Annotated in this window: 87 protein-coding genes, 1 tRNA gene and 11 pseudogenes (2 of these 99 running past the window's edge); 49 read left to right on the plus strand and 50 right to left on the minus strand. The window is 42.9% G+C overall.

Features of this window, described 5'->3' with window-relative positions:
- Nucleotides 1–145, plus strand: the 3' portion of a protein-coding gene (locus GT348_RS01440; protein ID WP_201740053.1) for a hypothetical protein. Its footprint begins 284 nt before the window's first position; 145 of the gene's 429 nt are visible here — the last part of the coding sequence; the start codon falls outside the window, past its left edge; it ends in the stop codon at nt 143–145.
- Here GT348_RS01440 and GT348_RS01445 read toward each other — a convergent pair.
- On the minus strand, nt 131–442 hold the full coding sequence (locus tag GT348_RS01445) for an ArsR/SmtB family transcription factor (RefSeq protein ID WP_160618208.1): 312 nt from the start codon (nt 440–442) through the stop codon (nt 131–133). The two genes, GT348_RS01440 and GT348_RS01445, sit on opposite strands and share 15 nt — an antisense overlap.
- A 519-nt stretch (nt 443–961) precedes the next feature.
- On the opposite strand from GT348_RS01445, the gene GT348_RS01450 reads away from it, so the two are divergent.
- Entirely contained in the window at nt 962–2050 is a 1089-nt protein-coding gene (locus GT348_RS01450; RefSeq protein WP_160618209.1) for an alkene reductase, read from the plus strand.
- Nucleotides 2051–2144: 94 nt separating this feature from the next.
- On the opposite strand, the gene rlmB is transcribed toward GT348_RS01450, so the two are convergent.
- Nucleotides 2145–2954 (minus strand): 23S rRNA (guanosine(2251)-2'-O)-methyltransferase RlmB, encoded by an 810-nt coding sequence (rlmB, locus tag GT348_RS01455; protein ID WP_160618210.1) that lies wholly within the window; start codon nt 2952–2954, stop codon nt 2145–2147.
- Nucleotides 2955–3025: 71 nt separating this feature from the next.
- On the opposite strand from rlmB, the gene GT348_RS01460 reads away from it, so the two are divergent.
- Nucleotides 3026–3111: transfer RNA gene (locus GT348_RS01460), tRNA-Tyr, on the plus strand.
- A 273-nt stretch (nt 3112–3384) separates the two neighbouring features.
- Nucleotides 3385–3771 (plus strand): outer membrane protein assembly factor BamE, encoded by a 387-nt coding sequence (locus GT348_RS01465; RefSeq protein ID WP_160618211.1) that lies wholly within the window; start codon nt 3385–3387, stop codon nt 3769–3771.
- Between the two features lie 184 nt (nt 3772–3955).
- On the opposite strand, the pseudogene GT348_RS01470 reads toward GT348_RS01465, so the two are convergent.
- A pseudogene (locus GT348_RS01470) lies at nt 3956–5267 on the minus strand (O-acetylhomoserine aminocarboxypropyltransferase/cysteine synthase family protein).
- A gap of 100 nt (nt 5268–5367) precedes the next feature.
- Complete coding sequence (locus GT348_RS01475; RefSeq protein WP_160618212.1) at nt 5368–6036, minus strand: sterol desaturase family protein; 669 nt, start codon at nt 6034–6036, stop codon at nt 5368–5370.
- A 249-nt stretch (nt 6037–6285) separates the two neighbouring features.
- Between GT348_RS01475 and GT348_RS01480 the strand changes: the two genes are divergently transcribed.
- Nucleotides 6286–7761: an LTA synthase family protein gene (locus tag GT348_RS01480; protein WP_160618213.1), complete on the plus strand. Its 1476-nt coding sequence runs from the start codon at nt 6286–6288 to the stop codon at nt 7759–7761.
- 164 nt (nt 7762–7925) lie between these two features.
- Here the strand turns inward: GT348_RS01480 and GT348_RS01485 are convergent, their stop codons facing one another.
- The 4 genes from GT348_RS01485 to GT348_RS01500 all read right to left on the minus strand — a co-directional run bounded on the left by GT348_RS01485 (nt 7926) and on the right by GT348_RS01500 (nt 11984).
- The gene (locus GT348_RS01485; RefSeq protein WP_236646537.1) at nt 7926–9101 is read right to left on the minus strand and encodes a polysaccharide biosynthesis/export family protein; all 1176 of its coding nucleotides are present in this window, start codon (nt 9099–9101) and stop codon (nt 7926–7928) included.
- Between the two features lie 275 nt (nt 9102–9376).
- On the minus strand, nt 9377–10024 hold the full coding sequence (locus tag GT348_RS01490; protein ID WP_160618214.1) for an ABC transporter ATP-binding protein: 648 nt from the start codon (nt 10022–10024) through the stop codon (nt 9377–9379).
- Nucleotides 10025–10036: 12 nt separating this feature from the next.
- On the minus strand, nt 10037–10825 hold the full coding sequence (locus tag GT348_RS01495) for an ABC transporter permease (protein WP_160618215.1): 789 nt from the start codon (nt 10823–10825) through the stop codon (nt 10037–10039).
- 1 nt (nt 10826) lies between these two features.
- Complete coding sequence (locus GT348_RS01500) at nt 10827–11984, minus strand: capsule biosynthesis protein (protein WP_236646538.1); 1158 nt, start codon at nt 11982–11984, stop codon at nt 10827–10829.
- 514 nt (nt 11985–12498) lie between these two features.
- Here GT348_RS01500 and GT348_RS01505 point away from each other — a divergent pair.
- Complete coding sequence (locus tag GT348_RS01505; RefSeq protein WP_160618216.1) at nt 12499–13911, plus strand: mannose-1-phosphate guanylyltransferase/mannose-6-phosphate isomerase; 1413 nt, start codon at nt 12499–12501, stop codon at nt 13909–13911.
- A gap of 6 nt (nt 13912–13917) precedes the next feature.
- On the opposite strand, the gene GT348_RS01510 is transcribed toward GT348_RS01505, so the two are convergent.
- The 4 genes from GT348_RS01510 to GT348_RS01525 all read right to left on the minus strand — a co-directional run bounded on the left by GT348_RS01510 (nt 13918) and on the right by GT348_RS01525 (nt 19553).
- Nucleotides 13918–15096, minus strand: a complete 1179-nt coding sequence (locus GT348_RS01510) for a glycosyltransferase family 4 protein (protein WP_160618217.1) — start codon at nt 15094–15096, stop codon at nt 13918–13920.
- Between the two features lie 10 nt (nt 15097–15106).
- A complete protein-coding gene (locus GT348_RS01515; protein ID WP_160618218.1) occupies nt 15107–16354 on the minus strand; it encodes a glycosyltransferase family 4 protein in 1248 nt (415 codons plus the stop codon).
- 9 nt (nt 16355–16363) lie between these two features.
- Nucleotides 16364–17572, minus strand: coding sequence for a capsule biosynthesis protein (locus GT348_RS01520; RefSeq protein ID WP_236646589.1), 1209 nt, complete (start codon nt 17570–17572; stop codon nt 16364–16366).
- Nucleotides 17573–17747: 175 nt separating this feature from the next.
- Complete coding sequence (locus GT348_RS01525) at nt 17748–19553, minus strand: capsular polysaccharide export protein, LipB/KpsS family (protein WP_160618219.1); 1806 nt, start codon at nt 19551–19553, stop codon at nt 17748–17750.
- 487 nt (nt 19554–20040) lie between these two features.
- On the opposite strand from GT348_RS01525, the gene GT348_RS01530 reads away from it, so the two are divergent.
- Together GT348_RS01530 and GT348_RS01535 are read left to right on the plus strand one after the other, a co-directional pair.
- Entirely contained in the window at nt 20041–20826 is a 786-nt protein-coding gene (locus GT348_RS01530) for a DoxX family protein (RefSeq protein ID WP_160618220.1), read from the plus strand.
- 326 nt (nt 20827–21152) lie between these two features.
- Nucleotides 21153–21377 carry a hypervirulence associated TUDOR domain-containing protein gene (locus GT348_RS01535; protein ID WP_160618221.1) on the plus strand — a complete coding sequence of 75 codons (225 nt, stop codon included), beginning with the start codon at nt 21153–21155 and terminating at the stop codon, nt 21375–21377.
- A gap of 4 nt (nt 21378–21381) precedes the next feature.
- On the opposite strand, the gene GT348_RS01540 is transcribed toward GT348_RS01535, so the two are convergent.
- Together GT348_RS01540 and GT348_RS01545 are read right to left on the minus strand one after the other, a co-directional pair.
- Nucleotides 21382–21699 (minus strand): DMT family transporter, encoded by a 318-nt coding sequence (locus GT348_RS01540; RefSeq protein ID WP_160618222.1) that lies wholly within the window; start codon nt 21697–21699, stop codon nt 21382–21384.
- 16 nt (nt 21700–21715) lie between these two features.
- The gene (locus tag GT348_RS01545) at nt 21716–23680 is read right to left on the minus strand and encodes a glycosyltransferase family 2 protein (RefSeq protein ID WP_160618223.1); all 1965 of its coding nucleotides are present in this window, start codon (nt 23678–23680) and stop codon (nt 21716–21718) included.
- A gap of 226 nt (nt 23681–23906) precedes the next feature.
- Between GT348_RS01545 and GT348_RS01550 the strand changes: the two genes are divergently transcribed.
- Nucleotides 23907–24740 carry an aldo/keto reductase gene (locus tag GT348_RS01550; RefSeq protein WP_160618224.1) on the plus strand — a complete coding sequence of 278 codons (834 nt, stop codon included), beginning with the start codon at nt 23907–23909 and terminating at the stop codon, nt 24738–24740.
- A 50-nt stretch (nt 24741–24790) separates the two neighbouring features.
- Here the strand turns inward: GT348_RS01550 and parE are convergent.
- Both parE and GT348_RS01560 read right to left on the minus strand, forming a co-directional pair.
- Nucleotides 24791–26739, minus strand: a pseudogene (gene parE, locus GT348_RS01555) (DNA topoisomerase IV subunit B).
- Nucleotides 26740–26762: 23 nt separating this feature from the next.
- Complete coding sequence (locus GT348_RS01560) at nt 26763–27305, minus strand: hypothetical protein (protein ID WP_160618225.1); 543 nt, start codon at nt 27303–27305, stop codon at nt 26763–26765.
- 155 nt (nt 27306–27460) lie between these two features.
- On the opposite strand from GT348_RS01560, the gene GT348_RS01565 reads away from it, so the two are divergent.
- Together GT348_RS01565 and GT348_RS01570 are read left to right on the plus strand one after the other, a co-directional pair.
- Nucleotides 27461–27823, plus strand: a complete 363-nt coding sequence (locus tag GT348_RS01565) for a hypothetical protein (RefSeq protein WP_160618226.1) — start codon at nt 27461–27463, stop codon at nt 27821–27823.
- Nucleotides 27824–27906: 83 nt separating this feature from the next.
- Nucleotides 27907–28140, plus strand: a complete 234-nt coding sequence (locus GT348_RS01570; protein ID WP_160618227.1) for a hypothetical protein — start codon at nt 27907–27909, stop codon at nt 28138–28140.
- 104 nt (nt 28141–28244) lie between these two features.
- Here GT348_RS01570 and GT348_RS01575 read toward each other — a convergent pair whose 3' ends face one another.
- The 10 genes from GT348_RS01575 to gltX form a co-directional block, all read right to left on the minus strand.
- A complete protein-coding gene (locus GT348_RS01575) occupies nt 28245–29390 on the minus strand; it encodes an OmpA family protein (RefSeq protein ID WP_160618228.1) in 1146 nt (381 codons plus the stop codon).
- A 127-nt stretch (nt 29391–29517) separates the two neighbouring features.
- Nucleotides 29518–29865 (minus strand): DUF1491 family protein, encoded by a 348-nt coding sequence (locus tag GT348_RS01580; RefSeq protein WP_160618229.1) that lies wholly within the window; start codon nt 29863–29865, stop codon nt 29518–29520.
- A gap of 21 nt (nt 29866–29886) precedes the next feature.
- The gene (locus GT348_RS01585; protein ID WP_160618230.1) at nt 29887–30525 is read right to left on the minus strand and encodes a S41 family peptidase; all 639 of its coding nucleotides are present in this window, start codon (nt 30523–30525) and stop codon (nt 29887–29889) included.
- 40 nt (nt 30526–30565) lie between these two features.
- Nucleotides 30566–31609, minus strand: a complete 1044-nt coding sequence (locus tag GT348_RS01590) for a PDZ domain-containing protein (RefSeq protein ID WP_236646590.1) — start codon at nt 31607–31609, stop codon at nt 30566–30568.
- A 235-nt stretch (nt 31610–31844) separates the two neighbouring features.
- The gene (gene topA, locus GT348_RS01595) at nt 31845–34496 is read right to left on the minus strand and encodes a type I DNA topoisomerase (RefSeq protein ID WP_160618232.1); all 2652 of its coding nucleotides are present in this window, start codon (nt 34494–34496) and stop codon (nt 31845–31847) included.
- 22 nt (nt 34497–34518) lie between these two features.
- Nucleotides 34519–35781: a DNA-processing protein DprA gene (dprA, locus tag GT348_RS01600; protein ID WP_160618233.1), complete on the minus strand. Its 1263-nt coding sequence runs from the start codon at nt 35779–35781 to the stop codon at nt 34519–34521.
- A gap of 27 nt (nt 35782–35808) precedes the next feature.
- Nucleotides 35809–36402, minus strand: coding sequence for a glycerol-3-phosphate 1-O-acyltransferase PlsY (plsY, locus tag GT348_RS01605; RefSeq protein ID WP_160619395.1), 594 nt, complete (start codon nt 36400–36402; stop codon nt 35809–35811).
- A 36-nt stretch (nt 36403–36438) separates the two neighbouring features.
- Complete coding sequence (locus GT348_RS01610; RefSeq protein ID WP_160618234.1) at nt 36439–37725, minus strand: dihydroorotase; 1287 nt, start codon at nt 37723–37725, stop codon at nt 36439–36441.
- Nucleotides 37722–38660: an aspartate carbamoyltransferase catalytic subunit gene (locus GT348_RS01615; RefSeq protein WP_160618235.1), complete on the minus strand. Its 939-nt coding sequence runs from the start codon at nt 38658–38660 to the stop codon at nt 37722–37724. Before GT348_RS01615 ends, GT348_RS01610 begins: the two co-directional genes overlap by 4 nt.
- Complete coding sequence (gltX, locus tag GT348_RS01620) at nt 38657–40060, minus strand: glutamate--tRNA ligase (protein ID WP_160618236.1); 1404 nt, start codon at nt 40058–40060, stop codon at nt 38657–38659. Before gltX ends, GT348_RS01615 begins: the two co-directional genes overlap by 4 nt.
- A 165-nt stretch (nt 40061–40225) precedes the next feature.
- Here gltX and GT348_RS01625 point away from each other — a divergent pair, with 165 nt between their 5' ends.
- Nucleotides 40226–42370 (plus strand): ComEC/Rec2 family competence protein, encoded by a 2145-nt coding sequence (locus GT348_RS01625; RefSeq protein ID WP_160618237.1) that lies wholly within the window; start codon nt 40226–40228, stop codon nt 42368–42370.
- On the opposite strand, the gene nth is transcribed toward GT348_RS01625, so the two are convergent.
- The gene (gene nth, locus GT348_RS01630; RefSeq protein ID WP_236646540.1) at nt 42324–43037 is read right to left on the minus strand and encodes an endonuclease III; all 714 of its coding nucleotides are present in this window, start codon (nt 43035–43037) and stop codon (nt 42324–42326) included. The genes GT348_RS01625 and nth overlap by 47 nt on opposite strands.
- A 127-nt stretch (nt 43038–43164) precedes the next feature.
- On the opposite strand from nth, the gene GT348_RS01635 reads away from it, so the two are divergent.
- Together GT348_RS01635 and GT348_RS01640 are read left to right on the plus strand one after the other, a co-directional pair.
- Nucleotides 43165–44976 carry an ABC transporter ATP-binding protein gene (locus tag GT348_RS01635; RefSeq protein WP_160618238.1) on the plus strand — a complete coding sequence of 604 codons (1812 nt, stop codon included), beginning with the start codon at nt 43165–43167 and terminating at the stop codon, nt 44974–44976.
- A gap of 145 nt (nt 44977–45121) precedes the next feature.
- Nucleotides 45122–45793 carry an aspartyl/asparaginyl beta-hydroxylase domain-containing protein gene (locus GT348_RS01640; protein WP_236646541.1) on the plus strand — a complete coding sequence of 224 codons (672 nt, stop codon included), beginning with the start codon at nt 45122–45124 and terminating at the stop codon, nt 45791–45793.
- 332 nt (nt 45794–46125) lie between these two features.
- On the opposite strand, the gene GT348_RS01645 is transcribed toward GT348_RS01640, so the two are convergent.
- Entirely contained in the window at nt 46126–47265 is a 1140-nt protein-coding gene (locus tag GT348_RS01645) for a type III PLP-dependent enzyme (RefSeq protein ID WP_160618239.1), read from the minus strand.
- 369 nt (nt 47266–47634) lie between these two features.
- Between GT348_RS01645 and GT348_RS01650 the strand changes: the two genes are divergently transcribed.
- Nucleotides 47635–48540 (plus strand): YihY/virulence factor BrkB family protein, encoded by a 906-nt coding sequence (locus GT348_RS01650; RefSeq protein WP_160619397.1) that lies wholly within the window; start codon nt 47635–47637, stop codon nt 48538–48540.
- A gap of 6 nt (nt 48541–48546) precedes the next feature.
- Here the strand turns inward: GT348_RS01650 and GT348_RS01655 are convergent, their stop codons facing one another.
- Nucleotides 48547–48996 carry a septal ring lytic transglycosylase RlpA family protein gene (locus tag GT348_RS01655; protein WP_236646543.1) on the minus strand — a complete coding sequence of 150 codons (450 nt, stop codon included), beginning with the start codon at nt 48994–48996 and terminating at the stop codon, nt 48547–48549.
- Nucleotides 48997–49168: 172 nt separating this feature from the next.
- Between GT348_RS01655 and aroQ the strand changes: the two genes are divergently transcribed.
- From aroQ to accC, 3 genes are read left to right on the plus strand one after another with little or no spacing between them, the layout of a single operon-like run.
- A complete protein-coding gene (aroQ, locus tag GT348_RS01660; protein WP_160619398.1) occupies nt 49169–49618 on the plus strand; it encodes a type II 3-dehydroquinate dehydratase in 450 nt (149 codons plus the stop codon).
- The gene (locus GT348_RS01665; RefSeq protein WP_160618241.1) at nt 49615–50073 is read left to right on the plus strand and encodes an acetyl-CoA carboxylase biotin carboxyl carrier protein; all 459 of its coding nucleotides are present in this window, start codon (nt 49615–49617) and stop codon (nt 50071–50073) included. The genes aroQ and GT348_RS01665 overlap by 4 nt, the downstream gene beginning before the upstream one ends.
- Nucleotides 50074–50077: 4 nt before the next feature.
- The gene (gene accC / locus GT348_RS01670; RefSeq protein ID WP_160618242.1) at nt 50078–51427 is read left to right on the plus strand and encodes an acetyl-CoA carboxylase biotin carboxylase subunit; all 1350 of its coding nucleotides are present in this window, start codon (nt 50078–50080) and stop codon (nt 51425–51427) included.
- Between the two features lie 54 nt (nt 51428–51481).
- Here accC and ccmB read toward each other — a convergent pair whose 3' ends face one another.
- Together ccmB and ccmA are read right to left on the minus strand one after the other, a co-directional pair.
- Entirely contained in the window at nt 51482–52150 is a 669-nt protein-coding gene (ccmB, locus tag GT348_RS01675) for a heme exporter protein CcmB (protein ID WP_160618243.1), read from the minus strand.
- Between the two features lie 109 nt (nt 52151–52259).
- The gene (gene ccmA, locus GT348_RS01680) at nt 52260–52775 is read right to left on the minus strand and encodes a heme ABC exporter ATP-binding protein CcmA (RefSeq protein WP_236646544.1); all 516 of its coding nucleotides are present in this window, start codon (nt 52773–52775) and stop codon (nt 52260–52262) included.
- A 200-nt stretch (nt 52776–52975) separates the two neighbouring features.
- Here ccmA and GT348_RS01685 point away from each other — a divergent pair.
- Both GT348_RS01685 and GT348_RS01690 read left to right on the plus strand, forming a co-directional pair.
- Nucleotides 52976–53721: pseudogene (locus GT348_RS01685) on the plus strand (amino acid ABC transporter ATP-binding protein).
- A complete protein-coding gene (locus tag GT348_RS01690) occupies nt 53718–55283 on the plus strand; it encodes an ABC transporter substrate-binding protein/permease (RefSeq protein ID WP_160618244.1) in 1566 nt (521 codons plus the stop codon). Before GT348_RS01685 ends, GT348_RS01690 begins: the two are co-directional and overlap by 4 nt.
- Before the next feature lie 14 nt (nt 55284–55297).
- Here the strand turns inward: GT348_RS01690 and GT348_RS01695 are convergent, their stop codons facing one another.
- The 5 genes and pseudogenes from GT348_RS01695 to GT348_RS01715 form a co-directional block, all read right to left on the minus strand.
- Nucleotides 55298–56503 carry an FAD/NAD(P)-binding protein gene (locus GT348_RS01695; protein ID WP_160618245.1) on the minus strand — a complete coding sequence of 402 codons (1206 nt, stop codon included), beginning with the start codon at nt 56501–56503 and terminating at the stop codon, nt 55298–55300.
- Nucleotides 56440–56664 carry an FAD/NAD(P)-binding protein gene (locus GT348_RS09645; protein WP_160618246.1) on the minus strand — a complete coding sequence of 75 codons (225 nt, stop codon included), beginning with the start codon at nt 56662–56664 and terminating at the stop codon, nt 56440–56442. The genes GT348_RS01695 and GT348_RS09645 overlap by 64 nt, the downstream gene beginning before the upstream one ends.
- Nucleotides 56665–56736: 72 nt before the next feature.
- Entirely contained in the window at nt 56737–57636 is a 900-nt protein-coding gene (locus GT348_RS01705; RefSeq protein ID WP_160618247.1) for a hypothetical protein, read from the minus strand.
- 487 nt (nt 57637–58123) lie between these two features.
- A pseudogene (locus GT348_RS09760) lies at nt 58124–58864 on the minus strand (AAA family ATPase); the annotation flags it as partial.
- 132 nt (nt 58865–58996) lie between these two features.
- A complete protein-coding gene (locus GT348_RS01715) occupies nt 58997–59152 on the minus strand; it encodes a hypothetical protein (protein WP_160618249.1) in 156 nt (51 codons plus the stop codon).
- 21 nt (nt 59153–59173) lie between these two features.
- Between GT348_RS01715 and rimP the strand changes: the two genes are divergently transcribed.
- The 10 genes and pseudogenes from rimP (at nt 59174) to GT348_RS01760 (ending at nt 70287) form a co-directional block, all read left to right on the plus strand.
- Complete coding sequence (gene rimP, locus GT348_RS01720; RefSeq protein ID WP_160618250.1) at nt 59174–59770, plus strand: ribosome maturation factor RimP; 597 nt, start codon at nt 59174–59176, stop codon at nt 59768–59770.
- A 34-nt stretch (nt 59771–59804) separates the two neighbouring features.
- Nucleotides 59805–61351: pseudogene (nusA, locus tag GT348_RS01725) on the plus strand (transcription termination factor NusA).
- Nucleotides 61332–62003 (plus strand): RNA-binding protein, encoded by a 672-nt coding sequence (locus tag GT348_RS01730; RefSeq protein ID WP_236646545.1) that lies wholly within the window; start codon nt 61332–61334, stop codon nt 62001–62003. Before nusA ends, GT348_RS01730 begins: the two are co-directional and overlap by 20 nt.
- Nucleotides 62000–62471 (plus strand): annotated as a pseudogene (locus tag GT348_RS09765) (translation initiation factor IF-2 associated domain-containing protein); the annotation flags it as partial. The gene GT348_RS01730 and the pseudogene GT348_RS09765, both read left to right, overlap by 4 nt.
- 101 nt (nt 62472–62572) lie before the next feature.
- Nucleotides 62573–64753 (plus strand): annotated as a pseudogene (infB, locus tag GT348_RS01735) (translation initiation factor IF-2); the annotation flags it as partial.
- Nucleotides 64750–65190, plus strand: a complete 441-nt coding sequence (rbfA, locus tag GT348_RS01740; RefSeq protein ID WP_160618253.1) for a 30S ribosome-binding factor RbfA — start codon at nt 64750–64752, stop codon at nt 65188–65190. The pseudogene infB and the gene rbfA, both read left to right, overlap by 4 nt.
- 9 nt (nt 65191–65199) lie before the next feature.
- Nucleotides 65200–66174, plus strand: coding sequence for a tRNA pseudouridine(55) synthase TruB (gene truB / locus GT348_RS01745; protein WP_160618254.1), 975 nt, complete (start codon nt 65200–65202; stop codon nt 66172–66174).
- The gene (gene rpsO, locus GT348_RS01750) at nt 66158–66427 is read left to right on the plus strand and encodes a 30S ribosomal protein S15 (protein WP_160618255.1); all 270 of its coding nucleotides are present in this window, start codon (nt 66158–66160) and stop codon (nt 66425–66427) included. The genes truB and rpsO overlap by 17 nt, the downstream gene beginning before the upstream one ends.
- A 205-nt stretch (nt 66428–66632) precedes the next feature.
- Nucleotides 66633–68780 carry a polyribonucleotide nucleotidyltransferase gene (gene pnp / locus GT348_RS01755; RefSeq protein ID WP_160618256.1) on the plus strand — a complete coding sequence of 716 codons (2148 nt, stop codon included), beginning with the start codon at nt 66633–66635 and terminating at the stop codon, nt 68778–68780.
- 79 nt (nt 68781–68859) lie between these two features.
- On the plus strand, nt 68860–70287 hold the full coding sequence (locus tag GT348_RS01760) for an NAD(P)H-dependent flavin oxidoreductase (protein WP_160618257.1): 1428 nt from the start codon (nt 68860–68862) through the stop codon (nt 70285–70287).
- A gap of 1553 nt (nt 70288–71840) precedes the next feature.
- On the opposite strand, the pseudogene GT348_RS09650 reads toward GT348_RS01760, so the two are convergent.
- The 4 genes and pseudogenes from GT348_RS09650 to GT348_RS01780 all read right to left on the minus strand — a co-directional run bounded on the left by GT348_RS09650 (nt 71841) and on the right by GT348_RS01780 (nt 76288).
- A pseudogene (locus tag GT348_RS09650) lies at nt 71841–72259 on the minus strand (DUF1489 family protein).
- Nucleotides 72260–72312: 53 nt separating this feature from the next.
- Nucleotides 72313–73476, minus strand: a complete 1164-nt coding sequence (gene hemW, locus GT348_RS01770) for a radical SAM family heme chaperone HemW (protein ID WP_160618258.1) — start codon at nt 73474–73476, stop codon at nt 72313–72315.
- Nucleotides 73477–73482: 6 nt separating this feature from the next.
- On the minus strand, nt 73483–75459 hold the full coding sequence (locus tag GT348_RS01775; protein WP_160618259.1) for a potassium transporter Kup: 1977 nt from the start codon (nt 75457–75459) through the stop codon (nt 73483–73485).
- Between the two features lie 142 nt (nt 75460–75601).
- The gene (locus GT348_RS01780; protein ID WP_160618260.1) at nt 75602–76288 is read right to left on the minus strand and encodes a YggS family pyridoxal phosphate-dependent enzyme; all 687 of its coding nucleotides are present in this window, start codon (nt 76286–76288) and stop codon (nt 75602–75604) included.
- 139 nt (nt 76289–76427) lie between these two features.
- On the opposite strand from GT348_RS01780, the gene GT348_RS01785 reads away from it, so the two are divergent.
- On the plus strand, nt 76428–77678 hold the full coding sequence (locus GT348_RS01785; protein WP_236646593.1) for a transcription antitermination factor NusB: 1251 nt from the start codon (nt 76428–76430) through the stop codon (nt 77676–77678).
- Between the two features lie 99 nt (nt 77679–77777).
- On the opposite strand, the gene GT348_RS01790 is transcribed toward GT348_RS01785, so the two are convergent.
- Nucleotides 77778–78827 carry a cysteine synthase A gene (locus GT348_RS01790; RefSeq protein ID WP_408865150.1) on the minus strand — a complete coding sequence of 350 codons (1050 nt, stop codon included), beginning with the start codon at nt 78825–78827 and terminating at the stop codon, nt 77778–77780.
- 67 nt (nt 78828–78894) lie between these two features.
- On the opposite strand from GT348_RS01790, the gene GT348_RS01795 reads away from it, so the two are divergent.
- The gene (locus GT348_RS01795) at nt 78895–79278 is read left to right on the plus strand and encodes a rhodanese-like domain-containing protein (RefSeq protein ID WP_201740054.1); all 384 of its coding nucleotides are present in this window, start codon (nt 78895–78897) and stop codon (nt 79276–79278) included.
- Between the two features lie 27 nt (nt 79279–79305).
- On the opposite strand, the gene GT348_RS01800 is transcribed toward GT348_RS01795, so the two are convergent.
- A complete protein-coding gene (locus GT348_RS01800; RefSeq protein WP_160618263.1) occupies nt 79306–80217 on the minus strand; it encodes a DUF2272 domain-containing protein in 912 nt (303 codons plus the stop codon).
- 303 nt (nt 80218–80520) lie between these two features.
- On the opposite strand from GT348_RS01800, the gene GT348_RS01805 reads away from it, so the two are divergent.
- Nucleotides 80521–81645, plus strand: a complete 1125-nt coding sequence (locus GT348_RS01805; protein WP_160618264.1) for an acyltransferase family protein — start codon at nt 80521–80523, stop codon at nt 81643–81645.
- Nucleotides 81646–81769: 124 nt separating this feature from the next.
- On the opposite strand, the gene GT348_RS01810 is transcribed toward GT348_RS01805, so the two are convergent.
- A complete protein-coding gene (locus GT348_RS01810; protein WP_201740068.1) occupies nt 81770–82762 on the minus strand; it encodes an aldo/keto reductase in 993 nt (330 codons plus the stop codon).
- Nucleotides 82763–88140: 5378 nt separating this feature from the next.
- Here GT348_RS01810 and GT348_RS01820 point away from each other — a divergent pair.
- On the plus strand, nt 88141–89283 hold the full coding sequence (locus GT348_RS01820; RefSeq protein WP_160618267.1) for a hypothetical protein: 1143 nt from the start codon (nt 88141–88143) through the stop codon (nt 89281–89283).
- A 235-nt stretch (nt 89284–89518) separates the two neighbouring features.
- Nucleotides 89519–90265 (plus strand): DNA/RNA non-specific endonuclease, encoded by a 747-nt coding sequence (locus GT348_RS01825; protein WP_160618268.1) that lies wholly within the window; start codon nt 89519–89521, stop codon nt 90263–90265.
- Nucleotides 90266–90319: 54 nt separating this feature from the next.
- Here GT348_RS01825 and GT348_RS01830 read toward each other — a convergent pair whose 3' ends face one another.
- Nucleotides 90320–90505 (minus strand): XRE family transcriptional regulator, encoded by a 186-nt coding sequence (locus GT348_RS01830; RefSeq protein WP_160618269.1) that lies wholly within the window; start codon nt 90503–90505, stop codon nt 90320–90322.
- A gap of 1429 nt (nt 90506–91934) precedes the next feature.
- On the opposite strand from GT348_RS01830, the gene cas3 reads away from it, so the two are divergent.
- From cas3 to mdoH, 12 genes and pseudogenes are all read left to right on the plus strand, one after another.
- Nucleotides 91935–94682 carry a CRISPR-associated helicase Cas3' gene (gene cas3 / locus GT348_RS01835; protein WP_236646547.1) on the plus strand — a complete coding sequence of 916 codons (2748 nt, stop codon included), beginning with the start codon at nt 91935–91937 and terminating at the stop codon, nt 94680–94682.
- A gap of 56 nt (nt 94683–94738) precedes the next feature.
- Complete coding sequence (casA, locus tag GT348_RS01840; protein ID WP_160618270.1) at nt 94739–96412, plus strand: type I-E CRISPR-associated protein Cse1/CasA; 1674 nt, start codon at nt 94739–94741, stop codon at nt 96410–96412.
- Entirely contained in the window at nt 96405–97001 is a 597-nt protein-coding gene (gene casB / locus GT348_RS01845) for a type I-E CRISPR-associated protein Cse2/CasB (RefSeq protein WP_160618271.1), read from the plus strand. The genes casA and casB overlap by 8 nt, the downstream gene beginning before the upstream one ends.
- 82 nt (nt 97002–97083) lie before the next feature.
- Nucleotides 97084–98142, plus strand: coding sequence for a type I-E CRISPR-associated protein Cas7/Cse4/CasC (cas7e, locus tag GT348_RS01850; RefSeq protein WP_160618272.1), 1059 nt, complete (start codon nt 97084–97086; stop codon nt 98140–98142).
- Between the two features lie 8 nt (nt 98143–98150).
- Entirely contained in the window at nt 98151–99053 is a 903-nt protein-coding gene (gene cas5e, locus GT348_RS01855) for a type I-E CRISPR-associated protein Cas5/CasD (protein WP_160618273.1), read from the plus strand.
- On the plus strand, nt 99050–99730 hold the full coding sequence (gene cas6e / locus GT348_RS01860) for a type I-E CRISPR-associated protein Cas6/Cse3/CasE (RefSeq protein WP_160618274.1): 681 nt from the start codon (nt 99050–99052) through the stop codon (nt 99728–99730). Before cas5e ends, cas6e begins: the two co-directional genes overlap by 4 nt.
- A gap of 8 nt (nt 99731–99738) precedes the next feature.
- A pseudogene (gene cas1e, locus GT348_RS01865) lies at nt 99739–100697 on the plus strand (type I-E CRISPR-associated endonuclease Cas1e).
- Nucleotides 100678–101016, plus strand: coding sequence for a type I-E CRISPR-associated endoribonuclease Cas2e (cas2e, locus tag GT348_RS01870; RefSeq protein ID WP_160618275.1), 339 nt, complete (start codon nt 100678–100680; stop codon nt 101014–101016). Before cas1e ends, cas2e begins: the two are co-directional and overlap by 20 nt.
- A 1674-nt stretch (nt 101017–102690) precedes the next feature.
- The gene (locus tag GT348_RS01875) at nt 102691–103560 is read left to right on the plus strand and encodes a UTP--glucose-1-phosphate uridylyltransferase (protein ID WP_160618276.1); all 870 of its coding nucleotides are present in this window, start codon (nt 102691–102693) and stop codon (nt 103558–103560) included.
- A gap of 13 nt (nt 103561–103573) precedes the next feature.
- Nucleotides 103574–104605, plus strand: coding sequence for a hypothetical protein (locus tag GT348_RS01880; protein WP_160618277.1), 1032 nt, complete (start codon nt 103574–103576; stop codon nt 104603–104605).
- A 3-nt stretch (nt 104606–104608) separates the two neighbouring features.
- A complete protein-coding gene (locus GT348_RS01885) occupies nt 104609–105706 on the plus strand; it encodes a polysaccharide biosynthesis/export family protein (RefSeq protein ID WP_160618278.1) in 1098 nt (365 codons plus the stop codon).
- Nucleotides 105706–107910: a glucans biosynthesis glucosyltransferase MdoH gene (mdoH, locus tag GT348_RS01890; protein ID WP_160618279.1), complete on the plus strand. Its 2205-nt coding sequence runs from the start codon at nt 105706–105708 to the stop codon at nt 107908–107910. Before GT348_RS01885 ends, mdoH begins: the two co-directional genes overlap by 1 nt.
- Nucleotides 107911–107985: 75 nt before the next feature.
- Here mdoH and GT348_RS01895 read toward each other — a convergent pair whose 3' ends face one another.
- The 4 genes from GT348_RS01895 to dhaL all read right to left on the minus strand — a co-directional run bounded on the left by GT348_RS01895 (nt 107986) and on the right by dhaL (nt 112038).
- Nucleotides 107986–108741 carry a GolD/DthD family dehydrogenase gene (locus GT348_RS01895; RefSeq protein ID WP_160618280.1) on the minus strand — a complete coding sequence of 252 codons (756 nt, stop codon included), beginning with the start codon at nt 108739–108741 and terminating at the stop codon, nt 107986–107988.
- Between the two features lie 50 nt (nt 108742–108791).
- Nucleotides 108792–109409, minus strand: a complete 618-nt coding sequence (locus GT348_RS09300; protein WP_236646548.1) for an MFS transporter — start codon at nt 109407–109409, stop codon at nt 108792–108794.
- Nucleotides 109370–110173, minus strand: a complete 804-nt coding sequence (locus GT348_RS09305) for an MFS transporter (protein WP_236646549.1) — start codon at nt 110171–110173, stop codon at nt 109370–109372. Before GT348_RS09305 ends, GT348_RS09300 begins: the two co-directional genes overlap by 40 nt.
- A 92-nt stretch (nt 110174–110265) precedes the next feature.
- Complete coding sequence (dhaL, locus tag GT348_RS01905; RefSeq protein ID WP_201740055.1) at nt 110266–112038, minus strand: dihydroxyacetone kinase subunit DhaL; 1773 nt, start codon at nt 112036–112038, stop codon at nt 110266–110268.
- Between the two features lie 371 nt (nt 112039–112409).
- Here dhaL and rpiB point away from each other — a divergent pair, with 371 nt between their 5' ends.
- Both rpiB and GT348_RS01915 read left to right on the plus strand, forming a co-directional pair.
- Nucleotides 112410–112859, plus strand: a complete 450-nt coding sequence (rpiB, locus tag GT348_RS01910) for a ribose 5-phosphate isomerase B (RefSeq protein WP_160618282.1) — start codon at nt 112410–112412, stop codon at nt 112857–112859.
- 97 nt (nt 112860–112956) lie between these two features.
- Nucleotides 112957–113919 (plus strand): sugar-binding transcriptional regulator, encoded by a 963-nt coding sequence (locus GT348_RS01915; protein WP_160618283.1) that lies wholly within the window; start codon nt 112957–112959, stop codon nt 113917–113919.
- 23 nt (nt 113920–113942) lie between these two features.
- On the opposite strand, the pseudogene GT348_RS01920 reads toward GT348_RS01915, so the two are convergent.
- Nucleotides 113943–115153, minus strand: a pseudogene (locus GT348_RS01920) (amino acid permease); the annotation flags it as partial.
- A gap of 143 nt (nt 115154–115296) precedes the next feature.
- A pseudogene (gene tauD / locus GT348_RS01925) lies at nt 115297–115343 on the minus strand (taurine dioxygenase) (it continues 927 nt past the right edge of the window).

The raw sequence follows: 115343 nt of genomic DNA on the forward strand, positions 1-115343 counted from the left end.
AGTGCAGTCTATTACGGCACGTTCTGATGGCAGTCTTGCTTTGGATTTAAGAACAGTAGAGGGAGGAGAGAGAATTCTTATTTGGGCACCAGAAAAAGCTCAGATCATTGCTGAACTTGAATTAAGCAAATCAGTCTCTCAATAAACCTTTAATAACGGCTTCCATAAGGCCAGGAAAATGTTCATCTAATTCCTGGCGCCGAATTGCATTAATATGCTGCACGCCCTTGATCTGCGTGTGAATAATACCGCTGTCACGTAAAACCTGAAAATGGTGCGACATGCTTGATTTGGGACGTTTGCCTAAAAGGGTCGTGCAATTAGCCTTGCCCAATTTATGAAGCTGACGTACCAAGTCCAAACGTATTGGGTCTGCTAAAGCCTTTAAAACAGTGAGAATGGTTATCTCACTAAAATCAGGATGTACGTAATTTGACGACATAACAGTTCTAAGTCTCACCCCTGACGTAAAAAATAGCAGCTTGCATTTGATATATACCGAACCTTTTAATACGGTATAGTATCATTTATTTACATAAATGCCCAAGAACTCCATTCATCAGCATATAAAAACTTAAATGCGGCTGAAGCTGGTCATCATAAAGAGATTGTCTTTGGCTAGATTAATAATGTTATTATTAATCCTGCATGCCATATCAAAAAATATTTTGAGATAAAAAGATGATATGGTCATATGTTATGCGATAAGTTTACTTCCCAAAGAATATAATGAGTATCCTTCTGTTCCGCTCCAAAGCTTGAAACCATAGTCATAGAGCTAAATTTCTCAAAAATTGCGCGATAAAAATATATGAGTCTCTCAAGAGAAGAAATTTTCTTGACAGCTGGATGAAAGTCATTCATCGTTCGAATTGTATCGAACAATGAATGACTCATTTTAGTCCAAATTTTTTCACAGTCCGGACCGAGAGAGAAAGTCATTCAAAAGGGAGCAAAGTCAATGCCTAATTTATTTGATCCTATTCAACTTGGTTCTATTAAAACGTCTAACCGTGTTTTTATGGCTCCATTAACGCGGGGACGTGCCGATAAAAATGCTGTCCCAACAGAATTAATGATTGAGTATTATACACAGCGCGCCACAGCGGGACTTATTATCTCAGAAGCTACGGGTATTTCTCGCCAGGGCTTAGGGTGGATTAATGCCCCTGGTATTTGGAACGATGCTCAAATTGAGGGTTGGAAACCCATCATCAAAGCTGTTCATGATAAAGGGGGCAAAATCGTATGCCAGCTCTGGCATATGGGCCGTCTGGTGCATTCTTCTATTACAGGTGAACAGCCTGTTGCGCCTTCACCTTCTACAGCACCTCGTTACATTCACACTTATGAAGGCAAAAAACCTTATGAAGAAGCCCGCGCTCTAAGAGCCGATGAGCTTCCTGCTATTGTGGCCGATTATGCCAAAGCAGCCCAAAATGCAATAAAAGCCGGGTTTGATGGCGTGCAAATTCATGCTGCCAACGGCTATTTAATCGACGAATTCTTGCGTGACGGCACAAATCATCGCTCTGACCAATATGGTGGTTCTCCAGAAAATCGCATGCGTTTCTTGCGTGAGGTGACGCAGGCAGTGATTAATGCTGTTGGCGCCGAGCGGGTTGGTGTTCGTTTATCACCAAATGGTGAAGTACAAGGCACGGTTGATAGTAACCCCGAAACCGTGTTCGTGCCTGCTGCTAAAATGTTGCAGGATCTTGGTGTCGCGTGGCTCGAATTACGTGAGTGGAAAGAAAATAGCGATTTTGAGTTTGCTGAAGAAACAGACCAGCCAATTCTGTCTCCAAAAATCCGCAAAGTATTCACAAACCCTCTCATACTGAACCAGAATTACACAGCTGAGGAAGCTAAAGAGGCTGTTGCCTCTGGTCATGCTGACGGAATTTCTTTTGGTCGACCTTTTATTGCCAATCCTGACCTGGTTCACCGGATTAAAAACAACATTACCTGGCAAAAAAGCGAGATAAAAACATGGTACGGCATTGAGTATGGCCCCAAAGGCTACACAGATTACCCATTTGCCTCTTAAAATAACTCTTTAGTTTTTGTTCTAAGCTCTAAAGAGATTTAATTATAAAACCTCTCATAAAGAAAACCCTTTATGAGAGGTTTTTTATTAGGCTTTAAAAAGGGCGTGTGAGCTCATAAAGAGCAACAGCCGAAGCATTAGAGACATTTAAGCTCTCCATAGTACCAGGCATGTGAATAGAGGCAATTTCATCACAAGTCTCACGTGTAAGACGGCGCAAACCAGCCCCTTCAGCACCCAGAACAAGAGCAACGCGTCGATCACCTAACCCATCACGGCGCAGCGGTGCTCCACCCGCATCAAGCCCAATAACCCATAAATTTTCATTTTGCAGTTGTGAAAGGGCACGAGAAAGATTTGTCTCTCTCAGTAAAGGCACAATATCAAGCCCACCTGAGGCGGCTTTTGCCATAGTGCCCGTTTCGGGCGGTGTATTGCGATCTTGAACCAAAACCGCAGCAGCGCCAAAGGCAGCAGCAGAGCGCAAAATGGCACCAATATTTCGAGGATCAGTAACCTGGTCCAAAACTAAAACCGGCCCAGGGCGTTCAAGGGCCTCTTCAATAGTGAGGGGGGTGAGGGGAGAAACATGCAGGCATATGCCTTGGTGCACAGCCTCACGTCCGCAAAGAGAATCGAGCTGCTCACGCGTTACAATGCGTGGCTGTATTGCAGATTGCTGCGATATAGATGCAGCAGCTTCACGCGTGGCAAGAAGTTCATGCGCTGTGCGTAGAGGATTTTCTAGCGCAGCCATAACAGCATGAAGCCCATAAATCCAGTAATCTCCTCGTCCGAGAGAACTAGAACGTTGGCGTGTTTGAACCCGTTTATTTCCTTGCCGAGACAGATCAGGCACGGAGTTAGAGGGGCGGCGAGACTGTGAAAACGATTTTTTGACCATAAACTTCTCTATAATCGTCTTATGCTCATTGACATAGCCCGAAATGATACTTATTAAACAGTCAACCTTTTGGAGGGGTGCCCGAGTGGCTAAAGGGGGCGGACTGTAAATCCGCTGGCGTACGCCTACGTTGGTTCGAATCCAACCCCCTCCACCATTATTTTCATCATAAAATAGAAAATAATCTCATAAATGGCCAAAATAGCCAGTTTGTGATGATGGTGCCTTCAATAAAATGTAGCTTGTTAAGTACATTGAAGCCAGCAAAGGCAAATGAAATACTAACAAGAAATGACGGTTTGATGTAGTTCTGCAAGAACGAAACTGTACAATCCTGTTCAAATACCCCGCCAGTCCTATATAAAAAAATATTCTAAAATTAGCGATATTGTAATATTTATGTGTTTTCGACACATTGTGGAATCATTATATGAAAACAATAAAATTGTCCTTTTTTATGACATCATTGCTGTTGTTGGGAGCGTGTAGTTCAAGTGGGAATGTGAGTATTAGGAAAGAAACATCGGCAACGATTGATACTAAAGTGGTTGATGGGACTACAACCAAGGATCAGGTGAGGAAACTGTTTGGTGATCCTAAAGAAACAAGCTTTACCGATAGCGGCCATGAACTCTGGAAGTATACGTTCGAAAGAGAGCAGATTGATGCCACTAACCTCATTCCTTATTATGGAGCTTTTTCCAATGGTACACATGGTAAGAAAAAAACATTAACCATAATTTTTGATGGCGATAAGGTTTGGCATCATGTTTTAAGTGAATCAAAAGTGCAGAAACATAGTGGTATATTTGGGTGAAAATACTCAAAATTATTTCTTTAATAAAGAATAAGCATGTATCTTTACTGATATTATAAATATTTTATGAGTTAAGATTTATGTGAGAGGCAAGAAAAATTTAAGTAGTTAGAATTTTATGTTGCAGGTCCACTCTTAAAATTACTTTTAATGATGGCCTGCACATAATTTCAGAAAACTTAAACTAAGCTTTCTGAGCCTGGGCTAAAGCTTGTTCAAGATCAGCTATAATATCGTCAGGATGTTCTAACCCGACTGAAAGACGCACATAGCCAGGTGATACACCCGCAGCTTTTTGTTCAGTCGGGGTTAATTGGGAGTGAGTGGTTGAAGCAGGGTGAATGGCAAGGCTGCGTGCATCGCCAATATTAGCGACGTGATAAAGAAGCTTTAGTGAATCGATAAAGCGTTTTCCACCTTCCACGCCGTTAGACAGTTCAAACCCAACAAGTCCACCATATCTGCCGTTAAAATAGGTTTGAGCCCGTTTAAAAGTCTCTCCTTTATGTAAGGCAGGATATATTACTTTTGAAACGGCTTTGTGCCTCTTGAGGTAGTGGGCAATTAAAGCAGCATTTTCGCAATGACGTTCCATTCTTAATGGGAGGGTTTCAACGCCTTGAATGAGCTGGAAGGCGTTAAAGGGTGATAAAGCCGCTCCTAAGTCGCGTAGCAACACAGCGCGTAGGCGTAATGCATAGGCAATAGGTCCAAATTTCTTTGCCGCTTCGCTCCAGATTAAGCCGTGATAGCTGGGGTCAGGCGTTGTTAGGAGAGGGTGGCGTTTTGGGGTTTTGTCCCAATCAAAGGTGCCACTATCAATAATAATGCCTCCGATAGATGTGCCGTGCCCCCTATATATTTGGTCGTGGAATAAATAACGATGGCGGCTCCGTGTTCCAATGGTTTGGCAATTAAGGGAGCGGCTGTATTATCGACGATAAGAGGAATATTATGTGTGCGTCCGAGTGAGGCAATTTCTGCCAAAGGAGGTACGACTAATTTAGGGTTTGGTAGCATTTCCAGATACCATCCCCTTGTGCGTTCATCACTTGCTTTTAGAAAGGCTTGAGGGTCGGAAGGATCAACAAAGCGCACATCAATACCCATATTGCGCAGCGTATGGGTAAAGAGATTCCACGTTCCTCCGTAAATATCAGTGCTGCTGACAATATTATCTCCAGCCTGGGCAATTGTTTGAACAGCCATGGCCGAAGCTGCTTGTCCTGATGAAACAGCAACAGCAGCAACACCCCTTCTAAGGCAGCAAGACGTTGTTCAAGCACGTCTATAGTGGGGTTGCCGAGGCGGGTATAAATTGGCCCTGCTTCTTGCAAACTAAAGCGTTTGGCCGCCTGGTCACTATCTGCAAATTGGTAGGAGGTGGTTTGATGAATGGGTGGTACGACAGAGCCTGTGATTAAGTCTGCACGCCAGCCCGCATGTAGGGCTAATGTTTCTGGATGAAGGGTTTTAGGTAAGTCGTTATCATTCATAAAAGGCTCTTAAATAATAAAATTAGAAAGAAGCCTCTACGTTACGAATATTTCGAATGTTTCTTCAATCTTTGTAAGGACGTTTTATCAAAATAGTGCGTTATTTACGGTGTTTTGGATGGTAGAGAGTGCGAAAAATGACATCTAGCCATGGCAGGCTGATGGCATAATTATGCTCTTCGGTCATATAATGATGCAATAAATGGTGCTTTTTGAGCCATGATAGCGGGAAGCTTTTCATGCGAAAATTATGCGTGGCGTAATGAATTGTATCATAGAGTGCATATCCCAGGAAAAACCCTGCAAAAAATGCGCTTCCAAAGCCAGCGCCGCCACACCAGATTGATACTGACCAGATAATTATGCCCACTGGGAGGGTAACGATTAGTGGCATAATCGTGCGAAGAGGGTGGTTGGGTTGGATATGATGGTTACCGTGGAAGATATAGACCATTTTTTGGAGATAGGGATTATTGCTTTTGAAGTGAAAAATATAACGGTGCATTACATATTCAAAAAATTCCCAGACAATAATGCCTACGGCAAAGCGCCAAAGACAGCCGAGCCAGTTATGTGAATATTGGTATGTTACATAGAGAGCCAGACACTCACCTATGATGCAAAATGTTAAAAAAGTTCTAAAAGAAATGAGGGTAAACGCTTCCATCCAATCTCGTTTAAAGATTCGTATGGGAGGGGCTTTGCCTGAGATCTTTTTGTAACGCGAAATCTGTTCGTGTTTAGCTGGCTTTGAAGGAAAATCTGTCATGAACATCCGGCTAAAAGAAATCGTGGATCACAAATGATTTTGAGAATAGCATAATATATCAAATATATTTATGTATAAATTTTATAAAGAAGACTTCTGTCATAAATGTGGTTTTTTTTCGTACAAAAAGATATTTAATCGCCCAAATTTAAGCCCTAATTTATTAAAGTTTCCTTAAATAACTTTCTTATATGACTCAAAAGAAAGTTTACAATATAGAGCTGCAACGTAAAGGAGACCTTGGCGCCAATGTTATTGCAAAGCATCTCTCATGATAAACTGGCCCTTTTAATTTTGGTCATTGGGGCCTTGATTTTGGGAGAAATAATAGATTTCTTTGCAAAACCGCGGCTAGGGTTTCGCTCTATTCGTAAGCTGGCATTGCGCTTCTTACCTCTTTTGTTACTGAGTAGCCTCTTGCTTGTTATGACTGGCTCGGTGAGTGTTGCTCTTTTGCTTACGGGAGCTTTGCTTCTGGTACTAGTGATTGGGTCAAATCTGAAATTAAGATTACTCAATGAGCCACTTGTTTTTACTGATCTCACTTTATTAGCGGCTTTTGTTAAACATCCCCGTTTTTATCTTCAGGCTATTCCTGTTTTTGTGCGCTGGTTGTCTCTCTCAGCCCTTGTGCTTTTAATTTTAATGTTAATTTGGGCGTCAAATGGCCAGATTATTATACGGATAGAAGGTGCGGTTTTAGCTATTCTTTCGGCTGTCAGCCTAAAGTTGATTCTTGAAGCGCAAAGTGATCCTGGCCTATTTCCGCCTGATTTATGGGCGGACATGCAACGTGATGGCCTGTTACCAACTTTATTGCTTTATGTTCGTCGTTGGAAAAATTTGCCGCCTTTATCTGCTCGTCCTTTGCCTCAAATTGGATTAGAGGCGGTTGGTCAAGCTCCAGATATTGTCATAATTGTGCAGTGCGAGTCCTTTGCTGAGCCATCTGTTCTTAATCCCCAGTGGGAAACCTTACCTACTCTGGCTCGTGCCCGCGATGAAGCTATACAGTGGGGGGAGCTTCATCCTAGTGGGTTTGGGGCTTATACAATGCGAAGTGAGTATGGTGTCTTATGTGGTGATGAAAATGAAGCGCTCTCATATCGCTTATTTGATCCCTTTTTGACTGCGGCTCAAACGCCTTCTCATGGTTTGGCAAATCAGCTTAGCTTGTTATATGAAAAAAGACTTTTCCTTCATCCTTATGATCTTAATTTTTACAATCGCCGGGAGCTAATGCCTCAACTTGGTTTTACCTCTCTCATAGGAGGTGAGGCTTTTACTGAACAAGATAAGATTGGCGATTATGTAAGTGATGCGTCTCTTGCTCACTATCTTTTACAAACAGTGCAAAAACATGATCGGTTTTTGGCTTATTGCGTCACGATAGAAAATCATGGTCCCTGGAAAGATGGTCGTTTGGGTCTGGTCAAAGGGTCTGATGCATGGCGTGAGCATGCTCAGCATAGTGATGAAATGCTCTCAAATTTATGTGACGGTCTTAAAGCGAGTGGCAAAGATGCCTTGCTTGTTTTTTTCGGTGATCATCGTCCGGCTTTAGGACCTTTACCGCCTCAGCCCCATGTTTCTCGTACAACCCCCTATGTCATGTTGCGTTTCAATGAAGGTAAGAGTGTAAAATTACCATCATCTCAAGAAAATGTGCCTCTAACCATGGCTGAATTACATCATACTATTATACGTACCATTATGAATAAATGAGGTGACAGGTTGAGTTCAGCCACAGGTAACCGTCTCGATAATAACTATGACCTCATGAGTCATGACGGTTACTTTGTTTAAATTACATAATGTGAATTATATAAAAAAGCGGGGCGAAACATGATGTTTCACCCCGCTTTTTAGGTCTTCTTTAGTCTTGCATTTTACCTGACAGCATAAAGTCCTGCCGTTGTGCCTTCACCCAGTAAGGTTCCAATCAACATATTGATTTTGAAGAAGCGTGTTGATGGTGCATCGGTAATGAGAATGGCATCATGATCCTTAACAGGTATCCTCTGGGCGAGGAAATATTGGGTTGGGTTCATAAGGTCAATTTCATAGGCGACAGGTGCTGAGTGATGTCCAGCCTTAACAGGGATACCTAAACGGTTACAGACTTCTTCATTTTCATAACGAATGAGATAAACACCATTTGGATCGGCCCGACTATCAGCTGGCCCACCGATACGTGCCAGAGCTCCTGCTAAAGTAAGAGTGGCTGTGCCAAACTTAACTTCGTTACGTTCTTGCGTTTGTCCAATAGCACCAAAGGCTGTGAAAGTACGTGGCTGATAAATTACTCGAATACGGTCACCTGGATCAACGCGGATATCTTCCTCAGGGTGGTTCTCCAGAGTTGCAAGATCTGTAGCCCCCAATCGACCACGTCTCACGAGCTCAATTTCGGTGTCCTGAGGCGCATATTTTGCGCCGCCAGCGATAGCAACAACATCAGAGAGATGTTCGTCAGCAAGAGATAAAATAACGCGACCAGGTTTGGAGACTTCACCGGAGACAATGACAGTATTGTTGATGTCTTTCTGAATACGGACCATCACTTGTGGATTTTGTGATTTTCCTTTCAGACTTTTTTGAATCATGGTGGCCACCTGGCTGGGTGTTTTCCCTTTTACCTTTAGATGACCTGCATATGGCACCATAATAGTACCGTCATTTTCGACTTGTGTAGGAGGAAGCTCCTGGCTGGTAATATGTGGCGGAACCATTGTTCCGCTGCCACTGGCGCTGGTGCTGCCAATATTATGATCGGCATTAGAAAACAGGCTGCTACCAAGCTCAAAGATTGTAATACCAAGCATATCTCCCGCACCGATGCGATCATTGCCGGTGGTACGGACATCACCTTTTTGCAAAGTAGAGATAAGCGGTTGAATTTCCGAAGCTAAAATATTGGCAACTTCGGGCGTCATAGAGACTAATTTATAGTCCAGATTTGCCTTATTTGCCTTGGATTTTGTGTAACCGCGCACTTGCCCCTGCGTAGGGCTGGAACGCGGCATCCAGGAACAACCGGTAAGGAGTAACGCTAATATACCCACAGCCCTATAGATAAGGAGAAAGAGTTCTTAGGTTTATGTGAAGCAATTTTCCTGTTTAAAGAGGCTGACATTACGCGTTCTCATAGTTTGTCTAGGGACACGCCGGTGAAAATAATTTCTTGGGCGATAAAAAGCACTAATTTATTTGATTAATGCAAAAGCTCCGGAATTGAAATTCTATGTCATTGCGAAAGACCTTTCGGTTGAGTGAAATATAAAGCCAGGATTTTGGAATAGCTGTTTTGGGCAAAATAGCGCGAAGGAATTATTTTTTTTCATAGTGAGTTATAAACCTCGATACCTTCATCAACGCTGCTAAAATCATGTAACTTTTTGTCATATATCACAGCGCTCCGTGAGCATGTTTCACGGATGAAGCCCATATCATGTGATACGATAATCAGAGCACGATCTGAACGTTTGACAAAAAGTTCATCTTGGCATTTTTTTGCAAATTTTGCGTCACCCACCATAATCACTTCATCGATTAAATAGGCATCAAACTCAATGATAACAGAAAGGGCAAATGCCAGGCGTGCGCGCATGCCAGATGAATAAGTTTTAACAGGGTCTAAAAGCTGTGAGCCAAGCTCGGCAAATTCATCGACATAATCACGGGCACTTTTATAGTCGAGATTATAAATTCGCGATATAAACCGCAAATTATCAAGACCGCTCAAACTTCCTTGGAAGGCTCCACCAAAGGCTAATGGCCAGGATACACTCATATCGCGTTCAATACGGCCTGCTGTTGGTAATTCTACACCACCAATAATCCTAATTAATGTAGATTTTCCAGCTCCATTACGGCCCAGAACCCCTACTTTCTCACCGCGCTCCATCTGAAAATTTATTCCATCAAGAACCCGTTTTTTCCCGCGTTCAACGTGGTAATCCTTGATGATATCGATGCATCTAATCATGGAAGAACGCTCTTAATTGAGGAAGATATAACGGCGCACTCTTAGTGTAAGATATAAGCCGATAATAAGCAAAATGACGTTAATCCAGCATGTATAAAATATATCATAGTGAGCATGACTATTCAGTCCAAATTGCCCAGCACGGATCATTTCAATACTTTCCTGGCTAGGAGACCACATTATGGCCCAACGATATTGCGGCGGAAACCAATCGACCATAATAAAAGCTCCCGTAAAGGGGAGACTTAAATAGCCAAATACACCAAGAAATTTTTCCAAAAGCTCGGACATTTCAGTTAATGCTGCAAAGATCAGCGCAGTGTTAAAACTGAAAAGCATGTGAAAAAGCAGTCCTAACCAGAGAAGAGATGGCTCTTCGGGTAACTCCATATAGCCCGTAGATACGGCTGCGGCAAAAACAAGCACACCTGCCATCATAGTGCCGATAATTTCAAGAAAACTTCGCGCTATGATGATATCAAGCGGAGTTACCTGTCTATGAAAAAGAAGACTCCCATTGGCTTCAAAAGCCTTGACAGAGCGGGCCATGCAGTGGCGCCACATTGTAAGAGGAATGTAACCTGTAACGACCATAGCCGTCATAGGTAAACCATGCTCGTGCGAAGGACGGATTGCCGTCCATAAAATTGTGACACCCGCACAGAAAATTAGCGGTTCTCCTAATACCCATAAAAAACCAAGATCTTCACGTCCATAGCGCGTATGAATCTCACGTATAATGAGAGCGTGTATGACGCGAAATTGGAGCATAAAATCTTGGAGTAAGGTATTCTTTTTCATCTTAGGCTATGCTCCCTGGCCCAAGGATAAGCATGCGCACCATAACATGGATGAATAAGAAGCAAACGAAGACCACAGCTAAGCAGAGCAAGGCATATGGATATTCTGGCCAGTCTGGTAAATTAGGCTGTACAGGCACATCAACAAAGATCATTTGCTTATCAGCTTGTGCCTGAGCTGTCTCTAATGAAGCTGTTGCACTTGCTAGAAGATGTGTAAGCAGCTTGCGTTGCAAGATAAGGTCATCATAGCCTCTGATTTTAGGAACAAGAGATTCGTTTTGCGCTCCTGTTATGTCTAGCTGGGCTTGTTCAATCTCTTTTTTCAGTACCTTAATATGCTGCCGATAAACAGAAATCATCGGGTTATGAGGTGCTGCTTGTTCAAGCTGTGTTAGTTGCATCCTGTATGTCAGCAATAATTGCTGAAGAGACGTGATGGAACCAAGAAGAGGCGTAGATTGCTTATCTGGATCTAGCATAGCCGTTTGAGTACGATATTCGGCTAATTGACTATTAACTTTATAAAGTTCGTTTTGTAATTTTTCGACTTCTTTGCGGGCAGTACGGGTCGTGTTTTCGCGCTGTCTTTTATTAATCTCGTTAACGAGATCCTCACTGATTTTTAAAAGAGCATGAGCAATATTTTGTGAGTCGACTGCATTAAAGCTTCTTACCTTTAGCTTTGAAATGCCTGTCTCGGAGTCCATAACGACTTTTACATGGCGTTTATAATATCTGAAAAAATGTTCTTTATCTTTAAAGTCAAAAAATGCCGGGTAACGTGCCAAAAAATCAGCTTTTTTGGGATTAAAGATCGCGTTGAAATCAAGCTTTTTGCTTAATTTATGCACTGCATCGCGTGACACCATGTAGTCTTGCACAACGTATGTATTTTCTGATGTCGTGCTCCCGCTTTGAACTAAATTGCTCAGAGAAAGAGGGGATGAGGGTTGTGTAGAATGCCCATGAACCACAAAATGAGCTTCTGAAATATATTGCGGTGCTGCAATAACATATAAATAAAAGGCAGTTATTACAGTAGGTAATATTACGGTGATACAAAAAGGCTTATGGTTATGCCAAAAATTTTTAACGCCCTGTACCAGACGTTCCATCAATGAGGGAGGGTGATTGGAGTTTGCGTTGACTATATCCATCGATGACAATCCATTCATTCCTGCCGCGTTTAGCCTTAATTCCACCTTTTGCCCGTATTACATCATAAAAACCTAGAAACCAAGTAGTGTCTTTAAAAAGCTCTATAAAATGTTACTTTGAAGTGGGAATAAAAGCTGCATGAATTTTTATAATAAAGTGCTGTTTTTTTATTTTGAGTTCAAAATGATTATAAAATTTTTTAATATTAAAACATATATAATTGTTAATTAAATGTTACCAAGTCCTAAAAATATTTGTTTATATTTTTGAAAATTAATATAATTTATTAGTTTTTTAAAAATTGATTTTCAGATATTATATTTAAATTATTCTTTTCAAAATAAATAAATTTTTTTCTTGCACCTGCTAATTTTTGTGAAAAGTAAGATGTTATGGCTGCATGCTTGGGGCAGATTAATTTTTTTGACTATGTTTAATGCTCGTAAAACTCTAATATCATGATCTTGGTTATGATATTAACGACATAAGTTCTTTACAGAAAAAAGACTTTATATGATGATTCCTGTTATTCTTTCTGGAGGGTCTGGCACAAGGCTTTGGCCTGTATCTCGCAAGAGCTACCCTAAACAATTTTGTGCACTACTGAGAGAAGAAACGCCTTTTCAAGAAACCTTATTGCGTGCGCGTTCACTTGGGATCAAGGCGTCTCCCATCATTGTGGGGAGTTGGGAACATCGCTTTATCATGGCTGAGCAGCTACGGCAGGTTGATATTGAAGATGCAACTATTCTTCTTGAGCCAGTGGCCCGTAATTCTGCGGCTGCTATGGCAGCGGCTGCCTTTTTGCAGGCTGATCAAGATGACGAAGCTATTTTATGGTTTATGCCTGCTGATGCAGAAATTAGTGATCTTGCCGCTCTAGGTGAGGTATTATCACAGGCACGTCAGGCCGCAGAGAAAGGTTTTATTGCAACATTCGGGATGCAACCAACGCGCCCAGAGACGGGCTATGGTTATATTGAACAAGGTCCCGCTCTCGCCGGAGTGGAAAATAGCTTTCACATTGCCCGCTTTTTAGAAAAACCAGATGAGAGTGAAGCGAAGCGTTTGGTAAATGACGGTCGCTATTTCTGGAATTCGGGGATGTATATTGCGAAAGCGAAGGTTTTTCTAAGCGAGTTAAAGGCTCTGGCCCCTGATATTTATGACAATGTTCAAAAAGCAATTCGTCATAATAGTCGGGATTTAGGTTTTGTTCAGCTTGATAAAGAGGCCTTTAGCCAGTCACCTTCTATTTCAGTTGATTATGCTGTAGCTGAAAAAACGAGGCGGGCGGCTGTTGTGCCGGCGCGTTTTAACTGGATGGATGTTGGAAGCTGGGATGCTGTATGGGAGCTGACCCCCAAAGATGAGGCGGGTAACGCCGTTAGGGGAAATGTATTTTTAGATAATGCTCGTAATTGTTACGTCCATTCTGATGGTGTCGTGGCAACTGTCACAGGTGTGAGCGATCTAATTATCATTGTGACGCAAGATGCCGTGATGGTGTCGCATCGTGACTCGGCCCAGGATGTCAGGCACATGGTGGCACGATTAAAAAAGGAAGGGCATAGCGAAGCTGAGCAGCATGTTCGCGTGTACCGTCCCTGGGGGTTTTATGAAAGCCTCATTAAAAAAGAGCGCTTCCAGGTTAAACGTATTTATGTCAGTCCAGGTGAGCAACTTTCTCTGCAAAAACATTTTCACCGTGCAGAGCATTGGGTTGTTGTTGGAGGTACGGCTGTTGTTACGCGTGATCAAGAACAACTTATCGTGCAAGAAAATGAAAGTGTTTATTTGCCGCTTGGTTGTGTACACCGCTTAGAAAACCCTGGTCGGATTCCTTTAACGCTTATAGAGGTACAGTCAGGTGCCTATCTCGGTGAAGATGATATTATAAGATTAGATGATATCTATCAGCGTTAAAATTTATTATTTTTGCTGAAGCAGTTTTTTGTAAAAAGTTTTGACCCTGTGTGCATATGGTTCAGGATGGAAAAAGGCTGCTCGCTCTTGCCCAGCTTTAACCAGATTGTGCCTTTTTTCAGAGGAAAGCTGGTCTAGCATTTTAATGGACTCAGCCAGAGCATGAACATCGTCAGGATCAGCCAAAATAGCGGCTTTTCCGGCTATCTCTTCAGTGACACCGCCTTTGCTGGTGAGTACTGGTGTATTAAGAGCCATGGCTTCGATAATGGGTAAGCCAAAACCTTCTGCCTTTGTTGGAAATAATAATGCTTTAGCTTCACTTAAGGTGCGTAAAAGTGAGTGTCGGCTACTCCATGGCAGGCGGATGACATTGCTTGTTGAGCTTCGGGAGGTGCAATCGGGGCGGTCATCACCGTCTGGGCCAATAATGACAAGTGGCGTTGATGTGCCGCTTAATGCATGAGCCTCAAGAAGTGTTTCTATATTTTTTCGGTGTTCTACACGGCCATAAATTAAAAATGAGCCAGCGGGGGCAATAGAGGGTGCTTCTTTTATAGCCCTGCGGGTTTTTTCATCAAAGCCGACAGATTGATAAAGTGTTGTAATTCGTTCGGGAGCAAGGGAAAAATGGGTCAGAATTTGCTGACGTACTGTTTCTGATACAGTAACGAAATAAGTGTCTTTGGCCATCAAATCACGCAATAGACGTTCAAAGCGCTGTGGATCAATGCCTGTTAAGTTTGGATGGGTGAGGGGGATAATGTCATGAATTGTCACGACATTACGAGTTCCTTCTAAATAAATAGGAAGTGGTGATGTCCAGTGCATGACAGATGGTGGAGAGAGAGGCGGTGTTACACGCATCGTCAATAAATGCTTGCGATGTCGATAATGAACGTGAGCAATACGATAAAGGTCTCGTGCCAAGTGTGCACTGCCCCATGGCGTCGTAAGGTTAGCGCCAACTTTAGGGGCCTGGCCGAGGAGAGCCTGCATAAGCCGCCAGAAGGGTGGGCGCGGTTTATAATCTTCTGTTTGTTCCAAAAGCCAAGAGGTCGAAATGGCTTTGCTCTCTAAGGCGTGCTGAAGACCCAAAGCATAATAATGGATCCCGGTGCCACCAGTGCGGCCGATATTGCGACCATCCAACCAAACGCGCAGAGCAGGCAATGCAGTTTTCATAAAAGATAGATCAAGCCTCTAACTGATGAGAAACGGCCAAGGCGCGGCATTGATTAAGGGCTTGTTCGACACTTTGAGGCCATGGAAAGGGCTTCCAGCCCTTCAGGCGTTCTTTCTGTGCTTGGTAAAGAGGGCCGAAGCGAGTGAAATCATCAATAGCATTTTGCCATGCAGGGCCATCTAATGGGTCAAGATAAACAGGCATTTCTCCACCTACTTCTCTTAAGACAGCAATATCAGCACAGATGGCCGGCACCCCTAAGGCCATTGCTTCTGCTAGGGGCAAACCGTAACCTTCGCTAAAGCTTGGGAAGAGCAGCCCGCATGATCCTTTAAGGAGAGCAGCGACATCATCATCTGACAGGGAATTTGTTTCTTCGACGACGTCTTTAAGAGCCGGGCTTCTTTCCAGCAGATCGATGATGTTTTCGTTTTCCCAGCCACGCTTGCCTATTAGTACTAGGCTAGGAACATTATCTTTGCCGCGTTTTTCGACCATCTGCCGCCATAGGTGCAGTAATAGTAAATGGTTCTTTCGCGGCTCTATGGTACCTAAGCAGACAAAAAATGGTTTATCTGTTTTATGGTTCGGTAGAATTTCTTCTAAATGATGTAGCACTTGTGTGTGCACACCATGTGGAATGGGCCAGATTGGCGTTTTAGAGCGTTTTTTCTCTTCAAATAAAGGCTTTAAATCGTTCGCTACAGCCATAGTTGGCGTGATAACCCCATGAGATAATTCCGCAACAGTTTTCATTCTTGCGGCATGACGGGCTGGTTCACGGGGACGAGCATATTCAGGATATTGAAGCGGAATAAGATCATGCACCATAGGCACGAATAAAGCTTTGAACCGCTTTAAGGAGCGCGCTATCGTTTTTTGGCGCATAAGATGATGATGCGATATTAAAAGCATAATGCGCTTTCGACCAGCCATATAAGCTGGTTCACGCCCTAAAAGAAGATATCTTTTAAGCTGCTGGCTTATTTTTTTTGAGTGCTGAACAGCGTCACGCTCCCCAAGATTCCAGCCTTTACAGAGGGATTCAATAAAGGCTCGCACCATTTCTGATGGTAAAGCGCTTATTTGGCCTGTCAGACTGAGGGCAACAAAGCGCGCTTGTGGGGCTTCGTGAGCTAGAAGATATTCTGCATAAGCGAGTTCGACGCGGTCAATTCCTGTTGGAACAGTTTGCCCGGCACGTGATATGAGTCGGGAAATATCGAGGATAAAAAAAACAGCTTCGGAAGATAACATAGGGCCAACTTAGTTTTTCTCTAAATATGGTTTAAAGGGCGTTTTTTCGATACGAGCAATGGCGCTTCGTGTGAGTTTTTCGACACCCTCTTCCGAGAAGAATCCGCCAGGGATAAGGCATTGCTCAATGAGCACGCGTCTATAGGCGGCAAATGTCAATTCATCAGGTTTGCCCGGATTTTTCCAAAAATCATTAAGCTTACCCTGATTGGTAATATCAGCTATATCATATACAGCTTGACCTAACGTAATAACAGGCACGCCACACGCCAGGGCAAGCGTACCGGTGGTGCTATTAACTGTAATGACACCCTGGGCGTATTTTACAACCTGGGCAATATCTCCGGCTTCCATATAATCAATTCGGTTAGAAACACCGTGGGCTTTGGCTAAGCGGTCAATGATCTTTTTCCAGTTTTGCACACCATTATCGAGGGGGTGTTCTTTAATCACAAGTCGTTGCTCGAGAGGGGCATGATTTGCAAAAGAGGTAATAACCTTCACAATAACTTCTGCCATGCCTGAAAATGACGAATGAAGGCGCAATTGCGCATCTGCATCTAATTGTAGAGGAAGAAGCATATAAGGCTTAGCGCTTTTTCGTGCCGAAGAGGGAGCCAGCCATCTCATTAAGGCTGCACTGCGACGTTCGGCCTTTTTACGGCGCATTAAACGGCGCAGCCAGCCCACGCCTTCTACCAAAGGAGGCCAGGGACGGTAGTCTGTCCAATGAGGAAAGCGCCATTTGAGTAAAATCGTTGCACTATTATAGGCAATGCCCTCTAAGGCACGGCGTCGAAAAGATGAAGGAACTGGGTTATGTGGTGGTGCCAGGGGAAGGCGGGCGGCTTGATTACGATACCATTCCGGGTCTTTAGGCAAAGTGGAATAACCATTGACACCCCCACGCTCAAGGGTAACCCAGTCAGGGCGGATATAGCCTTCTTCAAAGACATGTACTGTTACGCCCATATCACGGCATATAAGTATGGCCTGGCTGTGTAATTCCCTACAATCACCGAATAATATGACATCGGTAATTTTATGTTTTTGCAGTGTATGGCCCAAAAATCCAGGCCAGGTGCCATATTGTCCACGAAAAGCTATGCCACCTGGCAGGCGCCAAAAAAGCTCATCGCCACCATTAAAGTTAATTTTCCATACTTTGTGCTTGCGTTTTCGTAATGCTTTTCCGAGGCTTTGAAAAAAGGGTCCCATTAATCCTTGCAGCAGCAAAAAACGCCTATGTTCTGCAGGGGGGTCTTCTTTAAAGTCGATGCTATCTGCCTGTAGGCGCGGATCTTCAAATAAAGCTTCGCGGCTAGAGTCAGTAAGGGACTCGTTTTCTGGTTCTGTCATAGAGATTTTATGACCAGTCACGTTCGAAGTCATATTAGTCACGACTATGGTTCTTCCTCTGGAACAGATTTAAAAATGCAGGGATAGCTTGAGACGATATATATTGGGTAATACATCGTCGCAGACGTCCTTGAGCATATCGCAAACGCATAACGAAGCTTGGTCGCCATAATGTAGGATTACCAAGATAGTCAATGAGTTGTTCGGGAGAACAAGGTAGGCCTGATCTAGGCTCGGCATAGAGGGGGTAGAGGATAAGCGTGATGGCCACAAGTTCTGCCAGGCTTAAAGTGCGTCCTCTACGTGGGAGGTCAGGTCCGAAATGCGTAGTCAAGCCCCAGCCAGCATAGAATGGAGCGCCGTATGTCGTCACTTTTCGGCCACGTAACAGAGCTTCAAATCCTGTAAGTGATGTCAGTGTATGCACTTCATCAATATTTTCTAACAGCACACTCATGCTACCTCCACGATGTACGAGGTCGGCATAGTTTAGAACAGATTTGTCGGGGATGGCACCGGGGCGATGTCCTGCTTCTACATCAGGATGTGGTCGATAAATAATATAGGCATTAGGATTATGCTGTCGAACTTCTTTAAGGAGCGCAAAATTATCTGTAATGCGTCCACCTCCCAATTTTACAGAGAGATCACCGGCAACCTGACCTGGTACTAAAATAACCACTTTATTTTCAGGTCGAGTAAAGGAGTTATGCTGCAAATGTCCTGCTGCATATTTTGAAATATGCTTATCAATAAGTTTGCTCATTAAAGTTTGAGCACGTTTATGCAAAGCGGGGCTTACCTGGGTAGTGGCCAAAAGATGCTCAAGGTCGCTCGGACGTGATGGATCAACATATTGTCCGCGACTATCAACAATAATAGAACAAGGTGGTAAAAACCCGCTTCCTAATCCTAGTGAACGAATAAACCCATCTTCAACGCGTAATAATTTTACACCAGCTAAGGAAGCTTCTTTTTCTAAAGTTGCAGTGAGTTTGCTAGCCCAAACAGCTAGTGCTCCTCCCTGATGTTTAGCGTATCGTAAGGCTGTTTTTTTGCGGTTGAAAAAGCGGGGAGGCTTTCCATCTCTATGGCGAAAAAATTCTGCAATACGACGACGTTTCCACCAAGACATGCCCAAACAGCAAGAAATTTGGTCGTTAAAGTTAAGTCTCTCTTTTGCAAGGATAAGGGTTTCTACTGCGTCTAATGCAGAAATGGGTCTGTTTTCATGTGGACGTTGAAAGAGCTTTTCAGCCCCTAAAAGGGCATAAAGCGAAGTGGGTGGAACAATATTAAAATTATTTTTCTTTAAAAGATGAACAGGGCGTTCCCATATATTTGCCAAAATGGCGAGTTCATTAATTTTAGTGCACCATATCTCTTCGCTTGCTTCTAAAAGTGCATGTGGGTTTATGGGGTTTTTAATTACATCTATGTCGGTCTGGCTAAGTTCCTGTGCAAATTCATTCCACTTACGAGGATTTTTTATGTGTTTGCGGGCGGGAAAAAGGACACGCCATTCACAAAGAGGAACGGGGTGAGAATTATGTGTCTTTTCCCAAAATAAGCGTGCTTTTTTTAAGCTAGGTGGAAGAAGTACTAAATGTGCCCGATTATTCAGATTTATGTCGGGAAGCCAGAATTTACCACCGACACGGTGATGTCTTAAATTCTTTGCCAAAGCTTTGGCATAGGCCTCAGCTTCAATATCTGTTGAGTTTCTTGGATATAAAAACTTTATGTAACTAAAAGAATCGGAGATAGGGTGCAGGGCCTTTTGCCAGAAATTTGGCATTTGCAGGCTGGTCGTCTGAGATGTGAAAAGGCGAAAGGACATGCGGTAAACAGCTTCTTTTAAAAGATCACTATAAATGTCGTAGATATATGGAACTCATATATAGCCACCATCTATTTACGGCATGATTATAGTAACAAAGTGCTGTTAATAGTAGGGATAGAAGAAAGAAAATTTTAGTGATTAATTAAACTTACAAGAATCGTTAAATTTATTTAACCAAATTTTATTAATTACATTTTAAGTATAATTAAATTTGTAACTGTATTAACAAATGACCTAAGAATATAGTAAATAATTATTACAGTTTATTTATTTATTTTTATGAATTTTCAACATCAAATCAACAATTTGTTACTTTAACGTATAAAGTTAGATTATTATAATATTTGGTAGAGTAAAATTTCTAACTCAATCCATATCTTTAGGATAAATAAGACATGTCCAACGCTGAAGAGTATGAGCGGCTTAGGTTTGTTAAATCAATATATAGTTCTGCGTTAATCGCCATTTGTTTTTGTGTCACTATATGGAGTGGCGTAGAGGGGCATTGCCGGATTGGTCGAAATGGACAGCCAGTGCTCTCATGTTTGTAGCCCTTTTTTTTAATGGCTTTATCATGTCGCGCGCCCTCCGGCCAGGATATCTTATATCAATGCTATGTTTTGTAACGGCATGGCGTGTGGCCGCAATGAATGATGTGACTCTTTTAGAGCAGGTATGTTTTGTTACATTTTTAGTAATGATCATGCAATTTGTAGAAATTGTTATCTGCCACTGGAAGAAAAACGGCATATTTGGCTTTATAGAAGCTCTTATGTGGCAGCTTGCCGTAACACGTATCTATTTTGGTATGAATGAGATTGGCCACGCCACAGAAAAAGTTTTTGCTGGCCAAGTGTCTTATGAAAATTTAGTACATATTTTCACTGTTTTAGGCACTCCTATGCCAGGAATTGCAGTTATATCAGGGGGAGTTATAGAATTCGCTCTTGCCTTTGGCGTTGGATGCGGCTTTTTGACACGCCTTTCTGCAATGGGCGGGATCATTTATTTCTTGGTTGCCACAGTTGGCTTTGGCGGTGAGTGGATGCACGGTTATAGCTGGGTTGGTGGAGGCTGGGAGTATATAGCACTCCTAATTGTTTTTTATGGGTCACTCTTCTTCACAGGTGCGGGGCAGTTCTCTTTAGATGCCTGGCTCATTGAGAGAGGGTTTATGCCAAAAATGTTGCTGCGATTCTGTTGTCCACAATCCGCAGTTAAACATTTCGTGAGAAAATTACCTAACAATTGTGTTAAAAATATGGAATAGTTTGCCTTATTATGTGCACTTTCTTTTATAATTTATCTTTATATTATAGAAGAAAGCGCACATAATAATTAGTAAAGAATTTTTAAAGATAAGTATTTAAAATTTTAGTCTTTATTTTTCTTTTCTTTACAATATAAAAAATAATTTTTTTTGGTTTTTTTACTAAATTAACGTTTTTTTAACCTAAAATTAATTTTTTTCTTGATAAATTCAAACACTTATTCAAGAATACTTGAAGATGTTTTGCTTAGAGCGCAGCATTTAAGATGGTTTTCTGCGTTGAAGGAGCATCAGTTTTTTAAAGTCACAGATTTAAAGAAATCCTTATGACCTCTTCAAAATTTCAAATTGGCGACATCGTTTCCTGGGTTTCCGAAGCGGGTATCCTTGTTGGTAAAATCGTAGATATTCACGAAATGCCTTTTTGGCTAAACCGCTCTAGGCATAATGCGACACAGGACGACCCTCATTATGAGATAGCCTGTCTCACAACTGGTCGCATGGCGTATCATAAAGCAGGAGCTTTACGTTTAGAACGTTCAGCTGCTTAAAGACCTAACCCCCTGTTACTTTTAAACCTATAACGCAAAAAAGTATGCCGGTAATAAAACCAAAGCGGAGTAAAGAAATAGGTTCTTGAAAAAATAAAACGCCAAACAGAACGGTGCCTACCGTGCCCAGGGCGGTCCAAATCGCGTAACCCGTACCGAGGGGGATGGTACGGGTCGCGAGCTGAAAGCACGCAATACTGGCTGCCAGAAAAAACACAACGCCGATAGCCCAGCCAATATCAAGCCAAGACTTTACAAAGCGCAAACACGTTGTGAAGCCAATTTCTAACAGTCCGCTCATAACTAAATAAAACCAACTCATGATTAGAAAGCCAATCTCATTCTTCTGAATGCTGCGGAATATGGCCTCTGAGCTCAAGTTCCAGGTCCTGTAAAATAAAGTGCCATTGAGGGTCAATTTTATCAACTATGTTTTCTTTTTTGATCTGGGGCCTGAGTTCGTAGAGCAAAGATTCCACAACCTGACGCACTTGATTTTCTGCTTTGCGTAATGAGGGCATTGCTCTTAATGCAGCAAGCTCTTTATGGGTTTGCGTAGCACGATCTAAAACCCATTTATTATGCTCATATTGTGCGTCTCTCATTTGCAAACCGAAGGCATTGGCCCATTGGTTGTTATAGCGGCTTGAATCCATTTTCTTTGTTGGATCGGCACCACTATTACGGGCATGTTTCCAGGTCCATTCAGCCATGGATTTGAAATAAAAGTGCGAAATATAGATTTTATCAAAAAAGCAGTGATCAGCAAAAGCAGGATCTCTTGGAAAGCCTGGAGGAGGTTGCAAAAATTCGTGCTGTTCACCATTACTAAGCCGGAAATTATATGATGCCGATTTATACCAGACAGGATGGTGCGGACGAGAATGAAGTGTCTTATTGGGGCGGCACAGAGACTTAACTAAGCGCCATCCTTCTCCAATTGCACCACTACTGACAATACGTTGATTTCGATCTGTGAGGGGTTGAGCAAGGTCTGATAGACCATCAACGTTAAGAGAAGAAGCAATAAAGCGCCAGTTTATAGCGACAGCGTCTGTCTCTTTTCTTTCTATCAAATTCAAATAATCTGTAATGGTGGGAAATAGTTCTGGATCGAGAGTTACAAATTCATCTCCATCAAGAACAAAACACCACTCGAAATTTAATATATCAGGCAAAGTAGTAAAGGCGTGACCATAGGCTTTAAACTGAGGGCTCGTTTTTTCATCAACCTCATTTTTAATCCAGGTTATAATGCCTTTTTTAGATAGCTCTTCTAAAATCAGATCAGATTTATCTGCATTGTTGTTACTATATATAAAAAAATGCTCTATGCCCAATGCACGATGATAGGCAATCCATTCTAATAGATAAATGCCTTCATTGCGTTGCGTTGTGAGAATACATATTTTTCTACGGGGTTTGATAGCACGGCGGGTAAGATGAGCGATAGCATGAAAAAACCCTGCAAATGCGCCATCACTCCCAGACCACGCGAATTTACATTCTTCGACAGGGCTTAGTATTTTTTTAGGTAAAGCTATAGATTGCATTTTATCATTTTGGCGTTTTGCATGCCATGCAATAATATTTGGTATAGCTTTGTTTAACCAAATGTTGGGGCTGCTAACTTTTTGTAGTTTTTGTAAAAGAGCCTTATCTTTGGAAAAAATTGAACTTAAATTATGTAATTCATCCCAGTGGATGAATGGCAAAAGACTATCTAATACAGGCTGGAGATCAGTCCCTTTATAGTGTTTGATAAAATCAACAATTTTACTTGCTTTGACATTATATGAAAATAAAGCAGCGATGTGACCAGCTTCTTCTAAAAGGCGTGGAGATACATCGACGGCTTCAGGAGAAAATTCTTCCCAGCCTAATATATGGTGGCAGTCACCTACAACGTGATTTGATACTTCATTCTCAGCAAAAGGCCTGGTGGTAAAGTGCTTCCCTAAGGTGAGGGGATCTTCAAACGCAATGTGGGCATTTTCGGGCCCAGAATGTTTCATATTAACAGAGAGAACCGTGCCACGATTGGTATAGTGATGGACCCAGATTTGTGGTTTATCAGGACGATCTGTTGTTAAAAATATCTGATGAGGCAGTTCATTTATATGAATGGCTATAAGAGGAACAAAGTCTTCGTCCTCTTCAGGATTGCGGTGCTGGCTAAGCTGCCCATCCTGTAATCTTACAGCCAAATAAGCATCATGTGCTGTTTTGATACGAAAAAAGGTTATCTGAGATGTTTTTTCTTGATCGTTAGCAGAAAGAGGAGAGTTCAGATCACGTGCCATGCTGTGAATCCCTTTTAGAGTATCAAATCAGTGCGTACTTGCCTGCTTAAGATCCGTATATAAATAAAAGCGGCTCATAGTAAGGCGTCTTAAAATTTTTTTTGCGAAGGTTTGTCAGTAAGTTAAGAATATGGCTTTTTTAGAGGCTGGGTTATTTTAGCATAATTATTATGGCACAGTAGCTGTCAGGCAAATGCCAATCAACTAAATAGAGGAAATGCTCAAGATGATACATAAAGCGACGGAAGCTTCCTCCCGTATAAAGTTGCGCGACGGTCATACAATGCCCTGGATTGGTCTGGGTGTGTGGCAGACACCCGCCGATCAAACGGCTGAGGTTGTTCAGACGGCTATAGAAATTGGTTATAGGGCCGTTGATACGGCACGCCTTTATAAAAATGAAGATGGCGTGGGTGAGGGATTATCAAGTCACCCAGATATTTTCGTAACGACTAAACTTTGGAATGACGAGCAGGGTTACGACTCCACTTTAAGAGCATTTGATGAAAGTGCCCGTCGTTTAAAGCGTGATGTTGTTGATCTCTATCTTATTCACTGGCCCATGGCAGATAAAGGGCTTTACGTAGAGAGCTGGAAAGCCCTTATCAAATTGCGTGAAGAAGGAAGAATAAAGTCGATCGGTGTTTCTAATTTCCAAGAGGAACATTTGGAACGTATTATTGACGAGACAGGTGAAGTTCCAGTCATTAATCAGATTGAGCTACATCCCTTTTTTCAGCAAAGAAAGTTGCGCGAATTTCATAAGCGCCATCAAATTGTTACTGAAGCATGGCGTCCTTTAGGTAAAGGCGCCATTCTAACTGACTCTACAATTGTTAAAATTGCAGAGACATATAATAAAACCCCTGCTCAGGTGATTTTAAGATGGCACCTGCAAAATGATATTGCTGTGATTCCAAAATCAGTCAGGGCTGAGCGTATGAAAGAAAATATTGCTCTTTTTGATTTCGAGCTCAAAGCAGAAGATCTTGCAAAAATTGATGCATTAGATCGTGTCGATGGCCGTATGGGGCCTGATCCTGCTAATCCACAATTCTGAAGAGCATATATTGAAGGCTGGTTTCTTTTAAAGAAACCAGCCTTTGAGTCTTAAATATCCAAAATTTCAACATGTTTTGCATGATCTTGGATAAAGCGGAAACGCAACTCAGGCTTGCGCCCCATAAGGCTTTCAATCCGGTCTTTGGTCAAAAGACGATCTTCAGAAGGAATAGTCACCCGCAACAAAGTGCGGTGCTGCGGAGCCATTGTCGTTTCTTTTAGATCAGAAACGGGCATTTCTCCCAAGCCTTTAAAGCGTGAAATTTCGACTTTGGCTCCTGCCTTAAAGTCTCGTTTCAGGCGTCGGTCTTTGTCTGTATCATCCATGGCATAGACAGTTTTACTGCCATGAGTGAGTCTATATAAAGGTGGCTGGGCTAAATAAAGATGGCCATGTCGAATAAGATCAGGCATTTCGCGGTAGAAAAACGTCATGAGAAGTGAGGCAATATGGGCGCCATCCACATCAGCATCTGTCATGATGATTATGCGGCCATATCGTAAATTTTTGTGGTTGAACTCTTTTCCTGTTCCACAACCAAGGGCCTCGGTGAGATCGCGTAACTCCTGATTTGCCAAAAGCTTATCGCGTGTTGCCGAAGCAACATTAAGGATTTTACCTCTTAAAGGTAAAACAGCCTGTGTTTCTCTGGCGCGTGCCTGCCGGGCGGAGCCTCCTGCTGATTCGCCCTCCACTAAAAAAAGCTCAGTTTCAGCCGCATTTGTGCGACTGCAATCTGTTAATTTTCCAGGAAGACGGAGTCGTCTTGTGGCAGTTTTTCGTGATGTTTCGCGTTTTTCCCGCCGGCGAAGGCGCTCTTCTGCACGTTCAGCAAGAAAGGAGACAAGCGCATCTGCTTGTTGAGGATTGCCACCCAGCCAGTGATCAATTCTATCGCGGAGGGCACCTTCGACTAAACGTGTTGCTTCTTGTGTGGTCAGGCGGTCTTTTGTTTGGCCCTGAAATTGAGGGTCACGAATAAAAACAGATAGCTTGGCGTTGATGCAGCCAAAAACATCTTCTGCCGTAATGGCAGTTGAGCGGCGAATTTTACGATTATCGCCCCATTGACGAAAACCTTTAACAAGGGCTGCTCTCAAGCCCGCCTCATGCGTACCCCCCTGAGGGGTTGGAATCGTATTACAGTACGAAATTAAAGCGCTTTGTCCGTCTTCTAAAAAGGCTATAGCCCACTCAACTTTACCGCCAGATTGCCCATCTGATGCAATTGGGAGTTCAGCCATACCGCACCATAAGGGGGTAAGAAGGAGCGCCTTATCACCAAGCTCTGCCTGAAGGGCATCTTCTAATCCGTTAGGGAAATGTATTGTCGCTTTAGAGGGGGAGCGTTATCACCCTTTAAGAGAGCTTCGTTACAGCGCCAGCGAATGGTTACGCCTCTAAAGAGCGCTGCCTTACTACAGCATAATTGATATAAACGTGACGGGGAAAATTGTTGTTTCCCAAAAATTTCCGGGTCTGGGGTAAACCGAACTAGGGTGCCGCTTTTATTATTAGAAGCTGTTTTTTCTTCCAAGGGTGACTTGACCAGTCCCTGAGCAAAAACCTGCTTATAGAGTCGGCGGTTACGTGTAACCTCAACCTCTAATATCTTCGAAAGGGCATTAACAACCGAGCTACCAACACCATGCAACCCCCCAGAAGTCGCATATGATTTTCCAGAAAATTTTCCGCCTGCATGTAAGGTGGTAAAAATCACCTCTAAGGCTGATTTTTCTGGAAAGCGTGGGTGTGGGTCAGTCGGTATGCCGCGACCATTATCACGCACCATCAGTGTATGAGATTCTTCTAAAAAGACCTCAATCACTGTTGCATGACCTGCCACGGCTTCATCCATGGCATTATCGATAATCTCAGCAGCAAGATGATGATAAGCTACATCATCTGTGCCGCCTATATACATACCCGGACGCCTGCGAACTGGTTCCAGGCCTTCGAGAACTTCGATATCTTGAGCGTTATACGACGTGGTCACATCTTACCTTTAAAGGGACTTAATTATTTATGGCGCCGCCGGCGGACAACATGCCGGCGAGTTTTTTTAGCACGGGGTGCTGTGCAGCTTTCATAAGAGGATGGTTGGACAATATCTTTTGCCTCGGCATAATGTGCAAGATCATCAGCGTTATCTAACGCATTGATTTCATTAAACATAGGAACGCGTTGATCACAAAAAACCGTGCCCGATTTAAGTCCACCCAGGGACTGCACGTCAGCTAGTTGAGTAATGTAAGCATCATGCTGCTGGCGTGCACGGCGCCCATATGTTGCTTTAAAATAGCGTTCAAGACGTTTTTCAGAATTATTAAGATCGGACTTAAAATGTGTCACGAACTCGTTGTAGCGATCCTGAGCTTGGCAGGATAACGCCGTAACCATCAATTCTGATTTTAAACCAACGACATTAAACGCAGCATGAACATCTTTAGGAGGATGACATGCCACAGCAGCCTGTGTCGGCGAGCTCGCTGCGAAAGACCCCACCAAAGTTATTATGGCTGCAAGGCGTGAAAAAGATAGTGCACGGAACATAGAGGACATCTGCAGACTCCCGTTAGCAATTATGCAGCCTATAACATGGGATAGATGGTTAAAACATCGGCAAAGAAAGAAAAAAACATTTTGTGCCTTTCTAAATTTACTTAATACAGCTTATCTTACTACCCTTAATGTTACGTCTCTTGGGGAGCCCTAGAGTGATCCTCCCAATTTTTTTGGAGTTGACCGTGCCCTTGTCAGTTTCCGTTTCACGTTGGGGGGTAGGATTTGCCGCCCTTCTTATGCTCTCTGGTTGTGCGAATCATCCTATTGCTCGGCAGATTGCATCGCCACCCGATCCATTTGGATATGAGAAGGTCTCTTCCCTTTGTAAATTAAGCCCGCTTACCACTGCAAAAGATGGTAAAATGAGCGTTGAAATGACAGTCGGAAGTGACGAAGGGAAATGCGCTCTATCAGTTAGTAAAAGTGGGGGAGGGAGTTATGTCTCCTTTGGGTTGATCCAGCTCCAGAGCATGGAAAAGCTTTTCTCTATAATTATGATGGACGCACTTATATAAATTATCAGCCCATCACAGCTTATAGTGGTGAAGATAGTTTTGGTGTTGAGCTTATTCCTGCTCATGCGCAGCCAAGACGCCATTTGAGCGTTAAGACAAAAATCGAAGTTGTAGGCGTTAAAGATACCGCTGATAAAAAAGAGACTGGTGATAAAGCTGCCCCTGCCCCTGTCAGCAAGGAGACGGTGAGTAAAGCAGGCAAAAGCGGTAAAAAGGCCTCACCAGTGCGTCATAGCCGTAAGGTGACACGCCATAAGGCTGCGGTTCATAAGAAAACAACGACCAAAAAAGCGACTTCTTCAGCAAAGAAGAGCTAGTTTTTTAGCAGAAGATAAAATAGAAAAACCCCGGAAAGATATGCCTTTCCGGGGTTTTTTAATAAGCAATATTCGAAGGCCCAACAGCCTGTATTTTGCTAGCTCTAGTGGAAAATAATTTCAACCCTGCGGTTTTGAGCTTCTTTTGCATTTGGAGCCGTGTGTACTAGCGGCTTGGTAGATCCAAAACCTTGTACAGATATGAGTCCTGCTGCAACGCCGTCGCGAATGAGTTCAGATTTAATTGCATTAGCTCGTCGTAACGAAAGCGCCTGGTTATAAGTTCTTCCTTTTGTAGTTTTTTGGCCCGAATTATCTGTGTGGCCATTTACCTCAATGTGGGTAAGTTGAGCCGATGTTGAGTTGCGCGCTGCAACAGCAACGACTTCACGGGCGCGACTGCTTAACATAGCCGAATCCCAATCGAAGAAGACGAGATAGCTCCGGGCGGGTGAGGGTGCAGGTGCGGCACTTGGTGTTGAAATCGGGGCCGGGGGAGGTGGCGCCGGGTTAAATTCATAACGCAGGCCAAGCATCAGGGAATGGTTAAAATCAGTGCGTGTGTTACGTTTGCCATAATAGCTGCCATCAACACCGGCAGAGGCAAGACTTGCCGTGCCGTAGGCATGGTGCTTATGAGGCGCGAGAATCGTATAAAAACGATATTCCATAGTGGTGGAGAGACCCACGACCCAGGGCACAGGCAAAGATGCTCCTATCATGGCTTGATAGGCAAAATTTCCGGTTGTGCCTGTTACATGTTGGCTATAACTGCCTGCACTCGTTGTTGAGCGTAGTTTGGTATCCATGCTTTGCCAGCCATAACCAATACCAGCACCAAAATAAGGATAAATCCAATTCTGGCCTATATCCATATCAAATAAGGCATTGGCCATAATGCCATATTTTTGCTGATGCCCGCTCGCTTTTGACGAAAGTCCAGGACTGTGAAAGCCTGAGTAACGGTTTTGACGGTAATTGCCTTCTAGCTCAACCCGGAAGCCATTATCTAAACCCCAGCCAACACTACCTAATCCTGTAATGCCGGGATCAAATTCATCCCGCCCTTTAGGAAAAACTCGTGTTTTAGGATTAACTGTTTGAGTCTGGTTAAAGCTAGCGCCGCCAGCTCCCGACACATATAGACCACGAACAGGTTGTGCCTGAGCCACATTAAAGGCCATTACCGACACCCCTGTGGCCAGACAGCTCCGGGCCAACATGGCCATGACAGTGGCGCGCTGTATCATGTGATTTCTCTCCAACCAAAACGACCGTATTCTTTTCGCCGAAAGTGTCAGGAAAGGCAATCTATTTACCTGTTAAGGAGCATTAAACAAAGCATATAAAATGAGTTAATGACTCTTTATTTGCCTTTTATTCAGCAAGTTTCCTTGTATCTAGCAGAGTTTCCAGGGGATGGTCTATATTTTTGACACTTATTTCGATAATCCACAAATCTGGATCAAAGCGTATTTGTTTTTTAAAAAACGAGTCGATTTTTTCAGCATAAGCGTGTGCTGAGTCTGCTTCAAAATTATGTCGGCGCCATACATGACCAGTTTCCTGCAAAATCGCCGACCGTTGCTGTTGGTCTGTCAGGAGAATAAATATTACCCCTGCATTTTCATCACCTTTTTTAACAATTAAGGCTGAATCTCCATTCTGGTTAAAGCGCCGTAAAGTAGCCCTGACCCATAATCCCGCTTTTAATCCATAAGCCATAATTGGTCTTTCGTTATATTATTAGAGTTGATCGCTCTTTTTTTGGGGCGCAGTTACAAAGTTAGGCACGCTTTGTAAGGCAGCTTTATAAGCGCGCGGTGATGCCAAAAGATTAAAGGCAGTGGTAAGACCAATTGTTTCATCAGTAACGGCAGGGCATCTCTGTCTTATTTTCATAATTTTTTGTCTATCTTCTCCCGTGCGGAGAGACCGGGCCTCTTTGATGAGTGAAGATTGCAATGAGTATCCTCGTTTTAAAGCAGCAAGCTGTTCTGAGGGGCTCGGACCATTAGAAGCTGAAAGACATATTTGCGGCATGACTCCCAAATCCTGGATGGGTTCACCCAAAGGTCCAAAGTTGCGGCTCCATGTAATGAAAATTTCGCCTTTATTGGGCAATTGCCCTATGGTCTGAATAAGGCCTTTACCATAGGTCACGCTTCCTATTACAACACCGCGCTGATGATCAGCTAAAGTTGCGGCCAAAATCTCGGCGGCGCTTGCTGTATGGTCATCAACCAAAATCACAAGAGGGCTGTTGTTAGTGATATCACCGCCTTGTACAGCCCAAACATGGTTGGAGGCTGGATAGCGGCCAATATTCGTTGCTGCTACACCATGGTCAAGCAGCAAAGCAGCCGTCATGACTGCCTGTTGCAAAACGCCCCCTTATTACCTCTTAAATCAAGAATAACTCCCTTTAACTGGGGCGGTTTTTTTCTCCTGCTTTTATGGGAGGGGAGGGTTGATAAAGCATCACTAAGATATTGACTAACTTCATCGGCCGTTTGAGTGGAAAATTGTTTGACCCGTAAGACAAGATAGTCACTTGTTTTATGATCAATAAAAACAGTTTCGGGGGAAGAGGTTCGAGTGGCAGTTCCAGTTCTTCGATTTTCCCGGAAGCAAGAGTATGTTTAATCGAAATATTGCTTTCAGATGACGAGGTGAGCCAGCTTTGAATTTCTGATAAAGCTACATTAGCTGTTTTTCGGCCGTTAACCTCAAGCAATTTTTGTCCAATATCAATGCCTTGTTCCCAGGCTGTGCTGTTAGCGTTAACGCTGGCGATAACGGGATAAAGGCCTTTAGTTTTTTCTAGTGTAAAGCCAGCAGAATAATGAATTCCCTCACGATGTATACGTTCTGCTTTTGCCTTGGCTGAGGGGAGATATCGTGAATAAGGGTCAAGATGTTTGAACATTTCAGTAAAAAACATCGGGAGAAAGGCATCTTTACCCAACTTCTGAAATGCCACCCCTTCATTCCAGCTTTTTTGGTATACCAACAAAATAAGATTAACCCAGCCTTCAATATCATTTTCAGAGGGAAAGGCCTGATCTACGAGGAGTTTATTTCCCTTTAAAAAAACAAGATTATGAAGCGTCTTCTCTTCATGAATGGCCGTTGGGGCTGAATCTTCAGATACAGGATCAGATGTTATCTCAACAAATGAGAAATCGGGGTCAGTTTCAATAAGGCTATGAAGGCCCCACAAGCTTAGTTCTTGCACAGAATGAGGTGTCAGTAAGCGCGGCAGCATAAATGTGAAGGCCGAAGAAAGCACGTTGTGCAATAAATTTATTTCATGGCTTGCCAGAGCTTGGGTACCGCTACCGGGCTTTGTAGAGTCGTTTTGTGTAGCGTCACCTTGAACCGAATTTTGAGCAAATACGAACTGATTTGCTTGTGCTTTGGCAGGAAATATAAGGGAAAAATTACCTATTAAAACTATGCTTCCCATCACAGCAGGATGGCGAAGGCGGACAGTAAAAATAATACTAAACGCGGTAGAGACCCTGAAAAAAAGATGAGAGAAAATCACCTTAAAGGAACATGGGTTCCTTAATAAAGAGATTTTCTTTTCATGACTCATCTTTAGTCCACTATTATATCTGGTTACGTTTTCGCATCATAATCTAATCATCATGCCCTATTCAAGAAGTCTCAATTATGGTTTTTTCGTTTTTTACTTTATTTTAACTTTCTTTTGTTTTCTTCTTTGTTGTTTTTGTAGTTGTCTTTTTAGAAGATGTAGCAGTTTTTCGTGGTGTTTTAGGTTTTTCCGCTTTCGTCGTAGCAACTTTGCTTGTCGTTTTTTTCGTGGTGGAAGATGTTTTACGCCCTGACTTTTTCGAGACCTTTCCTTTTTCAGCCAAAAGCAGAATAGCCTCTTCTAATGTCACATCTTCAATCTTCGTGTCTTTAGGAAGGGTGGCCATTATTGCTCCATGTTGGACATAAGGGCCATATCTTCCCTTGCGTACCATAACGGTTTCACCATCTTTAGGGTGCGGGCCAAGTGTGCGCATAGAGGCTAATTTACGGGCAAGAGCATCTACGGCCCTGTTAAGGCCAACGGTAAGAATATCGTCATCTTTATCGAGAGTGCCGTAAATACTTCCCATTTTTACAAAGGGCCCAAATCTGCCTAGACCCGCCTGAATGGTTTCACCCGTTTCTGGATGGGTTCCTAAGGTTCTGGGGAGAGAAAGCAAGCCAATAGCTTGTTCTAATGTAATGCTTTCGCCATCCAAATTCTTAGGAATAGCAGCTCGTTTAGGTTTGTATTTTTTATCATCGGCACGGGCTTCTCCCCTTTGTAGGTAGAGGCCATAAGGTCCGCGTCGGACAGTAATTTCTTCCTCAGTTTCTGGATCTGAGCCGATGACACGAATACCCTCTTTTAGAGTGATCTGACTATCATCTTCCAAAGCTAAGGGTCGCGTAAACTTACATTCTGGGTAGTTTGAGCACCCTAGAAATGCTCCATGACGTCCGAGCTTAAGCCCTATGCGGCCAGTTCCGCAGGCTTTACAGGCACGGGGATCAACGCCATCTTCGTGAGAAGGAAAAAAATGTGGGCCAAGATCTTTGTCCAGAGCATCTATAACATCAGAAATTTTAAGATCTTTTGTTTGAGCAACAGTATCAGAAAAATCACGCCAGAAATTGGCCATGACATCATGCCAGTCAGCGCGCCCGCCTGAAATATCATCAAGCTGTTCTTCTAGCGAGGCTGTAAAGCCCGTATCGACATAACGCTCAAAAAATGAAGTCAGAAAGGCTGTGACAAGTCGGCCTCGGTCTTCTGGCATAAAGCGTTTATTATCGAGCCTGACGTAATTTCTGTCTCTTAAAACACCAAGAATAGAGGCATATGTTGAAGGCCTTCCAATGCCGATATCTTCCATCTTTTTAACAAGAGAGGCTTCAGAGTAGCGTGGAGGTGGCTGCGTAAAATGCTGCTCAGCTTTAACGTCTTTAGTCTGAGTGTCGTCACCTTCGGCCATAGGAGGAAGGAGGCGACTATTATCATCGTCACTTTTAGGATCGTCGTAACTTTCACGATAAAGATGCAAAAATCCGTCAAAAGCAATGACAGAGCCGGTGGCCCGTAGCAGTGTTTTGCCAGTTTTGTCCGAAAGTGTTATGGCCGTTTGGTCTATTTCAGCCGATTGCATTTGTGAGGCAACGGCGCGCTTCCATATCAGTTCATATAAGCGTTTTTGTTCGTTATTTAAAAAATGTGCGACCTGTTCAGGTGATCTTATGACATCTGTTGGTCTTATCGCCTCATGCGCTTCCTGAGCATTTTTTGCTTTTGTGGCATAGGCACGAGGGCGGCTGGGGCAGTAATCTTCACCAAATGCGCTGGTAATATGATTCCTGATAGCGCTAATGGCTTCAGCGGCCATGGTGACGCCGTCGGTTCTCATATAAGTGATCAGACCAACTGTTTCGCCATTAAGCTCAACGCCTTCATAAAGCTGTTGAGCTGTGCGCATTGTTGTCTGTGCACTCATTCCTAATTTGCGCGAGGCTTCTTGCTGTAAAGTAGATGTCGTAAAAGGAGGAGCAGGGTGTCGTTTTGTGCGTTTGCGCTCAATCTTTTGAACTGAGAACGCCTCTTTTTTGACTATGTCACGTGCATGAAAAGCCTGTTCTTGGTTTGCAAGATCAAACTGTTCGAGCTTTTTACCTTCCAGGTGCGTGAGTCTTGCCTCAAAATTTGCATTTTGAGGTGTGATGAAAGTGCCAGTAACGCTCCAATATTCGCGTGGTTTAAAAACCTCAATCTCAGCTTCACGTTCGCAAATAAGACGTAAAGCGACAGATTGCACGCGCCCAGCACTGCGACTACCGGGCAGTTTGTGCCACAAAACAGGTGAGAGTGTGAATCCAACAAGATAATCAAGCGCACGGCGTGCAAGATAGGCATCTATAAGAGGCTGATCTAACGTTCGCGGCGCTGCCATGGCAGCGTTAATGGCTGATTTTGTAATTTCATTGAATGTAACGCGCTGCACTTCAACATTTTTTAAAAGATTTTTTTCTTCTAAAGCAGAGCGCACATGCCATGAAATTGCCTCGCCCTCACGGTCGGGGTCAGTGGCAAGAATAAGCGTTTTTGCGCCTTTAACGGCCTTAGCAATGGTTGCAATTTGTTTAGCCCCGCGCTCATCAGTTTGCCATTTCATAGCAAAATTTTCGTCAGGTAAAACGCTTCCGTCTTTGGGCGGAAGGTCACGTACATGACCAAAAGAGGCGATCACTGTGTATTCGCTACCCAGATATCGATTAATCGTTTTGGCTTTTGCCGGGCTCTCGACCACCACAATGCTCGTCATCGCCACCATCCATTCTTAGAATCTAATTTACCTTATCTGGCAATAGCGCAACCTGCCCACCAGGAAGACACTCAATCACACCTTCTAACTCAAGTTCACTGATAATTGTCATTACCATTGATATCGAGAACTGACAGTGTGCGATAATATCGTCAACCGCTATTGGCGTGAAAGAGAGCAGAGAAAGCATTTTTTTGCGAATATCTTCTTTACTATCTTCAGAAAAATCATCTTTTTCATCCAAAAATGATAAATCAGTGGTTGCTGACTTAGTTTTTGAAGCACCATGTGGGTGATGAACCGCTTTTTTGAGGGTTTGGTCAGGATCGAGTGGACCAGGGGTGCTCAAAAAATTACCATTTCCAATTGTGTCTCGAGTCCAGGGAGCCGGAACCCTTTGAGGCAAAACTTCAGGAAGAGCCAAAAGAATATCCTGCATCGTTTCAGTCAGAATCGCACCCTGACGGATAAGATCATTGCTTCCTCTAGAGCGTGCATCAAGGGGTGATCCCGGTGCTGCCAAAACGGCACGATTATAAGCTACAGCGTTTTTTGCAGTAATCATGGTACCTGAGCCTTGCGCGGCCTCTATAACCAAGCATCCTAGAGACATACCAGCTATAATTCGATTTCGCCGGGCATAATGGTAAGCTTGTGGGGCTATTCCTGGAGGTTGTTCTGTGACAAGACAGCCTCTTTCAGCAATGGCTTCCTGAAGCCTGGCATTTTCAGGGGGATAACAAACATCTAACCCGCCTGCCAGCGCCGCAACGGTTAGCCCGCTATGGAGTGCACCTTTATGAGCAGCAGAATCTATACCTCGTGCCAGGCCTGAAATTATGCAAATTCCAGCATTAGCTGCTTCTGCAGCTAGGCTTTCTGCCAGGCGTATACCTCCAATTGATGCATTACGGGCCCCAACAATGCTAAGGCTTGTAAGTGACGTTTTCTGAATATCTCCCCGCACAAAAAGCAACGTAGGAGCATCAGGAATATGCGTTAGCAAGAGAGGGTAATCTTTATCAGAACGCAAGACATGGCGGCCCTTTAATTTCTCTAAAAAGGCTATTTCGTCTTCAATCTCGGCCTGAGGAGGCACTGCCAGATTGGCAAAAGAGCCATGCCGGTCTCTGATAAGCGCATCTAAAGTGCGTGTTGCAGTGCCATAAACACCCAAAAAGCGACTAAATGTAATAGGACCAATTTTAGGTGTTCTTGCCAAACGGATCATAGAGATACGTTCATGTGACTCCTGAGGAGATAAGGCAGAAAAACCAGCATTCATAATAGGTTGATCCTAATCAGAGCAAATTTAGTTTTTTTGCCCGAAACGGTTTTCTTTGCCCTGCACAAGACGCACTAAATTACCATAATGTCTCAACCAAATTAAAATGGCGATCATATCAGTTGCAACCGGGATGGGCGAAGCAACAGGGTGCGTGGTTAGAGCTGGCATAAGGAAAGGGGCTATAAGAAACGCCAGAAAAGCCCCGGCAGATGAAATTCGACTTAGTTTAACGGTATAGGCCCAGACAAAAGTGCAAATAAGTCCTACAGGCCAGCAAAAAGCCCAGAAGATTCCTATTCCTGTCGCAACACCTTTTCCGCCTCGAAATTTGAGCCAAATGGGAAAGCAATGCCCCATAACAACACCAATAGCAGCTAGGGCCATACTGAGCTCAGTATGTGTAGGGCATAAAACGCGGATAAGAATAACTGCTAAAAACCCCTTAAGGGCATCAAGCAGCATTGTAGCAATGGCCAGTCCTTTTTTCCCCGTTCTCAGTACATTTGTAGCCCCGATATTTCCTGAGCCAATGTGTCTTATATCGCCAAGGCCAGAAAGTCTGGTCAATATAAGACCAAAAGGGATACTGCCAATAAGATAAGCGATTAAAATAATAATCGCCGCTCCGGGGGATAGAGGGAAAAAAAGGGCACGCTAGGAATTACCTTTTTGCAAAGTTCTGTCTGTATAAACCTCTTTTCCAGCACGGAAGGTACGTAGGACTTTTCCTTTTAACGTTAAACCATCAAAAGGTGTGTTTTGCGCGCGTCCTGGCAGCTTGCCTGCTTTTACAGTCCACTCAGCGTCAGGATCGAACATACATAAATCTGCTTCTGCTCCCAGAGACAGAGTTCCTGCGTCCAGACCTAATAAACGTGCAGGTGCACTCGTAAGCAGACGTAAACTATCTATTAATGGAAGACCAGCTTTTAATGTAACACCAAGAAGTGTAACCAGACCTGTGCCACCAGCGCGGGCCTGAGCAAAAGGCAGCCGCTTATCGTCAGCATCAGCGGGGGCATGATCAGAAGCAATAACGTCAATAGTGCCATCAGCCAAGGCGGCTAACACAGCTAGTCGGTCTCTTTCTTGACGGAGTGGCGGCGATAATTTGGCATAAGTACGGAAGTCGCCAATAGCGTCTTCTGTCATTGTAAAATATGGGGGTGCTGTATCACACGTAACGGCCAGACCTTTAGCTTTAGCTCCCCGGATCAGGTCAAGAGCTTCGGCTGTTGATATATGAGCAAAATGCACGCGTGCACCTGTCATTTCTGCCAAGCGGAGGTCACGTGCTACCATCATAGCTTCAGCCTCTGCCGGAATTTGGGGAAGTCCCAGCTGTACGGCCAAAGCCCCCGCAGTGGCACAACCACCTTTTGCTAAAGAAGGCTCTTCAGGGTGGAGGACAATAAGAGCATTTAAAAAACGCGAATAAGCGAGCAGATTACGCATTTGTTTTGCGTCGCTCAAAGTGCGTGCCCCGTCAGTAAAACCTATGGCGCCAGCCTGTTTCAGCAGGCCCATTTCGGTCATGTCTTTTCCGGCACAGTCACGTGTAAGAGCCCCATAAGGATAGAGAGACACCAGCCCTGTTTCTCTTCCACGCTGTTTGATGAGGCTTACTAAAGCGGGTGTGTCAATTGAAGGTTGCGTATCGGGTAAGACAGTAAGGCTTGTAATGCCCCCCGCAACAGCTGCCTGTGCACCGCTATCAATGCTCTCTCTATATTCTGCCCCGGGTTCTCCAAGGCTGACGCGCATATCAACAAGACCGGGGCATAAGACAGCCCCTTTCCCATCAATGATATAAGCATCTTTGGGGGCGTCTTTGGCGCTAAATCCTATAATTTTTCCGTCATGTACAACCAGGTCGCTTTTTTCATCACGTCCATTGGCAGGGTCGATAAGACGAATATTTTTAAAAATCACATTATTCATGAAGGGCTCCTCATCCGTAAGAGGCGATCAAGTACAGCCATACGGACGGCAACGCCCATTTCTACCTGTTCTGAGATAACACTTTGAGGTGAATCCGCTACGTTGGACGCAAGTTCGACCCCACGATTCATAGGGCCAGGGTGCATGACCAGAGCCCCTTCTTTCGCATATGTGAGACGGCGTTGATCTAACCCGAAAAGCGAGAAATATTCCCTTTCACTAGGGATTAGTCCCGCTCCCATACGCTCACGCTGAACGCGCAGTGTCATGATGACATCAGCACCTTTCAGACCTTCATCCATTGAGTGATAAAGACTGACATTTTCCATTGCACCAAAGGCAGAAGGCAATAAGGTAGGAGGGCCAATAAGTCGCACCCGGCTACCCATTGTAAGAAGCAAATGTAGGTTAGATCGTGCGACACGACTGTGAGAAATATCACCGCAAATAGCAATATCGAGATTATCAAGGCGTCCAAAATGCCGCCTGATGGTAAGGGCATCCAACAAGGCTTGTGTGGGGTGTTCATGCATACCGTCGCCCGCATTAACGACACTTGCTTCTACTTTTTGAGAAAGGAGCGCTGGCGCTCCCGACTGGGCATGACGAACAACAAGGAGGTCACAGCGCATAGCGTTGAGAGTGGCTGCCGTATCAAGAAGGGTCTCCCCTTTATTTACGGAGCTTGTAGCGACTGTCATATTGACAACATCTGCTCCCAGGCGCTTCCCGGCTATTTCAAAGCTTGTGCGCGTACGTGTACTATCCTCAAAAAAAAGATTAATAAGCGTGCGACCGCGTAAAACATCACGAGGTGTTTTGCGGGAACGGCTTAAAAGAGCATAGCTTTCTGCAAGGTCAAGAAAGGGAGTGATGGTCTGGCGATCCATTCCCTTAATGCCAAGTAGATGGGCACTGTGACGCTGATTTATCATTTCTCCAAAACACTCCGCAGGCGTGTTAGAACTTCTTCTTTGCCCAAGGCAGAGAGTGTGAGGTCAATACCAGGAGATGTTGTTGTTCCTGTCATGGCAGCACGGAGTGGCTGAGCGATAGCGCCAAGTTTAATCTCTTTTTCCTCGGCAAAAGCGCGCAAGACACGGTCAATATCTTCGGGAGTAAAGCTCGAAAGTTCAGCTAACTTGTCGGCAATGGCTTTTAGAATCTCTTTGCCTTCAGAACTAAGAATTTTTTCAGCTTTAGGAGTGAAGGTCAAAGGCAGCTTATAACCTGCAAAAGCGGCACTATCGGTGAGCTCGACCAGAGTCTTAGCGCGTTCTTTAAGCCCAGCCATAAGAGCCAGGATACGACCACGAACCTCATCGTTAATGATAACGTCATCACGTTTTTTAAGGCGTGTCATAACGTCATTCGTGAGGCGCTCATCATCGGCACGACGCATCCATACGCCATTGATATGGGCTAGTTTCACATAATCCATACGAGAAGGAGATTGCCCCACACCATCTAAATCAAAAAGGGCAATTTGTTCTTCTCTTGAAAGGATTTCTGCATCTCCATGTCCCCATCCGAGACGCAGAAGATAATTACATAATGCTTCGGGTAATATGCCTTCATCACGAAACTCAACCACTGATTGCGCGCCATGACGTTTGGAAAGTTTTGCGCCATCAGGGCCATGAATGAGCGGTAGATGCGCAAATTGAGGGAGGTCCCATCCCATGGCACGGTAAATCATAGCCTGACGGAACGTGTTTGTAAGATGATCATCACCGCGCATGACATGGGTTATGTCCATATCATGGTCATCAACGACTACGGCAAGAAGATAGGTAGGAGTGCCATCGGAGCGCAGTAAAATAAGGTCATCCATCTCTGCATTGGCAACTTTTACATCACCCTGCACGAGATCATGAATAATCGTTTCTCCCGTTTGAGGAGCTTTAAGGCGTATAGCGTAAGGGGCACCTTCGGGAGCTTCGGAAGGGTCACGGTCACGCCATGTCCCGTCATAGCGGGGGGGGCGTTTTTCAGCACGAGCTTTCTCGCGCATTGCGGCAAGTTCTTCTGGGGTAGAATAGCAGCGATAGGCCTGCCCTTTTTCTATAAGCGCCTGAACTACCTCTATATGGCGGTCTTGGCGGGTGGACTGGAATACTGGTTCTTCATCCCAGTCGAGTCCCATCCATTTTAAGCCGTCAAAAATGACATCCACTGCATGTTGGGTGGAGCGCTGGCGGTCAGTATCCTCAATACGCAGGAGGAATTCACCGCCATGATGACGAGCATAAAGATAATTAAACAAGGCTGCTCGGGCATTGCCAATATGAAGCAAACCTGTAGGAGAAGGTGCAAAGCGAGTACGAATTTTCATAAAATAGAGTTATATCATGCTCTTGTTAATGCGGCTATCCAGGGAAAGAAGAACAATCTTATTCCAAGACGAAATACAAAAAACCTCAATAAGCCTATCATATTTATTATTATGATTATAGTATTTAGTAATGTAATTTTGTATTTTAAGTAACGTGAATAATATATGTTTTCTATATTGGAAAATCGTTTTGCACTGCAAGGAAAAAGACTTTTCTGCTGGAGTCCGGTTTTACTGGGAATAGGAATAAGTTTCTATTTTTCGCTCAAAAATGAACCTAGTTTTTATAGTTTATCTACAGCCATATTATGTTGCCTGACAGGTATTTCTTTGCGTTTTATTGCAACAGAGATTCACCCATATGCTCTTACCCTAAGAGTGTTTAGTGCATTTATGACCTTAATTCCTGTTGGGTTTTTGGCAGGTTATGTAGAGTCTCATACAAGATCTCCTATGCCATTATTGCCTTATCAGGCTGTATGGATTGAAGGTGTTGTTAGCCAAATTGAGCATTTGCCACCTTATCCTTTGGCCAAAATTCAAAGAGACCGGCGTCGGGTTATTTTAAAAGAAATGATTATTTTTGATCCGTGGGAAGTGAGGTCAAAGCCATTACGGCGGACTATGCGTGTTACTTTGAAGCCTCATGATACGTCTCAATTAGAAATTGGACAGCGCATAAAATTAAAAGCTCTATTACGGTTACCTTCAAGTCCGGCCTATCTTGGTGCCTTCGACCTCCAGCGAGATGCGTGGTTTGCTAACAAAGCAGGAAGTGCGAGGGCACTTTCAAAAATTGCTATCATTTCCAGCCCATCCACTATGGGGGTAGAATATTATTTAACCAGGCTTAGAGAGCATATTTCTCACCATATCCATAATGTTCTTTCTGGTCAGACAGCGGCCTTTGCAAGCACAATTTTGAGCGGAGAAACTGTTAGTCTTAGCGTGCAAACGCGTCAGGATTTTGCAGCATCTGGTTTAGCGCATTTACTAGCAGTTGCAGGTTTACATTTAGGTCTCGTAATGGGGTTTTGTGTCTTTACATTACGTGCCTCTTTGGCGGCTTTTCCAAAACTGGCTCTTTATTGGCCTTGTCGTGATATTGCTTATTTGGTCGCCCTCATTATTGGAGCTGTTTATGTAGCGTTGACGGGGTTTCACTTGCCCGGGTTGCGTGCACTTGGCATGGCCTGTTTTGTGGTTTTAGCCTTGTTAGTAGGAAGGCAGGCTCTTTCACTGCGGTCCTTAACGTTTGTCGCAATTTTGTTGGAAATGACGCAGCCTTCAAGAGTTCTGGATGTTTCTTTTCAAATGTCTTTTGCTGCCGTAATGGCTTTGATTGTGGGTTATGAAAATTTGAGAGACCCTCTTTCTCGTCTCAAGCAAAAAACGTGGTTATGGAGAAAAGGCGGCGTTCCTCTCATAATGCTGGCTTTAACATCATTACTAGCTGGAGCTGCGACCTTACCAATAAGTATGGCCCACTTTGGGGCGTTTCAGCCCTGGTTTGTTATAGCCAATATGGTTGCCGTGCCCCTTATGGGGGTCTGGATTATGCCGCTTGGTCTTATTGCGTTGGCAGTTATGCCCTTGGGTTTAGAGGTTTTCCCACTTAAAATGATGGGAGTAGGGATAGATATTGTTCGTTCTTTAGCCTCTCTGATGGCTCATGCTCCTTTGGCCAGCTTGGCTGTGCCAGCCATGCCGTCATGGGGATTAATGCTCGTTATGGCAGGTTTGTCATTGCTTTGTTTATGGCGTGGAAAAGAACGTTTTATAGGGCTTTTATGTCTTTTAATTGGGGTAAGTTCACCATGGTTAGAAAGCACGCCGCATTTGTTAATTGCACCAGATGGTAGCTTAGTTTCATTTCGTGCCAATCATCATCTTTATATTGGTCCGAAATCTAAAGGTTATATTCCCGATTCATGGATGAGGGCCTTTGCGCTCCGCTCGAAAGCTCTGCCGTCTGATTGTGCTGGTGGAGTGTGCAAAATAAATTTGTCGGGGAAAACAATTTTACTCGTTCTGCCGCGCAAAATAACTGAGCCAGGTTTCACGAAAGAGGGCCATTTTTGTGATGGCCTGGATTTAGTGGTTAACCTTTCAAGAGGTCGTATTTTTTGTCCCAGGATTCGGTATTTAGGTTCTGCTGATGTAAGGCGTGAGGGGGCTTGGGCGCTTTATCTTTCTGGCAAAAGAGAGGTTTATCTGCTTTCGGACCGGGAATTTCGTGGAAATCGGCCTTGGGTTTTAACGTCTAGTGCACCGAAAGATCCCGGTTTACCTTTGGCAAAGTCGGAATAGGGCCAGGATTTTTATCTTTATAAAGGCACCATTGTGCTACTGAGCAGAGTTGGCACTCTGGCTTGCGTGCTTTGCAAATATAGCGCCCATGAAGAATTAAACGGTTATGGGCAGGGGGAAGTAAGTCAGGGGGAATGCGTTTCACGAGAGATTTTTCAACCTCAAGTACTGTCTTTCCTGGGGCTAATCCGGTGCGATTGCTAATTCTGAAAATATGGGTATCAACAGCCATGGTTGCTTCGCCAAAGGCAACATTTAAAACAACATTGGCCGTTTTGCGTCCTACCCCTGCTAAAGCTTCAAGCTCTTTTCTTGTACGAGGAACTTCGCCATTATGGCGCTCTAAAAGTTGCTGGGATAAAAGGGCAATATTACGTGATTTGGCCCTCCATAATCCTATTGTCCGAATATATTGCGCTATGTTTTCTTCACCCAAAGCGAGCATAGCTTGGGGTGCTGAGGCCACTGCAAAGAGCTTTTTTGTGGCTAAATTAACCGATTTATCGGTGGCTTGGGCTGAAAGAACAACACTGACCAGTAATTCAAAAGGATTTTGATAAACAAGTTCAGTTTTAGCGTCAGGATGTTCTTTTTCTAATGTTTCTATGAAAGAGCGAACGGATTTTAAACTCATTTTAGAGGGTGCTTGTGCGGGCGTTCTAACCATTCTTAACCGTAAGTCTCTATAAAGGGGTTATAATAGATTATATAAAGTAATCGCTTTTTACCGTAGGGTCTTTATATAGCCCATAAAATACCTAATGTGACTAATCTGTCGGAAAATAATTCCTTTTATGTCCTCTATTAAACAAAAAAGTGACGTTGCAGCCGTTTCTTTTGTTGATATTCTCATTTTTGTTATGCGCCAGTGGGTTCAGCACCCATGGTTTTTATCACGCACACTTGGTGGTGTAGCATTAGCGACAATTGCTGATATTTGTACTCCACTTCTGGCCGGTCGGCTTGTTGGGGATATTTCACATCCTGCTCAAGAGGAAGGAGTGCAGCATGTTCATTTGCTGCATGATGCTCTTTGGATGGTTATGGGACTTTTAGCCCTTGGGTTGGTTGGCGTGTTAGGGCGACGCTCTTCTTATATCGGCATTAGCCATATGACACTGGCTATTATGCGTCGTATTTTAAGTACGGCCTTTGCACGAGTGCAGCGTTTTTCGGCAGAATGGCACAGTAATAGTTTTGCTGGTTCTACGGTGCGCAGAATAACACGTGGTATTTGGGCCTTAGATTCTTTAAATGACACTCTTTTATTATTGATTGTGCCAGAAGTGCTCGTGCTTGTGGGCACGACGTCTGTGTTAATTGTTAAATCACCTTTGATGGGGGCTGTTTTGGGCCTTTCTGTTGTGATTTTTGCTTTTTCTTCTATTCGTTTGGCTCTTCATTATGTTGCTCCTTCAGCCAGGCTTTCTAATCAGTGGGATACGCGCTTAGGAGCTAGTCTGGCTGATTCAATAACATGTAATGCTGTTGTAAAAGCTTTTGGTGCAGAAAAACGCGAAGAACGGCACCTTGAAAAGATTTCTTATTTATGGAGCCGGAGAACATTAAGAAGTTGGATTAGGGGCACAAATAGCGCCAATTTCCAGGCATCCTTATCACTTTTGATGCGTATTATTTTAATAGGATTGGTAGTTTTATTTTGGTGGCAGGGTAAAGCGGGGCCTGGTGATGTCGCTTATGTACTAACAATGATGTTTCTCATTCAGGGATATTTGCGTGATTTAGGGCAGCAGGTGAGCCAGGTTCAGCGCTCGGTCAATGAAATGGAAGAGCTTGTTGCACTTTTTAATCGTGAGCCTGATATTCAGGATTTGCCAAATGCGCAAACTTTGCACGTCAGCAAAGGAGAAGTTCGATTCACAAACCTAACTTTCCGTTACCCTTCACAGCAAAGAGCTATTTACGAGAATTTATCTCTGACTGTTGAACCTGGTTCGCATATTGCTTTGGTAGGGCCAAGTGGGTCAGGTAAAACGACCTTAACCCGACTTTTACAAAGGCTCTATGATGTGCAGGAGGGGGCAATATTAATTGATGGGCAAAATATTGCTCATGTAACGCAGGAAAGTTTGCGTCATAATATTGCGCTAGTGCCACAAGAGCCAATTTTGTTTCATCGTTCCTTGGCAGATAATATTTCCTACGCTAAGCCAGGCGCCAAACCGCAAGAAATTATAGAAGCTGCACGTCTTGCCAATGCTCTTTCTTTTATAGAGCATTTACCTAATGGGTTAGAAACTCTCGTTGGAGAGCGTGGCGTAAAACTTTCTGGAGGAGAGCGTCAGCGCGTGGCTATTGCACGTGCCTTTCTTGCTGATGCACCCATTGTTATTTTTGACGAAGCTACAGCAAGCCTTGATTCAGAATCAGAAAAATTAGTGCAGGATGCCATGAAGCGTCTTATGAAAGGGCGCACAGTTTTTGTAGTCGCGCATCGTCTCTCCACGGTGAGGGAGCTTGATCGAATTATCGTGTTCAAAAAGGGGCATATTATTGAAGATGGTACTCATGAGGCGCTGATGCAAAACCCAGAGGGTGCCTATAGAAAGCTTGTAAATTTACAGTCGCTGGGAGCAGAATTTTAAAAATTATACTCTTTTTGAATTGTGGTTTTACGTCATTGAAAACGCTTTCATGTTTAAAATCTACTTTTAAGTCTTTGGAGTCAAAAAAAGAGTATTTTGCAATGATCGCTATTCTCACGAAATTTTGTGCTAAGGAGACCCTCCTATGACAGCAGGTAAGGTAATTCCGCGGCGTCCTTTCTTAGTACGGCTTGGTAAAAAAATGCGCCCTATATTTAATAGAGCGATCGCAAGCGGCTCATTAGTTTCAAATGCGCCCGTGCTTGATACTGCCAATTTTCCGTGGGTGAGGGCTTTGGAGGATAGTTACGATCATATTCTAAGGGAATATAAGCAACTTCTGTCAGGGGAGAAAAATCTTCCTTCTTTAAGAAAGCTCTCTCCTGATCATGCACGCATTGCCCCTGACGAACGATGGAAAGCTTTTTTCTTATATGGCTATGGCACTAGTGTGCCTGAAAATTGCGCCAAGACTCCAGTAACGGCACAGCTTGTGGCTGGTATTCCGGGTCTTTGTAATGCACTTTTTTCAATAATGGAGCCTCATGGTGTGATTCCTCCCCATAATGGGGTGACGAAAGGTATGCTTAATTGCCATTTGGGTATTTCACTACCTAAAGATAATGAAAATTGCTGGATCAAAGTATCTGACCGTAAGTTACACTGGCAGGAGGGAAAGGCTTTTATTTTCGACGACACATATAAACATACAGTTGAAAATAATACTGACGATTTTCGTGCCATCTTATTTCTTCAGTTTGAACGTCCAACCAGAGGATTAGGCCGTTTGGCGCAAAAGATATTTCTGGGGGAGTAAGACGCTCTGCTTTTGTAAAAGATGCAAAGTCTAACATTGACCGTTGGAACCAGATTCAGGCCGAGCTTGAAAAAAACTAGATTATTTAATGACTGATACAGAAGCTAAGCGATACAAGTCCCTATCTGCTGGCAGCCTGATTAAGATCGACGCTACGAGTTCACCTTGATGGCGGGCAAATATTACGCTTTGACACGTGAAAATGCCCTGACATATTGCTCGTAGATTGAGGATGCTTTGGGAGTGATTTTAGGCGTAACGAAGTCCCTTTTCGTTTTTGGGATTAGAGTTAAAGGCTAGATCGCTAATTTGCCTGTGATTTGGTCTCTAATTCAGAGATAATATTCATTTAAAGGAGCAAAGCCGTTAAAGCCGGTTGAGCAATAGCTTGCAACATAAGCGCCGGTAGCAAGGATGATGATCTTGTCTCCGCTCTTTAATTCAGGCGGTAACATTACAGGATTTTTTTCATACATAACATCGGCGCTGTCGCAGGTAGGTCCAGCAAGAACGCATGGTACCAAGCCTGTTGTTAAGTTATCATACGGTGTTTCAAAACGATAGCGGATTGCTTCACCCTCAGTTTCTGCCAACCCGCCAAACCGACCAATATCGAGGTAAACCCAGCGTGGGTTTTTTCCGGTTTCGTCACGTTGGCTCACCAATATAACCTCAGATCGTACAACCCCGGAGTTCCCAACAACTGAACGGCCAGGTTCTATAAATAAATGCGGTGGTTCTTTAGGAAAAAGCTCTTTCATTGTCGTGGAAATTGTTTTGCCAAAATCCTCGGTAGAAGGAACTTCATCGCTATAATTTGCAGGAAAACCGCCTCCCAGATTAAGAAAATCAAGCGTGATATTCCTATTTTGAAGGGTTTTAAAGATATTTGCCGCAAGCGTAATAGCGTGTTGATAGGCTTTGACCGTCTTTTGTTGGCTACCAACATGAAAAGAAATTCCGGCAGGTTTTAAGCCTTTTTCTTGGGCATCTATTAATAAATGGATTGCTTGCTCGGCTGTCGTGCCAAATTTACGTGATAAGGGCCAGTCAGCGCCATCATTAACGACCATTATACGGCAATAGACTTTAGAACCTGGGGCATAAATAGCAATTTTTTCAAGTTCTTCGGCACTATCAAAGGCAAAAAGTCTTATGCCCAGTTTATAAGATTCACGAATGGCATGAATAGGTTTTATCGTATTGCCAAAAGATAAACGATTTGCAGAGATGCCAAGACTTATACAGCTTTTCACTTCTCCCAAAGAGGCGACATCAAAATAGCTACCCAGCTTTTCTAAGGTTGTAATGATTGGAGCTGCAGGGTTAGCTTTTACGGCATAATAAATTTTTGCCTGAGGCAGAGAGGACTTCAAAGTCAGATAATTTTGTTTAACGACGTCCAAATCTACAATCAGGCAAGGTGTTGCAGGATTTTTATCAGCAATAAACTGAGATATTTTGAGAGTCACGAATACTCACTTCCCTAAAATTATCCCCTATAAATTGAGATAGAGGAGTGTTTCGAAACGGTCTAACGGACCGGCGAAGTCCCTCCCTCCTGATTTTTTAATCCAGAATTAGGGGAGCCAGAACGCTTGACGACGTTGCGTAACCTCGAAAAAGGGCCAGTGGCACGTGCGTTGCTGCGTGGGATGGGAAAAGCCTAATTTTAAAATCAATTCAAGTTAATTTATAAAGAATTTGCATTTTTCGTTCAAAAAGGGATTTTACTACATAGCGGTTTAAATCTTTTTTGAAGTTATGAAGGCTTTGAACTGATTGCAAGAGAAGGAAAAAGAGTGGCTGATCCAGATGGTTTACAAGAAGAATCTGCTCAGATGCCCAAAAGCAAACTGGGTATTTTGCGTCAAATCTTAGTGGATAGCGGAGATAGTCAGACATCTCTTTCAGCTGCGGGATGCGCGTTTTTTGCAACGCTGTCTCTTTTTCCAGCTTTAACGGCCTCTATTTCAATATATGGCCTTGTATTTGATATTCAGACAGTTGAACCGCAGCTCGAAGTTTTAAAAAATCTTTTGCCGCCTTCTGCTTATAGTCTGATTTTTGAACGCATACATACATTAGTTATGCAGCCTCATTCATCTCTGACATTAGGGTTGGTTTTTTCATTGCTGATTGCTTTATGGACGGCAACAGCAGGAAGTCGTTCCGTCATTTCAGCTTTGAATATGGCTTATAATACCAAAGAAAGCCGTGGTTTTTTTCAATTTCAGTTCCTGGCCTTTGGCACGACTCTCATGGCTGTTCTGGGTGCCTGTTTAACGTTGGCTCTTATGGTGGCAGCGCCAGCCATAGTTGATTATTTGCCACATTATCTTAGTTATATTGGGCTTGAGACGAGATATTTGCCTTCATGGGCGCATTTCCTCGTCATGAAAAGCACGGCTGGTTTGGTGCATTGGTTAGCACCAAGCATTATGTTGCTATTTGTTTTTGTGGCTGTTTGCTTACTTTACCGCTTTGCCCCTTGCCGTAACTGGACTCGCTGGTGCTGGATTCTTCCAGGGGCGCTAGTTTCAACTTTTATGTGGGTTCTGACATCTCTTGGATTTTCCTGGTATGTCTCACATTTTGCTAGTTATAGCGTGACATACGGCCCCTTAGGAGCGGTAGCAGCGGTTATGATGTGGTTCTTCGTGAGTGCCTATGTCATCATATTCGGTGCAGTGGCGAATGCTGTTATTGAAAAGAATGGTAAAATAAAGGTCCAGGAAGAGGCATAAAAACTTTTATAAATCTGTTTTTCTGTCTTTATAATCTTCCGATTTTTTGACGTATTTTGTAATGACCACAGGTGTCACGCCGCTTTTGATAATCCCTAACTTAGCGGCTGCTGCCCGGGATAAATCAATAACTCTCGAATTTATGAAAGGGCCACGGTCATTGACTTTAACAATGACCGATTTACCTGTTTTTTGTGAGCGGACAAGTAGTTTCGTACCAAAAGGCAAAAAAGGATGGGCCGCTGTAAGGGCAGTGCTGTCAAAAGCTTTGCCCTGCGCTGTAAGGCCTTTTCGGCTATTTTTACCACTATACCAACTGGCTAATCCTTTTTGGTAAAAAGGACGGGCGGTGGGTTTATGGCGTGATATGAGGCGCTGAGATAGTTTCCGGTGTGGTAATAATGTGCCGGCAGACTCGGACAGCGCAGCTGTAGGTGTCGCGATTACAAAAATCATGCCTGCAATATATTTTAGCCAAGGATGAGAGAAACTGTCTCTCTTTATCCATCTCTTTTTGTAAGATAAGCAAACCATAGTTGCATCTATAGCACATAAAAAGTGAATAGGTTATAAGTTGTGGCAACAACCATCTTTCCTGATAGGTAAGAAGATGTTATCTGCCGCCCAGATGAAACGGCCTCTTATTGCAGTCCTTAATGGACCAAATCTAAATATGCTGGGTTTACGCCAGCCTGAGATATATGGTCATGCCACGCTTGATGATGTCGAGCAGGTATGCATTCAGGCAGCTGAAAGATTAGATGTAGCAATCGATTTTCGCCAGACAAATGGTGAGGGAGAGCTTGTCTCTTGGGTTCAGGAATGTCGTGGCCGTGCAAGCGGAATTGTCATTAATCCTGCTGCATATGGCCATACATCAATAGCGCTGTTAGATGCGCTACACGCTGTGGACCTTCCTATAATAGAGGTTCATATTTCAAACATTCATCGCCGTGAACCATTTCGCCACCATACTTATGTGTCTCAGGTGGCAAGCGGAGTGATCTGTGGTTTAGGTATACGCGGTTATGCTCATGCCCTGCAGGCGATGGCAGATATAATAGAGGATGAAGGATGAGCCGTATGCTCGTAGATAAGGAGGCTATTCGGGCACTGGCCGATATCCTTACGGAAACTGGCCTTACCGAAATTGAAGTTGTCGAGGCGGATAATCGTATTCGCGTTGCACGAACCGTCACAGTGCAGGCGGCAGCGCCTGTTGCTCAGGCAGCTCCAGCTCCGCAGGCTGCGGCTCCAGCTGTTGCTGCTCCACAGACGGAAGTGAATCCTGACTCTCACCCCGGTTGTGTGCCAAGCCCTATGGTTGGTGTTGCCTATTTAACGCCTGATCCATCTTCGCCACCATTTGTGCAAGAAGGTTCACATGTTGCTGCCGGGCAAACAATCATGTTGATTGAAGCTATGAAAACCTTCAATCAGATTAAGGCGCCCAAAGCTGGCACGTTAACAAAATACTGCGTAACTTCTGGTGAGCCCGTAGAGTTCGGTGCTCCCCTAGCAATTATTGAGTAATGTGATGTTTTCTAAGATTCTCATAGCGAATCGAGGCGAAATAGCTCTGAGAGTTCTTAGAGCCTGTCGCGAAATGGGTATTCGCACTGTTGCGATACATTCTACAGCCGACACAGATGCCATGCATGTCCGTCTTGCTGATGAGGCGGTTTGCATAGGTCCACCCAGTTCGCGTGATTCTTATTTGAACGTTCCGGCTATTTTATCAGCAGCTTTAATTACTGGAGCAGAAGCCATCCATCCAGGTTATGGCTTTCTCTCTGAAAATGCTGATTTTGCTGAAACGGTCGAGGCTCATGGCTTAGCGTTTATTGGCCCTACAGCGGAGCATATCCGCATGATGGGTGATAAAATAACAGCTAAAACGACGATGGAAGCTCTAGGGGTTCCGCTTGTTCCAGGATCTGATGGTGCGATCGAAGATCTCGATACAGCGCGTGAGGTCGCAGAGACGGTGGGTTATCCTGTGATCATCAAAGCTACGGCTGGTGGTGGCGGTCGTGGTATGAAAGTTGCTCATAATGAGAGCGAACTTGCCGAGGCATGGCGTGTTGCCAGGACTGAGGCACAGGCCGCTTTCGGTAATGGCGACGTGTATATGGAAAAATATCTCGATCGCCCCCGTCATATTGAGCTACAAATTATTGGTGATAATTTTGGCAATGTGATCCATCTCGGTGAGCGCGATTGCTCTTTGCAACGTCGTCATCAAAAACTTCTTGAAGAAGCCGGGTCGCCCGCTGTTACGCCTGAGCAACGCAACCAGATTGGTGAAACAGTTACACGAGCCCTTTCTAAAATGGGTTATCGAAATGCAGGAACCTTGGAGTTCTTGTACCAAGATGGGCATTTTTGCTTCATTGAGATGAATACACGTTTGCAGGTTGAGCATCCTGTTACTGAAATGATCTCGGGGATCGATCTTGTTTGTGAGCAAATCCGTGTTGCTGCAGGCGAGCATCTAGCCTATCGTCAGGAAGATATTCAGCTTAGCGGACATTCAATTGAGTGTCGTATCACGGCAGAAGATCCTAATAACTTCATGCCTAGCCCTGGCACAGTGAGTGTGTTCCATGCTCCAGGTGGCTTAGGGGTGCGCATGGATAGTGCTCTTTATGCTGGCTATAAAATTCCTCCTTATTATGACAGCATGATCGCCAAGCTCATCGTTCATGCCCCAACTCGTGAGGGCGCAATAGCGCGTATGCAGCGTGCTTTAGATGAATGTGTTGTGGATGGTGTAAAAACGGTCATTCCGCTTCATCAAAAAATTCTTGCCGATCCAGAATTTCGGAAAGGGGATTATACAATCCACTGGCTTGAAAATTTTGTTGCTAAACAAAACGCTACTTAAAGCAGTTAAAATGCCCCAATTTAGGGGCATTTTTTTTGAAAAAAACAAAACTAATTAACGACAGGCTTCTTTCAGGCCCATAGAGGCGGCCAAGGGACAAAGAGGCATAGTTACAAAGAAAAATGCCCCTAAAAAATATAAATTAGAGGCAGATGATATATTAAGCTGCGGACCATATGAGGCTCCAGCGCCAAATATGAGAATAGGCACGCTTAGCGGAATGCCCAAAAGGGGTAGTAAAATATTGCCGCGTCGTGCCCCTAAGCTAATGGCAGCAACCATCCCGCCAATGAGAGAAAGCGAAGCACTTCCCAAGGCAAGACTGCCCAAAATTACAGGGAATTCTCTAGCCTCAAGGCCAAACATAAGTCCCAAGATTAAGGCAGCAATCAGAAGAGGGACCGCGGTTGTGAGCCAATGGGCAATCATTTTTGTTAAGGCTATGGCTGCGGGATGAAGCCCGCTAATCATTAATTGATCGAGAGATCCATCCTCAAAATCATTATTAAAAAGACGATCGAGAGGGGGAAAACTGGATAGTAATAAACATACCCACAAAATACCGGGGGCCATTTGGTGGAGCATGGAAGGAGAGGGGCCGAGGGCTAAAGGAAAAAGAGCCGCACATAAAATAAAAAATAGCATGCTTGCAAGTGTGTCGGCCCCGAAGAAAATAGCTAAACGAAGTTCACGCTCTAATAAGGCCGGGAAGATGCCTCTCATATAAAATCTCTTTTATTCTGATTTTTTTTATCGCTGGAGGGTTTTATTGAGGCTGGTTGCAAATGAAGTGTTTTATGGTGTGTCAGGGGTAAAGGCACGTGAGACGTTGCTATGATGCCCCTCCCTGTGCCAAGTGACGCTCCATAATCGTTCCTAATTGCTTCGTGCTGGTTTGATCAAGTCCGACAGAAGGTTCGTCTAATAGCCATAATGGCGCTGTGCTTAAACATATACGCGCGAGAGCAACACGACGTTTTTGCCCGGCAGATAAAAGACGAATGGGTCGATCTATCAAAGAAATAAGGTTAAGGTCTTTTAGGACCTTAAATAAATTACTGCCTCCAGTCTTCTGGTAAAAACGCAGATTTTCGGCCACACTTAAAGCTGGCTTAAGTGCGTCTTGATGACCGAGCCACGCAATGTCGGCAGTGCGGTTCATTTTCCCGGCTGAAAGGGGGCATAATCCAGCTATGACACGCAGAAAGGTTGACTTTCCAGTCCCATTGGGGCCGGTCAGTAAAAGTGCTTCTCCTGAATTGAGAGATGCAGATATGTTTTTAAGGACGAGTCTTTCTCCGCGAATGACCGAAATAGAAAAAAGCTCCAAAAGGGGAGAAGGCGTCATGAAAAAACCATTCTGAAATAAATTTCTTATTATGAAAATAAAGAGATTTCTGCACTATGAGAAGAATCAGCCCGAAAAGAAACTTCAAAATCATTTTTAAAAAGTGAAACTTTTCGTTATGACCATGGGTCTCAAATTGCTGGGCAAAGATTGTAACTCTTATATCTTGAAATAAGGATACACTGAAACTGACAGATCTGGTGTTGCAGGCGAGAAATATCGTCAAATCTTTTGGCGGACAGGATGTTCTTAAAGGAATTTCCCTAGATGTCGAGCGAGGAGAGTTGATTTCTATTATCGGCCCTCAGGCTGCGGAAAATCAACTTTTTTGCGGTGCCTTAATTTTTTGGAACACCCCGATTTAGCCGAAGTGCGTATTGAGGATGTGAGCCTAAGCTGTAATGGTCGATGGACCCGCCAAGATGAGGCACATGCTCATCGTTTGCGCGCTCATGTGGGTATGGTGTTTCAGGCCTTTAATTTGTTTCCGCACCTCACAGTGCTGGAAAATGTGATGTTGGCGCCCATTCACGTTAAGAAAATAGCCGCTAATCAGGCAGAAATCATAGCCACAGAATTGCTTGAAAAAGTCGGGCTAAAAAACGTTAAAGATCGTTATCCAGATCGTCTTTCTGGAGGGCAAAAACAACGCGCTGCCATTGCTCGTGCCCTGGCAATGAAACCTTCAGTTATGCTCTATGATGAGCCAACTTCAGCGCTCGATCCTGAACTTTCTGAAGAAGTTTTATCGGTCATGCGTGCTTTGGATAATGAGGGTATGACGCAGATCGTCGTTACACATGATATGCGTTTTGCGCGCGCTGCCTCAGATAGGGTGCTTTATCTTGAAGAAGGTACCATTGTTGAAAGTGGTGATCCTGACCAGATTTTTGCCCATCCTCAAGAAGCTCGTACACGTCGTTTTCTAAGGACAATCCTGTCATGAAACACTTATGGCGTGTATGTTTGCGCCCCGCTTTTCTGCTGATAGCCCTAACGTTCTCTGCTTCATTTTTGACAAATGCATATGCAGAAAATGGAGGTTATGCTGTTCCCGGTGCACATAGTGAGACAGATCTGCCCTGGGCCTCGGATGGTGAGGCTAATGTGCCTTACGTCTTCCACGACCCGGCTAAAGAGAGTCGTATTGTTGGCTTTGAATATGACCTCATGGAGGCCATAGCCCCTCTTTTGCACCGTAAGTCACGATTTGTACAAAATGGATGGGAAGGACTTATTCCTGGCCTGTCGCGCGGCCTCTATCCCATGGTGATTGATGGCATAGAAATGACACCCGAACATAAGGCAGCTGTCTTATTCAGTCGTCCATATTATGTGACAACTGATCGTATTGTGGTGTTGAAAGAGGGAAAGAAACTCGAAACTTTAGAGTCTCTTAAGGGGCACGTTGTCGGCACAATTAAAAATACCGCTGCCGAACGCATGTTATTACAACAAGATCCGAAAAGTCTGCGTGCTTATGATGAAGAGACAAATCTCTTTTCTGATTTACGGACAGGTCGTTTAGATGCCATTTTGATCGATGAACCTATAGCTCTTTATTATCTGTCAGATGATATGGAAATCTCAGGTGAACCGATAGGACAAGTTTCTTACGGCATTGCTTTTCCTAAAGATAATCCCGCATTACGTGATGCTGTAAATGAGGCTCTTGTCACTCTCATTCACAATGGGACATTGCACAATATTTTGGCCAAGTGGAATCTGTGGACGCCACAAATGGCACATTATACAGGCGATTATTCAAAGTCTGAAGTAGAGCCAACAGCATGGAATGACTATCGAACCATTATGGCCGGTATGTCAGGTAGCGGGATCAAAACATTATTACATCGCTACGTCACCTTCTTGCCCCTGATAGGGCAAGGCATGGTTATGACCCTGGCAGTTTCTGCTTTGGCAATGGTTATTGCCATTGCTTTGGGTCTTATTTTGGCATTAATCCGGCATTATGGTTTTGCGCCCTTGCGGTTCATAGCGGGTATTTATGTTGAAATTGTAAGAGGCACGCCTTTACTAATCCAGGTCCTGTTTATCTTTTATGGTTTACCGGCGATTGGTATACGTCTTTCACCTTTTTTGGCTGGTGTAATCGCTTTAGGGTTAAATTATGCTGCTTATGAGGCAGAGAATTATAGAGCAGGTTTATTGTCTGTGCCCCGAGGTCAGATGGAAGCGGCGGTCGCGTTAAATATGACGCAATTTCAGGCCCTCCGCCTGGTAATTGTCCCACAGGCTTTTCGTACTGTGGTGCCTGTCATGACCAATGATTTTATTTCATTGCTCAAAGATAGTTCTCTTGTTTCTGTCATTACACTTACAGAATTGAGCCAGACTTACATCCGTCTTTCTTCGACCTATTATGATTATATAGGGACGGGCTTGATGGTTGGTGCAGCCTATCTTTTAGTGGGGCTACCCTTTGTTCGCCTAGCGCGTATGGCTGAAAAACGCATGGGTAAGGCAATAAATCAGGGACATCACTAAAACGGCTTATTTCATTAACGGCTCAAAAGGGTTTGAGAAATTTTTTGAGCCGTTAAGGCCGTCCAGTAAATTGAACCAGAAGTATAGCTCTCACCTCTATTAATGGCGCCACAGCTATAAAGGTGAAGAGCTGTTTTTGTCCGTCCTGTTTGGGGGCATGTTTTAACCCCACCTGCATGATTGAAAGAGAGCAGGCCATCTTGAGCAAGTGACTGCAAGAAAATAGAGGTGCTAGGTTTGTCTAAACCTGTTGCGTTAATAATCGCTGAATAGTGAGTCTGAGTAGCTTTTTCATGTGACACAAACTGAATAGGCACATTTTCAGCTAATTTTAAAATAGCGTCAGCAGATTTTAGAGGCATGGCATCCAGTAAGCGGCCTAGCCAAGGCTCAATATCAGTGTGAAAATAATCTTTTTCACGGTTAGTTAAGTCTGGCCATATGTTATTGAGGGCATAAATAATATCGACGATAATATCTTCCCAAATATTATGCGCAGAGCGACATAGGTCATAATCATAATGAAGCTGATCAGTAAGGCTGGGCTTATAATTTTGAAAATAAGAAAGAGAACTTCCTTTCTTCTGACAATAAGAGTCTATGGCTCGGACAAGGCTATTTAGCTTTTCATAACCGCTAGAAGTGCCTTTATTATGGTCTGCTAAAAAAGCCGCAAATTCGGGCACTTGTAATGCCGGATCTCTTTTCTTTACAGAAGGCAATGCAGCTGATCGGGTTAAAAGATCGATCTCACCTCTAAAGTGGTTTTTTGATAAATGCACCAAGACGTCGATGCTTGCCAAACCACTGCCAATAATGAGCAGCTTTTCATCACGAAACTGATTAAGTGCAGAGGCAGGATAGGGACTGATAATGGATGATGAAAATTGATTAGGGGAAATTTTTTTTAAATTCTGGCCACAGCATAAAATGCAGGCATCATATGCCTGCGTCTGAAGTGCCGTTTTAAGAAGAAATCCTTTTTGAGGGTGAGAAGAGATTTTTTTTACAGATAAAACGTCTTCACGAATAAAATGAACATATTGAGAAAATCTAGGCGTACGACTTATTTTAAATTCAAGAAATTGATAAAAATATTCACGTGAGACAAAGTCTTCTCCCTTAACATCACAATTCAAAACATCATTCAGATAATTCAGAAATTCCTGCGGATTATCGGGATCAGTAAAAGTGAATTCAACAGTTGTGTTGAGAAGCATGTAAGGGAGGCAGCCTTTAAAAGGTTACCCCTCATGCTCTGAGATGGCTCATAAATATCTATGACGAAATTCTGAGCCGAATCTTGATGGGATTGTCTTTCACATAAATGGAGAGCGGTGATGATTGCGGCCGGACCTCCCCCAATAAGAGCAATTTTCATAAAAATATTCCTTATCTATATGAGCCTTATCTGGCTGTTGAGCAGGCTTTCAGAAAGGAAAAATGCACGCTCTTAACGTAAAGAGGCTGGGTCAAATTTCCCACCACTGCTAGTACTGGGTAAGAGCACATTATTATAACCCTCAGCTAATAAATTACTCCAAAGTGGGAGCCATTCTTTTGCTTTATTAATAAAATTTAGAGCCGCTGGATCTTTGTTAAGGACTTTTTTATCCCAATGAGAAAGAGGCGCTAAAAGGCGAGGTGTGCCTTGCTCTAAGGGGCTTAATAACACATCCACTATAGCGCCGGTTATTTGCCCAGAGGGCAGAGGGGAGACATGACGCCAGCCCGCAGTGATCATTAAGGGCGGAATAAGGAGGCCAGCATCTCTAATGCGGCTTATAGCAGCATGGACAAAGGGGTTAAGACTTACAACATCTTCTGCCATGACAGCATTAGCCAAAAATGAGCAATTAATTTGGCCTGGCACATTTTTATTGGTTGTAAAATAATTTCTATCATCATGACAGGGCGTCATGATGTCATCTGCTAAAATTGGTGGTAACGCTTTTTGAGAAAGCTGAGCTGTAATGAAACCTGTCACGACACTATGATCTAGGCGTATGAGGGCAATAAAATTAGCGCCGTTTTCTTCCTCACTTTGTGCCATAACCACAGGGTGCCATTCGCCGTGAGGCAGAGGCAGGGTATGGCCTGCTAAAGTGATACTCCCTTTAAAGCTTTTTTGCATATCAGGAAGAGAAAGCTGCTCGCGCGCATCTCCATGTGACTGGTCTTTAGATTGAAAAGAGTGCTGCTGTGTAAAATGTTCCTGGCCAGGAAGCCAGGGAAATGTTTTTTTCAAAGAGTCTGTCGGAAAATATGCCGCCAAAATAAAACATAAAATACTTAAAATCAGAGATAATCGCCATAAAGCAGCCCGTTTCCAAAGAGAAAGACAGTTATGCATGATCTTATCCCTTCGAGCTGTTTGGTGTTAGGCGCTCTTGCTCAGGCGATGTATTTTGCACGTTAATTTGCCCCTCTTGTTCCTGTAGCCGAACAGTCGAAAAACCTTGTTGACGCATAGTGATAAGTGCTTCTCCAATTTTATCTTCTACAAGGCGTACAATATCCTGCGTCGCAATCTCTGCATCTTGCTCTCTTTGTTGTCGGATAAGAGGAAGAATAATATTGGGATCAATCCCTCCAGCCTCTATATGCAGGCCATAACGCTTAATAAGAGCCTCTATTGCGAGTGCTGAAACACGGGCTAAATCATAATCTTTGAGGGGTTGGAATAAAAAGATGCGGTCACAATAAGCCGTCAGTTCAGGTGCAATACCAATCTCACGTGCCTGTTTTATCCCTTCCATCCGTCTTTTTTCTGCTGTTGAAAGGTCGAGATCGTCTAGGGAAAGTGAGTTTGCTATAGTCTGTGTAAAAATAAATAAAGCCTGGTGGGATAATGAGCTAGAAAGCCGTGCTGCACTCAATTCACCACGCCACAAACTTAAAAGCTGGTCTTGTTCCTCAGAAGAGATTTTGAGAGCTTCTTTGATGATAATAACGGCTTCAGCATCGCGTTTAAGGATTGATTCAATTTGGCTAATGAGCCCTGCTTCGGCATTATGATCAATAAAAAAACACGGTCTTTCTATTTGATGTGCAACCTGCTGGGCGAGGAGATTCTTTCCTGTTCCTGTCGGGCCAAGAAAAAGAAATACTCCAATAGGGCCAGTTCGTTTTTTTAAAGCAAGGCGTAATTTTAACTGCTGAGCAATATCCTCGCAGACTTTTTCCTGCCCAATAATGCGTGCTCTCAAGGCAGCAGCCAACTCGCCTGAATCAATTCTGGCATCTTTATGCTGTCGGCTTAGCTTATGATCAATAACCTGTCTCTTTGTAAAAAAATCCAGCAGCCTAATAAGAGGTCCTCTACGCCGCCTAAGACCTAAGCGCGCTAGTCTGTTTGATGATACCTCATAAATATAGCCGATAAAAACTATAGATAATAAGAATAGGGCCAGGGGCAGAAAGAAAAATCGGGCTCGATCAATTGCAAACCTTAAAATATCTCCAAAATGTTTCCATGAAACAGGGAGAAAAATAAAGAGCTGAATAAAAGCAAGAACAACAAATAATAATAAAAGAAGAGGCATCGCTCTATTGAGTAAGAGCATAAAGGATTTCAGCATGATTCTTTTTATCTCATCTCAGTTTCAGTGAGCGACTCTGCTTTAAGATAGTGAGGCATATGATAAGAAGCGAGAGGTCTTTTTATAAGGGAAAAGTTAAAAATACCGGTAAAACCCCTTTTTGTTGGTGCTTCAAACATTGACCTGAATATTAAATAAAGCGTGATCTTGAAATGAGACCTTGCATCCTCCCAAAATGGTGCCTATTTTAGCAAGAAGTTTACTTTCATCTTCCGCTTTTTTGGGGGGTGGCCCATCTGGGCCGCCTTTTTTGTTTTGGATCAACACTCACACACAAGCGAGCCTTCTATGTCTGCACATGGGATTATACGCCTCAGTGGCCTGGAAGCGCAGATTGCTGATCGCATCGCTCCAACCTTGGTTGACCTTGGTTATGAGTTGGTGCGTCTCTCAGTGCTTGGTCATGAAACACCTACGGTGCAGGTCATGGCAGACAAAGCTGATGGCTCTCTGATTTCTGTAGATGACTGTGAGCAGATAAGTCATGCTGTTGGGGCAATTTTAGATGTTGATGATCCCATCCCGGGAGCCTGGACATTAGAAGTTTCGTCTTCAGGTATTGATCGCCCATTAACCCGTCTCAAAGATTGGGAGCGCTTTACTGGCCATTTGGCAAAGGCAGAAATGGATGTCGCACTTAATGGGCGGAAGCGTTTTGCCGGTATTGTCATGGGTGTGAAAGACGACTCGGCTGTTCTGAGGTTAGATAATGGGGAAGAGGCTTTACTGCCATTATCAGAAATGCGTAAAGCCCGCCTTGTTTTGACCGATGAGCTTATTGAAGCATGTGCTACCTTGGCGGGACTGGAACAATCTTCTAAAGAAGGTGATCAGAAACGCCGCGTGCCAAAGCTAAACCCCAAAAAGACGGGAAAGAAAAATTAATGACCCGTCTGATGTTGGTTGGAGGTCCGATTTAATGGACACGTCTGTTACTCGTCCAGAGCTGCTTCTCGTTGCGGATGCTGTCTCTCGGGAAAAGAATATTGATCGTGAACAAGTTCTTGAAGCCATGGAGCAGGCCATACAAAAGGCTGGTCGTGCTAAATATGGTCATGAAAAGGATATTCGCGCTACGATCGACCGCAAATCAGGTGAAGTGCGCTTAAGTCGCTGGACCGAAGTTGTAGAGGCGATTGATAACGAACATACGCAAATTCCGTTGCATATTGCACGTAAATTTCAGCCTGATATCAAGCTGGGTGAGCATCTTATCGATCCGCTTCCTCCGATTGATTTTGGCCGTATCTCAGCGCAAATGGCAAAACAAGTCATTGTTCAACGCGTTAGAGAATATGAGCGTAAGCGGCAATATCAAGAATTTAAAGATCGCGTAGGCGAAGTTATCAACGGAACGGTTAAGCAAACTGAATATGGTAATCTCATGGTTGAGATTGGCAGTACAGAAGCATTATTACGCCGTGATGAACTAATCCCACGTGAGTCCTTTCGTAATTCAGACCGTATTCGTGCTTATATTTACGATGTACGTGATGAACCACGCGGCCCTCAAATCTTTCTTTCTCGTACTCATCCAGGCTTCCTGGCAAAACTTTTTGCCCAAGAAGTTCCAGAGATTTACGATGGAATTATTGAGATCAAAGCTGTTGCACGTGACCCAGGTTCGCGTGCCAAAATGGCTGTTATCTCTCACGATTCCTCTATCGATCCTGTTGGGGCCTGTGTTGGTATGCGCGGCTCGCGCGTGCAGGCCGTGGTGGCCGAGCTTCAGGGAGAGAAAATCGATATTATTCCCTGGAGTGCACAGGCAGCAACCTTTGTTGTAAATGCTCTTGCCCCGCTGAAGTGTCAAAAGTTGTCATGGATGAAGAGGCAGGTCGTGTCGAGGTTGTTGTTCCTGACGAGCAGCTTTCATTGGCAATCGGGCGCCGTGGTCAAAATGTGCGTCTGGCAAGTCAGCTGACAAGATGGGATATTGATATCCTGACCGAAGCTGAGGAATCAGAGCGTCGTCAGGAAGAATTCCGCAAACGAACCAATCAGTTCGTGGAAACACTCGATGTTGATGACGTGATTGCTGGTCTTCTGGTTACAGAAGGGTACCATACAATCGAAGATCTTGCTTATGCAGAGCCTTCAGACCTTCATTCTATCGAAGGTTTCGATGAGACTGTGGCTGAAGAGCTCATGGCACGTGCCAATAATTATTTAATTGGGCGTGAGCAGGAGCTTGATGAGCGGCGTAAAGAGTTAGGTGTGACTGATGATTTGGTTGCACTGGAAGTCTTTTCTCCTAAAGTTCTTGTAGAGCTTGGAGAAAAGGGTATTAAAACTCTAGACGACCTCGCTGATCTTGCAGGTGATGAGCTTGTTGAGCTGCTTGGCGGTGATATGCTGAGTGAAGATGATGCAAATGAGATCATCATGGCAGCTCGGGCACATTGGTTTGAACAGGAGTCTTCTCAGGAAGACAGCTCAAAGGGTGGTGACGCTGAGCACGAATGATCTTTGCGACTTTGACGATGGGCCTGTAAAAGGACGAAAAAAAACTTCGTCCTCTGAGCGGCGCTGTATTGTCACGCGTTCTCATGAGTCTCCAGGGCAGATGATAAGATTTGTCATTGCGCCTGATGGTCGGATTGTGCCTGATCTTTCAGGCCGTCTGCCAGGAAGAGGGTTATGGGTTAAAGCAGAGCGGGAGATTTTTGACTCGGCGAAGTTAAAACAGGCATTTTCGCGGGCGGCACGAAAAGAGGTGCAAATTTCGCAAGGATTGCTTAACTTTGTAATAGAGGGGCTGGCAAATCGCCTCCAGGATGGTATCAGTTTGGCGCGGCGTGCTGGTGAAGCCGTATGCGGGTTTCAAAAGTGTCGTGAAAGACTCGCCGCGAACAAGGTTGGTGTTATCATTTGTGCGTTGGGTGCCAGTCGTGATGAGCTTGGTAGGTTAATGTCCGGTCATCGGTCATTACCCGTAGAATGGGTGCCGGAGCGAGTGCTTGCTTCAGCATTTGGGCGTGACCGAGCAGTATATGCTGTGATAGCACCAGGGGCGTTGGCACAGCGTCTTATGGCGGATTGTAAGAGATTTTCGGGAGTGGCTGAAACTTCGCTCCCAGATCCTATAAGGGTCAGTAAGGAACAGGCGGAACTATGAGCGACGGCAACGAGCGCAATCAAGACGGTAAGCAGGCAGAGACTCCTAAATCTGGAGCCTCTAAAGAAACACAGAGCAGGAGTGGACGCCTGTCCTTGCGTCCTGCCGGCCGTAAAGAAGTCGGTCGTACAGTAGATGCAGGCTCGGTGCGTCAGAGCTTTAGCCACGGGCGCTCAAAAGAAGTGCGCGTCGAAGTAAGACGTCCGAAGCGCAATAATTCAGCAGCGGGTGGTGGTGTAGGCCGTGCCCGTGGAGCTGCTGGAGCACGCGGCCTGACAGCCTCTGAGCAGGAAAAACGCCAACGCGTTTTAGAGATGCAAAAGCAGCGTCTTGCAGAGGAAGAAGCAGCACGACGCGAAGCGGAAAAAATTAGAATCCGCTCGGCAGCTGAAGAAGAAGCACGCCGTCAGGCTGAAGAGGCTGCGAAGCTTGAAGAGCAGGCAGCTAAAGCGCGTGAAGAGCAGGAAGTTGCTCAGCAAGTTATGGCTGAAGAAGAAGCCAAGAAAGCAGAACGTAAGAAAGAAGAATCTGCTCCTCCTCCACCGCTTGATTATGGCAATGCACCTTCAGGTGGTGTGCAGTTGGCAGCGCCAACCAAGCGTCTTCGTCCTCTGGCCGAGCGTGCGATCATGCCAGAGCGGCCTGTAGCAACACGCTCACCTCGTGATGAGGGGCGCACTCCTAAAGCGAGTGAGACACTTCATTTGCGTAGTGGCCGTGCCGCTCTTGAAGCTTCTATGGCTGAAGAAGAAGGCCGGCGCGGTGGCGGCGGTGGTGGCGGTGGGGCGCGTCGTTCCTCCGCAGCATCATCGCGTCGCTCATCATCACGCAAAGGTGGTGGTAATCAAGATCGTCGTTCAGGTCGTATTGATATTCAAGCGGCTATTGAAGGAGATGACGGTAAGACACGTTCACTGGCATCTGTCCGTCGTCAACGTGATCGTGAACGCCGTCAGGCTGAATTAGAACGTTTACGTTCTGACCAAGTGCGCGTTGTGCGTGATGTTATTGTACCAGAAACAATTTCTGTTGCTGAGCTTGCTAACCGTATGGCGTCCCGCCAGGGTGAAGTCATCAAGGCGCTTATGAAAATGGGTGTTATGGCGACAGCTGCACAGAGTATTGATGGTGATACAGCTGAATTGATCGTTACTGAATTTGGCCATCGCGTTAAACGCGTTGCTGAGAGTGACGTAGAACTGGGTATTGAGGGTATTGAGGATCGCGAAGAAGATCTACAACCTCGTCCTCCCGTCGTGACTGTTATGGGCCATGTTGATCATGGTAAAACATCACTTCTTGATGCATTGCGCTCGGCTGTTGTTGCTGAGGGTGAAGCTGGGGGCATTACCCAACATATTGGGGCCTATCAGGTTACGTTACCTTCTAAGCAAAAGATTACTTTCATTGACACACCTGGCCACGAAGCCTTTACGGCAATGCGTGCTCGCGGTGCTTCTGTCACTGATATTGTGATCTTGGTTGTTGCGGCAGATGATGGTGTTATGCCACAAACTGTTGAAGCGATTAAACACGCCAAGGCAGCTAACGTTCCTGTTATTGTCGCGATTAACAAAATGGATAAGCCAGGGGCTGATCCTAACCGTGTGCGCAACGAACTGCTTAACCACGAAATTGTTGTGGAAAGCATGAGTGGTGATACACAGGATGTTGAAATTTCAGCACAGAAAAAAACAGGGCTGGATAAGCTATTAGAAGCTATCACGCTCCAGGCTGAAATTCTTGACCTCAAAGCCAATCCAAATCGTGTTGCAGAAGGCGCTGTTATTGAAAGCCGACTTGATCGCGGTCGTGGTGCAGTTGCTACTGTTCTGGTTCAAAAGGGTACCCTTCATAGCGGCGATATTGTTGTGGCCGGAGCAGAATGGGGCCGTGTCCGCGCTCTGTTAGATGATCGTGGGCGTCAGAGCAAAGAGGCTGGCCCATCAATGCCCGTTGAAATACTGGGTATGACGGGCGTGCCTGATGCTGGCTCACCATTCGTTGTCGTTGAGAGTGATTCACGTGCACGTGAAATCAGTGAATTCCGTCAGCGTGTCATTCGCGAAAAACTCAATGCACATCAGGTTGCTGCGCGCGGCACACTGGATCAGATGTTGGCTCGTATTCAGGCAGGAGAGCAAAAAGAGGTTGCACTTCTGGTAAAAGCTGATGTTCAGGGTTCAGCCGAAGCTGTTTCTGCTACTGTGCAAAAACTGTCACATGAAGAAGTGATTGTTCGTGTGCTGAATGCAACAGTGGGTCAAATCACGGAGAGCGATGTTCAGCTTGCTAAGGCATCCAATGCTGTAATCGTGGCTTTCAATGTTCGTGCGACAACGCAGGCCCGTGAATTAGCTCGCCAAGAAGGCGTTGATATTCGCTATTATTCCATTATTTACCAGGTTGCCGATGATGTTGAGCAGCTTGTTAAAGGAAAAATTGCGCCGAAACATCGCGAAAAATTCCTTGGTTATGCTGAAATCCGTCAGGTCTTTAGCATTACCCGGGTTGGTAAAGTTGCTGGCTGTTATGTCACAGAAGGCGTGGTCAAACGTGGCTGTGGTGTTCGCCTCCTACGCGAGAACGTCGTTATTCACGAAGGTGAATTAAGTCAGTTGAAGCGCTTTAAGGACGATGTAAAAGAAGTTGCTCGTGGTTATGAGTGTGGTCTTTCTTTCGCAGGTTATAACGATCTACGTGAGGGAGATGTCGTTGAATGTTTTGAAATGGAAGTGATTCCCACTTGAAAAAACGCTCTCAATACGACTTTTCAGGGCCTGTAGGAGAAGATCCCACAGGCCCTTCAATGCGCCAGCGTCGTGTTAATGAAGAAGTAAGACGGGTATTAGCTGGCGTTTTTACCCGTACAGAATTTCGTGATCCAGAATTACATGATGCTCAGGTCACGGTAACTGAGGTTCGTACGTCGCCTGATTTTCGACATGCAACTGTTTTTGTCTCACGTCTGGGGCGCAGTGATATTGAGGCTATATTACCGGCTCTAAAGAGGGTAGCTCCGTTTTTGCGCACGGCTCTATCTCGTGCCTTAAGGCTTCGTATTGTGCCGGAACTTCATTTTCAGCCTGATACCTCTTTAGATCATGCTATGGAAATTGAAACACTTATTCGTTCTCCTGCTGTGCAGCGTGACCTAAAAGACGAGCCTTTAGAGCAAGAGGATTAATCGCTCCTTATGGCACGCAAAAGTGGGCGCGAAATCAATGGCTGGCTTATATTAGACAAGCCTCTTGGCCCTACATCTACTTATATGGTCAATAAGCTGATCCGTCTTTTTGATGCAAAAAAGGCGGGTCACGGCGGCACTCTTGATCCTTTAGCCTCGGGTGTTTTACCTATTGCTTTTGGAAAAGCCACTGCGACAATTCCTTATATTATGGATGCGACAAAGCGCTATCGCTTTACGCTTACTTTCGGGGAAAGTCGCACCACTGATGATTGTGAGGGCGAGCCTCTTGCTTTTTCGGACCATAGACCAACAAATGATGAAATAAGAGCTGCCCTGCCGCAATTTTGCGGTAACGTGATGCAGGTTCCTCCTGTTTTCTCTGCTTTGAGGGTAGGGGGCAAAAGAGCCTATGATTTAGCACGTGCCGGAAAACCGCCCGAATTGCCACCTCGGCCAGCACGTATCGATTCGGTCACACTTATTGAGCGTCCTGATCCCGATAAGGCTATTTTTGAAGTACAGTCAGGAAAAGGCGTTTATATGCGCTCTTTAGCGCGTGATATTGCTCTGGCTTGTGGCACAGTCGGGCATATCAGCGTCTTACGGCGCTTACAATGTGGGCCTTTTGATTTGTCTCATTCTCAAAGCATTGATGAGATAGTACTAGACAAAACGTGCGAAACTAGAGACAAGTCACAGACTCTTCCAGTTCCTCTGTTGGAAGTTGCAACCGCGCTGGTCGACATCCCGGCGTTGGCTGTGACTAAAGCTGAGGGAAAAGCTTTAATTTGCGGGCAGGCAGTCAATGCCTCTTCGTGGAAAGAAGCTTCTTTGCAGGACCACGAAGCGAATCCTTTGTGGCGTGTAACTGTGGAAGGACACGTTATCGGCCTTTGTCGCTTTAAAGAGGGGCAGCTCAAGGCCGTACGTATGCTTGAAAACCATTTATTTTTTGGAGAAAATGATGTCGATTACACCTGAACGCCGCACGGAATTGATCGCTGAATACCGTCTTACTCAAGATGATACAGGCTCACCAGAAGTGCAGGTTGCTTTGTTGACAGAGCGTATTGTGAACCTCACAGAGCATCTTAAAACACATGCAAAAGACTTCCACTCACGTCGTGGTCTTTTGATGCTGGTTGGCCGTCGTCGTGGTTTGCTGGATTATTTGAAGCGTAAAAGTCAGGATCGTTATCAGACCCTGATTGAACGCCTCGGTCTACGCCGCTAAGGTTTTATAATCGGAGGGCTTACGGGCTCTCCGGTTTTTATAATGATTATGGAGAGAGGCAAAAGGTACAGTGATCGGTTAGCGTTTCAGGCCACATGGTGTCGTAACGGAGTGATGAATCCGTTTTCCCCGCCATGCCGTCCGAAACGCTGCTCACTATCTTTGTGCACTCTGTAGTCGGAAATTTAGCTCGAAAGGAAAGAGCATGTTTGATTATTTCCGCAAAGAAATTGAGTGGGCTGGTCGCCCTCTAATTTTGGAAACAGGAAAAATTGCCCGTCAGGCTGATGGCGCCGTTATGGTCACTTATGGTGATACGGTCGTCCTTTGTACAGCTGTTGGCGCTAAAACTGTCAAAGCAGGGCAGGATTTTTTCCCACTTACAGTTACGTACCAAGAAAAAGCTTACGCAGCTGGCAAAATTCCAGGTGGGTTTTTCAAAAGAGAAGGTCGCCCTTCAGAAGCTGAAATTCTTAATTCGCGTCTGATTGATAGACCTATCCGTCCGTTATTTCCAGAAAACTTCTTAAATGAAGTTCAGGTCGTGGCAACCGTACTGAGCCATGACATGGAAAATGACCCTGCTATTGCAGCCATGATTGGGTGCTCAGCAGCCCTGACACTTTCTGGTATTCCATTCTTTGGCCCTATTGCAGGTGTACGCGTTGGCCAAATTAATGGAGAATTTGTCCTTAACCCGACTATTTCTGAGGTTAAAGAAAGTGAGCTAGATCTCGTCGTTGCAGGTACGTCCGAGGGCGTGCTTATGGTCGAGTCAGAAGCTCAGGAACTTTCAGAAGAGCGTATGCTTGAGGCTGTGATATTTGGTCATACAGGTTTCCAACCTGTTATTGATGCCATTATATCATTGGCTGAGTGCGCAGCTCGTGCCCCATGGCCCCTACCAGAAACGACAAAAGAAGAAGTCAGTCTGCGTAAACGGGTTGAGAAAGTCGGCAATAAGATCATGGTTGAGGCGTATAAAGAACGCCGCAAACAAGCTCGTGTCGAGAAGGTGGGTGAAGCAAGAGAGCGCATTGCCCAGATTCTTGAAGAAGAAGGTTTTGATCTAGAGCTTGCTAAGCCAATGATCAAAGATCTTGAAGCTCAGGTGGTTCGGGGGTCTATCCTCAAAACAGGCATTCGCATTGATGGCCGTGATCTGACGACAGTACGTCCTATCGTTGCCGAAGTTGGTTTGCTGCCCCGTACACATGGTTCTGCTCTGTTTACACGTGGCGAGACACAAGCCCTGGTTGTTGGGACATTAGGCACAGGCCAGGATGAGCAAGTTATTGATGCGCTGGAAGGTGAATATCGTTCACGCTTCATGCTACATTATAATTTCCCTCCTTATTCTGTAGGTGAATGTGGACGTATGGGCTCACCAGGCCGCCGCGAAATTGGCCATGGTAAGCTAGCATGGCGTGCTATTAACCCACTCATGCCTTCTAAAGAAGCATTTCCCTACAGCATTCGCGTTGTTTCGGAAATTACAGAGAGCAACGGTTCTTCTTCTATGGCAACGGTTTGTGGCACATCACTAGCTCTTATGGATGCTGGTGTGCCAATGCCGCGCCCTGTGGCTGGTATTGCCATGGGTCTGATCAAAGAAGAGCGTGGATATGCTATTTTAACCGATATTCTGGGTGATGAAGATCATCTTGGGGATATGGACTTTAAAGTAGCGGGTACGACTGATGGTATCACCGCTTTGCAGATGGATATTAAAATTACATCCATCACACCTGAGATTATGAAAATTGCTCTTGAGCAGGCACGCGAAGGCCGCATTCATATTCTTGGTGAAATGGCAAAAGCTCTACCTGAAGTCCGTTCTGATGTGTCTAACAACGCTCCTAAAATCATGACAATGAGCGTTCCTCAGGAGAAGATTCGCGATGTGATCGGCTCCGGTGGTAAAGTTATTCGTGAGATTGTTGAATATTCAGGTGCTAAGATCGATATTGGTGATGATGGTACAATTACGATCGCTGCCAATAATGATGAACAGGCTCAAAAGGCTGTAAGTCGCATTGAATCTATTGTTGCTGAACCAGAAATTGGCCGTATCTATGATGGTAAGGTCGTTAAAACAGCCGATTTCGGCGCGTTTGTAAACTTCCTTGGCCCTCGCGATGGTTTGGTGCATATTTCTGAATTAGCAGCAGGTCGCGTTGCCAGAACAACAGATGTTGTAAAGCAGGGGGATCAGGTTAAGGTGAAAGTGATCGGTTTTGACGATCGTGGAAAAGTAAAATTATCCATGAGGGTAGTCGATCAACAAACTGGTACCGATATAACAGAGTCAGTTGGTGAGAAAGCGGGTCGCCCTCGTCGTGATGCCGAATAAATCAACTGATAGACAAGAGCAGGGGATATGTTTTATCCCCTTAGGATTACGAGACTAAATACGGAGATACCAGGCCTCTATGAAGTCGATTAACACCATCCGTTTTTCCGGCCAGGAGGTATTACCTCTGGTCGAAGGTGGTAAAGGTGTCTCCGTATCTACGGGGGTGTCGGCCGGGCATTGGGCAGCGGCAGGGGGCATAGGTACGCTTTCTGCTGTCAATGCTGACAGTTATGATGAGCAAGGACGCATCATACCACAAATTTATCATGGTCGTACACGTCGTGAACGCCAGGAAGAGCTTGTGCGCTATGCTATTAAAGGTGGCATAGCCCAGGCGAAAATTGCCCATGACATTTCAGGTGGTAAAGGGCGAATACACGCTAACTTTATGTGGGAAATGGGCGCCGCTGAGGAAGTCATTTCAGGCATATTGGAGGGCGCTCCTGGCCTTATACATGGTTTAACCTGCGGTGCGGGAATGCCATATCGCTTAAGTGAGATTGCTGCTCGTTTTGGGGTTCATTATTACCCGATAGTATCGTCTGGTCGGGCCTTTAATGCATTATGGCGCCGCTCTTTTTCACGTAATGCTGAGCTTTTAGGCGGCGTCGTCTATGAGGATCCCTGGCGTGCAGGGGGGCATAATGGACTTTCAAATACTGAAGATCCACGTCGGCCTGAAGATCCTCTACCACGTGTTATAGAATTAAGGCGCATTATGCGCGGCTATGGTTTGGGTGAGACCCCCATTATTATGGCCGGTGGCGTCTGGTGGCTAAGTGAATGGGAAGACTGGATTGACAATCCCGAGCTAGGACCGATTGGTTTCCAATTTGGTACAAGGCCACTCCTTACAAAAGAAAGTCCTATTCCAGATGCCTGGAAAAGACGTCTTCTTACTCTTAAAAAGGGTGACGTTTATTTAAACCGCTTTTCACCCACAGGGTTTTATTCCTCTGCGGTGAATAATGGTTTTATTCAGGAATTACGTCAGCGTTCTGAGCGCCAAGTTCCTTACAAAACGGCACCAGAAGCGCATTATGACCAAGCATGCGCTATCGGTGCGAGAGGGCGAGAGGTTTTCCTCACGCAAGAAGATCGTGAGCGCGTAATGCAGTGGGTGGAGGCTGGCTTTAGTGAAGCGCTTCGCACCCCAGATGAGACGCTTATTTTTGTTGAGCCTGAATGTGCCAGAGTGATTATTACGGATCAGGCAAACTGCATGGGCTGCCTGTCACAATGTAATTTCTCTAACTGGAGCCAAAAAGCGCCAAAATATACAACAGGACAGCGTGCCGATCCGCGCTCCTTTTGTATACAAAAAACGTTGCAGGCGGTCTCTCACCTTGATGAAATGACAGAACAAGATGCTGACTCATTTATGGATCAGAATCTCATGTTTGGAGGCACTACTGCGTGGCGTTTTGCACAGGATCCATTCTACGCAAATGGCCATGTTCCTACAGTTAAAGAGCTAGTAGAGCGCATTGTTAGTGGTCAGTAAGCTGGTCTATACTGTGTGATCTCTTAGTAAAAGGAGGCTTTTAGCCTCCTTTTTTTCTGACTGCTTGTAGCCTTTGAAATCATATTTTTAATTGTTATCTGTTTTCAAAATATGGGACATTTTCTTTCACGCAAGAGCGTGTCTTTTGCCTAAAAATAGGGCAAAAAATTCGGTAGATTTCTTGATAGGGAATTTCTCTTTAAATAACAATAGCTTCCAACAAGAGTGTTTCCCGCGCGTGCTGGGATGAAGCTGCAATTGCCTCCACTATTGAAAAAATCACACTATATTCTCCGCATTTGGCGAGACGAACCATCGGGTTTTATATAGGACCACAGTGCAATATCTGGAGATAATTGTGGATGAAGACAAAATTAAAACATGTCTAGAGGCACTGCATTGGTCATAGCGCGATCTGGTACGCATTTTAAACTGTCATGCGACAACCGTACGTTACTGAATCAACGAGAAAATAGAAATACCTTCACCCATTGCGACTTTGCTGAGTCAGCTAATCCACTGACGCAAAATCCTCTACCACACGGCCACGAAAACCGCCCATAATCAGGTTTTACCGGTAAAACTTTACTGCAAGACTGTTCTTTGTGCGTGCGGGAATGAACTGGCGGCCTCAAGTGTAGCACCGCAATATCTGTCATGTTTCCCGCATGCGTGGGGATGAACCGTCAAAAAATTCTTGAACGGGCAGCCCTAGTGTTTCTTGCGTGTGTAGAGATGAACCTAGAGCTACAGTTAGCCAAAGCGATGTATAAAGGTTTTTCTTGCACGTTTGGACATTAACCGAACGGTTGAAGAATAAATAATCCTAACGTTAGTTTTTCCTGCGCGTGTGGGGATGAGCCGCTGCGGTAATTGGTTCTATAATTAGATTTCATATAGGACCATAGCTCAATATCTGGGAATAAATTACGGATGGCGATACTATAAAGACCTATTTGGAAGTGCTACTTAGTCACGATGCGATCTGGTGCGAATGTTTAATTGTTACAGGATAACCGTTCGCTATTAGATAAATAGAAAATTAGATATTCCGACATCCGTTGCCCTCTAGCTGGCTGAGTTAGCAAAGTCGTTATGGCAATATTCCCTGCCATATGAACATGAAAACCGTCAGTAACTGGTTTTACCGGTAAAACGTGTTTTCTGCGTGCCGAGGGATGAACCGCAGATTAAGCAGTCTGGTCAGATAGTTTCTTTAGTCGTAGTGAAAAGAGCCAGAGGTCTATGTAAGTTAAGGGCATTTATAAAAGAATAGGGATAGCAATCTGTATGTTTCTGGTGCCTGATCGTGTCAGAGGTGATGGGCTTTTCTACACTTTAAACTAGAGCTTAGGCTGTTATCACCATATCAAATATATTATGCAGTTATGAGCGTTTCTTCAATATATGGTGCGTGTAGGATAGCTAGTTCAATTTTGGCAATTAAGATCTTCTGACCAGTTTCCTACTTTTCACGGTGCGGGTTAGTGAGACCATGAGATCATTTGCACCTATGACGAAAAATCTTTCCTCACTTTGTGAGGAATATAGCTTTAGAGTAATCCAAGCTCAGTGAGATGGCGCCTAAATTCGGGTGTGAGTTGATTAATGCCATTGTTATAATCAGAGCCGTCAAGATCTGGAGGGGCATCTTCAGCTTTGAAATAACGCCACCCCTGAAAAGGCCTCATCGGGCGGGCCTGAACGGGGATGACCTCTTGTGTGACTAATATAAGAGTGCCCTGATTGCCATCTTCGCGCGTATAAGGCTCAAAAGCTTTAATAGGTTGGCGGCAGAGAATAAGGCCATCTATGACGCGATAAATCGAGCCCCAGCTAAAATTTCTTCAGCCCGTTTGGGCATGGTTCTTGTTCTTACAAAGCTATATTGTTTGTATCTCTGTTGTAAAACCCACTCTTGTAGCTCTTCAATAGAAGAGGATCCGACAGCCAGTTTGATCATATGTAACACTATCCTGATTTCCTCCTCTTTAAAATATTATGACTATCTATGTATTTAGGGCTTTATAAAACAAGGCGCGCTAAAATAAGTTCAAGACGTAAGCGTCCTTCGGCTGTTGTGCGTAGATGTTTTTGGTCGAATATAAGATAGTTTTCTTCCAAACAGGCCTGAAGTGTTGAAGCGTCTAAACAGTCAGTGAGTTTTTTGCCAATTTGCTGTTCAAAGCGCGAAACAGATATACCTTCTTTTAAGCGTAACCCCATCAACAAAGCTTCTCTAGCCTGATCTTGGATTGAAAGAAGTAATTCTTCTTTTGTGCCTGTTCCTTTTTGTTCAACTAAAGCGGCCCATGGCTCAGGCGCTCTATGGCGTCTGGTGGCATAATGCTGATGGTTTAAGGTAAGGCGGCTATGGGCTCCGGGGCCAATACCAAGATAATTTTTATAATGCCAATAAGCTAAATTATGTCGGCTTTCAGAACCAATTTTGGCATAATTAGAAACTTCATAAGCATATAGACCAAAAGAAGCAGCTTCTTCTTCAGTAAGTTTATATAAATCTGCTGCGAGCTCATCTGAAGGAAGAGTGATTTTACCTTGCCTGTAGAGAGCTTCATAATTGGTCCCTGGCTCAATAGTGAGCTGATATAATGAGAGATGGTCGGCAGCCATGTCTAGGGCTTCTCTAAGCTCGGAACGCCAGTCTGTTAGTGTTTGGTGTGGTCTTGCATAAATGAGGTCGAAAGAAATACGTGGAAAGAGTTTTCTCGCTAACTCTAGCGCCTCACGAGCCTGCTTTACAGAGTGCTGGCGACCTAGGGCTTGTAATGCCTCTTCTCTTAAGCTTTGTATTCCCAAAGAAACACGATTAATACCGGCTTGTCTAAATTCTTTGAATTTTTCAATTTCTACACTGGTTGGGTTGGCTTCCAGAGTGATTTCGAGCTGATCATTTTCGAAAGAAAAAACTTGGCGGGCTGTGTCAATTAACGAGGCAACAGTTTGGGGCTCCATTAAAGAGGGGGTGCCCCCTCCAAAGAAAATGGAGCCTAGAACCCGTTTTCCATCTTTATTAAGCCGTTCAGCCTCCTGAGTGAGTTCGCGTAAAAGTGCGTGAGCAAATCTTTTTTGATCGATTTTTTCACGCACATGGGAGTTGAAATCACAATAGGGGCATTTTGCTAGGCAAAAAGGCCAGTGAATATAAAGAGCTAAAGATTGTGACACGGGATCCTAAATCGCTATACGTACGCCAAACTCCATAACGCGCTCTGGAGGAATACGGAAGAACTCAGTCGCTGGCGTTGCGTTATTAAGAAGATAGAGGAATATCCACATACGCCATAGAGACATTTTAGGTACTTTAGAGCGGAAGACGAGATCGTGAGAGGCAAAGTATGATGCCTGGATAGGGTCAAAATCCATTCCGCGGTCAGAGAGTTGCCCAAGTGCTAAGGGCACATTTGGCATTTCCATAAAGCCATAACGCACGATGACTCTGTAAATATTGGGAGATAATTCAGTTATTTCCAGCCGTTGGTCAATAGTGACTTCGGGCTGGTCAAGCGTTTGTACGGTAACAAAAATAACATGCTCATGTAAAACGCGATTGAGGCGTAAATTATGAAGCAGAGAATTGGGCACGATTTCTGGGGCAGCTGTTAAAAACACAGCCCACCCAGGAACACGGATGGTTCTTGATTGAGTTAAACGTGTCAAAAAGGACCCCATTGGAATTGCGTCGGCCTGAAGGCGACTGCGAAGTAAATTACGTCCTCTTTTCCAAGTGGTCATGATCAACGTGCAAATAAAGGCTATAAAGAGTGGTACCCAACCTCCTTCAGGAATTTTGAGCACGTTTGCTGAGAAGAACGTGCCGTCCATGAGAAAAAAGAAGCCGAAAACACAGGCCACAAGCCAGGGAGCCCATTTAAAGATACGTCTGAACACAACCATTGAAAGAACAGATGTGCATAAAAATGTACCTGTCACGGCAATACCGTAAGCAGAAGCTAGAGCTGCTGAAGAACGGAACGAAACAACGAGTAGCAGAGCGCCAAAAGCAAGTAACCAATTTAAAGAAGGAATATAGATTTGTGCTTCTTCATAGGGGTTGGTGTGCACAATGCGTGAGCGTGGCAAATAGCCAAGCTGAATAAGTTGGCGACAAATGGAGAAACTACCAGAAATACCTGCCTGACTGGCAATGACGGTAGCCATGGTGGCCAGGATCAGCATTGGAATTTGTAGCCAATGAGGGCCAAGATGGAAAAAGGGGTTGGCGATTGTGCTGGGGTTATGAATTAGCTGTGCGGCTTGACCAAAATAATTGAGAGACAAGGCAGGCAGAACGAGAAACAGCCAGGCATAGCGAATAGGTGAGCGCCCAAAATGTCCCATATCGGCATAAAGAGCCTCTGCACCTGTTACTGACAGCACGACTGAGCCAAGAGATAAAAAAGAAATGACGCCATGAGTGGCGATAAATTTAAGGGCCAGCCAAGGTGAAAGGGCCATAAGGATGTGGGGGTAAAGAATGATGCCGCGCACACCCAATACGGCCAGAACACAAAACCAAACAAGCATAATGGGGCCAAAAGCCCGTCCGATGCGTCCTGTGCCTAGTGCCTGGGCTGCAAAAAGCCCGACTAACACCACTAAGGCCATAGGAATAACAAATTCTTTTGCCTGAGGCACAGAAATTTCAATACCCTCAATGGCTGAGAGTACAGAAATGGCAGGTGTGATGATACTATCACCAAAAAAGAGACAAGTTCCTGCAATGCCGATAAAGCCAATTAGCCAGCGCATACGCGGTGATTTACAAACGCGTTGAGCTAATGACATGAGGGCAATGATACCACCTTCGCCATTATGATCAGCGCACATGACAAGTGAGACATATTTGATGGTCACAACCAGCATGAGCGCCCAAAAGGTCAGGCTGGTTATGCCCATTATCTCCCATGGCTGAATATGTGAACCAACATTATGAACTGACGTTTGCAGTGCATAAAGCGGGCTTGTACCAATATCACCATAAACAACTCCCAAAACGCCGAGCATAGCGCCCAAACCTTTGGGTTTAGTGGTGCTAGGCCCGCCGTGAGGGGGGCTTTGCACAGGGTGAGTTGTCGGCCGTCCTAAAGAGTTAGGATAGCTGGCGTCTGAAGAATTATGATCAAAAGACAAGCCATCATGTTCAGTCATAGAAAAAATCCTGCGGCCTTAGAAAGCGGAGAGATTATCTTTATTTGTCACTTAATGAAAACAAAAAGAGGCATTATCAAGTTATTCGACATGCTACATCGGAATAAGGCTTAAAAAGCTAACCCCTTATTATAGCCAAAATCTAAACAGAATCTTTCGAAGGGCGTGATCCAAAGATGGCTGTCCCTACACGAATAAGGGTTGCTCCTTCTGCAATAGCGTCCTCAAAATCGGCTGACATGCCCATTGAAATTTCTTTAAGCCCAAAGCGTTTAGCCAATCTAGCCAACATTTGAAAATGTTTTTTGGGAGGTTCATCAAAAGGAGGAATAGCCATAAGTCCTTTTATTTTATTTCCAAACCGTTCAAGACTATCTTCGATAAAAGAGTCAGCCTCATTTAAGGCGATTCCAAATTTCTGAGGCTCATTTCCTGTGTTCACCTGAATGAGCAAATCAGGAAGGGAGCCTAATTTCTGAGATGCTTTTTCTAGTGCCAGGCTTAAAGAAGGGCGGTCCAGGGTCTCAATAACATCGGCAATCTGGCAGGCTTCTTGGGCTTTATTAGTCTGTAAGCCTCCAATGATATGAAGCTTAAGATCGGGCCAGTGCTCGCGTAATTGTGGAAATTTGCTTGCTGCTTCCTGAACGCGATTTTCTCCAAAGAGGCGCTGTCCTGCTTTGAGAGCCTCGATTACGGAGTCTGCGGGGTGGAATTTACTCACCGCAACGAGAGAAACATCGCCATTATTACGGTGTGATTGAACGCAGGCTTGCCCGATACGCTCATTAATTTGCTTTAAATGATCAGAAATTGCATTTTTAGTCATAATCTAGAGCATGACCTCATTGCACTTCATGCGACAAGATGCAATTTCGTGTTTTATGAAAGAAAACTCTAGTTCCGTTTCAAACGTCTCTAAACGCCCTTCCAAAAAGAAGGGACGTGGCTTATCGCGCACCCAGGCTATGCACCAGGTTGATCCGGTGCGGGATCTGGCTTTTGAGATCGTGCGGGGTGTTATGGAGCATCGCCGTATGCTCGAAACGACTCTTGACCGCAGTACCGTGCAGGATGGGCGTGACCGAGCCGCGGCTCATCGTCTGGCCGCAACAACATTGCGTCATTGGGGAAGTATGAATGAACTCATTCAGCCCCTATTGCGTAAAGAACCCCCTATGGTTGTGCGTTGTGCCCTCCTACTTGGTGTGGCGCAATTGGTACATTTGGAGACTCCACCTCATGCGGCAGTGGGGACGGTTGTTGATTTATTACATCGCAATAAATTATCGCCTTTTTCTGGCCTTGCGAATGCTGTTTTAAGGCGTATTTCCCGTGAAAGCGAAAGCTTGCAAGAAGGGTTGGATCAGCAGCGCCTTGATGTGCCTGCCTGGCTATGGACGGCTTGGGGGCGCCGGGCACGGGCCATAACAAAAGGATTTTATCAGGAAGCTCCTCTCGATTTAACACTGAGTCCGGGTGCCGCTGCTCCCGAAGGTGGAGAAATCCTGTTAAAAAATACAGTGAGATTTCCTGCCGGTACGAAAATCACGACTTTGCCAGGGTTTGAAGAGGGGGATTTTTGGGCTCAGGATCTTGCTGCTTCAATGCCTGTCAGACTTATGGGAAAAATTGAAGGGCTGAAAATTGCTGATCTCTGCGCGGCACCGGGCGGTAAAACAGCACAACTCGTAAGTGCAGGAGCGCAGGTTACAGCCATAGAGCGGGAAAAGCCTCGGGCGACAAGATTGCAAGAGAATTTGGAGCGTTTGGGACTGAAGGCCGAAATTCTGGTCCAGGATGCTTTAAGCTGGCAACCCCAAACCCCTCTTGATGCTGTTTTATTAGATGCTCCATGCTCGGCAACAGGCACCTTACGGCGACACCCAGATGTTTTATGGGTTAAACGTCCGAGAGATGTAAAAGCTTTGGCAGAGGGGCAAGATGCTTTTATTAATGCCGCTTATAAGATGTTACGTGAAGGTGGCATGTTGCTCTATGCAGTCTGTTCTTTACAGGATGAAGAAGGCCCAGAGCGTATTAAAGCGGCCTTGGAGAGTGGTCTTTGGCAGTTGGAGCCTTTTACGGAAGAAGAGCTTGCAAGCCTGCCTGAAGCTCGGACAAGTGAAGGGTTTTTCCGCACCCATCCGGGCATGTTAGCCGATAAAGGTGGAATGGATGGTTTTTTTGCAGCACGTCTCATAAAACAAAGGCTTTAAAGCCTGCTTTTGAAAAATGTAGGAACATAAAAAACAAGGTGCCTTTCATTACAGGCACCTTGTTTGGATTCACTCAATGGAAATCTTTGATATTAAGCCTTACATCCAGGGCGGTGTCGGAAGGTTTTTGCTCTTTAAAAATTCTGGGTTAAAGAGCTTAGATTGATAGCGAGCGCCACCATCACTTAGGATTGTTACAATATGATGCCCAGGTCCTAAGCGGCGTGCTGTACGAATGGCAGAGGCTACGTTGATTCCTGATGAACCACCGACAGATAAGCCTTCTTCTTGTGTGAGGCGGAAAATCTCTTCAAGTGCTTCGGAATCACTAATGCGTTCTGCATGGTCGGGGGCGCTACCGTCTAAATTGGCGGTAATGCGGGATTGGCCAATGCCTTCGGTAATTGAAGAGCCCTGAACGCTTAAGTCATTATCTTTAACCCACCCATAAAGACCCGATCCTTCGGGGTCGGCAAGGACAATCTCGGGGGCTTTTACATTTGCTTTTTGGGCTAGGTCACGCAAACCGAGCGCGACACCTGCTAATGTGCCGCCAGTACCGCAAGAACAGGTAAAAGCATCAATCTTTCCGTCAAGCTGTGCCCAGATTTCTGGAGCCGTACTATGGCGGTGGCCTTCACGGTTGGCTGTATTATCAAACTGGTTTGCCCAAAAAGCCCCCATTTCTTGAGCTAACCTTTGAGAAACATGAACGTAATTTCCGGGGTCTCTATAAGGTTTTGCTGGCACTAGGCGTAAATCAGCGCCAATCATGCGCAAGAAATCAAGTTTTTCACGGCTTTGCGTTTCGGGAACGACAATAACAGCTTTGCAGCCCATAGCCTGGGCAACGAGTGTAAGGCCAATACCCGTATTACCTGCTGTGCCTTCTACGACGGTGCCGCCTTCTTTAAGCGCACCACGTGCAAATGCATCTTTAATAATAGCCAAGGCAGCGCGGTCTTTAACAGAGCCGCCAGGATTCATGAATTCTGCCTTGCCATAAATTTCACAGCCTGTAGCTTCTGATGCATGTTTTAGGCGGATCAAGGGTGTGTTACCGATCGCCTCGATCATAGAGTAAGCTGGCTTTGCGTGGCCTATCGTCAGGCCTGTTGAGAAATGAGTAGAAACTGAAGAATTTGTCATAAATTATATTATACCTCTAACGGCAAAGCGTAGTAAATTTAACTGACTGTAATGTATGAGGATAAAAATGAAAAATTTATCAGCAACGCAGGCGTGGGATTTTCTTCAAAATCATGCCGATGCGGTTTTAATAGATGTAAGAACACCCCCCGAATGGGCTTCAGTAGGGTTTCCTGATTTATCCTCAATAGGTAAAGAAGCATTAGCCATTACATGGACAATGGAAGAGGCAGAGGCCTTCGACCCCATTTTGCTAGATGCAGTAAAGAATAAAGAAATACCTTTATTATTCATTTGCCGTTCAGGCCAACGCTCTTTGCGTGCCGCGATGCAGGCCGAAAATTGTGGTTATCAAAATGTCATTAATATTACAGACGGTTTTGAAGACAGACATGGCCCTGCCACAGGGTGGCGTGCAAGCGGTCTCCCTTTTATTGTCCGTCCTTTATAAAAACGGGTAATTATACTGGCCTTGAATTTATTGACCGCTATCAGGCTCCTGATCAGCGTCATATCTGACGGCAAGAACGACTAACCAGGGGTAGCGTGTGTCATAACTTGCGCCATCACTTGTGCTGATTTTACCCTCAGCATCAGTCGGTACATGAGTTAGTGAGACACTATCATCTACATTGCCGCCAATAATGCTGATTTCTCTTCCAAAAGGCTCAGCATTTTGGTTGGTGGAGACAACAATGCCGCAATGTGCGGGAAAACCATAGCTTGTAGGTAGCATGGAGTAAGTAATGGTGCGGCTGCGGCCACGCCCTACACAGATAAGATCGCCCAATTGTGGGGCATAATTTGCTGGATTTTCTGCTGTGAGGGCCGTGCTTTGGCCGTTAGCCGCTGCGTTAATATAGGTGGCATGGTTAGGTGAATAGGGAAAGCGTTCATTAGCACCTGCAATACGCATGACATAAGAAATAAAAGCGGCTGACCAGGCGTAATTACCATCACGATTCATAGAAAAGCGACGGCCATCGCCATCTGTTTTACCCGTCCAGCGTGATTCAGTTTCGTAAGGATCTTGGCCAATCCACCAATATTCACCAATACGCTGCCATAAACCAGGAAGGCGCTCAGGCTTCATGGCAGGGCTTGTAGGTTCTGGCCTGTCATGTGGGTCTTCATCCGAGACAGGAGAGCCAAATAGGCGCCACTCTCTTAGAGCAATAGCAACTGCGTCCTGACGGTTAAAGGGTGTAAAATTTCGACTCGCGAAATCCGGCACATGGGGATTATAACCCCAGCCACTTGCGCTCCCATCAGCATATTGGCCCATATAAGAATTAGCCGGCCCCCTGGCGGAGGAAGCACAGCCCGCCAAGGTTAATAAAGCAACGCAAGCGAAACTCTCGTACTTTTTCAACACGCAGAATGAAACCATGTTCCACACTCCAAGAGACTATGAAAATCTTAAATGAGTATATCTAATAAGCGCGGTCAACTTATGTTTGAATAATAAGTTTATATAAATAGAAAAAATCTTAAACGCGTACCAAAAAATTTGTAACGAAAGACTAATTTACAGAAATTATATGTTGTCACCTACAAATATTGTAAGATAGCTCTTTTTTTTCTAAACCAAATATATTAGTGAAAAAAGAATAAATTTAATTTTTCTTAATAAATTGAAGTAATTGAAAGTAAATTTTATAATGATAAATTTTTATTTTAAGAGAACGGTCAGATGATAAATCAAAATGGTTTATTTTTGTTTAATATAATATCTATTATAATTTTAGTTGTTATATTTAATAGCAGGTTTTTTTCCTTTTTAGATAAAAACGAGTTTCAAAGAGACGAACATCTGGATGGTTTGAGGTTCTTTTTGGCAATTGCAGTTGCTTTCCACCATATGGTGTATAGCTATAACTGGTCTTTCAATAATGATTGGAACATTGAACATTATCCAATTAGTAAGAAGCTGGGCCGGTTTGGTGTATGCTTGTTTTTTATGCTTTCTGCTTATTTTATGACCCGCAGAAACATCACAAATGCGACTGACATCGTTAAATTTTACATCAAAAGGTTTTTTAGAATAGCGCCTGTAGCATGGCTATCTGCTTCATTATGCATCATAACGGCCCTGATATTTGGTTCTGCCATAAATTATCACAATTTGATTGATAATTTATTTTTCTGGTTTGATTTTGGGTTAACCTTAAATAAACCTGATATTAATAGCTTTGACAACATGTTTTTGATAAATACAGGTGTTATGTGGACCCTTCATTGGGAGTGGCTTCTTTATTTTTCTTTACCTATTATTTATATAGTAAGAGAGAAATTAAATAATTTTATCGTCTCTCAATGTATGAATTTTACTAATGTATTTGTGGTTTCGTATTTTGATCAGGAAACATCAAACTATTTATTATGCTTTTCGTTGGGTATGACAGTAAGAGATTTGGTAGGAAAAATAAAATTAAGCAACAATATAAGCTCGGTTATCGTTCTTTTGGCCATCGTGCTTATATTCGTTAGACATGCAAGCCCATTATCAACCTATAGTATTATTATAGAATCTGTCATATTTTTCTTAATCTGTAATGGTTGTGATATTTTTGGCCTTCTTAAAGTCAAAGGAGCTGTCAGGCTTGGAGAAGTAAGCTATTCTATATATTTGCTACATGGCATTATGTGGTTTTATATGAATAAAATGCTCGTTGGGCATGATATTGGCAATATTTCTTATTTAGGTTTTTCTTTTGCAACGGTGCTTTTGACATGTTTGCTTTCTTGCGTAAGCTTTATGTTGCTAGAGCAAAAAGGGATTAATCTTGGGAAAAAAATTAGCACAAAAATATGTTGAGTAAGCCCCATTTTTAGCTGAATAAACTATTATCCAGCTTATGAAGCTGAGTGGAAACTGCAAAAAACACACGAAAAGAGAGCCAGTAAGACTCTCTTTTACTGAGTAAGGCTAAATTTGAATATTACCTTTCTGGGGGTGCCATAAAGCTCGGGTCAATAGGGTGAGGTACGTGGCGTTTTAAAATAGCAGCCACCTGATCCTGGTCTTCCTGACTTAAGGTCCAGCCAAAAACATCATTAATTCCCGAAATTTGCTCAGGCTTACGAGCCCCCCAAAGGGCAATGGTTGGTCCCTGGTCCAGGATCCAGCGTATGGCAAATACCATGGGAGATTTATTGTGTTTTTCAGCCAGTTTTTTAATCTCATCTACCGCTGCAATATAATGCGGGAAATGCTCAGGCTGAAATTTAGGGTCATCTGAGCGCAGGTCAGATTTCGGGAATGTCTTGTCCTTACTCATTTTACCTGTGAGTAATCCACGGCAAAGAGCACCGTAAGCCAACATTACCATTTTGTTTTTTGTAGCATAAGGGAGAATATCTTTCCCAGCCGCTTGCTCAAAAATATTAAAAGGTGATTGAATTGTTGCTAAAGGCGCAGCTTGACGGAAAATATCCATTTGCTCGGGAGAGTAATTGCTGACGCCGATAGCACCAATCTTTCCTTCTTTATGAAGTCTTTCTAGTTCTCTGGCTGAGTCTTCAATAGGGGTCTTGGGGTCCGGCCAATGAATCTGTTCCACATCAATGCGCTCAACTTTTAGGCGACGGAGAGAATCCTCTACCTCTTTACGGATCCGTTCAGGACGTGAATCACGAAAAGGTTTATCGTCTTTCCAGTTCAGTCCGAGCTTTGTTGCTATAAAAGCTTTGTGTGGTTTTTGGGAAAGCGCACGACCAACAAGCTCTTCTGCATGGCCAAACCCATAAACAGGTGCTGTGTCGATAAGGGTAATGCCTTCATCCAGAGCTGTGTGAATGGTGCGAATAGCGTTGTCATCATCAGGGCCACCCCACATCCAGCCGCCAATGGCCCAGGTACCAAGGGCAACGCGTGTCACTGGGTGTTCAAGTCCTGGAATTTGGATATTATTTTTGCTCAATTGTTCCTCCATTATTGCAAGAGGATTGCACGATGCAAAATTCATCAGCCCATAAGCAAAATATTAAGATAATAGGCTGGCAATAAAATGCTCATCCTCTTTCAGCCTATAATATAAGAAAAAATGAATTAAGAAATTACTACAAAAAATAAAGAAATTATATATATATTATTATATATATAAACACTTACTATTAGAGATAATATAATTTTAAAATATTATAAATATAAAATCTAAAAAATTATTATATATAACAGTGCCTACTTACCATTAGCGAGCACTAATAAAAATGGTGAAGGTAATTCAATTCCATCAAAAACAATATACTAATTCACCCAGCTAGGTTTCATTATTTCAGTGAAAACTCATCACTGTATCTTTGCAGATACTTTCAAAGATGGTTCAACTTGCTCATTAATGGTAATTGTTGGTCTTTTAATCATAGGAAAAAAAATTGGTAGATTTTTGAACAGAGGATTTCTCTTTACACAACAACTCCCAACAAGAGTATTTCCAGTGTGCGGAGCTGAACTTTTTGCATTAATAGGTCTTTGCGGCTTGATTTGCGTTCACTGCGCACGCGAGTAAACTAAGGTTGCATCTACATGAAGTGCTTCACATGAGATGTGCTTCATGTGGGTGGAATTAACCAATAGGGTGTCTGATGAAGTTTGGCAAAATCTTCGTGTTTTCTATGTGCAAACTGAAATTCTCTTTTCCAGTAAAAGGGGACGAAGGTAATGCACATTTTTAACCGTTTCAGCTATCACTATAGTACTCTTAGTGGTTGCAATGATTAGTTTTTTTGATGGCATCTATTAGGGACCGACGTATTGGCACTATGGTGTTCTATACATGATGATCAAAAACGTACGTGGTTGATTTAGAAGAGTGCATCGCTACTCTTAGGTTTTATAAAGATGATTTAGCTAAAATTGTTAGATATTAGTCTCTAACTGTGCGGAGCTGGGCTAGGGGGTAATACTTATATTTCATCCCAGTTTATAGACTGTATTACCAAAACAAAAAATCCGTTTAACGAATTAATAAATAAAGTTAGTGAAGGCAAAAAATCTGCACAATAAAGATCTTAAAGATTGCTTCTCTTAATAATTTAATTGGCATGACGACAGTCTCTATTACGCGGCTGCATTCAGATGCTTCCTATGTGCGTGAAAATAAATGTTTAATATTTATCAATAGATTTGCTGTGACTGTTATTTATTGCGCGTGCAAGAAAGGTGATCAGACATTTTTTTGAAAAAGTAGTAGCTACAAATAAGCTATTTAATGAATTAAGCTAAGTTGGTATTTTTCATACGTGCTAAAATCAAATATACCTCAAGCAAAAATTAGTAAGGCAAAACGTGGCACTATTTTAGACGTGCAAGATGAGTTCCACCTCATTATAATTAACTAAGTATTAAAAGATACAACTCTGGATCACTGCAATTAAGGTAAGACGATCTTAAGTCGTTTTAACACGAACTTTGAATCGAAAAATCTTATTTTATATGGTTAGACCTATGCTATAATTAAAGAATGTATAAGTCTTGAATATAAAATAAAATAGAAATTAATGAAAAGTAAGTTTAAATTTCTAACTAAGTAAAATACTATAATATTTTTATAATAACAAATATATGTTATAAATTACTACAAAATTTTTTAACTATAACTTATAAAAACTTATTAGTAAAGAATCTTGCAAGAACGTAACTCAGCTACAATATTAATATGGCACTCTCTAAAAAGTCTTTGACAAACAGAATGCTTTATCGTTTAGCAGTTGTAAATAAGATATTCGTATTTTAAGAATCAATATGATAATGGCAGTTCGTAAAAAATTTTAATTAAAGTTGATAAATTACTATAATAAATAATCTCCAGTCATTTAAAGTAAAAATTTAAAGTTTAAGCATAAATTATAAATAATAAAAAAAACATTAGGCTGTTCAGGCTATGAGCAAGAGAGTGACCTTCTATGCCTTGCTCATAGCCCATATGCGGCCTATATGCCCTGCTGCTTTACAACATGGCGGTCACCCCCTTAAGAACCGGTGGGAGAGACGCCTTTTCAGAAGGCTGTATGTCCCCTTTACTTAGAACCACCGGATCTGACAAATTATGGCTTTTATCTAAAAGTGTACTTAATATAAATTCATGTAATAATATATATAAGCAGCATTTTAACCTTGCAGTTTGCTTTTTTAAAGCAAAAAGCAAGGTGGGCACAGGCCGAATATGCACGATACTAGAATATTTTAGAAGACTAGTATTCGCATGACTTAACATGCTAATAGTGTGAACAGTCATGATCTGAGTTTAGTCCTTTCTAAGAGACTCAGGTGATGATAGGGCTATGGTGGTGGCACCCACTATAGCCCGTTAACAATATGAATACTCTTTTACTTTTATAAAAGTCAAGAGTTTGCGAGCTTTATTTATTTAAAGATAATGAATTTCCCTTAATCATTATTTCCTGATGTTAAGACGTTGTTAATTTTTAAATAAGAGGTGTTTATACACTTATAAGTTGTAATTATCACTTTTTTATTTCTTCTTTTTTGAAGATATAATTCCTTCGTTGTTTCAGTAAAACTTTTCATAAGAAAGACAACTACAGGTTGTTATATTATTAATAAATGAATTAACTCTAATTTTACTTCATACGCTATAAAAAATAATCAGCAACGTTTGACCTATATCAAGCCAACTTAATCTAATCAATTTATTTAAGATTGATATTTTAACTTGGACAGCGACTGTCCAACATTTACTAAAACTATAAAAAATAGGCAAAATAATCTTTAATTCTATTAATTAAATATAAGTTCAAAATTTACTACCGTTTTATTTTGTGTTGACTTAATTGTTAAGGCAATAACTTTTAAAAATAGGGTAAAACCAAGCGAATTTTGATTTTGAATTTTCTTTAAAATAAAACGAGTTTTAAAAAGGAGCTTTCTCCAGTGTCGAAAGGTGAGTTAGTCACATGATAAGTAGTTACATAATAAACTTGTCAATGTCGAAAAAAAAGCCATGATGCTTTAATAATATGAGGCAGTCATTCAATTGCCATTGATAGCCTAGTGACTTGTGCGAATTGTTTTTTATAGTCAGATAGTTTAAAATTTTACAAGTATAAATTATTTTGTAACATGTAAACACAATATATTTAAATTATATAATCGTATTAATAAAGAAAATTTCAGTATCTATTTTTTAAATAAGAAATATAACAATCAAAATATATTGTTTTTTGTATAAATATTTAAAAATTATTTTAGTACAGTTTTAATCAATTATTAAGCGCAATATAATATGACTTTCTATTATAATAGTCTATAAAAGTAATAGTGCTAGGTTATATAGCACAAAATTACTATTCTGAAGCAAAAAAGAGTAATTTACCTACATTGAATAAAAAAGTGGTAAAATAAGAGTTTAACCGACTCAAGATAATACAAAAGCGCTTATTATGCTCATATTTTAGTGTTAGTGTTAGTGTTAGTGTTAGTGTTAGTGTTAGTGTTAGTGTTAGTGTTAGTGTTAGTGTTAGTGTTAGTGTTAGTGTTAGTGTTAGTGTTAGTGTTAGTGTTAGTGTTAGTGTTAGTGTTAGTGTTAGTGTTAGTGTTAGTGTTAGTGTTACTCAAAATGTTCGATTCAACATATGAAGACGCTTCAATTTTATAATATTACATTCGATTATCCTTAATTTTTACTAACTCACTTTTGGTTAAAAATTAAAAATAATTGTTGTTTATTGATAGTAGAAGTAATTAGCGTTACTGCGTTACTGCGTTACTGCGTTACTGCGTTACTGCGTTACTGCGTTACTGCGTTACTGCGTTACTGCGTTACTGCGTTACTGCGTTACTGCGTTACTGCGTTACTGCGTTACTGCGTTACTGCGTTACTGCGTTACTGCGTCCATGTAGCATCGAAAATAAAGTAATCTTTAAAATGTCTTATTTCAAATCCACAAGAATATCTGTTAAAGCTGTCAGACCTAGTAGTGATGATAATTATATATTCATAATTATAAACATTTAAAACCAAAATTCATTGTGTAATTTGACCTCACATTGATTGTCACTTTATATATGTGACAGCAATGTCATAATCGAATAAAACCCTTTAATAAGACTTAATCGTCATTTAATTATTTTAAAACCTAATATGTATAGGTATTTTACAATTTTAACTTTAGACACAGCCTCACTAATACAATAAACAGAACTGTTCAGACTATAAGAGCTGTAGTATTTTAGCGCTCTTATAGCCCGTATTTACTGTACTGCGTCCTGTTACCTTAAGAGATAATAACCACCGTCCTTGGTCCTTCCGGCAAAAGCGTCTTATTAATAAGACTTACCGGGACCAAATTTATATGGCTTTTAAGGAAACTTAAAATAGATTTCATGAAATGGCAGCGGTAACATTTTAACCTTTTTTTCCGCAAATGACAGACGGAAAGCAAGGTGAACGCAGTAGCGTAAATACCCACCATTCTGGCCCCGTTTGAGAGACTAGATTTAGCACGTCGTAACATGCTAACAGTGTGAACAGTCATCATCTGAGTTCTCCTTCCAAGATGTTACTCAGGTTTTGATAGGACTATGATGGTGGGCACCATCATAGTCCGTTACTCTTTGCATACTCTTAAAATTTTATAAAAGTCAAGTGATTTTAGTTATTTCTTAAGCAAAGATAGTTAACACAACTTTGGATTGCACAGATTAATTAAAACTTTATTAATATTTTATATTAAACAGGCAAATACAATTTATATTTGTGATAATAAAAGATGATATTTTTCTTTCTTGGTATTAAGCAAGATAAAAAAATTTGAATTCCTAAATAACGCCAAAAATTGTTTTGCTGCTTTTGTGCTGAAAATAAAACTATTTTATTAATAGCAAGTGGTAAGTGCATATGATAAAAGTCGTTGATGTTCAAATACTAATAAAGGAACTATATATGCTGCCATTGTTAAAATAATATGGACAAACGCCATTAGCCATTAAAATTTTTGGGCATCTAATGTTGAACAATTTCTACTGGTTTTTAATAATTTTTAAATAAAACCAAAAAAATAATGATTGTGCTCAATATATTTTTATGAAGCGAGATTTTGCATATGTTGTGTAGTTAAAGTCAATAAGTAAACAGACTATTGAGAGGCGTTATGCCTCGGTGTAATGGCCTAAAAGAAGTTTAATAAAATCATCGAATACCAAAAAATTGGAAAAAATACTTTCTATTTGGGAGGATATTTTCTAAGCACAGTCTGACTGTTTTTATAACAGCTCTTTGATTTAAGGTGTAAACACAAGTTAAACGAATATAGTTTAAATATGTCAGCGACATCACAGTAGGTGAGTAGAATGATAATTTCAGACGAGATTGCGGTTGTTCCTGTTGGAATATCCTGTATTACAGGCCATCAAATTGCACAGTCGAAGGCTGTTTTAGAAAAAAGGTTCGGTGTTGAATTCAAAGCAACGTCCTCTTTTTTCAGGTATGTGTTCCAAGATCCTCGCGGTATAGCACTTTTCTTTGAAAAATATTTAATAAATAACGAAGATATTCAAGAATCTGATTTAACCTTTGATGATAATGACATTTATCATTGTCCTCATTTACGCGATACAGGGACATGGTTTGTTCATGAAGAGCCTGGTAGGTCATTCGACGAAACTGGTGAAAAACGAAGTCTACAGGAGATAGTTGTTCAGGCAGCATCAAAGTATAATTATCTACTTAACAAATTTAGAGCTTTAAAAGAGAAAAAGAAGCGTATTTTTGTCCTTAGTAATGCCGATTTGGCACCTAGAAGTTGGCCGAGATATCTTATAGGGTGCATTGAATGGAAAATCCATAAATCAAACATTGATCAGACGTTTCAGGCCATAAATAAAGCTTTTCCAGAAGGTGAAAATATATTTCTCTTTGTAGGAAGCATCCATAACGTTATTAAGGATCTAGATATATGTGTTTCTTATTTTGTTAAAGAGGCTAATGACTGGTGTGGCAATGATGATGATTGGCAAGACATATTTTCAACCATGCCTCTTGTAACGTTTGATAAAGAGAAAAATGCGCGTCATAATAACGAAAAAATCAAAAGTTTACCGTCTTTAGATAAAACTTATACCGCTAATAGCCCTGAAATGTGTGTTGATAGTGGTGCTGTAAAAATAAAAAACAACTCTTTTGAGGTATCAGCATACTCTGGGACTAATTGCATATGGGGGCCTTATATCAAATTATGTTGTGGCTTATATGAGGTGTCTTTATTCGTAAATACAAGCCAGTTCTGGGGTGTTGGGCAAATTAAAATTACCTCAGATAATGGTAATAATGTCATTATAAGCAGGGAATTTAATAAATCTGATGTAGATCATTTGGAAGGATGTATAAAAGTTAGATTTTTTGTTCAGCAGGATGTTTCCTACTTTGAAACACTTATAGCTTCGGTCAAGCATCTGGTGTGCAAAATCGATAAGATTGTTATTTCGAGAGTGTAACAATGCTGGACTGACTTTTTTATAGTAGATAAGGCACATTATGCTTTTGTCGTCTGTAAAGACTTAAAATTTTGCTAGTAATACCTGAAATCTCCCCTGCATGGGGAGGTTTTTGCATTTTACAACAGTTTTGGGTTGATTCAGAAAAACGGTTTGTTTGTCATATAAGTTAACAATCAATCACCAAATCTTAATAACGTTGTGAGCATATAGTCCAAATTTTAGGGACTATATAATGAAATTCATAATAGCCTTTATTTTCTATGGCGCTATTATTAAATCAGCTTGCGCGTTCTGCCCGCAATTCTTTCCCAATGGCATACAACCCAAAGTAGGTACTTTATTGTGTAACAAAGGTTACGCAGTAGGATATTCATCTTATTATAAAACGCCTCTGTGGTCTGCTGAAAATCTTACAGATGATAGTGTGCAGCAGGCTCAGAATTTACATGGCAGAAGTAATTTTTACACAGATTATCGTTTGTCGTTAGAAGATCAGGTGGGTAATTCAGATTATCGTAATAGCGGTTATGCGCGTGGTCATATGACACCTTCAGGTGATGCTCCTGACAGAATTAAACGCATGCAAACCTTTCTTTATTCAAATGTAGTGCCTCAGGATAGTGATATGAATTCGGGGCCGTGGAACCAAATAGAGCAATCAGTTCGCAAAGCGGCTATAGATGATGGTGAGTTATATGTTGTTACAGGTCCTATATTTGACCAATATCCTTTAAGAATAGGCCCAAATAAAGTGGCTGTTCCAGTAGCACTTTTTAAAATCGTGTATGATGCTATGGATGAAAGGGTAGCGGCAATTCAATGCCAGAACACCATCCCAGCTGATTGTCACCAAATATCAATAATTGGATTGCAAGAACAAATAGGCTTTGACCCAATGCCAGGTCTTTCACCTGCGGTAAAAAATAGTCCACTTCTGGTTACAGGATGGGCCAAAATTATCCGTCGTTCGTCTCGATGAGAAAGCAAGAAAGGTGGTTAGTCGAACCACCTTTCTTATTTGTTACAGAGCTACTCACCATAAAGGGCGTTTTACCTTTAAATAGTAGCGTTTGCCATTTTTAAGTTCAGAAATTCGTCCTTGATTAATTCCAAGTTTGGCAGCGATGTCGTGCTGGTGCATTTTTTTGGTCTTTATCAAGCGCATGACTTCTGCTAATTGATTAGGCGGTAAAATTATGTATTCCTCGGAAGAGCTCATTTCCGCTCCTTTCCAATTAAATTTGGGCTTAGTAGCGATGTAGTGTTGCTCATTATTATGGTGTTTAGTGAAATCATGATTCCTCCTAACTGGTTAAGAAATTGGGTTGTGTTTTAAGAATTTTGAGACTCCATCAGATTATGTAATTTCAATTCAATTACAATAAACAGTTTTTAAGCTATCATTCAAGAAAAAAAATAGGGGGGCGTGTGCTATGTAATCAGGTCCTTTCGTAAATTTTTTTATGAAAATAAAGCTATTGCCGAGTACTAGATGAATTTTTTGAGCATAAAACTCAAATTTCGTTATGGTTGATGGGAAACAAAATTCTTCTTTGAAATTTGTCGAACTAAATTTAGTGCTAGTTAAATTTGTAATTCTTGACAGCGACCCTTCTTTAAAGAAAAATGGCTTTTCACTGAGTTCCCCGCATTAGCGGGGATGAACCTTTCAACTCAATGACAATGATAAGGTAGTAAGGTTCTGTTCCCCGCCCTTGCGGGGACAAGCTAGGGGGGAGATTGAGCATCTGGTTGAAGTAGTATTCAATTGATTGCTACAAGCGATTTTGCTTAATCTTCTACCCTTTAGCCTACCAATCAGTTGGTAGATACCCACTATGAGAAACTGAAAGCTCTATTTCTTCTTATGGCAAGAAACGCATAAAGATAATTGAGCAAGTGGTGTCTCAAGCTTTGCAGATTAGATACAGCTTTGCTTGTCTATAATGCGAGAAAAAGTTCAGGCTCTGAAGAGATGGTTAGTTAAAATATAATGTAATTCTTCATCTTACTTATTATGGATAATTTCACTTAAATTTAAAATGACTTAAGATGATAGGTATAGCTAATTCTCAATACTTAAAAATATATTTACTTAGTAGATTTTGTTACCAGACGGCCAAATAAAAATAAGTTAGTGATTAATATGGTCAAAACGAGATAATTGAAAAATATGAAATGATGACTTTATTAATCGATGAGTTTATCTTTTAAAGATTGTTTGTAGCACTCCTAAAGCTTAACATAGCTGATGATGTGGATAGGCTAGCGTTTTTGGCTCACTGGCGTTAGTCATTGTGGACCATACGTAAATGCGTCAAAAGAAGCTATGTCAGTGTTTAATTTAGATTTTGCAAGATCGGTGTCCAGGGGAGGGATTTAGCAGCGTGTGCTTAATTTCATATGGTGTGGTAGAGCTAGAATTAATGAACAAAGATGTTCCACCAGATATATCTAAAAAGCGGTGCTTAACTTTCAATTGTGTATTTTAATAATGTAACTACTTGAAAAGTAACAAGATTTTTTAGTAAAGCTACAGCGTTTTTAAAGATTTATGTTTTAAAAGGCACTATTAATATTCTGTTTATATTTTATTAATATAATGTTTGTGGTTAAATAACATTATTTAACTAAGGTTAAAATTCATTATGACAGCTTTGAACCTCAAAACAAATGAAGAATTGATGGCAGAACTCTCTCTGTTTTGGGGAAAAGCACGTCAAGAAAAAAAAGATGATCAGCAGACTCCGTCGAGTCCATATCCTACACATCCTTTGATAGCCCATATGCTAGACGTGGCTGCTGTCGCTTCTTATCTTCCTCTCAGTGATGAATGCGGGATAGATAAATCAACAGCTCTTACGCTTGTTGCGTTACATGATATTGGAAAATTATCACCAGAATTTCAGAAAAAAGCACCTAAAACTGTAAATATAGCTGAGTTTCTAGAAGTTCCTTCACAAATGAATGCTGCTCATGACGAAGTGGCTATGGAGCTATTTTATTCGCTTTGTTATAAAAAATCTTCATTGCATTCTTTGTTAGGTCAGTATGAAGATGAAGACTTTTTAGATAAAGCGGCTTGTTTTTTAGATATATTGAACGGGGTTGCAGGACATCATGGTGCTCCTGTCCTGCTTAAGAAAAATAATCTTGATAACGACATATTAGCGCGTGCTGATTATATAGTTAGTTTATTTTTAAAGATATTTAAGCCAAAACCTATACCTTCTGATATTTATAAAAAAGACATAATCGTACAGTGGAAGCTTGCTCACTTAACCATTTTATCTGACTGGATAGGGTCACGAGTAGAATGGTTTCCCTATGTATCGGCAGAAGATATTAGAGATCCAAAAAAATATTACGAAACTATAGCGCTTCCTAGGGCCAAAGAGGCTGTAAAGAAGGCAGGGCTTATACCGGCAAAAGTTGCCAATTTTAAAGGGGGACAGCTTTTCCTAAATAAAACTGATGTTTTGTCGCCTGTTCAATCATTGTGTGAAGCGATTGATTTACCGGCTGGTCCTTGCCTCGTTGTTATAGAAGATATGACTGGCAGCGGTAAAACCGAAGCTGCTTTAACAGTCGCTCATCGGATGATGGCTCAGGGAAATGGGAAGGGGATTTATGTCGCTCTTCCAACGATGGCTACAGCAAATGCTATGTATGAGCGTTTGGAAAAATCTTATCAGTCGCTATTTCAAGAGGGTGAGTGGCCTTCTTTAGCGCTTGCTCACAGTTATGCCCGACTTTACGATAAGTTCTCAGAGGCTATTGCTCCTGAAGAACAAGATGGGAGCAAAGATAATACCGTACCTGGAACCGCCGAATCTCATTGTACGGCATGGTTAGGAAGTGAATCAAGGCGCGCTCTATTAGCTCAAATAGGGGTAGGGACAATAGATCAAGCTTTAAAGGCTGCTTTGCCTGTTCGTTATGCAACGGTTAGACAAGCAGGGTTGGCGCATAAAATACTTTTGATAGATGAGTGTCATGCTTTTGACGATTACATGCGCGAAGAATTGATTGGCTTGCTGAAATACCATGCGTCGCTAGGCGGATCCGCTATTCTGCTTTCAGCAACTTTAACGATGAAGTTAAGGACGCAGTTAGTTGAGGCTTTTCATAAAGGTCTTGGCCTTAGAGGAAAAGAATTAACTTCTAAAAAGCTTACATCTACAGCTTATCCCCTCGTAACATTAGCCAATAAAAATAAGAGTCGTGAGATTTATTGCGCTCCTAGATCAGGTCTAGCTAGGGAGATTAATTTAAAGCGGCTAGGGAGCGAGAAAGACGTTACTGAAATTTTAAGTCAGGCGGCGCAAAAAAAGGCAGCTATTTGTTGGATCCGCAATACGGTGGACGACGTTATAAAAGCGGCTCAGGCACTCCGAAAAGCGGGGGAAAATGTCATCGTCTTTCATGCGCGCTTTGCCATGATTGATCGCCTAGATATCGAAAAACAAGTTATTCAAAAATTTGGTAGAAAAAGCAAAAGCGAAGATAGGGCTGCTATTTTAATTGCGTCTCAGGTCGTTGAACAAAGTCTTGATCTGGATTTTGATCTTTTATGTACTGACCTTGCTCCTATGGATCTCATTATACAAAGGGCTGGGAGGCTGCACCGACATGAGCGTATGACGCGCCCTATCGATAAAGCAGAGCTTTTTATTCTTTCTCCTGAGCCTGTAGATGAGCCGGAGAAAAATTGGATTGACAAAATACTTCCTGGCACATCTGCTATTTATAGAGATTCTGCGCTGCTTTGGCGTACAGCTAGAGCGCTTTTCAGACGAGGTAAGCTTACGCTGCCAGAAGAAATGCGGGACTTAATTGAAGAAGCAGGACAGCGAGATATTATTCCAGAAGCATTGAAAGAAAATTCATATCAAAGTGAAGGAAGTGCAAAAGCAGCAGCTTCACAGGGGCGCCATAATTTGTGGTCTTTCGATTTTGGTTATGTAATTGATGGAGCCAAGTGGAGTAGAGATACTACAATCCCCACTCGTTTAATAGAAGATCATTATATCAAACTGCGCTTATCCTTCGTTAAAGACGGAGTTGTGCTGCCATGGGCTGTGAGAAAAGATGAAAATCTTTCAAAGGAACGCTTTATTCAAAAAGCCTGGGCTTTGTCTGAAATATCGGTCAGTCAGAAGCAAGTTGCGTCAGTAACCATACCCCCTCATTTTAAAAAGGCCGCAGTGAATGCACGGTCTAGGTGGACGAAGTGGGAACGTAAAGACGAAGAAAATTTTTTGTTGGTTATTCTGGAAGAAATAAAGGGAGAATGGGTCGCAAAAGGGAAGAAAAAAGAGAAAAACAAGAATGTAATATTAACATATAATATTTTTGACGGACTAAATATTATAGAGGATAAACCTAACTATTAATCTGTAATATTTCAAATCTATATTAAACTTACTTGAATTTGAGGATTAATATTTACATGAGTTCCGAAAGTTTCTTTAATCTTATTACAGATACTTGGATTCCTGTTCGTCGTAAGTCGGGGATGACCACAGTCATTAAGCCGTCTGAAATTGTTTCCCAGCTTGAAAGCGACCCTATAATTGCCTTTGACTGGCCACGTCCTGATTTTAGAGTGGCGTCTTATGAATTTATGATAGGGCTCCTTGCAACGGCTTTTCCTCCCGAAGATAAAAGAGACTGGGCGAAAATTTGGCGCCACCCCCCTAGTGAAAATGAATTAAGTGCAGCTTTTGAAAAAATTCAGGATGCATTTTATTTAAATCGACCTGAAAAGTGCTTTTTGCAGGATTATGACAAGCTTAATAGTGCATATGAGCCAGTTGAACGGCTTTTGATTAATGCTCCTGGAGAGAAAACTGTCAAAGAAAATAAGGACCTATTTGTACATAGGGGACAGTTTGACTCTATGAGCCTACCCACTGCTGCCATTGCCCTTTTTACATTGCAATCATGGTCGCCTTTTGGTGGCGCAGGCAATAGGACTGGGCTACGTGGTGGTGGCCCTATGATAACTTTAGTGTTTCCCTATCGTGACGCACCATTATGGCAGGTTCTTTGGGCCAATACTCCTTGTGGGTATCCTGCCGATGAAGAGGATATGCCGAAAATATTTCCCTGGTTAGCGCCAACGATCACATCAGAGAAATCAAATGGAACATTATATCCTTCAGATGACCGCGTTGATATGCGGCAATGTTGGTGGGGGATGCCACGGCGTATTAGGCTGCGTTTTGCCAAAGAAAAATCTCAAAATTCCAGTGGCAATGGTGGAAGTACTGAAGTACGCGTCACGGGGTGGCAGCAGCGTCCTCACGGACCAAATTATATGAGTTGGACCTGTGAACGATATAGCGAAACTAACAATCCGATTTTTGTTCATCCTTTAACACCTCGTTATCGTAAGAAAGTTGGTGAAGAATGGATCAGTCTTCATCCTCAGCCAGGAGGAATAGATTACAGACATTGGGCACAATTAGCCGTTACAGCTGATGACAATATGCTCTGTTACCCAGCGTCTAATGTGTGTAACTGGCGTGGGTGGCGCGCCAGCCGGAGTGGTTTATTTGAAAAAGAGCAACTCCGTACACGTTTGCTGGTTGCTGGTTACGATATGGACGGTAAAAAGGCCCGTAATTTCCTAGAAAGTGAAATGCCCATTCCGGGAGCAGCAGATCCTGCTATGCAGCGCGTTCAAGAAGAATTTGCCTGTTCCTGTATTGAAGGGGCGCTTCTGGTCATTAATGTTCTGCAAGACGCAGTGCGAAATTCACAGAGCACGAATGATGTCTCTCTTAATAGTTCGCTTTTGACAAAAACTCTTCAGGAATTTGTACATAAAACAGAAAATGTATTTTTTGATCTTATAACGAGAATTATAGACGATAAAGACAATTCCAAGATGATGGAAAAATGGCGTCGTGTCATGGAAGTCAGTGCTTTAGAATGTTTTGATAATGCTGTGCAGCTCACCCCTGAAACACAGATGCAACTTGCACGAAAAATAGTCTCAAATAGAAGGCGTTTGGGGGCATTAGTAAGCTGTAAAGGGAGCAAAGAAGGGTCGAAATTGGCTAAAATTCTAAAAATTCCTGTCCCTTTAGCTTTTAAAAAAGAGAAAAAACATGACTGAAAAAGCAATGACATCACAAGCTAAGCAAATGCATCCGACTAAAGTAATAAAATTGTGGTGGAAAGAGCTTTATGATCCTGTGTCAGAAATTCCAATGCCAGGTAGTCGAGCTACCTTGGCGCGCTTAAGACATTGTAAAAGAATATTCGATGTGGTGATTGATCCGGCTTTTGCTGACCTTGCTCAAAAATGCGGAGTTAAGTTTGACCACAATCATGATTTGAACCGTGTTGCTTTAGTCATGGCAGTTATGTCTTATGTCCGCAGTGATATTCCAGACAAAAAAAATGCGCGGATTATTGGGCCAACTAAGCAAGTTAGTGAAGATGAGGCGTCTGACGCTTTGTGTAAACCGCTGCGTTTTAGGCAGTTATTAGGTGCCTCAACTGTTGACGAATGTTATCGCGCTTTTCGTCAGCTTGTGAATTTAATGGGTAGAGCTGTCAATGTGGATGATCTGGTTAACTCTTTATGGAATTGGCCTCGCTTTCCTGGTGCGGAAAAAACTGCCGACAAGATACGCATTGAGTGGGTCTATAATTATTGGAGTACAGATAGCGAAAACGCGTCTGGTAATAAAACATCATAGTATTAATGTGTGCTTATTATAAGTCATTTGGCGTATTAATTATTTAAACAACCTTGGTACAAAACCTAGAAAGGATATTATTATGAGCCGCTTTCTTCAATTACATTGCTTAACTTTCTATCCGCCTTCAAATCTCAATCGCGATGATATGGGGGCACCAAAAACTGCCACAATTGGTAATAGCACGCGGTTGCGTATTTCTTCACAATCTTTGAAGCGTGCGTGGCGGACTTCACCACTATTTAAAGATTTTCTTGATGGCCATATGGGATCGAGAACGTCGCGTCTGGCAGAAATATTATATAACGAGCTTATTTCTAAGGGTGTGGAGGAAAAAAAGGCCTCTAAGATTGCGCGTGAAATTGGTGGTGTTTTCGGTAAAATGAAGTCAGAAAAAGACGAAAAGAAACATCAATCTGAGCAGCTAGCCTTTATTTCTCCCAAAGAGTTGGAAGCTGCCCATCTTATGGCAGATAGAATAGCTTCTGGCGAAAAGATTGATATTGCTAAGGAAAAATCTGCTTTATTAAGTAAAGCAGATAGTGCTGTAGATATTGGTTTATTTGGCCGTATGTTTGCAGCTGACCCTAATTGGAATAGAGAGGCCGCTGCCCAAGTCGCGCATGCCATTACGACACATCGTATTACAGTAGAAAACGATTTTTATTCTGCTATTGACGATGCCAAATCTACCGAAACTGACAGTGGAGCTGCTTTTATAGGTAATTTTGGTTTTGGGGCAGGCGTCTTCTATCTCTATCTTTCTATTAATCTTGATCTTTTTAGAAAGAATCTTGGAGATGAAGCCGAAAGCGGCATTATGGAAACTGCTTTAGAGGCATTAATTGAGGCTGTGGCCACTGTCTCACCTTCAGGAAAACAAAATAGCTTCGCTGCATTGGCCCGAGCAGGCTATATTTTAGCAGAAAAAGGCGACCAACAACCTCGTACCCTTGCCGGGGCTTTTATTAAGCCAGTAAATGGTGAGGATATTATGGGTGATTCAATTAAAGCTTTAGAAGCCTATCGTAAAGAGCTGAACCATATTTATGGTCCTGGCTATGATAAAGACCTGAAAATAAATGTTAGCTGTCCGCAAAGCCCAAAATTAGCAGATCTTATTAAATTCTGTAAGGAGTAGAGGCAGTCATGGGGCGGTTTCTGACCTTTGCCATGGTGGCGCCTATAGCGTCCTTTGGCTCATTGGCTGTGGGAGAAGAGCGTGGAAGTTGGGAAAGACCTGCCCGTTCAGCTGTACTCGGTTTAATTGCTTCATGCCTGGGCCTTACACGCGAGGAAGAAGAAGCTCACCGAAAATTATCAGATAGTTGCGGTATCGCAATATTATATCACAGCTCTAAAACTACTATAAGGGACTTTCATACAGCGCAGATGGCCCAAACCCAGCGTAATGAATATTATGCAACAAGAGCCGATGAAATCATGAGAGGAAAACTCTCTACTGTCGTATCAAAGCGTGATTATCGCACAGGCATATGGCACATTGGTGCATTATGGTTGCGTGATCATGCAGATGGATGGTCTCTAGAACAGCTGCAACAGGCTATGAATAAGCCTGTATTTACACCTTATCTGGGTCGTAAGTCATGTCCACTGGCTCTTCCATTAGCGCCTGAAATAATAAAAGCTGATACAGCGAGTGAAGCACTTCTAATACGTTATGAAAATGGAAAAGAAGTAAAAATTGCTTTAAATGACGAAGACAAGAGCGGAAATCTTCACAAGAATGACAATAAAGAGACAAATGAAATAAAGAAAAAATCTAGGAATAATTTAATAAACTCCTTTTTTTATACCTCCTGGAATCGTGACAACATCAAAACAAAAACATTTCGAGAGTATTTTACAGGTAAAGATGATAATGATGATGTCAGAATTGCAATGGATGCACAAGACGTGCCGGATCATCAGGGGGCCTTTGAGGTCACGCATTATATAAATCGTCATGACCAGCCTATTTCAAGAGTGAAGTGGGAATTTGGCTTGCGTAGTGAAGCTCTTTTGACTCTGAAAAAGGAGAAGCAGGCATGAGTGGTCCTTTTTTGTCTCGTGTATCTTTACGTCGGGATCTTTCTACTCGAGTTGTGGCAGGTCTAATTGACAAATCCCTGAATAATGAGCGAGAGCTTGTAGCCCATTCATTATTATGGACGCTTTTTGGTGATGATCCGGAAAGAAAACGTGATTTTTTATGGCTTGAAACTGAGCCTAGACATTATTTAATTCTTTCAGAACGTGAGGCTGTAGATAGGCATAATCTTTTCAATATCGAAACTAAATTATTTCAGCTAAGCGTGAAAAAGGGCGATTATCTGAACTTTTCGTTACGGGCAAATGCAACGATAGCGCGTAAATTGCCTGAACAGAAAAGGGGTGTCAGGCACGATATCGTTATGAATGCTTTATATAAAATCCCTAAAGAAGAACGTTCTTTAAAAAGAGATATTCTTACCCAAAAGGTCGGTTGTGAGTGGCTTGCTCATCAGGGAGAACTATCGGGTTTCGAATTAAGTGAAGATTTTTTTGTAACGTCAACATCTGTTTTAAGCTTGGCGCGAAAATATAAAAAACCAGCAATATTCGGTGTGATGGAAATGAGAGGCACATTAAAAGTTACTGATCCGGAAAAATTATTGAACAAAGTGAGGTCTGGCTTTGGTCGGGCGCGTGCTTTTGGCTGCGGTCTTATGCTCATAAAACCTGCATAACCAAAAAAGTGACAAACTCCCTTCCAGGCTTACCACCACCTAGGCCTATCCCCATCAAAGAACGTTCAACTTTGTTATTTGTTGAAAAAGGACAATTAGATGTTCTTGATGGGGCATTTGTGCTTGTTGATAAAAATGGTGTTAGAACACATATCCCGATAGGTGGTCGCTTGTTTGATGTTGGAACCTGGACACACGCATAAGCCACAAAGCTGTGGCTCTGGCAGCCAGGGCAGGGACTTTGCTTATTTGGGTCGGAGACGCTGGCGTCAGGTTATATGCAGCAGGGCAGTCAGGCAGAGCACGGGCTGACCATATTCTCTTTCAGGCTTGTCTGGTTCTTGACGATACGGCACGCTTAAAAATAGTGCGTAAAATGTATAGTTTGCGTTTTGAGGAAGAGGCGCCTGATAAAAGATCAATTGAACAATTAAGAGGTATCGAAGGCGCCCGCGTTAAAAAAACTTATGCTCTATTAGCTATGCGTTATGGTGTCGAATGGGATGGCAGACGTTACGATCCCAGGGAGTGGGGGGCTGCTAATATTGTCAATAAATGCCTTTCTGCAGCGACTTCCTCTCTTTATGGTATCACAGAGGCTGCCATTTTAGCGGCAGGTTATGACCCGGCAATAGGGTTTTTACATATGGGGTCGGCACTTAGTTTTGTTTACGATATTGCCGATATTGTTAAATTTGAAACAGTTGTGCCAGAAGCTTTCCGTGTTGCCGCGGCTGCCCAGAAAAACAAACCTTTGGATGATGAAATTGTCATAGATCCTGTTCGTAAGGTTAGACAATGTTGCAGAGATTCCTTTAGGCGCACGTCACTTCTTATGCGCCTCATTCCACTCATCACTGAAGTGCTAGAAGCAGGAGATTTACCAATCCCTGAACCGCATAAAGAAGCTATGCCTATCGCTTTTGAAAATCCCAAAGGACTTGGTGATGTTGGTCATCGTGGTTGAAAACGCACCGCCACGATTGCGGGGCCGTCTTGCTGTCTGGCTTTTAGAAATTCGGGCTGGTGTCTATATTGGTTCATATGGCAAAAAAGTGCGTCATATGATTTGGCAGCAGGTATGCGCCTATATAGAGAACGGAAATGGCGTTATTGCCTGGTCTGCTCCTAATGATGCAGGGTTTGAATTCGATACATGTGGTGCCAATCGAAGAGTGCCAGTTGATTTCGATGATTTAAAGTTAGTGGCCTTTGGTCCAGAAAGCGCGTTACCGTCTGAGATGGATATAAAACCCAATCTTATTAAAAATGCGCATATTAGATAGACTAAACTACCAGACAAATAAGAATAAGCGGCAATCTGAAGACCGTTTTTTGAAGTTTTGTCTCTGCCTAAAAACATAGCTTAAAAGCTGCTCGATTTTTTGATAGAGAATTTCCCTATATATACAATAATAGCGTCCAACAAAAAACTTTCCCGCGCGTGCGGGGATGAACCGGGAAGGATGGGCGTTCATCTCACCTATTAAAGAGTTCCTTCCATGCGTGGAGACGAACCTCTGGGCTTTTATTGTGGTCCGAAATTAGGGGGGTAATATGCAGTGTGAGGGCAATGAAGAACAAATAAACGATTAGAGAAGCGGCTTTGCTAGATTAATTAGATACCATATGTCAGTTATATAAAACTGGGCTCGAGGACGTACTTATGTCCTACCCTAGATAGTCTTATGAGAGGCGAAAATTAGGGAGTTTCTTAAAGAGACCCTTACAACAGCTAATTATATAGAGTTAAATCACGTTAAAAACTTAGTGGATGACGCTAGTAATGACGGCAAAAAGCGTTCAGTGCGTGTACGGAGTAAACCGGTTGGGCTGATTGGCGTTATACAAAATTTTGGTGCGATCTGTATCCATAAAAATGGCGACAATATGCGTTGCGATAGCAATGCAGAAATAAATAATCCGCATGATTGCACTGAAATTATAAGACTATCGCAAAGTGTTTTTGCCAGATCAGTAAAATGCTGTTTGTCGAGAATTCAGAACCAGGTTTGAGGACGTGCTTATATCCTACCAAACGTGGTGATATGGGTTGCAAAAAACAGGAATTTTTTTAAAGAAAATCTGTTTCTAAGCAAATATAAAATAGACCAAATTAATTTAAGTACGGGCTAGCAAGTCATGTTAGTCAAAGCAGGTATTTTTCGTCTGTGCAAAGAAAAAATATTTGCAGTTAAGGTAAAGTCAAAAAAAAGACCTGGGTAACGTTCTTTCTAAGATGTTTTTTGGTCCAGTGTATAATTACCAATGTACAATAATCTAATTGCCTCTCTTTACAGGAGATGAAAGGTCGGATTACTCATAAGTTGTGGCTCAAAAAAATCTCATATCTGTGTAAAGATTTAATCAAATAGAGGTCTATCTAGTCTGTGCCCACAAAAAAATTAGAATTTTGAGCTGATCTAAAACGCACTTTCGCTCGAGCTAAGTTAAAATCCATGAGATTGTGTTTCACAGTTACCCTATCCCTATAAGGCCTTATTAGGGCTAACACTACATAGTTCTTTTCTCGATAAAAAAGGCATCCCTAAACTAAAATGTTCAAATCGGAACATTTTGGAAAGGAATTCTTCATATTTGTAACGTTTTTGTGAAAATTATCATAAAATTTATTACGTAAGTTACTGCAATGGTTAAGAAAAGATAAAAGAAGGTTTCTTACTAATACACTTTACATTTTTTTAAGTTTAGGTTGAGAAAAAGACACTAAGTGCAGTTTCGCAAGATAAATTCATATTAATGACTTTATATAGGTAATTAAATAATTATATATAATCATACTGAAAAGTTAAGTAAAAATTTAAATTTAATTCGTTAAAAACTTTTTTTGTTAAGTAATTTATCTGACATTAAAATATTCGATATAATTAATTTAATACTATTTAAATAAATATGATGAATTGTTGTTTTTGGTAAAGTTTAATGGTGAGGGTTTAGTGATGAGTTCTTATAAGGTTAGAAAGGCTGTAATACCAGCAGCCGGGTTAGGTACGCGATTTCTTCCGATAACCAAAACAATTCCTAAAGAATTATTGCCGATTATCGATCGCCCGTTAATAGAGTTTACCATTAATGAGGCACGAGATGCTGGAATTGAAGAAATTTGTTTGGTTTCAGGTAGGGGCAAAGATGCGATAATTGACTATTTTGACCCTTGTGAAAATTTGCAGCGTCATTTGAAAGAAAAGAAAAAATACGACCTTGCACAAACTGTGCGTGAGTCAGGGCTTAGTGAGGGGCAATTATGTGCAGTGCGCCAGCTACAGCCTCTTGGTTTAGGACATGCTATTTGGTGTGCACGGTCATTTATTGAATCCGAACCATTTGCTGTCCTTTTGCCTGATGATTTGATCTTGGGTGAAAAAGGTTGTTTGACCGAACTTCTGGAAGTTTATAACGAATATGGCGGCAATGTTCTTGCTGTAAAGGGTGTTCAAAAATCGCAAGTTAACAAATATGGGATTGTTGAATATTCAGAGAGGGAAGGGTCGATTTATAAGGCTACAAACCTTATTGAAAAGCCATCTCCCCAGGAAACCCATTCAAGTTTGGCAATTATCGGGCGTTATGTTCTGAATGCTTCAGTAATGAAACATTTAGGACTAAAAAAAACAGGCAGTGGTGGTGAGATTCAGCTCACAGATGCAATGAAGCTCATGCTCAAAGAAGAAGAATTTAGAGGTTTTTCTTTTTCAGGGCGGCATTTTGATTGCGGCTGCAAATCTGAGTATTTGCTTGCTCAAATAGAAGCGGGATTAAAAGATCCCTCAATGAAGCCTGCTATTCAAGACTATATTAATCATTGCTAAATACAAGGTGCCTATGAAGTGCAAAATAAATAAGAAGCATACTTATTATTTAGCTATGCTCTTATGTAGTGCTTATTGGCTATTTTTGGCCTCTCCTACTTACATTTCTCAATCAGAAATTTTGGTAGAAGAGCGCCAAACTGAGCATGCCGATAAGGTGTTGGGAGCTGACGAGCGTTACGTGATTTCTAAATCTGGCCGCGCTATTATATCAGCATGGTTGCGGTCAGAGGCACCGTTCAGGTTGATAAATTCTTCCGGTAACCGAGACGGCTTATATTTAGAGAAAAATCCGTTATTGCGCTTTTTACATTTTGGGAGATTTCGCGAAACTTATGATTGGCATCGTTGGCAAAAATTTCGAAAAAGCTTACGTGTCGCAGAACATGCTGAAAGTCTTGCAGTTACATTCCAAAGCTATGACCCCAAAACGTCATATGATGTTTTAAAAGATGTTATAAACGGGGCTCAAAATTATATTTATAATCTCTCAAAAAAAGACGATACGCTTTACTTAAATAGAGAGAAATATTCAGCTGACTTTTATAAATATAAAATAGATGATCTTATTTCTGCTAAGGACAATGCTGGCAGTGTAGGCGACCAAAATCTTTTACAGGCTGAGCTGCCTACAATTTATGAGCGTAAAGAACATTTGTTAGAAGAAATGCAGCGTGCTTCAATGTCTTCGGCAGTAAGAAAGAATAATTACGGAAATAACTCACCAGGGATTTCTAACTTAGAAGTTGAACGCCAGGTAGATAAAAATGAAATAAAAAAAGTAGAAGAACAAATATCAGTCGTTCGAAACAAAATGCCTCAAGCTATTCTTAAAAACGAACTATTTAAATCTATGGTCGCAAACTTTGTACATTACGACCACCCCATTATGGGTACGGATAATGAGCTTTATATGCCGCTTTATAAAGTCGTTCTTGTTAGTGAGCCTTCTTTATTTGGACAAGAATTTGGGCCGCATCGGCTCAGGGCAATTCTCATTTCCATCTTTTTAATTAGTCTTATCTATTGGGTCGTAAAGGACTGATAAATGCGTAGCTATATGATTTGGGGAACGTTATTTATTGTGTCCCTCACGGGTTGTAGTCTGCCAACTTCTGGACCAACGAGACAGGCTGTTATTGAGGCATTTAAACAAAAAATCATCAATATTGATGAGAACGTGGCCAACCAGATGAACATGACCGAGCATCAGGAACGTCTGACACGAGAGCGAGAAAGTCTTGCGAGGTTGCGTAGTTCATTTCGGTTAAGTTCAACCACTATTCAAAAAGGCGATAATATACTTGTAAAAATAGCAAGTTTTACGCCTGAAAATGTCTCTGCTCCCGGTGTTGATCGTTTGTTAGAAGGATTTCGGATAAAAAATATCGGCAGTTATATTGTTGCGGAAGACGGCAAGGTCGATCTGCCATATATTGGGCGACTACATCTGGCAGGGCAGAGCAATGATCGTGCACGTCAGACTATCCAGAATGCTTATATGCGGTCGGCCTTATTTGTCAGACCTTATGTTTCAATTGAGGTTGAGGGGAATGGGAGTAATGGCATTGCTGTTACAGGTGATGTCAGCAAGCCAAAAATTCTTGCATGGCAGCCAGGAGGCATTGATATTGCAAGGGCGCTTACTCTTACAGATACAGGCAATAAAGAAAGTAATCATTCAAGAGATGAGACACATGCCATTGTCGAAGTTGTCAGAAGGAGTGAAGTCTATAAAATTGCTTATGACGTAGCTTTGAGAGAATCTATTCCACTTTCTCCTGGCGATAAAATTATCGTTATGCGCAAACCTTCTGTAAGAACAACGATTGCAGGGGGTGGTATCCTGCATAATGGCACCTATAAATTTCAACAAAGACCTTCTCTCATGGAAGTTATTGCCAGAGCAGGGGGACTTAACGCCAATAATGCAGATATAACAAATATCTTCATATTTAGACGTAATAACAATAACTTAAACGTAATGCGCGTTAACTTTAGAAAAGGTACTGGCATTACGACTGCTTCTATTTTGCCTATCAAAGATGATGACGTCATTTATGCGCCAGAAGCTCGTATTGTTCCTTGGTTGCGTGTTTTAAATATTGCATTCCAACTTGCTTTACCCGCAGCGGTGATGAAATAATGGTTGAAACTTCAACAAGTAAAGCTTCGGAGAGGCAGGATCAGTCAATTTTCCTGTCTCGTAGAATGTCAAAACGGCGTATTTCAATTGGGGGTGTAACCGCCAACCCTAAAGAAACCAAATCAATTATAGGGCTGGCCAATCTTAAGTCTCTTGTGCCGACGACTTATCACCGGTCTGTGTCATTTAGACGCTCTCTGAATGTTGTAATATCTGGAACCTTGGCACTGCTTTCAACAGCTATATGTTATGAGTCTATCGCTGGAATTTTCTCAATTCCGGTAGTTATAGATATATTTTGCGTCATCTTTTTCATTTTATCTTATCACGCAACGACCAGCTTATCTAAATTAATACTAGGTAATTTGTGTTACCTATTAGTTGATCGTAAGACTAAAGACCCTGCCATTGCCGAGCGTCTTAATCCTGGCACGTTAGTGGCGGTTTTATATCCGGTTTATAATGAAGATCCTTCACGCATCATAGGTAATATTCTTGCAACATGGGAGCAGTTAAAGCGAATTGATGGTGCTGCTGCCCATTATGAATTTTTTGTTCTTTCCGATAGTCGTACAATCCTAAAACGAGTCTGCGAAGAAAAAGCCATTATGGAAGCGCGAAAAATCGCGCCAGACCTGCGTATAACCTATCGGTGGAGATCAATTAACTCTCACGCAAAGCTAGGTAATGTAATGGATTTTCTGCGGAGATATTCTGCAGACTTTAAATATATGCTTGTTATGGATGCGGATTCTCTTATGAGTGGGGAGGCAGTTCATACATTATCATTAATTAGTGAAGCTAATGATAAAATAGGCATAGTGCAAACAAATCCAATACCAATAATGAGAACATCAATATTTGGTAGAATGCTACAATTTGCATGTGAGATTTATGGAGCGCCCTTTTTTAAGGCCATTAAACATTACCATTTGAGTGATGCTTTTTATATCGGCCATAATGCCATTATCAGGCTAGAGCCCTTTGTTAAGCATTGCATTTTGCCTAAACTTGAAGGAGAGCCCCCCTGGGGTGGTAAGCCTCTAAGCCATGACTTAGTAGAAGCCGCCTTGATGGCCAAGCATGGTTATGATGTGTGGTTTATACCCGAAATTGACGGAAGTTATGAAGAAATTCCCTCAAATATTATATCGTTTCTGATCCGTGAACGCCGCTGGATGCAGGGAAATATTCAAAATATTCGCGTCGCTTTAGGGTTTGGGTTAAAGCATATACATAGAGACCTTCTAATGTCGGGCTTTATGGCTTATTTTTCTTCAATATTTTGGTCATTATTTATTCTGATTATGACCGTCATGAGATTAGGATTTCATAGCGGACATGAAATTCACGAACCAAATTCTGGTATGGTTTTTGGAACAAGCAAGCTCTTAATATACTCATTAGTTCTTTTATTTCTTCCCAGAGTCATTGGTATTATTTACTGCTTTATTACTAAAGCCTACAAACATTATGGCGGTGCTGTATCGGTTATATTTTCATGCATAATTGATACGATATTTTCTTCTCTATTTGCGCCAATTGTTATGATTTTTGTCGTCAGATTTTTCTTAATGTATATCAAATCAATGCCTGTAAAATGGGGGACTCAGGATAGAGATGATGATGCCTTGCCATGGAGTATGTGTATCAAGAGCTTTTCTATTCCTATAGCTTGCGGCGTAGCTTTGCTTTTTATGAACATGCCAGTGACAATTAATGACATTTTATATGATCCTGACCTTTTCGAGCATATGATTCCGCCACTTTCGCTGGAAAGTCAGTTTTTGTGGTCATGCCCAATGGTTTTTGCTCTTATTATGAGTGCAGTCACGGGGCGCGTGAGCTCTCGTAGTATGACAGATTTTTTTAATAAAAAGCTTTTTGTCACAAAAGAAGAATTTCTTCGTCCAGAAATTATTACACTAATGACAAAATATACGAGTTTGATGGAAGATAAACTTTCTTGTCTAAATTCTGATGATGAGGCGATTGCCTATGCTTATCATGATGCAGAATTTTTCAATCATCATATGCATTATACGTTTAATCGACAGTCCAGGTTGAGTGATCATTTAGACAAAATTGAGAAAAAGAACGAAATATTTATTGCGGCTTTTTATAACAGAGCTGACTATAAAATGCTGTTTACACGGTTTCGCGATAGTTTTGATAATAAATTAGAAGATTCTAAGGTGGCTTAGGAGCGTTTAAAACGTTGAAAGAACAAAAAAGCCCCGAGTGATACGGGGCTTTTTTTTTATCAAAAAAGAAGCTTTTTAGCGGATAGTATAACCGCCATCGACGACCAGATTTTCACCATTAACCATGGCGGCGGCATCGCTAACGAGATAAGTCACAGCGCAGGCAATTTCGTCAGGTTGGGCAAAGCGTCCTGTTGGTACTTCAGCTCGGAAAGCATCTCCTACAGGGCCAGACCATACTTTTTTGCCAAGCTCAGTTTCGACAACCGTGGGAGAAATGGCATTGGTTGTGACGCCATGTTTGCCCCATTCAAAAGCCAAAATTTTAGTTAGTCCAAGAATACCGGATTTGCTGGCAGTATAAGCAAGGTGGCCATCAAGAGCGACTAAAGCGGCTTGAGAGGCCAAGTTCACAATACGACCATAACCATTTTCACACATTTGAGGCCCTAAAAGGCGAGAGAACAAGAAAGGGGCTCTCAAATTAATAGAAATTGTCGTGTCCCATGCCTCTATCGTCAGTTTATCGGCAGGAGCAATGAGAGCAATTCCTGCATTATTAATGAGGATATCGATTTTGCCAAAGTTTTTAAGAGCGGTTTCACAGGCTTTTTGCACAGCTTGCTCATCTGTGACATCGGCTTCAATGCCTAAATGATTGGGCCCTAGTTTAGCAGCAGCTTCTTTGACTGAAGGGCTACGGTCCACAAGGCAAAGTTGGGCTCCCTGTTCTGCCAAACGTTGGGCTATGGCATAGCCAATGCCAGAGGCTCCACCTGTAACAAGGGCTGTGCGGTTCTGAAGAGAAAATAAGGTAGAAAAAGGTGTCATTTTATTTACCTCAAAAATATTAAGCGAAGAATGTTAATTGTTACAAAACATTATGAACTGGCTGGGTTAGATTGAATTTTGGCTGACTGGGAGCGCTTTTTATCGGCTCTTGCGCGGTCTATTTCGGCCTGAATTTCGGGATCAAGGGTCAAAAACCATGTTAAAATTGCACTGATGAAATAGATGATGGCAAAAGTAATCATGATCCCGAGCACGCCAAAATAAGGCTCGACGAGATAAACAATAGCCGGTCCAATCCAGACGCTAGCGCCTGCACCAAGATTCAGCAAAGACATGGCAGCAGGTTTATCTTCTGGTGCTAAATAGGGCATGAGAGCTGACAGGGGCGCATAAGCTGCGAGCGTCATTCCATATAAGGCAGCGACAACCAGTGTAGGCCACATAGTCTCTGGGCCAAAATATGTTGGGCTCCAGTAAAGAAGTAAGGTTGTGATTGTGGACCCAATGCCCCCTGCAACCATGACTGTACCGCGCCAACTTAGCCAGTCACTTAAAATACCAAATAAGAGGTTCCAGATAACGTTTGATAGCGCAAGGGCCTGAAGGACCAGCAGCCACTGATTGAGGCTAAAATGCAGGTCATGCGTAAAGTAAATGGGCAGGCAGACTAGAAAGCCAAATTCTGCTGAGGTATCAATAGCACGCACAATGCAGCCAATACCGACTTTGGGTCTTTTCCAGGCAATGGAGAGAGATGAGAAAAGCGTAAGGAATATATGCTGGTCTGCCCCGGCTTACGCACAGTGTCGTCTTTTTCCTTAATGCTTTTAAGAGCTAATATGCCGCCAATAATGACGAGACCAAAGGCAGCCCATAAAGTATAGATTGAGCCAATCCAGGGAATCATCCACCGGGCAAAAACAGCGCCAAGTGTTGGCAGTCCAGTGGCGAAACAGAACCAGAACCATCCTACAGCAGAGCCAAGGCGTGCAGGATTAACCGCAGTGACAACCCACACTAAAAAGCCAAAGGCAAAAAGTGGATAACCAAAACCCCTAATACCATAAAACAGAATCATTAATGGGAAGGAGTTTTGAGGTAAGGCGACTGCAAGAAAGCCAATTTGAAAAATAACCCATATGATCAGGCCACTGAGCATGACTTTTTTGGCCCCCCAAACATCAGAGAGGGCACCTGAAAGCCACGCAGAAATGGCTGCTGTTACACCGTAAATGGTAAATAAAAGGGCCACATTATGCTCGGTTTGGCCCTTTCCAACGAGGTAAGAGGCTAAATAGCCACTTTCAGCGCCATCTCCTGACATAAAGATCAAAAGACCAATGCCTCCCCAAAAAAGGGAGGGTGGCATGCCCAGCTTAAGCAGCAAACGGCCCCATTTAGTCTCGGGCTGTTCATCAGTGGGGATTTTCTTCTCTAATAAAGAAGACTCATTAAACTTTATTTCAGTCATTTTTCCCCCATTCATCGAGAGCATGTTCGATAATGGAGCATGTGGTGAAGAGAAATATTGCTACAAAAAAGAGCTATCAAGCATTGTTCAACTCAGGATTCATCGAGTGCGGCGAGGCTATGCACCATGGTTTGCAATATGAGACAACATGACGTTGCACCTGCATCAAGCACCCCACGTGAGCGTTCACCAAGCCGGCTGGCACGCCCAATGCGAGCGACGAGATCAATTGTTGAATCTCTGCCTTTTTCTGCGGCCTCAGAAACAGACTTTAAGCATTCTTGTAGGCTTTGTTGCTCTGATTCATGGCAGGCTCTCACGGCAGGTACAAGCGTATCCATAAGGGTTTTGTCGCCTATATCGGCATTACCTAAAGAGCGGATGCCAGCTTCTGCCCCGTCAAGCATGAGACCAAATATTTTGGTATCGATATAATCTGTGTGAGAAAGTGGCTGTGCCATTCCAGTAAAGAAACGCCCATAAAGTGGTCCCATTGAACCGCCAATCCCTGCCAGAAGTGAATCTGACAAAATCTCCAGGGCTTCTTTTAAAGAAGGTGGGTTATCACCTAATCTTTCACGGCAGCGTTCAAAGCCTTTGGCCATGTTAATACCATGATCACCATCGCCAATTTTGCCATCTATTTCACTCAGCCATTCGCGCGCATTGATGATGGCTTCAATTAGAGTAGGCACAACATTATGTGTTTTGTTCAGGGGGATCCCTGATACAGCGCTGTATTTTTCAAGCGAAACTGTTTTTTCAATTTCAGCCTGTAACGAACGCATGATTACAGGGGCTTCTTTGTGAAGAGGGGTATAAAATGTGCCTATGCGGGTTAAGCCAATAGAATGTGTAGGGTGCGCCATTAAGCGATCAAGCTCTTCATCAAGCTTCATGACTGTTAATGTGACGCCCTTCATTTCGAGAGAGGTAAAGTAGTTTCCTACAAAGCTGTGACAAACATGAATGCCCTTTTCTTTCATGATATCTGCGATATCAGCAAAGAGCACATAAAGTTCAATAATGGGGGTTGCGCCTAGTCCTGAGAGTAGGACAGCAACATTATCGTCTTTCTGAAAAGGTAGATCATTTAAGACATGCTCAGCCATCATACGGGCAATTTCGCGAGAGCGTGCTAGGGGGCGAACTTCAACTCCAGGCTCTCCATGATGACCGATGCCAACTTCCATTGTGCCGGTATCAATTTTGAAATTAGGATGACCATTAGCGACGATTGTGCAAGGTGAGAGGCCAACACCAATCGAGCGCGTATTGTCAATGGCCTTTTGGGCTGCTGCTAGAACCTCTTCTAAAGAACCACCTTCTTCAGCGCGGGCTCCTCCTGCTTTCCACATGAGGATTTCGCCTGCTACACCACGCCGGCGTGCTATCTCACTTTTGGGGGCAGAGGCGACGTCATCATTTGCGACGACAGTGCCAACGGTAATACCTTCTTTAGCGGCATCATTGACGGCAAGACGGACATTCATCATATCGCCAGCATAATTGCCAAATAAGCAAGCAACACCGGCTCCCATATCAGCGCTACGCATCGCATCAAGAAAGCTTGCAGCCGTGGGGGAAGAGAAAATCTCTCCTATGGCGGCGGCATCAAGCAACCCTTTACCTACATAGCCAAGAAATGCTGGTTCGTGGCCAGACCCTCCTCCCGTAATAATGCCAACTTTACGTACAGGACTACCTTCACGGCGTTTAACAACGCGTGGATTATCCGTTGCGGCAATAATATTGGGATGTGCGAGCAAATAACCGCGGAGGCCATCTTCAACAATATGATCTGGATTGTTGAAGATCCGATCAAGCTTAGGGATAGCTCGTGATTTTGAATCAGTGTTACTCATTAAAGTGTCCTTTGTCCTCATACAGCTCACTTCTATTCGGCGCCTCTTAACCGATAGGTCGTGGCTTAATGCTCTCCTGAATGGAACTTTTGTTTAGTTTGAATGACAAATTTTCCATTGTTAGAAAGTCTCTAAATGCAGTTTATGCATATAAATATGAGATCTTCACATCACTTAAGCGTGATATTTGGCATAAAACAAATTAAATTCAGAAAAATTGGCTTTGTCTTATGTTCCAATTAATTTGCTTTTGTGCAAAAGCTGGCGCAAATATAGTGTCTCAGGCAAACGGCGTATGACGTCTAAATGTTAAAAAAGAGGCGTCTGCTGCTGGGTTTGCATGACAAAGCGGATTTACGAGGGAGCATAAGATGAGAATCGCTATTGGCTGCGATGAAGCCGCAACAGACTTAAAAAACATCATCAAAAAATTTGTTGAAGAGGCAGGTCACAATGTGACTGACTATGGCACTCACGAAGGGCAGACAGTTTTATATCCCGATATTGCTGTGACAGTCGCCAAGGCCGTCAAAGCAGGGGAACATGATAGAGCTGTGCTCCTTTGCGGAACAGGTATAGGAGTTGCTGTTAGTGCCAATAAAGTGCCTGGTATAAGGGCAGCACAAACGCACGATACTTATTCGGCAGAACGGGCCATGAAGAGTAACAATGCCCAAATTATTACGATTGGGGCACGTGTTGTGGGACCAGAACTTGCCAAAATGATTGTACAAGCTTACCTTTCTTCCGATTTTAGTGGTGGACCTTCGGCAGAAAAAGTCGAGCGGATTCAGTATTATGAGGGACTAGTTTCTGACTAATAAGGCACGTTCACGCACGGATTCTTCTACTCCTCGGCCTGTCCAGGGCCAAGGAGAGGGGGGACGTGTTTATAGTGAAGTAAGGCGGGGTAATAGAGTGGAATTTCAACCCGATCAGCTCACAGAAATTGCAGCTCTTTATTATCTTGAAAATGTAACTCAAGAAGAATTATCCCAAAGATTTTCACTGTCTCGTCCGACCATCAGTAAGCTTCTTAAACGTGCTCGTGAAGAAGGTATTGTTGATATTAGAGTGCGCGCTCGCCCCGCAGCGGCTGCAGAGTTGGAGCAGGAATTTAAGCGCCGTTTTGGCATTAAACGTCTCTTAACAGCCATTGATCAACGTGACCCCGAAGCACAAAGAGGTGGAGTTGCAGCCCTTTTGGCTGATTACTTAGAAAGCGTTTTAGCTGATGATATGATTGTAGCTGTTGGCATGGGGCGTAACGTTGCTGCAATAGCTGAGCAGGTTGGGATGCCGGTGGCGCGTGCTATTACATTCGTGTCAGCTATTGGAGGGTCGGCACGGGCCGGGGAATATACCAGAGCTGGTGAATATATGAGTTCTGATCATATATGCCGCCGTCTTGCTGAGCGGTTTGGAGGGCGGAGTGAAACACTTTACGCGCCTGCCCTGGTTGCGGATGCTGAGCTGAGACGTGCTTTGATGAAAAATGACATTGTGCAACGTACGTTACACCGTGCCAGACGCGCCGATATGGCGCTAATTGGTATTGGGGATGTAAGCGAAGATAGTAATATGGTTCGCATGGGGTGGTTTTCACCTCAGGAAGTGGCAGAAGCAAAATTAGCCGGCACTGTCGGAGATATGATGGGCTATGATTTCATCACACTTGATGGATGTCCTGCAGACGTCGCTATGCAAGGCCGCGTGATTGGTCTGGCTCTGGATGAATTGCGCCGTATTCCTAATGTTGTTGCCATTGCGAGTGAAAGTTCAAAACTCGTAGCTATTTTAGCAGCTCTACGCACCAAAACCATAACAACATTAGCAACGACAGAAACGATAGCCAAAGCCTTGCTTGGCCTAGAAACTTAAGTCACTAGGTCATTCTTACTCTTTTAATTACGTGATAATTTCAGGCTTGCAACACTCAGAGACGCGATCAGACACAGAGCGATAATGCCTTCTAATCTTGTGGAGGATGAGAAAGGCAGAATGACCAGTAATCCTCCCATAAACAGGACAGAAATTCTCGCTAAAAATGACATAAGAGGGCGGGCTATATATTTGCTTAAAGATGAGCGTGATAGAGATGCCATAAAGTAACTAAAAATAATAAGGTTCCCTGAGGCTCCTAGTAAAATTGCATAACCTCGTGAGGGGGAAAATGAGGCAATTAAAATAATAATAATTTCTAGCGATGTGCTTAAAATCAAAGCAGTGATGGGCACGTTATGGCGTGTTGATTGATTTAATTGAGCGGGGGCACAGCCAAGCTCAGAAAGTTCACGTAAAACGCGCGATACGATATATTTTGATGAATTTAAGCACGAAATGATAGCCATTAATGTCATGATTATAACGATGGTTTGTGCAAAGGGGACACTTAAAGAGCGCATGACGAGTAAAAAAGGCGAGTGTCCAGAAATGATATCTGTCCAGGGATGTAAACAAAGGATAGCTAATATAGAGCCAACATAAAAAATAAGAATTATGAAAGGTATGCGGTTAACGGCCTGTTTAATGTTATCTTTTGGATCAGTGCTTTCAGGAGAGGCAACAAAAGCAATTTCGCATCCTGTGAAGGTCTGAATAATCATGGGGATGACGGTAAAGACAGACCATATACCAAAGGGTACGAGGCCACCATGATCAAATAAATGGCTTGTAATTTGAGCTTTTGCGTTAGTCTGATGCCATACCCAATAAAGGGCGATGCCCATAAAGAGGGCCAGGGTCAATAACTTTAGAACAGAGAGAAGCGCTTCACTTTGCCCATAAAGGCGGACAGGAAGCGCATTGAGCAATAAGGCAAGGACAATGAGTCCCAAAGAACCAATAAGAGGGTTATGTTAAAGAGATCATTTAAGATCATTCCTCCAGCAACAGCCTGAGCCCCGGCTGTAACAACCCATAAAAATATATAGCTCCATCCTGACACAAAGCCACAGCGCTTTCCCAAAGTTTTTGAAATATGGGAAATGAAAGAGCCGCGTATATTATAATAAGCGCTGAGTTCTCCCATGGTCATCATGACGAACCAGACAATAAACCCTGCTCCGAGATAAGACAGTAATACAGCAGGGCCAGCTGCGGCAATTGTTGCCGATGTACCCACAAATAATCCAGCCCCGATTACGCCTCCAACTGAAATCATGGAAACATGCCAATTAGCTAATTTATGACGATGAGACTTAATAACGCGGTGCTTTTCAGAATTCTTACTGTGGGTGCTAGCTTCTGGTGAGCCTGTCATGAATGAGCAAAACCTTTTGGGCCGAATGGTCGATCACCTAAAA

Source organism: Aristophania vespae, assembly GCF_009906835.1.
Classification (GTDB): Bacteria; Pseudomonadota; Alphaproteobacteria; order Acetobacterales; family Acetobacteraceae; genus Aristophania; species Aristophania vespae.

What these genes read in the sequence shown, in the direction of transcription:
- GT348_RS01790 (WP_408865150.1), bottom strand. Translation starts at nt 78,827, where the DNA reads ATGACAAATTCTTCAGTTTCTACTCATTTCTCAACAGGCCTGACGATA.
- GT348_RS01515 (WP_160618218.1), bottom strand. Translation starts at nt 16,354, where the DNA reads ATGTTATCTTCCGAAGCTGTTTTTTTTATCCTCGATATTTCCCGACTC.
- cas3 (WP_236646547.1), top strand. Translation starts at nt 91,935, where the DNA reads ATGACAGCTTTGAACCTCAAAACAAATGAAGAATTGATGGCAGAACTC.
- GT348_RS01450 (WP_160618209.1), top strand. Translation starts at nt 962, where the DNA reads ATGCCTAATTTATTTGATCCTATTCAACTTGGTTCTATTAAAACGTCT.
- casA (WP_160618270.1), top strand. Translation starts at nt 94,739, where the DNA reads ATGAGTTCCGAAAGTTTCTTTAATCTTATTACAGATACTTGGATTCCT.
- GT348_RS01640 (WP_236646541.1), top strand. Translation starts at nt 45,122, where the DNA reads ATGACAGCAGGTAAGGTAATTCCGCGGCGTCCTTTCTTAGTACGGCTT.
- cas5e (WP_160618273.1), top strand. Translation starts at nt 98,151, where the DNA reads ATGGGGCGGTTTCTGACCTTTGCCATGGTGGCGCCTATAGCGTCCTTT.
- GT348_RS01580 (WP_160618229.1), bottom strand. Translation starts at nt 29,865, where the DNA reads ATGGCTTATGGATTAAAAGCGGGATTATGGGTCAGGGCTACTTTACGG.
- GT348_RS01690 (WP_160618244.1), top strand. Translation starts at nt 53,718, where the DNA reads ATGAAACACTTATGGCGTGTATGTTTGCGCCCCGCTTTTCTGCTGATA.
- GT348_RS01575 (WP_160618228.1), bottom strand. Translation starts at nt 29,390, where the DNA reads ATGATACAGCGCGCCACTGTCATGGCCATGTTGGCCCGGAGCTGTCTG.
- aroQ (WP_160619398.1), top strand. Translation starts at nt 49,169, where the DNA reads ATGAAACGGCCTCTTATTGCAGTCCTTAATGGACCAAATCTAAATATG.
- GT348_RS01550 (WP_160618224.1), top strand. Translation starts at nt 23,907, where the DNA reads ATGATACATAAAGCGACGGAAGCTTCCTCCCGTATAAAGTTGCGCGAC.
- GT348_RS01625 (WP_160618237.1), top strand. Translation starts at nt 40,226, where the DNA reads ATGTTTTCTATATTGGAAAATCGTTTTGCACTGCAAGGAAAAAGACTT.
- mdoH (WP_160618279.1), top strand. Translation starts at nt 105,706, where the DNA reads ATGGTTGAAACTTCAACAAGTAAAGCTTCGGAGAGGCAGGATCAGTCA.
- GT348_RS01590 (WP_236646590.1), bottom strand. Translation starts at nt 31,609, where the DNA reads ATGGGAAGCATAGTTTTAATAGGTAATTTTTCCCTTATATTTCCTGCC.
- GT348_RS01655 (WP_236646543.1), bottom strand. Translation starts at nt 48,996, where the DNA reads ATGATTTTTGTAATCGCGACACCTACAGCTGCGCTGTCCGAGTCTGCC.
- GT348_RS01465 (WP_160618211.1), top strand. Translation starts at nt 3,385, where the DNA reads ATGAAAACAATAAAATTGTCCTTTTTTATGACATCATTGCTGTTGTTG.
- dhaL (WP_201740055.1), bottom strand. Translation starts at nt 112,038, where the DNA reads ATGAGTAACACTGATTCAAAATCACGAGCTATCCCTAAGCTTGATCGG.
- GT348_RS01775 (WP_160618259.1), bottom strand. Translation starts at nt 75,459, where the DNA reads ATGACTGAACATGATGGCTTGTCTTTTGATCATAATTCTTCAGACGCC.
- GT348_RS09305 (WP_236646549.1), bottom strand. Translation starts at nt 110,173, where the DNA reads ATGACTGAAATAAAGTTTAATGAGTCTTCTTTATTAGAGAAGAAAATC.
- truB (WP_160618254.1), top strand. Translation starts at nt 65,200, where the DNA reads ATGGCACGCAAAAGTGGGCGCGAAATCAATGGCTGGCTTATATTAGAC.
- GT348_RS01480 (WP_160618213.1), top strand. Translation starts at nt 6,286, where the DNA reads ATGTTATTGCAAAGCATCTCTCATGATAAACTGGCCCTTTTAATTTTG.
- GT348_RS01635 (WP_160618238.1), top strand. Translation starts at nt 43,165, where the DNA reads ATGTCCTCTATTAAACAAAAAAGTGACGTTGCAGCCGTTTCTTTTGTT.
- rpiB (WP_160618282.1), top strand. Translation starts at nt 112,410, where the DNA reads ATGAGAATCGCTATTGGCTGCGATGAAGCCGCAACAGACTTAAAAAAC.
- accC (WP_160618242.1), top strand. Translation starts at nt 50,078, where the DNA reads ATGTTTTCTAAGATTCTCATAGCGAATCGAGGCGAAATAGCTCTGAGA.
- GT348_RS01785 (WP_236646593.1), top strand. Translation starts at nt 76,428, where the DNA reads ATGCACCAGGTTGATCCGGTGCGGGATCTGGCTTTTGAGATCGTGCGG.
- GT348_RS09645 (WP_160618246.1), bottom strand. Translation starts at nt 56,664, where the DNA reads ATGAAAATTGCTCTTATTGGGGGAGGTCCGGCCGCAATCATCACCGCT.
- GT348_RS01830 (WP_160618269.1), bottom strand. Translation starts at nt 90,505, where the DNA reads ATGAGCTCTTCCGAGGAATACATAATTTTACCGCCTAATCAATTAGCA.
- GT348_RS01825 (WP_160618268.1), top strand. Translation starts at nt 89,519, where the DNA reads ATGAAATTCATAATAGCCTTTATTTTCTATGGCGCTATTATTAAATCA.
- gltX (WP_160618236.1), bottom strand. Translation starts at nt 40,060, where the DNA reads ATGAAAATTCGTACTCGCTTTGCACCTTCTCCTACAGGTTTGCTTCAT.
- GT348_RS01820 (WP_160618267.1), top strand. Translation starts at nt 88,141, where the DNA reads ATGATAATTTCAGACGAGATTGCGGTTGTTCCTGTTGGAATATCCTGT.
- GT348_RS01805 (WP_160618264.1), top strand. Translation starts at nt 80,521, where the DNA reads ATGATAAATCAAAATGGTTTATTTTTGTTTAATATAATATCTATTATA.
- GT348_RS01875 (WP_160618276.1), top strand. Translation starts at nt 102,691, where the DNA reads ATGAGTTCTTATAAGGTTAGAAAGGCTGTAATACCAGCAGCCGGGTTA.
- GT348_RS01795 (WP_201740054.1), top strand. Translation starts at nt 78,895, where the DNA reads ATGAAAAATTTATCAGCAACGCAGGCGTGGGATTTTCTTCAAAATCAT.
- GT348_RS01610 (WP_160618234.1), bottom strand. Translation starts at nt 37,725, where the DNA reads ATGAATAATGTGATTTTTAAAAATATTCGTCTTATCGACCCTGCCAAT.
- GT348_RS01780 (WP_160618260.1), bottom strand. Translation starts at nt 76,288, where the DNA reads ATGACTAAAAATGCAATTTCTGATCATTTAAAGCAAATTAATGAGCGT.
- cas7e (WP_160618272.1), top strand. Translation starts at nt 97,084, where the DNA reads ATGAGCCGCTTTCTTCAATTACATTGCTTAACTTTCTATCCGCCTTCA.
- topA (WP_160618232.1), bottom strand. Translation starts at nt 34,496, where the DNA reads ATGACGAGCATTGTGGTGGTCGAGAGCCCGGCAAAAGCCAAAACGATT.
- rlmB (WP_160618210.1), bottom strand. Translation starts at nt 2,954, where the DNA reads ATGGTCAAAAAATCGTTTTCACAGTCTCGCCGCCCCTCTAACTCCGTG.
- GT348_RS01545 (WP_160618223.1), bottom strand. Translation starts at nt 23,680, where the DNA reads ATGGCACGTGATCTGAACTCTCCTCTTTCTGCTAACGATCAAGAAAAA.
- GT348_RS01880 (WP_160618277.1), top strand. Translation starts at nt 103,574, where the DNA reads ATGAAGTGCAAAATAAATAAGAAGCATACTTATTATTTAGCTATGCTC.
- GT348_RS01490 (WP_160618214.1), bottom strand. Translation starts at nt 10,024, where the DNA reads ATGATTAGATGCATCGATATCATCAAGGATTACCACGTTGAACGCGGG.
- GT348_RS01540 (WP_160618222.1), bottom strand. Translation starts at nt 21,699, where the DNA reads ATGAGTTGGTTTTATTTAGTTATGAGCGGACTGTTAGAAATTGGCTTC.
- ccmB (WP_160618243.1), bottom strand. Translation starts at nt 52,150, where the DNA reads ATGAGAGGCATCTTCCCGGCCTTATTAGAGCGTGAACTTCGTTTAGCT.
- GT348_RS01895 (WP_160618280.1), bottom strand. Translation starts at nt 108,741, where the DNA reads ATGACACCTTTTTCTACCTTATTTTCTCTTCAGAACCGCACAGCCCTT.
- nth (WP_236646540.1), bottom strand. Translation starts at nt 43,037, where the DNA reads ATGGTTAGAACGCCCGCACAAGCACCCTCTAAAATGAGTTTAAAATCC.
- GT348_RS01520 (WP_236646589.1), bottom strand. Translation starts at nt 17,572, where the DNA reads ATGGGACCCTTTTTTCAAAGCCTCGGAAAAGCATTACGAAAACGCAAG.
- GT348_RS01650 (WP_160619397.1), top strand. Translation starts at nt 47,635, where the DNA reads ATGCCCAAAAGCAAACTGGGTATTTTGCGTCAAATCTTAGTGGATAGC.
- GT348_RS01495 (WP_160618215.1), bottom strand. Translation starts at nt 10,825, where the DNA reads ATGAAAAAGAATACCTTACTCCAAGATTTTATGCTCCAATTTCGCGTC.
- cas6e (WP_160618274.1), top strand. Translation starts at nt 99,050, where the DNA reads ATGAGTGGTCCTTTTTTGTCTCGTGTATCTTTACGTCGGGATCTTTCT.
- GT348_RS01665 (WP_160618241.1), top strand. Translation starts at nt 49,615, where the DNA reads ATGAGCCGTATGCTCGTAGATAAGGAGGCTATTCGGGCACTGGCCGAT.
- pnp (WP_160618256.1), top strand. Translation starts at nt 66,633, where the DNA reads ATGTTTGATTATTTCCGCAAAGAAATTGAGTGGGCTGGTCGCCCTCTA.
- GT348_RS01445 (WP_160618208.1), bottom strand. Translation starts at nt 442, where the DNA reads ATGTCGTCAAATTACGTACATCCTGATTTTAGTGAGATAACCATTCTC.
- cas2e (WP_160618275.1), top strand. Translation starts at nt 100,678, where the DNA reads ATGTTGGTCATCGTGGTTGAAAACGCACCGCCACGATTGCGGGGCCGT.
- GT348_RS01800 (WP_160618263.1), bottom strand. Translation starts at nt 80,217, where the DNA reads ATGGTTTCATTCTGCGTGTTGAAAAAGTACGAGAGTTTCGCTTGCGTT.
- GT348_RS01530 (WP_160618220.1), top strand. Translation starts at nt 20,041, where the DNA reads ATGGAGTGGCGTAGAGGGGCATTGCCGGATTGGTCGAAATGGACAGCC.
- GT348_RS01705 (WP_160618247.1), bottom strand. Translation starts at nt 57,636, where the DNA reads ATGCATAACTGTCTTTCTCTTTGGAAACGGGCTGCTTTATGGCGATTA.
- GT348_RS01525 (WP_160618219.1), bottom strand. Translation starts at nt 19,553, where the DNA reads ATGTCCTTTCGCCTTTTCACATCTCAGACGACCAGCCTGCAAATGCCA.
- GT348_RS01560 (WP_160618225.1), bottom strand. Translation starts at nt 27,305, where the DNA reads ATGTCCTCTATGTTCCGTGCACTATCTTTTTCACGCCTTGCAGCCATA.
- GT348_RS01615 (WP_160618235.1), bottom strand. Translation starts at nt 38,660, where the DNA reads ATGATAAATCAGCGTCACAGTGCCCATCTACTTGGCATTAAGGGAATG.
- rimP (WP_160618250.1), top strand. Translation starts at nt 59,174, where the DNA reads ATGTCTGCACATGGGATTATACGCCTCAGTGGCCTGGAAGCGCAGATT.
- rpsO (WP_160618255.1), top strand. Translation starts at nt 66,158, where the DNA reads ATGTCGATTACACCTGAACGCCGCACGGAATTGATCGCTGAATACCGT.
- GT348_RS01810 (WP_201740068.1), bottom strand. Translation starts at nt 82,762, where the DNA reads ATGGAGGAACAATTGAGCAAAAATAATATCCAAATTCCAGGACTTGAA.
- GT348_RS01500 (WP_236646538.1), bottom strand. Translation starts at nt 11,984, where the DNA reads ATGGATATAGTCAACGCAAACTCCAATCACCCTCCCTCATTGATGGAA.
- dprA (WP_160618233.1), bottom strand. Translation starts at nt 35,781, where the DNA reads ATGAATGCTGGTTTTTCTGCCTTATCTCCTCAGGAGTCACATGAACGT.
- GT348_RS01475 (WP_160618212.1), bottom strand. Translation starts at nt 6,036, where the DNA reads ATGACAGATTTTCCTTCAAAGCCAGCTAAACACGAACAGATTTCGCGT.
- GT348_RS01695 (WP_160618245.1), bottom strand. Translation starts at nt 56,503, where the DNA reads ATGCTTCTCAACACAACTGTTGAATTCACTTTTACTGATCCCGATAAT.
- GT348_RS01510 (WP_160618217.1), bottom strand. Translation starts at nt 15,096, where the DNA reads ATGAAAACTGCATTGCCTGCTCTGCGCGTTTGGTTGGATGGTCGCAAT.
- GT348_RS01535 (WP_160618221.1), top strand. Translation starts at nt 21,153, where the DNA reads ATGACCTCTTCAAAATTTCAAATTGGCGACATCGTTTCCTGGGTTTCC.
- ccmA (WP_236646544.1), bottom strand. Translation starts at nt 52,775, where the DNA reads ATGACGCCTTCTCCCCTTTTGGAGCTTTTTTCTATTTCGGTCATTCGC.
- casB (WP_160618271.1), top strand. Translation starts at nt 96,405, where the DNA reads ATGACTGAAAAAGCAATGACATCACAAGCTAAGCAAATGCATCCGACT.
- GT348_RS01505 (WP_160618216.1), top strand. Translation starts at nt 12,499, where the DNA reads ATGATGATTCCTGTTATTCTTTCTGGAGGGTCTGGCACAAGGCTTTGG.
- GT348_RS01760 (WP_160618257.1), top strand. Translation starts at nt 68,860, where the DNA reads ATGAAGTCGATTAACACCATCCGTTTTTCCGGCCAGGAGGTATTACCT.
- GT348_RS01885 (WP_160618278.1), top strand. Translation starts at nt 104,609, where the DNA reads ATGCGTAGCTATATGATTTGGGGAACGTTATTTATTGTGTCCCTCACG.